101 protein-coding genes and 1 tRNA gene (1 of these 102 running past the window's edge) are annotated in these 115,343 nt (G+C 60.5%); 50 read left to right on the top strand and 52 right to left on the bottom strand.

The genetic code is table 11. The features are described 5' to 3' along the window. The 6 genes in view from IK083_00865 to IK083_00840 are tightly spaced (at most 17 nt apart) and all read right to left on the bottom strand, a layout consistent with a single transcriptional unit that may run on beyond the window. A protein-coding gene (locus IK083_00865) for a PilT/PilU family type 4a pilus ATPase (GenBank protein ID MBR4748110.1) crosses the window boundary here: on the bottom strand, positions 1–586 show its 5' end (the start). It extends 587 nt beyond the left edge of the window; 586 of the gene's 1,173 nt are visible here — the first part of the coding sequence; the start codon lies at positions 584–586; the stop codon falls past the left edge of the window. A gap of 17 nt (positions 587–603) precedes the next feature. Further along, complete coding sequence (locus IK083_00860) at positions 604–1,200, bottom strand: hypothetical protein (protein MBR4748109.1); 597 nt, start codon at positions 1,198–1,200, stop codon at positions 604–606. Positions 1,201–1,204: 4 nt separating this feature from the next. After that, on the bottom strand, positions 1,205–3,148 hold the full coding sequence (locus IK083_00855) for a hypothetical protein (GenBank protein MBR4748108.1): 1,944 nt from the start codon (positions 3,146–3,148) through the stop codon (positions 1,205–1,207). After that, entirely contained in the window at positions 3,145–3,870 is a 726-nt protein-coding gene (locus IK083_00850) for a metallophosphoesterase (GenBank protein MBR4748107.1), read from the bottom strand. Before IK083_00850 ends, IK083_00855 begins: the two co-directional genes overlap by 4 nt. Next, complete coding sequence (locus IK083_00845; GenBank protein MBR4748106.1) at positions 3,870–4,406, bottom strand: HAD hydrolase family protein; 537 nt, start codon at positions 4,404–4,406, stop codon at positions 3,870–3,872. Before IK083_00845 ends, IK083_00850 begins: the two co-directional genes overlap by 1 nt. Then, entirely contained in the window at positions 4,403–5,386 is a 984-nt protein-coding gene (locus tag IK083_00840) for a KpsF/GutQ family sugar-phosphate isomerase (GenBank protein MBR4748105.1), read from the bottom strand. The genes IK083_00845 and IK083_00840 overlap by 4 nt, the downstream gene beginning before the upstream one ends. Before the next feature lie 200 nt (positions 5,387–5,586). On the opposite strand from IK083_00840, the gene IK083_00835 reads away from it, so the two are divergent. After that, positions 5,587–6,795: a Gfo/Idh/MocA family oxidoreductase gene (locus tag IK083_00835; GenBank protein ID MBR4748104.1), complete on the top strand. Its 1,209-nt coding sequence runs from the start codon at positions 5,587–5,589 to the stop codon at positions 6,793–6,795. Between the two features lie 65 nt (positions 6,796–6,860). Here IK083_00835 and IK083_00830 read toward each other — a convergent pair whose 3' ends face one another. The 17 genes from IK083_00830 to IK083_00750 form a co-directional block, all read right to left on the bottom strand. Then, the gene (locus IK083_00830; GenBank protein ID MBR4748103.1) at positions 6,861–7,436 is read right to left on the bottom strand and encodes an NAD(P)H-dependent oxidoreductase; all 576 of its coding nucleotides are present in this window, start codon (positions 7,434–7,436) and stop codon (positions 6,861–6,863) included. 107 nt (positions 7,437–7,543) lie between these two features. Beyond that, on the bottom strand, positions 7,544–7,786 hold the full coding sequence (locus tag IK083_00825) for a 50S ribosomal protein L28 (GenBank protein MBR4748102.1): 243 nt from the start codon (positions 7,784–7,786) through the stop codon (positions 7,544–7,546). Between the two features lie 94 nt (positions 7,787–7,880). Next, the gene (locus IK083_00820) at positions 7,881–8,957 is read right to left on the bottom strand and encodes a hypothetical protein (GenBank protein ID MBR4748101.1); all 1,077 of its coding nucleotides are present in this window, start codon (positions 8,955–8,957) and stop codon (positions 7,881–7,883) included. A gap of 9 nt (positions 8,958–8,966) precedes the next feature. Continuing rightward, positions 8,967–9,407, bottom strand: coding sequence for a tetratricopeptide repeat protein (locus IK083_00815; protein ID MBR4748100.1), 441 nt, complete (start codon positions 9,405–9,407; stop codon positions 8,967–8,969). A gap of 111 nt (positions 9,408–9,518) precedes the next feature. Continuing rightward, positions 9,519–10,016, bottom strand: coding sequence for a DUF721 domain-containing protein (locus tag IK083_00810; protein ID MBR4748099.1), 498 nt, complete (start codon positions 10,014–10,016; stop codon positions 9,519–9,521). Next, positions 10,013–11,116, bottom strand: coding sequence for a DNA replication/repair protein RecF (gene recF / locus IK083_00805; protein ID MBR4748098.1), 1,104 nt, complete (start codon positions 11,114–11,116; stop codon positions 10,013–10,015). The genes IK083_00810 and recF overlap by 4 nt, the downstream gene beginning before the upstream one ends. A 254-nt stretch (positions 11,117–11,370) precedes the next feature. Next, positions 11,371–11,733 (bottom strand): hypothetical protein, encoded by a 363-nt coding sequence (locus tag IK083_00800; protein ID MBR4748097.1) that lies wholly within the window; start codon positions 11,731–11,733, stop codon positions 11,371–11,373. After that, positions 11,730–12,110: a hypothetical protein gene (locus tag IK083_00795; GenBank protein ID MBR4748096.1), complete on the bottom strand. Its 381-nt coding sequence runs from the start codon at positions 12,108–12,110 to the stop codon at positions 11,730–11,732. Before IK083_00795 ends, IK083_00800 begins: the two co-directional genes overlap by 4 nt. After that, positions 12,107–13,387: a serine--tRNA ligase gene (gene serS / locus IK083_00790; protein ID MBR4748095.1), complete on the bottom strand. Its 1,281-nt coding sequence runs from the start codon at positions 13,385–13,387 to the stop codon at positions 12,107–12,109. Before serS ends, IK083_00795 begins: the two co-directional genes overlap by 4 nt. 22 nt (positions 13,388–13,409) lie before the next feature. After that, the gene (locus IK083_00785; protein ID MBR4748094.1) at positions 13,410–16,160 is read right to left on the bottom strand and encodes a hypothetical protein; all 2,751 of its coding nucleotides are present in this window, start codon (positions 16,158–16,160) and stop codon (positions 13,410–13,412) included. A gap of 52 nt (positions 16,161–16,212) precedes the next feature. Further along, positions 16,213–16,662, bottom strand: a complete 450-nt coding sequence (dtd, locus tag IK083_00780; GenBank protein MBR4748093.1) for a D-tyrosyl-tRNA(Tyr) deacylase — start codon at positions 16,660–16,662, stop codon at positions 16,213–16,215. Next, the gene (locus tag IK083_00775; GenBank protein MBR4748092.1) at positions 16,659–18,908 is read right to left on the bottom strand and encodes a bifunctional (p)ppGpp synthetase/guanosine-3',5'-bis(diphosphate) 3'-pyrophosphohydrolase; all 2,250 of its coding nucleotides are present in this window, start codon (positions 18,906–18,908) and stop codon (positions 16,659–16,661) included. Before IK083_00775 ends, dtd begins: the two co-directional genes overlap by 4 nt. 85 nt (positions 18,909–18,993) lie before the next feature. Beyond that, complete coding sequence (locus tag IK083_00770) at positions 18,994–19,902, bottom strand: carbohydrate ABC transporter permease (GenBank protein ID MBR4748091.1); 909 nt, start codon at positions 19,900–19,902, stop codon at positions 18,994–18,996. After that, positions 19,895–21,073 (bottom strand): sugar ABC transporter permease, encoded by a 1,179-nt coding sequence (locus IK083_00765; protein MBR4748090.1) that lies wholly within the window; start codon positions 21,071–21,073, stop codon positions 19,895–19,897. The genes IK083_00770 and IK083_00765 overlap by 8 nt, the downstream gene beginning before the upstream one ends. Before the next feature lie 10 nt (positions 21,074–21,083). After that, a complete protein-coding gene (locus IK083_00760; protein ID MBR4748089.1) occupies positions 21,084–22,478 on the bottom strand; it encodes a sugar ABC transporter substrate-binding protein in 1,395 nt (464 codons plus the stop codon). Between the two features lie 182 nt (positions 22,479–22,660). Beyond that, a complete protein-coding gene (locus IK083_00755) occupies positions 22,661–26,155 on the bottom strand; it encodes a DNA polymerase III subunit alpha (GenBank protein ID MBR4748088.1) in 3,495 nt (1,164 codons plus the stop codon). Between the two features lie 132 nt (positions 26,156–26,287). After that, the gene (locus IK083_00750) at positions 26,288–27,322 is read right to left on the bottom strand and encodes a Gfo/Idh/MocA family oxidoreductase (GenBank protein MBR4748087.1); all 1,035 of its coding nucleotides are present in this window, start codon (positions 27,320–27,322) and stop codon (positions 26,288–26,290) included. A gap of 153 nt (positions 27,323–27,475) precedes the next feature. Between IK083_00750 and IK083_00745 the strand changes: the two genes are divergently transcribed. The 9 genes from IK083_00745 to IK083_00705 all read left to right on the top strand — a co-directional run bounded on the left by IK083_00745 (position 27,476) and on the right by IK083_00705 (position 36,021). Next, entirely contained in the window at positions 27,476–29,350 is a 1,875-nt protein-coding gene (locus IK083_00745) for a hypothetical protein (GenBank protein MBR4748086.1), read from the top strand. Between the two features lie 55 nt (positions 29,351–29,405). Continuing rightward, positions 29,406–29,499 (top strand) — tRNA-Ser (locus IK083_00740). 51 nt (positions 29,500–29,550) lie between these two features. Further along, complete coding sequence (locus IK083_00735) at positions 29,551–30,327, top strand: ParA family protein (protein MBR4748085.1); 777 nt, start codon at positions 29,551–29,553, stop codon at positions 30,325–30,327. Then, positions 30,305–31,189, top strand: a complete 885-nt coding sequence (locus IK083_00730; GenBank protein MBR4748084.1) for a ParB/RepB/Spo0J family partition protein — start codon at positions 30,305–30,307, stop codon at positions 31,187–31,189. The genes IK083_00735 and IK083_00730 overlap by 23 nt, the downstream gene beginning before the upstream one ends. Next, complete coding sequence (locus tag IK083_00725; GenBank protein ID MBR4748083.1) at positions 31,186–32,364, top strand: galactokinase; 1,179 nt, start codon at positions 31,186–31,188, stop codon at positions 32,362–32,364. The genes IK083_00730 and IK083_00725 overlap by 4 nt, the downstream gene beginning before the upstream one ends. A 43-nt stretch (positions 32,365–32,407) precedes the next feature. Further along, entirely contained in the window at positions 32,408–32,731 is a 324-nt protein-coding gene (gene trxA / locus IK083_00720; protein MBR4748082.1) for a thioredoxin, read from the top strand. Continuing rightward, positions 32,731–33,447, top strand: a complete 717-nt coding sequence (gene rph, locus IK083_00715; protein ID MBR4748081.1) for a ribonuclease PH — start codon at positions 32,731–32,733, stop codon at positions 33,445–33,447. The genes trxA and rph overlap by 1 nt, the downstream gene beginning before the upstream one ends. Continuing rightward, complete coding sequence (locus IK083_00710; GenBank protein MBR4748080.1) at positions 33,447–34,091, top strand: non-canonical purine NTP pyrophosphatase; 645 nt, start codon at positions 33,447–33,449, stop codon at positions 34,089–34,091. The genes rph and IK083_00710 overlap by 1 nt, the downstream gene beginning before the upstream one ends. A gap of 4 nt (positions 34,092–34,095) precedes the next feature. Further along, on the top strand, positions 34,096–36,021 hold the full coding sequence (locus IK083_00705; GenBank protein ID MBR4748079.1) for an arginine--tRNA ligase: 1,926 nt from the start codon (positions 34,096–34,098) through the stop codon (positions 36,019–36,021). Positions 36,022–36,078: 57 nt separating this feature from the next. On the opposite strand, the gene IK083_00700 is transcribed toward IK083_00705, so the two are convergent. Then, on the bottom strand, positions 36,079–37,209 hold the full coding sequence (locus IK083_00700; GenBank protein MBR4748078.1) for a hypothetical protein: 1,131 nt from the start codon (positions 37,207–37,209) through the stop codon (positions 36,079–36,081). 111 nt (positions 37,210–37,320) lie between these two features. Here IK083_00700 and holA point away from each other — a divergent pair, with 111 nt between their 5' ends. The 8 genes from holA (at position 37,321) to IK083_00660 (ending at position 44,959) form a co-directional block, all read left to right on the top strand. Continuing rightward, positions 37,321–38,400 carry a DNA polymerase III subunit delta gene (gene holA, locus IK083_00695; GenBank protein MBR4748077.1) on the top strand — a complete coding sequence of 360 codons (1,080 nt, stop codon included), beginning with the start codon at positions 37,321–37,323 and terminating at the stop codon, positions 38,398–38,400. A gap of 9 nt (positions 38,401–38,409) precedes the next feature. Next, positions 38,410–39,564, top strand: coding sequence for a hypothetical protein (locus tag IK083_00690; protein ID MBR4748076.1), 1,155 nt, complete (start codon positions 38,410–38,412; stop codon positions 39,562–39,564). Positions 39,565–39,571: 7 nt separating this feature from the next. Then, the gene (locus IK083_00685; GenBank protein ID MBR4748075.1) at positions 39,572–40,942 is read left to right on the top strand and encodes a hypothetical protein; all 1,371 of its coding nucleotides are present in this window, start codon (positions 39,572–39,574) and stop codon (positions 40,940–40,942) included. Between the two features lie 9 nt (positions 40,943–40,951). Then, positions 40,952–41,971 carry a methyltransferase gene (locus IK083_00680; GenBank protein ID MBR4748074.1) on the top strand — a complete coding sequence of 340 codons (1,020 nt, stop codon included), beginning with the start codon at positions 40,952–40,954 and terminating at the stop codon, positions 41,969–41,971. 1 nt (position 41,972) lies between these two features. Next, positions 41,973–42,155: a hypothetical protein gene (locus IK083_00675; GenBank protein ID MBR4748073.1), complete on the top strand. Its 183-nt coding sequence runs from the start codon at positions 41,973–41,975 to the stop codon at positions 42,153–42,155. Between the two features lie 338 nt (positions 42,156–42,493). After that, the gene (locus tag IK083_00670; GenBank protein ID MBR4748072.1) at positions 42,494–43,393 is read left to right on the top strand and encodes a nucleoside hydrolase; all 900 of its coding nucleotides are present in this window, start codon (positions 42,494–42,496) and stop codon (positions 43,391–43,393) included. Positions 43,394–43,412: 19 nt separating this feature from the next. Beyond that, positions 43,413–44,405, top strand: coding sequence for a nucleoside hydrolase (locus tag IK083_00665; GenBank protein MBR4748071.1), 993 nt, complete (start codon positions 43,413–43,415; stop codon positions 44,403–44,405). A gap of 38 nt (positions 44,406–44,443) precedes the next feature. Next, positions 44,444–44,959, top strand: a complete 516-nt coding sequence (locus IK083_00660) for a hypothetical protein (protein ID MBR4748070.1) — start codon at positions 44,444–44,446, stop codon at positions 44,957–44,959. 51 nt (positions 44,960–45,010) lie between these two features. Here IK083_00660 and IK083_00655 read toward each other — a convergent pair whose 3' ends face one another. The 4 genes from IK083_00655 to hrcA are packed head-to-tail and all read right to left on the bottom strand — an operon-like array spanning position 45,011 to position 49,169. Next, positions 45,011–46,426 (bottom strand): alanine:cation symporter family protein, encoded by a 1,416-nt coding sequence (locus IK083_00655; GenBank protein MBR4748069.1) that lies wholly within the window; start codon positions 46,424–46,426, stop codon positions 45,011–45,013. Positions 46,427–46,477: 51 nt separating this feature from the next. Then, complete coding sequence (locus IK083_00650) at positions 46,478–47,239, bottom strand: hypothetical protein (GenBank protein ID MBR4748068.1); 762 nt, start codon at positions 47,237–47,239, stop codon at positions 46,478–46,480. 29 nt (positions 47,240–47,268) lie between these two features. Further along, positions 47,269–48,135 (bottom strand): sugar phosphate isomerase/epimerase, encoded by an 867-nt coding sequence (locus IK083_00645; GenBank protein MBR4748067.1) that lies wholly within the window; start codon positions 48,133–48,135, stop codon positions 47,269–47,271. A 17-nt stretch (positions 48,136–48,152) separates the two neighbouring features. After that, the gene (gene hrcA / locus IK083_00640) at positions 48,153–49,169 is read right to left on the bottom strand and encodes a heat-inducible transcription repressor HrcA (GenBank protein MBR4748066.1); all 1,017 of its coding nucleotides are present in this window, start codon (positions 49,167–49,169) and stop codon (positions 48,153–48,155) included. Positions 49,170–49,695: 526 nt separating this feature from the next. On the opposite strand from hrcA, the gene IK083_00635 reads away from it, so the two are divergent. From IK083_00635 to IK083_00595, 9 genes are all read left to right on the top strand, one after another. Further along, the gene (locus IK083_00635) at positions 49,696–51,381 is read left to right on the top strand and encodes an S-layer homology domain-containing protein (GenBank protein ID MBR4748065.1); all 1,686 of its coding nucleotides are present in this window, start codon (positions 49,696–49,698) and stop codon (positions 51,379–51,381) included. A gap of 846 nt (positions 51,382–52,227) precedes the next feature. Then, a complete protein-coding gene (locus tag IK083_00630; GenBank protein MBR4748064.1) occupies positions 52,228–53,937 on the top strand; it encodes an S-layer homology domain-containing protein in 1,710 nt (569 codons plus the stop codon). 797 nt (positions 53,938–54,734) lie between these two features. Beyond that, a complete protein-coding gene (locus IK083_00625) occupies positions 54,735–55,682 on the top strand; it encodes a class I mannose-6-phosphate isomerase (protein ID MBR4748063.1) in 948 nt (315 codons plus the stop codon). After that, on the top strand, positions 55,675–56,304 hold the full coding sequence (locus IK083_00620; protein MBR4748062.1) for a hypothetical protein: 630 nt from the start codon (positions 55,675–55,677) through the stop codon (positions 56,302–56,304). Before IK083_00625 ends, IK083_00620 begins: the two co-directional genes overlap by 8 nt. Next, positions 56,304–57,149, top strand: a complete 846-nt coding sequence (locus IK083_00615) for a fumarate hydratase (protein MBR4748061.1) — start codon at positions 56,304–56,306, stop codon at positions 57,147–57,149. Before IK083_00620 ends, IK083_00615 begins: the two co-directional genes overlap by 1 nt. After that, positions 57,146–57,685: a Fe-S-containing hydro-lyase gene (locus tag IK083_00610; protein ID MBR4748060.1), complete on the top strand. Its 540-nt coding sequence runs from the start codon at positions 57,146–57,148 to the stop codon at positions 57,683–57,685. The genes IK083_00615 and IK083_00610 overlap by 4 nt, the downstream gene beginning before the upstream one ends. Next, positions 57,682–58,407, top strand: a complete 726-nt coding sequence (locus tag IK083_00605; GenBank protein MBR4748059.1) for a peptidylprolyl isomerase — start codon at positions 57,682–57,684, stop codon at positions 58,405–58,407. The genes IK083_00610 and IK083_00605 overlap by 4 nt, the downstream gene beginning before the upstream one ends. Then, positions 58,407–59,207 (top strand): hypothetical protein, encoded by an 801-nt coding sequence (locus IK083_00600; GenBank protein ID MBR4748058.1) that lies wholly within the window; start codon positions 58,407–58,409, stop codon positions 59,205–59,207. Before IK083_00605 ends, IK083_00600 begins: the two co-directional genes overlap by 1 nt. Positions 59,208–59,210: 3 nt before the next feature. After that, entirely contained in the window at positions 59,211–61,823 is a 2,613-nt protein-coding gene (locus tag IK083_00595; GenBank protein MBR4748057.1) for a family 78 glycoside hydrolase catalytic domain, read from the top strand. Between the two features lie 447 nt (positions 61,824–62,270). On the opposite strand, the gene IK083_00590 is transcribed toward IK083_00595, so the two are convergent. The 3 genes from IK083_00590 to IK083_00580 are packed head-to-tail and all read right to left on the bottom strand — an operon-like array spanning position 62,271 to position 65,072. Then, positions 62,271–63,275: an HD domain-containing protein gene (locus tag IK083_00590; protein MBR4748056.1), complete on the bottom strand. Its 1,005-nt coding sequence runs from the start codon at positions 63,273–63,275 to the stop codon at positions 62,271–62,273. Then, a complete protein-coding gene (locus IK083_00585) occupies positions 63,272–63,928 on the bottom strand; it encodes a DUF374 domain-containing protein (protein MBR4748055.1) in 657 nt (218 codons plus the stop codon). Before IK083_00585 ends, IK083_00590 begins: the two co-directional genes overlap by 4 nt. Further along, on the bottom strand, positions 63,921–65,072 hold the full coding sequence (locus IK083_00580) for an MFS transporter (GenBank protein MBR4748054.1): 1,152 nt from the start codon (positions 65,070–65,072) through the stop codon (positions 63,921–63,923). Before IK083_00580 ends, IK083_00585 begins: the two co-directional genes overlap by 8 nt. A gap of 119 nt (positions 65,073–65,191) precedes the next feature. Here IK083_00580 and IK083_00575 point away from each other — a divergent pair, with 119 nt between their 5' ends. The 7 genes from IK083_00575 (at position 65,192) to IK083_00545 (ending at position 71,791) form a co-directional block, all read left to right on the top strand. Further along, positions 65,192–66,124 carry a Nif3-like dinuclear metal center hexameric protein gene (locus tag IK083_00575; GenBank protein MBR4748053.1) on the top strand — a complete coding sequence of 311 codons (933 nt, stop codon included), beginning with the start codon at positions 65,192–65,194 and terminating at the stop codon, positions 66,122–66,124. A 99-nt stretch (positions 66,125–66,223) separates the two neighbouring features. Continuing rightward, positions 66,224–67,117, top strand: coding sequence for a DUF1559 domain-containing protein (locus tag IK083_00570; protein MBR4748052.1), 894 nt, complete (start codon positions 66,224–66,226; stop codon positions 67,115–67,117). Between the two features lie 118 nt (positions 67,118–67,235). After that, positions 67,236–68,348 (top strand): glycosyltransferase, encoded by a 1,113-nt coding sequence (locus IK083_00565; GenBank protein MBR4748051.1) that lies wholly within the window; start codon positions 67,236–67,238, stop codon positions 68,346–68,348. Continuing rightward, complete coding sequence (locus tag IK083_00560) at positions 68,345–69,217, top strand: hypothetical protein (protein MBR4748050.1); 873 nt, start codon at positions 68,345–68,347, stop codon at positions 69,215–69,217. Before IK083_00565 ends, IK083_00560 begins: the two co-directional genes overlap by 4 nt. Beyond that, positions 69,192–70,067, top strand: a complete 876-nt coding sequence (locus tag IK083_00555; GenBank protein MBR4748049.1) for a glycyl-radical enzyme activating protein — start codon at positions 69,192–69,194, stop codon at positions 70,065–70,067. The genes IK083_00560 and IK083_00555 overlap by 26 nt, the downstream gene beginning before the upstream one ends. Beyond that, the gene (locus IK083_00550; protein ID MBR4748048.1) at positions 70,060–70,827 is read left to right on the top strand and encodes a hypothetical protein; all 768 of its coding nucleotides are present in this window, start codon (positions 70,060–70,062) and stop codon (positions 70,825–70,827) included. The genes IK083_00555 and IK083_00550 overlap by 8 nt, the downstream gene beginning before the upstream one ends. Beyond that, on the top strand, positions 70,817–71,791 hold the full coding sequence (locus IK083_00545; protein ID MBR4748047.1) for an ROK family protein: 975 nt from the start codon (positions 70,817–70,819) through the stop codon (positions 71,789–71,791). The genes IK083_00550 and IK083_00545 overlap by 11 nt, the downstream gene beginning before the upstream one ends. Before the next feature lie 329 nt (positions 71,792–72,120). On the opposite strand, the gene IK083_00540 is transcribed toward IK083_00545, so the two are convergent. Next, positions 72,121–72,696, bottom strand: a complete 576-nt coding sequence (locus tag IK083_00540) for an SGNH/GDSL hydrolase family protein (protein MBR4748046.1) — start codon at positions 72,694–72,696, stop codon at positions 72,121–72,123. A gap of 321 nt (positions 72,697–73,017) precedes the next feature. Here IK083_00540 and IK083_00535 point away from each other — a divergent pair, with 321 nt between their 5' ends. From IK083_00535 to gltA, 8 genes are read left to right on the top strand one after another with little or no spacing between them, the layout of a single operon-like run. Beyond that, positions 73,018–74,541, top strand: a complete 1,524-nt coding sequence (locus tag IK083_00535) for a YifB family Mg chelatase-like AAA ATPase (GenBank protein MBR4748045.1) — start codon at positions 73,018–73,020, stop codon at positions 74,539–74,541. A gap of 8 nt (positions 74,542–74,549) precedes the next feature. Then, on the top strand, positions 74,550–78,374 hold the full coding sequence (locus tag IK083_00530) for a hypothetical protein (protein ID MBR4748044.1): 3,825 nt from the start codon (positions 74,550–74,552) through the stop codon (positions 78,372–78,374). A gap of 16 nt (positions 78,375–78,390) precedes the next feature. Further along, on the top strand, positions 78,391–78,726 hold the full coding sequence (locus IK083_00525) for a histidine triad nucleotide-binding protein (protein MBR4748043.1): 336 nt from the start codon (positions 78,391–78,393) through the stop codon (positions 78,724–78,726). After that, the gene (locus IK083_00520) at positions 78,726–80,093 is read left to right on the top strand and encodes a hypothetical protein (GenBank protein ID MBR4748042.1); all 1,368 of its coding nucleotides are present in this window, start codon (positions 78,726–78,728) and stop codon (positions 80,091–80,093) included. Before IK083_00525 ends, IK083_00520 begins: the two co-directional genes overlap by 1 nt. Beyond that, a complete protein-coding gene (locus tag IK083_00515; GenBank protein ID MBR4748041.1) occupies positions 80,090–81,415 on the top strand; it encodes a hypothetical protein in 1,326 nt (441 codons plus the stop codon). Before IK083_00520 ends, IK083_00515 begins: the two co-directional genes overlap by 4 nt. After that, positions 81,412–82,713, top strand: coding sequence for a hypothetical protein (locus tag IK083_00510; protein MBR4748040.1), 1,302 nt, complete (start codon positions 81,412–81,414; stop codon positions 82,711–82,713). The genes IK083_00515 and IK083_00510 overlap by 4 nt, the downstream gene beginning before the upstream one ends. 34 nt (positions 82,714–82,747) lie before the next feature. After that, positions 82,748–83,635 (top strand): sulfide/dihydroorotate dehydrogenase-like FAD/NAD-binding protein, encoded by an 888-nt coding sequence (locus tag IK083_00505; GenBank protein MBR4748039.1) that lies wholly within the window; start codon positions 82,748–82,750, stop codon positions 83,633–83,635. Next, complete coding sequence (gltA, locus tag IK083_00500; protein MBR4748038.1) at positions 83,632–85,005, top strand: NADPH-dependent glutamate synthase; 1,374 nt, start codon at positions 83,632–83,634, stop codon at positions 85,003–85,005. The genes IK083_00505 and gltA overlap by 4 nt, the downstream gene beginning before the upstream one ends. Before the next feature lie 82 nt (positions 85,006–85,087). On the opposite strand, the gene IK083_00495 is transcribed toward gltA, so the two are convergent. The 20 genes from IK083_00495 to IK083_00400 all read right to left on the bottom strand — a co-directional run bounded on the left by IK083_00495 (position 85,088) and on the right by IK083_00400 (position 109,872). Further along, positions 85,088–85,864, bottom strand: a complete 777-nt coding sequence (locus IK083_00495) for a tryptophan synthase subunit alpha (protein MBR4748037.1) — start codon at positions 85,862–85,864, stop codon at positions 85,088–85,090. Next, the gene (gene trpB, locus IK083_00490) at positions 85,857–87,041 is read right to left on the bottom strand and encodes a tryptophan synthase subunit beta (protein MBR4748036.1); all 1,185 of its coding nucleotides are present in this window, start codon (positions 87,039–87,041) and stop codon (positions 85,857–85,859) included. The genes IK083_00495 and trpB overlap by 8 nt, the downstream gene beginning before the upstream one ends. A gap of 13 nt (positions 87,042–87,054) precedes the next feature. After that, on the bottom strand, positions 87,055–88,083 hold the full coding sequence (locus IK083_00485; protein ID MBR4748035.1) for a 3-deoxy-7-phosphoheptulonate synthase: 1,029 nt from the start codon (positions 88,081–88,083) through the stop codon (positions 87,055–87,057). 20 nt (positions 88,084–88,103) lie between these two features. Continuing rightward, entirely contained in the window at positions 88,104–88,961 is an 858-nt protein-coding gene (locus IK083_00480) for a prephenate dehydrogenase (GenBank protein ID MBR4748034.1), read from the bottom strand. Further along, positions 88,945–90,564: a type II 3-dehydroquinate dehydratase gene (gene aroQ / locus IK083_00475; protein MBR4748033.1), complete on the bottom strand. Its 1,620-nt coding sequence runs from the start codon at positions 90,562–90,564 to the stop codon at positions 88,945–88,947. Before aroQ ends, IK083_00480 begins: the two co-directional genes overlap by 17 nt. 16 nt (positions 90,565–90,580) lie before the next feature. Next, positions 90,581–91,819, bottom strand: a complete 1,239-nt coding sequence (locus tag IK083_00470) for a shikimate dehydrogenase (GenBank protein ID MBR4748032.1) — start codon at positions 91,817–91,819, stop codon at positions 90,581–90,583. A gap of 1 nt (position 91,820) precedes the next feature. Next, positions 91,821–92,939, bottom strand: coding sequence for a chorismate synthase (aroC, locus tag IK083_00465; GenBank protein ID MBR4748031.1), 1,119 nt, complete (start codon positions 92,937–92,939; stop codon positions 91,821–91,823). Beyond that, on the bottom strand, positions 92,936–93,961 hold the full coding sequence (locus IK083_00460; GenBank protein MBR4748030.1) for a 3-dehydroquinate synthase: 1,026 nt from the start codon (positions 93,959–93,961) through the stop codon (positions 92,936–92,938). Before IK083_00460 ends, aroC begins: the two co-directional genes overlap by 4 nt. 13 nt (positions 93,962–93,974) lie before the next feature. Beyond that, a complete protein-coding gene (locus IK083_00455) occupies positions 93,975–95,063 on the bottom strand; it encodes a chorismate mutase (protein MBR4748029.1) in 1,089 nt (362 codons plus the stop codon). A 5-nt stretch (positions 95,064–95,068) separates the two neighbouring features. Then, positions 95,069–95,626, bottom strand: coding sequence for a phosphoribosylanthranilate isomerase (locus IK083_00450; GenBank protein MBR4748028.1), 558 nt, complete (start codon positions 95,624–95,626; stop codon positions 95,069–95,071). 41 nt (positions 95,627–95,667) lie between these two features. After that, complete coding sequence (gene trpC, locus IK083_00445; GenBank protein ID MBR4748027.1) at positions 95,668–96,453, bottom strand: indole-3-glycerol phosphate synthase TrpC; 786 nt, start codon at positions 96,451–96,453, stop codon at positions 95,668–95,670. Between the two features lies 1 nt (position 96,454). Further along, positions 96,455–97,477 (bottom strand): anthranilate phosphoribosyltransferase, encoded by a 1,023-nt coding sequence (gene trpD, locus IK083_00440; GenBank protein ID MBR4748026.1) that lies wholly within the window; start codon positions 97,475–97,477, stop codon positions 96,455–96,457. Next, positions 97,474–98,049, bottom strand: a complete 576-nt coding sequence (locus tag IK083_00435; GenBank protein MBR4748025.1) for an aminodeoxychorismate/anthranilate synthase component II — start codon at positions 98,047–98,049, stop codon at positions 97,474–97,476. Before IK083_00435 ends, trpD begins: the two co-directional genes overlap by 4 nt. Further along, on the bottom strand, positions 98,046–99,524 hold the full coding sequence (gene trpE, locus IK083_00430; GenBank protein ID MBR4748024.1) for an anthranilate synthase component I: 1,479 nt from the start codon (positions 99,522–99,524) through the stop codon (positions 98,046–98,048). The genes IK083_00435 and trpE overlap by 4 nt, the downstream gene beginning before the upstream one ends. A 770-nt stretch (positions 99,525–100,294) precedes the next feature. Further along, complete coding sequence (locus IK083_00425; GenBank protein MBR4748023.1) at positions 100,295–101,041, bottom strand: prepilin-type N-terminal cleavage/methylation domain-containing protein; 747 nt, start codon at positions 101,039–101,041, stop codon at positions 100,295–100,297. 99 nt (positions 101,042–101,140) lie between these two features. Next, a complete protein-coding gene (locus IK083_00420; GenBank protein ID MBR4748022.1) occupies positions 101,141–102,331 on the bottom strand; it encodes a metallophosphoesterase in 1,191 nt (396 codons plus the stop codon). Positions 102,332–102,403: 72 nt separating this feature from the next. After that, positions 102,404–105,745, bottom strand: a complete 3,342-nt coding sequence (locus tag IK083_00415; GenBank protein ID MBR4748021.1) for a hypothetical protein — start codon at positions 105,743–105,745, stop codon at positions 102,404–102,406. Positions 105,746–105,747: 2 nt separating this feature from the next. Beyond that, on the bottom strand, positions 105,748–107,112 hold the full coding sequence (locus IK083_00410; GenBank protein ID MBR4748020.1) for a hypothetical protein: 1,365 nt from the start codon (positions 107,110–107,112) through the stop codon (positions 105,748–105,750). A gap of 4 nt (positions 107,113–107,116) precedes the next feature. Next, positions 107,117–108,475 carry a hypothetical protein gene (locus tag IK083_00405; GenBank protein MBR4748019.1) on the bottom strand — a complete coding sequence of 453 codons (1,359 nt, stop codon included), beginning with the start codon at positions 108,473–108,475 and terminating at the stop codon, positions 107,117–107,119. Continuing rightward, on the bottom strand, positions 108,472–109,872 hold the full coding sequence (locus IK083_00400; protein MBR4748018.1) for a hypothetical protein: 1,401 nt from the start codon (positions 109,870–109,872) through the stop codon (positions 108,472–108,474). The genes IK083_00405 and IK083_00400 overlap by 4 nt, the downstream gene beginning before the upstream one ends. A 137-nt stretch (positions 109,873–110,009) precedes the next feature. Here IK083_00400 and IK083_00395 point away from each other — a divergent pair, with 137 nt between their 5' ends. The 8 genes from IK083_00395 to IK083_00360 all read left to right on the top strand — a co-directional run. Beyond that, a complete protein-coding gene (locus tag IK083_00395) occupies positions 110,010–110,480 on the top strand; it encodes a DUF805 domain-containing protein (GenBank protein MBR4748017.1) in 471 nt (156 codons plus the stop codon). A 64-nt stretch (positions 110,481–110,544) separates the two neighbouring features. After that, complete coding sequence (locus tag IK083_00390) at positions 110,545–110,943, top strand: DUF805 domain-containing protein (protein MBR4748016.1); 399 nt, start codon at positions 110,545–110,547, stop codon at positions 110,941–110,943. 80 nt (positions 110,944–111,023) lie between these two features. Then, entirely contained in the window at positions 111,024–111,464 is a 441-nt protein-coding gene (locus IK083_00385; GenBank protein MBR4748015.1) for a DUF805 domain-containing protein, read from the top strand. A gap of 120 nt (positions 111,465–111,584) precedes the next feature. Then, complete coding sequence (locus IK083_00380; GenBank protein ID MBR4748014.1) at positions 111,585–112,265, top strand: carbohydrate-binding family 9-like protein; 681 nt, start codon at positions 111,585–111,587, stop codon at positions 112,263–112,265. 9 nt (positions 112,266–112,274) lie between these two features. Beyond that, on the top strand, positions 112,275–113,036 hold the full coding sequence (locus IK083_00375) for a carbohydrate-binding family 9-like protein (GenBank protein MBR4748013.1): 762 nt from the start codon (positions 112,275–112,277) through the stop codon (positions 113,034–113,036). Positions 113,037–113,046: 10 nt separating this feature from the next. Then, positions 113,047–113,931, top strand: coding sequence for a sugar ABC transporter permease (locus IK083_00370; GenBank protein MBR4748012.1), 885 nt, complete (start codon positions 113,047–113,049; stop codon positions 113,929–113,931). Next, positions 113,932–114,795 carry a carbohydrate ABC transporter permease gene (locus IK083_00365; GenBank protein MBR4748011.1) on the top strand — a complete coding sequence of 288 codons (864 nt, stop codon included), beginning with the start codon at positions 113,932–113,934 and terminating at the stop codon, positions 114,793–114,795. Then, a partial coding sequence (locus IK083_00360; GenBank protein ID MBR4748010.1) for an extracellular solute-binding protein occupies positions 114,795–115,343 on the top strand: 549 nt, incomplete at its 3' end. The genes IK083_00365 and IK083_00360, both read left to right, overlap by 1 nt.

The following is a 115,343-nucleotide window of genomic DNA, read 5'->3' as shown; positions in this document are numbered from 1 at the left end:
ATTTCAGAGCGCTGCCAAAGCTCTCCGTGTCGATGCCCACTTCTCTCTGGGATATGAGGGACTTTTTGTCCGGATGGACAAATTCCACCGGGTCCTCGATGGTGATGATGTTGGCCCTTCTGGTTTCGTTGATCTCGTTGATGATGGCGGCCAGAGTGGTGGATTTGCCGCAGCCCGTAGGGCCGGTGACCAGGATGAGACCGTCCTTCAGCTTGGCAAACTCCTTCAGGGTGGCAGGCATGTTCAGGTCGTCCAGGGTCATGATGTCCTCGGGAATGACTCTGAAGACCGCGGCGGAAGAGTTTCTCTGTCTGTACACGTTCAGCCTGAAGCGGCAGATGCCCGGGAACCGGAGAGAGGCGTCCAGCTCGTGGGTCCTCTCAAAGCGGCCTATCTGCTCCTGGGTGAGATTCTGATATATCAGCTCGTCGGCCTCTTCGTCTCCCAGCACGGGATAGCCTTCCATCTCAATGATGTCGCCGTGGAGCTTCATCCTGGGGGGAGCCCCCGCCTTGACGAAAATATCCGAAGCTCTGTTGGATGCCGCTATGCGGGCAAGCTCTTCAAATTTGAAACCTATGGCCATATTTGTCTCCTGTATTATTATCTTTTTCGGGTGACAGCGAATATGCAAAATGCGCCCATCACACCGATGATTATCAAAAAAATGCCTATGGTAAATCTCTTTTCCGTGACGTATATGTCCGGAGTCCGGAGCCTGGAGAAGCCCGGATCCCTGACTATGACGTCATACTCCAGCAGGTCGCCGTAATACTCTCCCCTGATATCCACGTATTTGTTGTTCACCGTGTAGTAGGACCGGGAGGGAGCCGGCAGACCGTAGCACTCCACGTTGATATGCCTGTATCTCTTCAGCAGAGTGATGACTATATCCAGCAGGGAGCCGTTGCCGGGCCTGACGGGATACCGGTGGATGATGTAGCATATGGTGGTGCACTCGGTGCCGTTCTTTCTGACGCTGCCGGTGGTCACAGCCACGTCAAAGGACATGATACAGCTCTTCACGTAGGCTATATCGTTCATCTGCTGGCTGCTGGACAGCTTTTCGGGATACACCACTGCCATGCTCTCGGCCATCCTGCCGGAATATATGATGCGCACCTCCGCCAAGTCGCCGTCCACGGCAAAGAGGCTCCCGGCGCAGGCCAGTAAGAGCAGCAGCAAAAACAGTCTTTTCATACAGTTATTCCGCCCTTTTCAGCAGTATGCCGTCATAAGGGTCCAGTGTGATCTCCTTTGCCGGCGAACCGTCGTTGTATCTCTTGCCGGAGGACAGGTATATGAAATCCACCGCAAAAAATCCGTCGCCGGTGATCCTCACCTCGACCTCGTCCCCGGGCTTCAGGGACACCTTGTCAAACAGAGAGACCGCGCCGGGCCCCAGAGACGCCGTCTCTATCTCCGCCGCGTCTGCCTGCCGTCCGTTGACATACAGATCGCAGTATATGCGCTCCGCAGGCTCCGGGCCCTCGTAGATGCCCGGGAAATAGCCTTCCAGGGAATAGTCGTCTTCAAAGGGCACCCCGAAGGAGTAGCCGGCGGCGGCGGACCGGGAGCACACCACGCAGTCGCCGTTCCTGATATAGAGCTCCCTGCCGGCGGCGGCGTCAGCCTTTTTGAAATCGCTGCCCGCCACCGAAAACACAGCCGGGTCGCTGTTGTCAAAATACTTTTCCCAGAGGGGCGCGTCGCCGGAGACGAACCTGGCGCAGTCCTCCTCCAGGAGGATGCGGACCGGCTCGCTCTCGCCGTTCAGGAGGATGATCCCCTTTTCGAAGTCCCGCCGGAACACCCGGGAGGTGACGGAATTGATGGCGTTGATGACGTTGGTCTTGGTATAGACCTCCTCTCCCCCGCTGTAATACTTGGCCTTGGACACGGGCCGGCCCAGGTCAAAGGCGTATTCGTCAAACCAGGGGGACCCCGAGACGAATTCGCTCTGGCGGGCGGTGAATATGCCGTCGTTCATGCGGGACAGAGCGTAGCCGAAGCGGAAACGGCTGTATTCCCGCCACATTTTCCCCGGCAGCCTGCCGGGACCGTCCGCCGCGGAGCGGGCCTCCGGGCTGTCGGCGGCCAGATATTCTATGAGCACCACCTTGTTGGTCAGCACTCTGGCCATCCACTCCTCATATTCGCTCAGGAGCTCCCTGCAGATGTCCGGGTCCAGGTCCCGGGAGGTATAGACTATGCCCTTGCCGTTCAGGAGCTTGAACAGGGTGGTGTCCTCCGCCCGGGCGGTGGTGTGGGCCGTGACTATGCCGTAGGGATAATACCACCTCAGATTTCTCAGGGCATAGACCACTCCCTTGTACCAGGCCTCCTCCGTCTCCTTGTCCGAGGCCTTGGGCTGATGCTTTTTCCGGGGGTCCCAGTCCCTGTAGATCTCGTCGCAGGTCATGACCAGATCCATCAGCAGGCACCCGTCGTACAAAAAGGAAGCCTCCGCAAACTGCTCGTAGATCCGGCCCGTGATGTAGCTGCCCGTCTCAAAGGAGGTCAGGTCCAGCCTGTATCTGCCGGGAAAGGCCTCTATGAGGGCTCCCTCCCGGTCCCTGAGATAGCAGCTGTCCTTCAGCCCCGCGGGAGCGGAGGAGATAAAGGTCTCCAACAGGCACACCAGCCCCCGGTGGGTCTCCTTCAGGGCGGCGAGCCTGTCCCGGGAAAGGTCGGCCGAGGATATCAGGGACAGCCTGCTCAGCTCCTCATCGCTGATGACGCCCCCTTCCTGCCGCAGGCCGGTGACGGCCGCTCCGGACAGGGAGGGGTCTCTCTCCGTGACAAAGGTATATGTGAGCTCCAGGGTCTCCCCGGAGGCGTCGCACTTCACGTAGACCCGGTTGACCGCCCCCGGGCGGGCGTCCAGCCCCCTGAGCCTGACCGTGTGCATGTTCGTGGGCTCGGTCTCGTCAAAGGGAGTCATCTCGCCGTAGTCTTTGAGCTCGTTCACCGAATACCTGCACAGGGTGGCCACCCGGGACTGCAGGGTAAACACGGGCTCCCTGTGGGCGGCGTCCAGAGAGGTGCTTCTGGGATAGGGCTCGTAGAGCACCTCCTGACAAAACGCGCCGCAGGCCGCGCATATCAGTAATAAGACTAAAACGAAAGACGTTTTGTTTGTTTTCATATATCGATTCTCTCGAGAGAAGTGATTTTTTTAGCGTCGGTGTCGTATACAAGCCGCGTGGCAAACTGCCCTCTGCAGCCGCTGTGCACTATATGGGTCCCCCGGACGGAGCCGTAGCAGACGTCGTGGGAATGGCCTCCCAGTATCAGGTCTATCCTGCCCTCCAGCCGGCGGGCTATCTCCTTGTCCGTCTCCAGGCCCACGTGAGTGAGGGCTATGATCACTCTGGTGTATTCCCGGGAGGGCCTTTGCTCTATCTCCAGCACCATGCTTTCCGCCCGGTCCGCCGGGTCGTTCTGATACTGATGGGCGTAGCGGCTGATCTTCATGTCCCGGGACACGTTCACGTTGGACAGGCCGAACACGTAGATCTCGGCGTTCCTGATGACAAACAGCTCAAAATCCTCGAACATCCTGCCCTCGGACCAGCAGTAGTTGGCGGACACGTAGGGAAAGCGGGCCCTCATGAGCTTGCACCTCATGGCGTATCTGTTGAGGTGATACTCCCTGTTGCCCACCGCCGCCGCGTCGTACCGGGCCCTGTTCATCAGGCTCTGGGCCCGCTCCCCGAAGGGATTGAAAAAGATATTGCCCGACCCTATGGCGTCGCCGGAATCCAGCAGCAGGTCAGCCTCCTGCCTCAGAGCCCTCAGCCTGTCCGCCTTTTTGGCGTTGAGAGAATTGTGCAGGTCTCCCGTGTGGACTATGGTGAGGAGACTCATCAGTGGACCTGTTTGTCGCTGATCAGGTATTTTTCGAAGTTGGCTATGATATCTTCCCACAGCCCCTTTCCCTTCAGGATGAGCTCCGCCGTCTCTCTCACGGCCCCCCGGCCTCCGGGATGCCGGGTGACGTAGTCCGCCGCCGCGATGCATTCGGGAGCCGCGTCGCCTACGGCTATGCCTATGCCGGCGGCCCTGATGGCCGGGATGTCGTTCAGGTCGTCCCCCATGTAGGCGCATTTTTCCAGAGGCAGGCCCTCCCGCTCCGCTATCTCCGCCAGGACCGTGCCCTTGGCGGAGCAGCCCTGCCTCAGGCCGGTGATGCCCATGGCAGCCGCCCGGGTCTCCACGGCCCTGCTGTAGCCGCCGGACAGCCAGTACACCCTGACGCCGCAGCGGATGAGCAGATTGGTGGCCAGACCGTCCCGGGCATTGAAGAACTTGATGGTCTTGTCTTCATAGACCACCATGCTTCCGTCCGTCTGGGTGCCGTCCACGTCTATGGCCAGCAGCTCTACGTCCCCGAAAGCCGTCATACTATCCCTACCGTCAGCAGATCCTTCAGGCAGATGACCCCCAGGGGCTTGCCGTCCCGTATCACGGGCATCTCGCCTATCTTCCGGCCGCTTTCCTCCATCCTGTGCAGGGCCTCGGTGGCCAGCTTGTCCGGAGCGATGGTCACCGGATTGGGAGACATGATGTCCCGGGCGTCGGCGTGGAGGTTGTCCTCGGAGCTCAGCAGGGCCCGCCTGATATCGCCGTCGGTGATGATGCCCTCCAGCAGGCCCTCGGGGCCCGTGACCAGAGCGGCGCCGGCGTTGGCCTCGGTGATGGCAAAGAGCACGTCCCGCAGCTTGGTGTCGGGAGACACCCGGGCCACGAAGTCGCCGGTGCGCATCACGTCCTCCACCGTCAGCAGCAGCCTCTTGCCCAGAGCGCCGCCGGGATGGAACACGGCGTATTGGTCCTTGGTGAACTGCCGGGCCTCCATGACCGCCAGGCTGATGGCGTCTCCCATGGCCAGCTGGCAGGTGGTGGAGGTGGTGGGAGCCAGACCCAGAGGGCAGGCCTCTCCGTCGGTGACCACCGGGACGACTATGTCCGAATATCTGGCCAGAGAGCTGTTTTCCCTGCCGGTCATGCCCACCAGCAGGGCGCCTATGCGCTTGATCACCGGCAGTATGTTGACTATCTCTCCGGACTCCCCGGAGTTGGACAGAGCGATGACCACGTCCTCCCGGGTGATCATGCCCATATCCCCGTGGACCGCGTCCGCGGGATGCAGATAAAAGGAGGGAGTGCCGGTGGAGGCCAGAGTGGCCGATATCTTCTTTGCCACCAGCCCCGACTTGCCCATGCCTGTCATGGCCACCCTTCCCCGGGAAGCCAGGATAGCCCGGCAGCAATCCACGAAGCCCTGACCCAGCGAGTCGCCCATCCTCATGACGTTGTCCGCCTCTCTGGAGATGGTCTCCTTTCCCCGCTTCAGCAGCTTTGCTTCATCTATACCGTTCATCACTGGTCCTCCTGTTTACTACATACAATTATATAATAGCAGTTTTGACAAAATAAGTAAATCAAAAAAAGACCCGGCAGCCCCCGCCTTTTGTTCACAGGTTGTTCATAGCTTGTGGACAGGGCAAAAAAGCCCGTGTTGCTATTTTCCCGCAGGTGGTGTAATATAATAAGTGAATAATCAACAAAGAGGTTACCGCAATGAATAAAGTCAGACTGGGTATCGTAGGCGTGGGAGCCATGGGCTCGAGCCACCTGAACAACATCCGCTCGGGCAAGCTCACCAACGTCAAGCTGGCGGCCCTGTGCGACCTGCTGCCCGAAAAGGAAGCTCTCTGCTCCGGCAAGGGCTTTCTGGAACAATACAAGAAGGACGTGGCCGAGGGCAAGATAGACGCCAATCTGGGCAACTTTCTGGACGAGAGCTCTCTGGTGTGCGACGACGCGGCCTTCTTCACCGACTACAAGGAGCTCATCAAGTCGGGTCTGGTGGACGCCATAGTCATAGCCACCCCCCACTACGCTCACACCTATATCGCAGAGGAGGCTCTGGACGCCGGGATACACGTGCTGACGGAAAAGCCCATATCGGTGCACAAGAAGGACTGCCTGCGGATCATCGAGGCCCACAAGCGCAACCCCGAGCTCAAATGGGAAGCCATGTTCAACCAGAGGACCATCCCCATCCACATCAAGGTCAAGGAACTGCTGGACAATCAGATGCTGGGCGAGATACGCCGCTTCAGCTGGACCATCACCGACTGGTTCCGCAGCCAGGCCTACTATGATTCCGGCACCTGGAGAGCCACCTGGAAGGGCGAAGGCGGAGGCGTGCTCCTCAACCAGTGCCCCCACAATCTGGACCTCCTGTGCTATTTTCTGGGCATGCCCGCCAGAGTGCGCAGCTTTTGCTCCTTTGGCAAATTTCACAGGATAGAGGTGGAGGATCAGGTCACAGCCTATCTGGAGCTGCCCAATGGCGCCAACGGCCTCTTTATCACCACCACCGGCGAATTCCCGGGCACCAACAGGCTGGAGATAGCCGGCGACAAGGGCAAGCTGGTCATGGAGGGCGGCAAGCTGACCCTCACCAAGACCGACGTGCCCGTGCAGGAATTTTCCGACACCACCGAAAAGCCCTGGTCCCATCCCAACCGGGAGACCCTGGAGGTGGGAGTGCCCGCCGCTCCGGTCATCAATCAGCATCCTCAGGTGCTGCAGAACTTCATCGACTCCATACTCTTTGACGAGAAGCTCATAGCTCCCGGCGAAGAAGGCCTCATGTCGGTGGAGCTGGCCAACGGCATCCTCATGTCCACCCTGAAGGACAAGACCGTGGAGTTCCCTCTGGACGCCGACGAATACGCAGAGCTCCTCGCAAGGCTCATAGCCAAATCGGAAAACAAATGACGCAGATACAAAATGCCGGGCGGCTGCTGCCGTCCGGTGTTTTTTCATCCTGTGACCGCGGCCGGTCACATATCCCCTTCTTGCGGCAGGGCTTCCTCCGCGGCTTTCAGGATGGCTTCCGCGTCGGCTCCGTATATGTCCAGGCCTGTTGCCCATATCAGGCGCACGTCACGAATGCCGTAGTAGCCCCGGGCCAGGGCTTTGACGTAGCCGAAGCCGTATTCCACAGGGACGTCATTCCCCCCTGCCGTGGTCACGTAAAAGAGCCTTTTTGCCCGGCAGAGGCCTACAGGCGCCCCCTCCTCCGTGTATCTGAAGGTGATGCCCGGGACGTTGATATGCTCCAGATACTGCTTCAGCGCGGCGGGAAAAGACAGGTCCCAGTAGGGGGCCGCTATGACGACGGTCTCCGCCATGGCAAAGTGGCGGGCGGGGTCAAAGGCAGGGTCCTGCAGGTCGCCTGCGGCCACAAGCCGGTCCCGCCTGACGAGATATTCTTCGTCCACCGGGGAAAAGTCAGTGCGGGCGAGGCAGACTTCTTCATAGGGTCCGCCCAGCCGCGCCAGCAGCTTCTCTGCCAGCCTTGCGGTCCGGGAGCCTGCGCGCACACAGGCGTTGACGTATAGTATGGGAGAGTTCATACAGCACCTCACTTATCCGGAGCTCCGCTCGGGCCGGCCCGCAGGGCGCTCCGGAAAAAAATCGGAAGCCTTTGAATACCAAAGACTTCCTTATTTTTCGGCCAGGTTTATTCGGCGTCTGATATCTTAACCTGCTTAATAGGTTTTATGACCAAGCCCTTCTTGAGACAATCGGTGCACACCTTGATCCTTTTCGTCTCGCCGCCCACTACTGCTCTGACGGTCTGAAGATTGGGATACCACACCTTGTTTGTCTTGGGGGCGCGTCTTGCCCATTGACCGGAGTGAATGTGTCTGATGTTGTGGCCGAACTGAGGTCCCTTTCCACAAATAGAACAAACTCTTGACACTGTGTTATCCTCCTGATTGTTATTTGCGACTGTCGCGCAAATTTCATTATAGCACTTTCGCCGCGTAAAATCAAGCGTTTTTCCAAATATCCTCTTAATTTTGGGTGGACAGAGTCCAGTTTTTGCCGTTGGACTGGCCTATGGTCAGGTTGGCGGAGGTCACGGCTATGAGCTTCAGCTGATATATCTGCCCCTTGGAAAGGTCCGCCACGGGTATCCTCACCGAGTTCTTGGTGGAGGTATAGACCGGAGTCTTGGCCTTCTTGTTGGCGCAGCTGGTGGACAGCTTGTAAAACTTCACGTTGTTGACGTTGGACCAGCGGACGTCAAAATAGTCTCCGTCTCTGGTCACGGAGCAGTTGTTGAGGGCCAGCACCAGATTGATGGACTTGTTGAGCTTCTTGGCCGCTCCGCCGGAGATGGCAAAGCCTCCGAGAGAGAGAGTCTTGTAGTTCTCGTTGTCCTTGTTGTCTATGACTATCTGATACTTGCCGTCGGGGATATTGTAAAAGGCAAAGGTGCCGTCCGCGTCGGACACGGCGCTCTTCACAGTCTTGGCGCCGGGATCCGTCTTCAGTATCAGCTTCACGCCCTTTATCCTCTTGCCGTTGTAGGCCACGGAGCCCTGGAACCAGTTCTTGCCGTTGGCGCCGGCAGCTGCAACAGCTGCGGGAGCCGGGGCCTTGTCCTCCTTGGCGGGAGCGGCAGCCTCGGCAGGGGCCGCAGGCGCAGCAGCGGGAGGAGCGGAGGTCTTGGTGACGACGCCTTCTCTGGTCACGTTCACCACGGTGGTCTTCTGAGTCTCATAGCCGTAGCCCATGGACTTGGCCACAAAGCTGACGGGCACCATGAGCTTGGAATTGGCGAGATAGGTGCTCACGGGCAGGGTGACGCTCAGGGAGTTGAGCTTGGCGCTCCTGGAATTCTTGGCAAAGGAAAGGGTGACCTTGCCGTCGGTGAAGGTGGTCTCGCCGCCGGAAATGCCTATCTTGCCCCAGCCCAGAGCTTCCAGGTCCCTCAGAGCCGCCATCACGTGGCCCTGTTCGCCTATGACTGCGCTGTCTATGGCCGCCTGCTTGCCGTCCACCAGTATCAGGGGAGACTCGGCAAAGACGCCGGCGCTCCACAGAAGGGCAGCAAATACAAAAAGAAGAATTTTTACGAGACGCATATTATTGCCTTACCCTTCGCCCTTGCCCTTCAACAGTCTGATCCTGCCCTTTCTGGTCTCGGGGATGATCTGAGCTATCTCGATGATCTTGTCCTGAGCCAGCGTGTGGGTGGGGTTCAGCTCCGCAGCCGTGGTGAAATGAGTGAGGGCGTCATTGTACACCTTGGCGTTTTCGTAGGCTATAGCCAGGTTGTAATGAGCGGTAGCGGAGGCGGGCTTGATCTCGCAAGCCTTGGTCAGGGCGCCTATGGCCCTGTTGAAATGGCCGGACATCAGATAGGCTATCCCCAGATACTCAAAGGCTTCGTAGCTGGTGGAATATTCTCTGGTGCCGTCCTCGAGAGTCAGTATGGCGTTTTTCAGGGCGTTGGATTTGAGCAGCTCAAAGCCTTTGCCTATGTTGGTATTCTTTATTGACTGAAAATCCAGGTCCGCATAGTCGATAGTCATAAGTACACCGTCCTTGTTAATGGCCTATTAACGTAGTCAAATTTTAATTGCCTCATATTCAATTAAAGCACATTTTGGAATAATAATCAATATTAAGAATAAAAAACCCGCTTATCGGCGGTTTTTCTCCGCAGTTTCCCTTATTTTCTGGGCCAGATAGGCCTTTTCCGCCGCTTTTCGCAGCTCCGGGTCGCTGATGACCGCCGCAAGCCTTCGGGCTTCTTCTATCTCTGCGGGCTCCGGCTCCGGCAGAGTTTCCCGGACCGCAGGCTCCGCAGGAAAAGGTAGTCTGAAGTATTTTTGGGTAAAGCGCAGCTCTTTGATCTCCTCCGCGCCCAGGCCCAGGAGCCTGTCCAGGATCTCCGGGGCGTTGTTGCGCAGCTCCTCCGCCCATACTCCGGTCATGCATCTCACGTAGAGGATGCCCCCGGTGAACCTGTAGGGACGGCTGACCCTGGCTATCTGCTCCCCTGCAGCCATACGCCACAGTCTGGCATACCTGAGATATTCTTCAAAGCGGGAACGGGTCTCCCGGGACGCGCCCACCGCTTCTCCCAGCCTGATGAGATCGGAGACGTGGTCTGCCCGGCTGTTTTCCGTGTCCTTCATACCAGTCTCCCCTCCTCTACTCCGAACACCTCGCCGTCCTCTTCCCTGTCCAGATGGGTGGAGGTGACGAAGCACTGACAGTTGCTGCGGACGGCGGAAAGCAGCTTTTGCTGCCGGGTAAGGTCCAGCTCGCTGGAAAAGTCGTCCAGCAGCACTATGGGATATTCGCCCGTGACGTCGTAACAGAGATATATCTGGGCCAGCTTCAGGGCGAGAGCGCAGCACCTTTGCTGTCCGGCGGAGCCGTAGCTTTTCACCGGACGGCCGTCTATGGCTGTCTGTATGTCGTCTCTGTGAGGTCCTATGCCGGTGGAATGGGTGATCACGTCACCGGTCCTCTTTTCCCTCAGCCCCCGGAGCATGGCCTTTTCGATGTCTTCCCTGTCCGCAGAAGAGCAGTCCACCGTGGATCTGTATCTGAATTCCGCCTTTTCGCTGTCTATGACGCTCCTGTAAAACTCTGAGGCGTAGCGAAACAGAGTGTCAGTATAGCTCAGCCTTCTGGCTATCAGGTCCGAGCCCAGAGCGGCCAGCTGCGCGTCATAGACGTCCAGCACGTCCGCGGGACAGCCGGAGGGATCCTCGGCCATCTTTTTCAGCAGATCGTTTCGCTGATTGAGAGCCGCCTTGTATTCCCCGTATCTGACGGCGTAGCTGGGATAGAGCTGGGCTATGTCCAGATTGAGATATCTCCTTCTGAGCTTTGGCTCTCCCTTGAGCAGAGCCACGTCCTCCGAGGAAAAGACCACGCAGTTGAGCTCTCCGAAGAGGTCGGATATGCGGCTCTTGTTGGCTCCGTTTATCCTCAGGCTCTTGGATTTGGGCCTGTTTTTCATGAGAGCCAGCTCTATCTTTACCGGATTCTTTTTGTCTCTGTGAGCGCTGACGGACACGTAGCTCGTATCGCTGTCAAAGGATATGAGCTCACGGTCGTAGCCTGTTCTGAAGCTTTTGGACGTACAGACGAGAAAGATGCTTTCCAGGATGGTGCTTTTGCCCTGAGCGTTGGCTCCCAGCAGTATGTTGAGCTTTTCGTCTGCCCTGAGCTCCAGCTCCCTGATGCATCTCAGATCTCTGATGGTCAGTGTGTGTATGCGCATTCCCTTATAAAATTAAAAAGAATTTGTATATCAAATTCTTATTTATTTTTTATTTTTTTATGCCTGTTGATTTGTGGACAAGGGCCCGATTTGACTTTGTTTTGGGCCCTTTTGCCTGTTTATCGCCTGCGGACAAGCCTGTAGATTACCTGTGCAGAGACAGTGGGTTGTCCACAGGCTTCCTTTTATCCACAGGTTTATACACAATCTGTGAACATTTTTATTTCTTTATGGATACACAGTGTATCCACAGGCTATTTGCTCCTGAAATCCGTGAGGTGGCGCCCCTTTTCGTCATAGAAGGAGATGACCGAGAGCTCCAGTCCGTTGTCGTCGGCGGTCTCCTTGAGTATGTCCGCTATGAGCCGGGTCTCCCGGGAGTCGGTCCTGACCTCCGCCGTGTCCCTGGTCTTGAAGATGTCCGTATTGGCCTGCCACAGGGCCGGCTCCTTCATGCTCCTGACCATATATCCGCTCTTCAGCTCTGCGGTGCCGGCGGCGTCTATCTTGTAGAGCCAGACCGTGAGGACCGAGTTCGCCAGGCAAAAAAGGCCTATGAACATGGCGAAGACGCTGATGAGGCTTTTTTTGTGAATGATCCTTTCTTCTTCGTTCATTTTCTGTCTATCCCCACGGCTCTGAGGCTTACCTTGCCCGCGCCTTCGGGCAGTATGACGGTCCCCTGCTTGCCCGGCTCCAGAGGCTCCTTGTCATAGACGAAGGAGTCTTCCCCGTCCGTGAGCTCGGCCATATATATGACGCCGGGCCCCTCGTTGGTGACGGTGGCCCTGCCCTCCGTCTGCTCCACGGTCACGGTGTCCAGGTCCTCCCGGTCCGCGCTGTACACAGGGGCCGGCAGGATGGACAGCCTGCTTTCCAGGTCCTTTCTGGTGTCGGCGCTGAGCTTCCAGGAGATGACAAAGCCGCTGAGCATGCACAGCGCCGCAAAGGCGTAGCAGTATCTGCGGTAGATATAGAACTTGCGGAGTATCATTTGGGGCCGATCACGTCGCAGCCCATATAGGGCCTCAGAGGCTCGGGCACCACCACGGAGCCGTCGGGCTGCTGATAGTTTTCTATGAGAGCCACGTAGAGCCTGGGAAGGGCCACTCCGGAGCCGTTGAGGGTGTGGACGAACTCGGGCTTGGAGCCGGTCTCTCTCCTGAATCTGATGTTTGCCCGGCGGGCCTGATAGTCCCGGAAGTTGGAGCAGGAGGACACCTCCAGCCATTTGTCCACGCCGGGGGCGTAGATCTCCAGATCATAGCACTTGGCGCAGGAAAAGGATATGTCGCCGGTGCAGAGAGACAGCACCCTGTAGGGTATGTTCAGGGCTTCCAGTATCTCTTCCGCGTCCCGGGTCAGGCTCTCGTGGGCGGCGGGGGATTCCTCGGGCTTGACGAACTGCACCAGCTCCACCTTGTTGAACTGATGCACTCTCAGCAGGCCTCTGGTGTCCTTGCCGGCGGAGCCGGCCTCTCTTCTGAAGCAGGCGGAATAGGCGCAGTGCTTCAGGGGCAGCATATCCCCGGAGAGTATCTCGCCGCCGTAGAGGTTGGTCACGGGCACCTCGGCGGTGGGTATATTGTACAGGTTGTCATCCTTGTCGCACTTGTACATGTCTTCCTCGAACTTGGGCAGCTGGCCCGTGCCCGTCATGGAAGCCGCGTTGACCAAAAACGGAGGGAATATCTCCGTGTAGCCGTGCTTTTGGGTGTGCAGGTCCAGCATCCAGGAAAACAGGCTCCTTTCCAGTTTGCTGCCCCACCCCTTATACACTATGAAGCCGGCGCCGGAGATCTTGGCGCCCCGCTCAAAGTCCAGCATGTCCAGAGCGGCGCATATATCCCAGTGGGTCCTGGGCTCAAAGTCAAAGCTGCGCTTTTCACCCCAGGTGCCGCTGATCACGTTTTCCGTCTCGTCCCGGCCTACGGGAGTGGTGTCGTCCGGCAGGTTGGGGATATTCAGCAGTATGTTTTTGAACTCGTCGTCCATATCCCGGACCCGGTTGTCCAGCTCCTTGATCCTGGCGGAAAAGGTCTGCATCTCTTTGATGATGCCGGAGGCGTCCTGCTTCTGACGCTTCATGACGGCGATCTCGTCGCTGATCTGATTGCGGCGGGCCTTCATGGTTTCCACCTCTGTCAGCAGGGCCCGGCGCTTTTCGTCCAGGGCGAGGAATTCGTCCAGCTTGTCCGTGGGATGGTTTCTGTTCACGAGAGCCTGTCTGACTCTGTCGGGTTCGGTCCTTATGATTTTGGGATCTAACATAGCGCACCTTTTTACTGAAATATTATTGCCAAGGGAGGGGATACACGTATACCCCTCTCAGATTGAAGCCGTTCATATCTATCTCCAGGCTGCCGTCCGGTCCGGACCGGCCTATCTCCTCTTCGCCTGTGAGAACGTCTCTGATGACGTAGTCCGCGTCAGCCTTCTCCGCAAAGACCCTGACGGGAGCGGAATAGAGAGCCCGGGGGCTCCGCTGCTGGAACACGGTGAATGTCTCCTCCTCTCCCTGATACCGGGTGTTGGCGGAGCGGTTGCAGATGATATACACGTCGCCCTTTGCCCGGGTCTCGTAGCGCAGGACCGAGAGGTCGTCTGCCGCGATCCCCTGAGGTCTGAGGCCCAGGCTGTCCATGAGGGCCTTTATGACCGCGCTGTCAAAGCCGGGGGTCTGGACCCCCTCTTCCGCGGCGGTGATCTTTACGCGGCCCCCGCCGGTGTTCTGACAGGGCGCGAAGCCCAGATATATGATCCGGGAGCCGTTCGGAAAGGTCTTTTCGGAGACCAGCGGCCTGCCCCCCAGAGTGACCAGAGGCCTGTAGCCCCCGATGGAATACAGGGAGCCCTCCAGGGCAAAGGGTCCCTCATATTTTTCCAGGCCCGGCAGCTCCGAGGAGAGCTCGCCGGAGGACAGCTCCGTCCTGCGTATGGTGTCAAAGCCGGTCCTGCGGGCGGCGGCCTTTTCTGCAGCCGGGAAGCCGGGCTCCGGGTCTATCTGGTTCACGTCCTTGCCGGGCCTGTCCCCGTTGACCGGTATGAAGCTGTGGGTCACCAGAGTCTTACGGCCCTTTTCCAGCCATTTCCACAGCATATTCAGGGCTCCCCGGGGGCCGGTCACAGGACTGTAAAAGCACAGGTCATAATCGTCTATGCCCAGAGTGTCCGGGAAAGAAGCGCCGTCATAGAGATAGTTGTTCCGCTCCAGTATGCCGTTCAGGGACCAGGGAGCGTCCGCCCGGGTGTCCATGCTGTTGGAATAGCCCGCGGGAGCCCTCTGTATAAAGGCGCACACCCGGGTCTCCGGCTTGCGGAGGCCGTCCTCCCGGGCCCTCAGGAACCCGTTCCAGGCCGAGATAAAGGCCGTGTAGAGCAGATATTCCTTCTCTTCCGGGTCCATGAGCCTGTCGGCTTCGCTGCCCCAGTACTGGTCCTGCTTGCCCCTGAAGTCCGAGGAGCCAGCCTGGGAATAGGTGATCAGGCAGTTGGCCGGGTTGTCCCAATAGTTGGGTCTGGGATACCGGCCGTAAAAGGGGTCGGCTCCGGCGGCGCCGGATTCGCCCCAGAGGGTCCTTTCCCTGCCCCGGGCTCCCCTTTCGTAATATCTGCCGTTGTAATAGTTGCCTATGATGACCTCATGGGGACCCCACCACTCGGGGCAGTAGCCCGCCACGTTGGAGAGCCGGGACAGATAGATGTAGTCTCCCCCGTTGCCCGCGGATTCCCCGTTCAGGATGGGCTGGGCGTACACGCCGTACTGCCTGACGCAGGGCTCCGCCGCCTCGTTGATGAACTTCAGCCATTCGTAGTGAAACAGCATGTTGTGCAGCTTGTTCTTTTCGGTGAGGCAGGCTTCGCCTTCATCCCGGGGCGGGACGTAGTCCTCCCAGGAGGCGCAGCCCGCGTCGGCCGGCTCGGGCCAGTAGCCGTGATAATCCGTGAAGTATTCCCGGAAAAAGAGCCGCCGGGTCCCGCCGCCGTCCAGTATCTCTATGCCCTTGTCCCTGCCCGACAGGTCCTCCCGCCAGCGCTGTATGGCCGCCGCGGAAAAGCCCCATATCATGGCGTTCCAGCTGCCCCCGGGGCCGAAGGGAGTCCACACGTAGTCTATGGAGCGCACGTATTTGACTCCGGCTGCGGCGGTGCGGAGCAGCTTTTCCGAGGTTTTTTCCACCACCCGCGGGTCCGTGAAGTCGTAGGCGTGGTTCAGGTCCGCAAGGCCCATATCGAGGCAGGTCTGGCCCCACTTGTTCACGTTGAGGGCCCTGTGCTCCTTCAGCCAGCCTGTATCCGGAGTGTGGTGCAGCTCCCCGTATATGGTCACGTTTTTGCCGGCTGCGTAGGCCGCAAAGGAGGGGTCCGTCACGTAGGGCAGGTCCAGCCCTCCGTGGCCGTAATACAGGGACAGATAGTCTATGACGCTCGTGATGATATCCCGGCCTCCCGGGGCGTCGTAGCCGCCGAAACGGGCCTGCCCGCTGTCCCAGCCGGGGCCCGAGGTGTGGCGCCACACGTTCCACACGCAGGTCTCCGGGTCGGCGCCCTCAACGGGGCCGGCGCCTATAGACGGGGTCCACAGATGACTGTAGAGAGTCTTTTCCGGCCCGTTTTCCCGCAAGGACAGGCCGTATACCGCTATTTCCGCCCGGTCCCCCTGCCGGTAGGACCCGGCTTCAAAGGCTATGGAGACAGCCTTGATATTGCCGTCCGCGCTGCCTTCGGTCATATCGGCGGAGCCCGTGTTCATGGAGATAAGGCTTCTCACGGAGGGAACGGTCAGATGATAAAAGGCCTTGCCTCCTCCCTCAAAGGTGAGCGCTATCACCACCGGGGCCCGGAAAGAGGCCTTCAGGTCCAGGACCAGGTCTCCCTGAGGCAGGTCCGCGGACAGAGTGCACTCGGACCAGGGCTCGCCGCCGGCCAGATAAGAGAGCACGGCCGGGTCCCCTTCCCTGACGGTGATGCCGGGGCTTTGGGTGGTCCAGGCCAATGCCCGGAGGGAAAGGACTGCCAGCAGCAGTACAAAAACGACCTTCACAAAGCGCCTCTTTGACACAAAAATTATATCACAAACCCCGTGGTTATTCAATTTACCTCCGGTCCCGGTCCGTCAGGACAAAGGTCACAGGGCCGTCGTTCTCTATCTTCACCAGCATGTCCGCCCCGAACTCGCCGGTCTGGGCGGGCACCCCTCTTTTGGCGAACTCCCGGACGAAATACTCGTAGAGCTCCCGGGCTCTTTCGGGCTCCTCCGCCTGTTCGAAGGAGGGCCTGCGGCCCTTGGAGGTGTTGGCCAGCAGGGTGAACTGGCTGATGACCAGCACGCTGCCTCCCGTGTCCGTCAGGGACAGGTTCATGCGGCCCCTGTCGTCCTCAAAGATGCGCATGCGGCAGATCTTTTCGCAGAGCCTTTCGGCCATCTCTTCCGTGTCGCCCCTTTTGACGCCGAAGAGTATATTGAGGCCCTTTCCGACAGAGCCCGCCAGTCTGCCTTCCACGGTGACGGAAGAGGATAAGACCCTCTGTATGACGCAGATCATCTCAGCTCCTTGCTTTTCAGCTTGGTGACCCGGCTCACGGATATGACCCCGGACACCTTTCTGAGATCTTTGAACAGGGCGTTCAGGCTGTCTATATCCCTGATGCCCAGAGTAACGTGTATGTCCGCCATGGCCTCCGCCGGCTGGGACAGGGACAGGTTGATGATGAGCATCTGCTGGTCGGCTATGACGCTGCTCACGTCCCGGAAGAGACCTATGCGCTTTTGGGTCTTGATGAGGATGTTGCAGGGCAGCAGCTTGTCGGTGGCCTGCCAGGTGACCTGATGCACCCGGTCGGGATTGTCCTTCCTGTAGCGGGCCATATTGGGGCATTTGCGGGAATGTATCACGTAGCCCTTTTCCTTGGTCTCGTAGGCCTCCACGCTCTCGCCGGGAAGAGGGTCGCAGCAGCCCGCTCTGGCCACCAGCACGTCGCTCTTGCCCTCCAGAGACACGGAGAGAGCCCCCTCCAGAGCCTTTTCCCGCACCTCGTTTTTGTATATGGCGCTCTCCTGCTTCAGCCGGTTGATGAGCCAGCCCGGAGACACTATCCTGCAGCCTATGGCCGCAAAGATCTCGTGCACGCTGATCAGCTTTTCGCTGAGCCTCTTCAGGAGCTCCGGGTCCGTGATGACGTTGCGGTTCAGGTGGAGCCGGGACACCTCCTTCAGAAACATGTCCTTGCCCTTTTCTTCGTTTTCTATGGAGTATTTGCGTTTGAAATACTGCCTGATGCGGTTCTTGGCGGTGGAGGTCTTTACTATGTTCAGCCAGTCCAGGGAGGGCACCGTGTCCGCCGCCGTGATGATCTCCACCACGTCGCCGTTGGACAGGGTGTGGTCCAGACGGACCTCTATGCCGTTGACCTTGGCCTTGATGCAGTGGTCCCCCACGTCCGAGTGGATCTTGTAGGCAAAGTCCACCGGGGTGGACTCTATGACCAGGTCCATCACGTCTCCCCGGGGGGTAAACACCACTACCTGCTCCTTGAAGAGGTCGTTGGTGATGTTTTCCATGAACTCTTCGGTGTTGTCCGCGTCCTTTTCCCAGTTGTAGATGGCCTGACGCAGCCAGGACAGCCGCTGCTCAAACACGTCGCTGTTGAGCCTCTCCTTGTATTGCCAGTGGGCGGCCACTCCCAGCTCCGCCGTCTTGTGCATCTCCCGGGTGCGTATCTGCACCTCCAGAGGAGAGCCGTCCAGAGCCACCACCTTGGTGTGCAGGGACTGATAATTGTTGGTCTTGGGGTTGGCTATGTAGTCCGAAAACAGACGGGGTATGGGCGGCCACAGGTCGTGGATGATGCCCATGACCGTGTAGCAGTCGTTTACGTTGTCCGTGTCTATGATGACCCGGATGGCCAGCAGGTCGTATATCTCCTCGAACTTGAAGTTGTCCTTGACTATCTTGTTGCGGATGCTCCACAGGTGCTTGGCCCTGGCCTGGATCTCCACCTTGAATTTCCGCTGCTGCAGCACTCTGGTGACCTGCCGCACCGCTTCGTCCAGAATGTCCTGCCTCTCCCGCCGGGTCTTGGCCAGCTTGCCTGCCAGCTCCTTGTATTCGTCGGGATAGAGGTATTTGAAGGACAGGTCCTCCAGGTCCGCCTTCAGGCTGTTGATACCCAGCTTGTCCGCAATGGGGGCGAATATCTGGATGGTCTCGCTGGAGGTGCGTATCTGCCGCTCCCTGCTCACCGCGTCCAGAGTCTGCATGTTGTGGAGCCGGTCCGCCAGCTTGATGACCATCACCCTCAGATCCTGATTCATGATAAAGAAGATCTTGCGTATGTTTTCGGCCTTTTTGGCAAAATAGGTCCGGGGACCCGCCTTGGGGTGAAAGCGTTTGCGCACTCCCTGAGACACGGTCTCGGGGAGATAGTCTTCTTCGCCGGCGTCCGAATACTCGTCGTCGGAGAGCTTGGTGAGGCCGTCCACCAAAAAGGCCACGTCCTCGCCGAAGTCGGCCCTCAGCCTGTCCAGGGAATAGTCCTCCACGTCCTCCACCAGGTCGTGGAGAAAGCCTGCCGCTATGGACTCCTGGTCCATCTTCAGGCCGGTCAGGGTCTCCGCCACCGACAGAGGATGCACTATGTAGGGGTCCCCCGAGTCCCGGACGGCCCCCCGGTGGAGCCGGCTGGCCGTCTCCCAGGCCTTTTCCACCAGAGAGGTGTCGCCTGTGGGGTCGTATTCCCGGATCTGTCTGAGGATCTCTTCGTAACGTCGGTTCAGGTCTTGTTCCGTCATATAGCCACCTTGTTAAGGGCGCTGCCTGCAAGAAAAAGGCGGCAAACCTGCCAGTCTGCCGCCGTTGCGGTGCGCGCCAAAAGGCCTATCTGCCGCCCAGGCCGGACAGCTTGATGCCTTCCACGAAATATCTCTGATTGAATATGAATATGAGTATCACGGGCACGGTCACCATCATGGATGCGGCCATCAGCTGAGTGTAATTGGTGGAGTAGAGCCCCACGAAATACTGCAGACCGATGGGCAGGGTCCTGATCTCTTCGCTGATACACACGATGAGAGGCCACATGAAGTTGCCCCAGGAGCCCATGAAGGTGAAGGTGGTCAGAGTGGCGATGGCCGGCTTTGACAGAGGTATGATCACGTTGCGCCAGGTGCCGAAGAAGGAGCAGCCGTCGATCCTGGCCGCGTCCTCCAGCTCCTGGGGAAGCCCCATGAAGAACTGCCTCAGCATAAAGGTGCCGTAGGCGCTGAACATACCGGGCACAATGAGCGCCCAGTAGCTGTCCACCCAGCCCAGCATCTTCATGATCACGAAGGTGGGGATGATGGTGACGGAGCCGGGGATCATCATGGTGGCCAGGTAGCCCAAAAACAGCTGATCCCTTCCCGGGAACCTCAGGCGGGCGAAGGAATAGGCCGCCCAGGTGCTGGTGAGCACCTGTCCGAAGGTGACCAGAATGGCCACGAACAGGCTGTTGAGATACAGCCGGGGGATGTTGATGGCCTTCCAGGCGTCGGGGTAGTTGCCCCACCAGGCCCGGACGTTCTCCCCGTTGATCACGGTGTCCTTCCACTCAAAATGCTCGGGTATCCAGCGGATGGCGTTGGCATCCACGCCCTTTTTGAGACTGTCGGCAGAGGCGGCAAACACCTCGCTGGGCTGCTTGATGGACGTGACGGCCATCCAGGCAAAGGGAATGATCATGGTGACGCCTCCCGATATAAGCAGTATATACAGAAGCGCCTTGTGGTACCATCTCAGCTTATTCATAATTGACTACTCTGCCTCCTACCTTCCAGGTGATGAGCGTAAGGATCAGGATGATCACGAACAGGAACCAGGCTATGGCGGAAGCATAGCCCATGTTGAAGTTTTCAAAGGCCGTGTTGTACAGATAGTATTCCACGGTGGTGGTGCTGCCGGCAGGTCCGCCGCCGGTCATGATCTTGGCCGTCATAAAGCCGGACTGCAGGCCGCCTATGATGCCCATGATAAAGATAAAGAAAGTGGTGGGGCTGATGAGAGGCCAGGTGATGGACCAGAACTTGTGCCAGCCGCTGGCGCCGTCCAGCTCCGCCGCCTCGTAGAGGTTCACGGAGACGCCCTGCAGGGCCGCCAGATAGAGGATCATGCTGGTGCCGCCCAGACCGCCCCACAGACCCATGATGATCAGGGAGGGCTTGGACCATTCGGAGGTGCCCAGCCAGTCGGGCGGGACCATAAAGAAGCCCTGTATCTCGTGGGAGAGCATGCCGAACTTGGCCACTATGAAGGCCACCACAGCAAAGCCCAGCACGAAGCAGACTATGTTGTAGGACAGGCCCTCAAACTCTATGTTCAGCTTGCCCATGACCCATTTGATGAAGGACAGCACCGCCAGGAAACAGGCCATGATGAACACCCACATGAGTATCATGATGAAGACGTTGAACAGGATGCCCGTCCAGGGATGGGCCGCATCGTATATCTTCATGCCCGAATTCCTGAGGAACATGTTGATGATGCCGGTCTCGTTGTTGTACATGTATTTCCACAGGATGAGCAGAGCCACGCCGCCGGAGACCGAGGGCAGGAAATAGACCGTCCTGAAGAAGGTGATGCCCACCAGCTTCTGGTTCATGACCAGGGCGCACAGCAGGGACGCGGCGATGCCCAGGGGTATGCCCACCAGCAGATACACCGTGTTGTACAGATACTGCCAGAAGAAGGGGTCGTTGGCCACCTTCCTGGCGCCCTCCTGATGGAAGCCCAGCAGCAGCCGGAAGTTTTCCCAGCCTATCCACACGGGCTTGCCGAATATATTCCAGTCCGTAAAGGCCATAAACAGCGATACCACCACGGGTATCAGCGTAAATGACAAAAATCCGATGAGGTTGGGCGCCAGAAACCCCCAGGCGGCCACTACCTCGGACCTGTTGTATTTTTCTTTTACTCTTGCCATATTCCTGTCCTTAATTCACAAAGTTGGGGTTGTTCATATTCCGGTGGATGATCTCGTTGACCCTCTTGGCTATCTTGTCGCAGGCAGTGTCCATATCCTGCTGGCCCAGCCACACCTTGCCTACCTCCAGACCCCATATCTGATTGAAGTCGGTGCTGGATATATACAGAGACCTTTCCTGAGGTTTGGCTCCCGCCAGGTCATCCAGCACGTTCTGGTTCTCCGTTTCCTTGGGATAGTCCGGATTGTAGAGGAAGTTCTGTATGATCTCGGGAGTGTTCATGGAGGGCACTCCGTCGCCGTAGTCCGCCACCAGATTCTGGTTGGCGGTGCTGGTGAGGTGCACTATGAACTTGATGGCCTGGTCCCTGTTCTTGCTGGTGGCAGGTATGCAGTAGGACTTGGACAGCAGCAGGTTGTTGGGGCACGGAGCCTTGGGGAACCGGGCTATGCCGAAGTCCAGATTCTTGTAGTTCTGCCGGAAGGCGGTCACCATATAGCGCCCGGTGATGAGCATGGCCACCTTGCCCTTGGCAAACAGGAGCTGCTCGCCGCCCCAGCCGCCGGAGGAGTCCAGGCTGGCCGCCTCGGAGGCGGAAGGGATGACCTTGGCCTTCATGCGCAGGGTCTCCCAGTAGCGCATGCCCTTCTTGGCAGCCTCTTCGTTGATGACGCAGGTCTGGCCGTCGGGGGAATACACGTGGCCTCCGTACATCCACACAAAGATGAAGGGAGTCTCCATCACGTAGAGGCCCTTTTGTATGGCTATCTTACGGCCGTTGACTTCCTTGTATTTGGTCAGCTTGTCCGCCGCCGCGAACATGTCGTCCCAGGTCCAGTCGGAGGTGGGATATTCCACCCGGTCTCCGGGAGCCGCCGTCCTGTTGTGCTCGTCAAATACGGTCTTGTTGTAAAACAGGTTGAGAGAGCACACGTTTTCCGGGATGCCCACCAGCTTTTCTTCGCCTATCGGGTTGCCCTGCTTGTCCCTTTCTCGGCAATACATATAATCGTGGAGCTCCGGATAGAACTTGTCCACGGGTATATTGTATTTTTTGATATAGGGAGTCAGGTCCAGCAGCAGGCCGTATTTGAAAAAGGTGTAGAGGCTCTCCGCGTCATAGGCCGCCATCACGTCGGGAGGCACGTCGCCCGCCAGCTGGGTCAGCAGCCTCTGGAGGCCGGAATCTATGTCGTTGGTGACCTCAATGCCGGGATGGGACTTCTCAAACAGAGCGATGGTCTCTTCTCTGATGGGACTGGGGTCCACTACCCAGCGTATATTGGTGACGCCTTTTTTGGAGGGATGAAGGGTGGTCCCCAGATATATCCCTACCGCCACCACCAGGACCGCCAGCAGGGCGATGCCGATGGTAGCCATCGTAGATTTTAAGGAATCGTTCATTCTTCAATCCTTTGGTGAAGTGTATCTAACTTTATTATAGAATATATCACGTTTTTTGTCTATATGCCGGCGGCAAATAAATGCGAGCGTTATCCACAGTGTTGTAAACAGTTGTGAACAAAGCTTCGTATTGCCGATTTTTTGTCAGATAACGCTCGCGAATATTATTAATTAAATATATTTTATTTTATAAGGAGCTCTCCCCCCTCCCCCAGGGTCCTGCGGAGGCCGTCGGTGAGGTCCCTGTTCTGGGCGTCCACGTAGGTGCCGGTGGTGATCCTGTGGACCTTGGAGATGTGATCCAGCTCCAGGATCAGGGCGTCGTTGCCGGGATAGGAGTCGGTGAGCAGCTTGATCTCGCTGATGTTGACCGGGGAAGTGATCCTCACGGTCAGGGAGCCGGTGGCGGGCCTGGGGGTCAGGTCCCCCAGCAGGGTGATCTCGTCGCCTATGAGCTCCACCTTGTTTTCCGAAGACTCCCTGTCGTCGGACTCCCCGTTGTAGGACCCTCTCCTGCGGACCTTGACCGTCACGGCGGCTATCTTGCCCTTTTGGATCATGTCCCTGTATTCCTCGTATTTCTGAGGGAAGAACACTATCTCCTGAGAGCCGTACAGGTCCTCCAGCCGGATCTTCGCATACATCTTCTTGTCCCTGGAGAGAGGCGTGGAGGCCTCGCTTATCAGGCCGGAGATGGTGCATCTGGCGTTGTCGGGCAGCTCGCTGCAGCTCCTGGTGTTGGCGTCGGAGTTCTGCAGGAGCAGGTGCCTTTTTTCCTCCAGCGGGTGGCCGGAAATGTATATGCCTGCCAGATCCTTTTCGAACTCCAGTATCACGTCCTTGGAAAACTCCTTGCACTCTCTGTATTTGTCCAGATCCGGCGAATTGGATATGTCTATGTCGTCAAAGGAATCGAAGAGGCCCCCCTGCCCCGAATCCTTTTCCGCCTGCAGCTTGGCCGCATGCTCCAGCAGCTGAGGCACGGCGGTCAGCAGGCCCTGGCGGTTGGGGAAGATGGAGTCAAAGCAGCCCAGCTTCACCAGAGGCTCCCAGAGGCTTTTGCCCGCCAGCTGTACGTGGGCAGTCCTCTCGGCCATATCCGCGGGATCGATGAAGGGCCCCCGCTCCTCTCTCTCCCGGCAGATGGCGTCTATGACCCCCTGCCCTATGCCCTTGACGGCTCCCAGACCGAATCTGATGGCCGGGCCGCCTCCGGAGGTCTCTTCTACCGTGAAGTTGTAAAAGGACTTGTTGACGTCGGGAGGCAGCAGAGTGATGTCGAACTTTTTCAGGTCCCTGATGTAGTCGGCCAGCTTGTCCGCCTTGTTCAGGTTGGCGGACAGCAGAGCGGCGTAATACTCCACGGGATAGTTGGCCTTCATGTAGGCGGTCTGATAGGCCAGATGGGCGTAGCAGACTGCGTGGGCCTTGTTGAAGGCGTAGCCTGCAAAGGGCTCTATCTGGGCAAATATCTCCTCGGCCGTGTTTTTGGGTATGTCTTTTTTGGCGGCGCCCTCTATGAAGTCCACCTTTTTCTTGTCCATGACGTCCTTTTTCTTCTTGGACATGGCCTTGCGGAGTATGTCGGCTTCGCCGAGAGCAAAGCCTCCTACGGCCTGAGCTATCTTCAGCACCTGCTCCTGATAGCAGATGACGCCGTAGGTCTCCTTCAGGATGGGCTCCAGCACCGGATGGGTGTAGGTGATGGGGGTGACCCCGAACTTGGACTTGATGAACTTGGGTATATAGGCCATGGGGCCGGGGCGGAACAGGGCCACCATAGCGGCCAGCTCCCTCACCGAGTTGGGCTTCAGCTCCACCACGTTTTTGGTCATGCCCCCCGATTCCAGCTGAAAGACTCCGTTTGTCTCTCCCCGGGCCAGCATCTCAAAGGTCTTGCGGTCGTCCTGGGGTATCTTCAGACGGTCTATCTCTATGCCCTTGGTGCGCCTGACGTTTTCGATGGCGTTGGCCAGGATGGTCAGGTTGATGAGGCCCAGAAAGTCCATCTTCAGCAGCCCTACCCGCTCGATGCTGGTCTTGGGCAGCTGGGCCACTCTGTCCCCGTTTTCGCTGACCTCCACGGGCACCAGCTCGTCCAAAGGCTGGGCGGCTATGAGGACTCCCGCCGCGTGTATGCCTCTCGAACGGTTGACCCCCTCCAGCTTCAGGGCCGTGTCCAGCAGCAGCCTGGCCTGAGGCTCCTCGTCATAGACCCTTTTCAGCTCAGCGTTGCTTTCCATGGAGGAGCTGATGGTGGCCTTGGGGCCGGCGTCTATCATGTCCGATATCCGCCGCACGTCCTTCAGGTCCATGCCCAGGGCCCGGCCGCAGTCGTTGACGGCGCCTCTGGCCTTCATCTGATTGAAGGTGGAGATCTGTCCCACGCATTCCTCGCCGTATTTTTCGGCCACGTAGGCTATGAGGTCCCCTCTCTTGTTGTCCTGTATGTCCAGATCTATATCGGGCATCTCGGCTCTGTAGGGATTGAGAAATCTCTCGAAGGTGAGGCCGTATTCTATGGGGTCCACGTCGGTGATGCCCAGGCCGTAGCCTATGAGGGAGGAGGCTGCCGAGCCCCGGACCCCCACGTAGATGCCGTGTTGGCGGGCATAGTCCGTGAAGTCCCGGACTATGAGCATATACAGCGAAAAGCCCAGCTCGTTGATGGTCCGGGCCTCGTAGTCAAAGCGCTCCAGATACTCGGGGGGCAGCTCCTCCGTCCCCATGCGGCGCTTCAGGCCCGACATGGCCTCGCTGACCATATAGTCGGCGGGATCCATGCCCTTGGGGACTCCCGGGTCCGGCAGCTGGGATCTGGAAAAGTCAAATCGGACGTTGCACTTGTCCACTATCTCCAGAGTGTTGGAACAGAGCTCCGGCCTGTCCGGGAACATGGACAGCATCTCCTCGTAGGACTTGATATAGTACTTTTCGGGCTCATATCTCATGCGGTCCGCGTCGCTTTTGGTCTTGCCGGTCTGGATGCACAGCAGGGTGTCGTGGGTGTCGCTGTCCTCCCGGAGGGTGTAGTGGCTGTCGTTGGTGCACACCGCCTTGACTCCGGTCTTTTCGGCCAGGGCCAGGAGCCGGGGAATGATCTGCTCCTCCTCGGGGATGCCGTGGTTCTGTATCTCTATGTAAAAGTCTTCCTTGCCAAAGATATCCAGATAGCTCTGCAGCACCTCTTCGGCCTTGTCCGGGGCCTCCAGCAGGGTCCTGGGTAGCTCGCCGCCCAGACAGGCGGACAGGGCTATGAGCCCCTCCCGGTAGGTGCGCAGCAGGGCCTTGTCCACCCGGGGCTTGTAATAAAAGCCGGTGGAAAAGGCTCTCGATACCAGCTTGATGAGATTCTTGTAGCCGGTGAGGTTTTTGGCCAGCAGCACCAAATGATAGTTCTTGTCATCGATGCCCGCTTCCTTTTGCTCCATGGACCGGGGGGCCACGTAGACCTCGCAGCCCAGTATGGGCTTGATGCCCGCTTTATCGCAGGCGTCGTAGAGGGCCAGGTTGCCGTACATGACGCCGTGGTCCGTGAGGGCCACTGCAGGCATGCCCAGAGCCTTGGCCCGGTCAACGATGGACTCTATGCCCGAGAGCCCGTCCAGAATGGAAAACTCGGAGTGGACGTGCAGATGGGCAAAGGGGACGCTGCCGGCGGCTTGTGTCTGTTCCATATGGTCAGGTACTCCTTTAGTTGAATGGTGATTACAGTATTATTATATCATAATTACCGGGTCCCGGTCTCCCGGAGGCCGCAAAAAAATGAGCAAAAAAAAAGGACCCCGCAGGGTCCCGCCGCAAGCGCGTTACAGAGCGATCTCCCGCCCTTCTTCGGAGGATCTGTAGATCCCGTCTATGATCTTCAGCACGTTGACGGTCTCCCCGGGCCTTACGGGCACCGGGCCGTCTTCCTCTATGGCCTTGTAAAAGCCGTCTATCTCCGCCGCGTATATGTTGGTCATGGAGAGGTGGGCCGGCTCTGCGTCCAGCAGCACCTCCTGATCCTCCGTGTATATCCTCAGGGGCTTGGTGTCCGCGCCGCCCTTGGTGCCCATAAGGCTCACGCAGAAGAGGTCCTCCCTGATGTTGGCCGCAAAGGCGGTCTCCACGTTCAGGACCGCGCCTCCTTCCAGGTGCACGAAGCCGCAGGCCAGATCCTCTATATCGTATTTTTCAGGATCCCACTTGCCCCGGTCGGCCCAGGCGTGGCCGGGGGTGTTGCCTATATGGGCGCTGGCGCAGCCGGTGACCCTGAGGGGCCTGGGGTTGCCCAGCAGATACATGGCCAGGTCCAGCTGATGGACGCCTATGTCTATGAGAGGTCCGCCTCCCTGGAGCTCCTTGCTGGTAAAGGCTCCGTAGGGGGGGATGCCCCTTCTGCGCAGAGCCTTGACGTTGACGTAGTAGATATCTCCCAGCTGCCCCCTGTCCACGAAGGACTTGATGACGGAGCTCTCGGTGATGTATCTGTAGCAGTTGGCCGACATGACCTTGAGGCCCCGTTTTTCGGCCTCGGCAAACAGCATGGCCGCGTCCTTGGCGTTGGTGGCCATGGGCTTTTCGACCAGGACGTGCTTCCCCGCTGCCAGAGCCTCCAGGGCTATGGGGACGTGGAGATAGTTGGGGGTGCAGATGTGGACCGAGTCTATTTCCTCCAGCGCCAGCAGCTGCCTGTAGTCGTCAAAAGCGTATGCGGCGCTGAATTCCTGTTTGGCGGCTTCAGCCCTTTCGCGGCTGACGTCGGACACGGCGGTCAGTCTGTATTTGGGAGCTATGTTCGGAAGGTGGGCCTTTCTGGCTATGTGCCCGCAGCCTATGACTCCGATGCTGTATGATTTCATTGATGAGACTCCTTGTGTTTCACGTGAAACATTTACGGGGGGACCTTCCCTTATTGATTATACCTTTTGGCCTGCCGTATTTCAAGTGGCTTGATAAGCCCGGGGCAAAATGCTACAATAGGGCTGAATAAGGCCCGAAAAAGGAAGGCGACCATGATGAAAACCGCTCTGCTCTCTCTCTGTCTTGCCCTGTGCGTCCTGTGCGCCGCCAGGGGAGAAGTGTCCCTGTCCCCCATGTTCTCGGAGGGGGCCGTCAGGGACACGGACAGGGGCGCTCCCCGGATAACGGGAAGGGCGGCCCCCGGCAGCCCTGTATACGTGAGGGTCACCGGGGCCTCCGACGGCAGGAGCGTGACCATGACCCTCCGGGCGGATGAAGACGGGGTCTTTTCCGGGACCTTTGCCGCCGGGACTGACGTGTATTTCATAGACGCCGCGGAGGACCCGGACTTCGCCGACGCCGCCGAGGGAGCCCTTATATGCCGCCGGGGAGCGGAGGCGCCGGAGCTGCCCTCCGTGTTTACCAACGACCTGCTGGACCGGAAGGGCAACAGGGACCGGAAGGCCCGGGAATATCCGGCGGTCCGCCGGCTGCTGAGCCTCTATATAAACAGCAGGGGAGCCGCGGCGTCTCAGAGAGGGGACAGAAAGGGCTTCGACACGGACAATGACGAGGACCTGGCATACTTCAAGAGGGACCTGGCCCTCTACGACTTTGCCCACAGGGACAGGGACTGGTCCCGGCCTCTGGGCCGCAGGCCCTGCAGGTGCTTCTGGCAGAGCGTCTGGCCCTCCTGGTTCAACTCCTCCAACGATCATCCCCTGGACGGAGACCCGGACAACGGGGCCTTCGGCAACTATATGCCCTACGCCTTTGCCAACGATTTTGCCGACATACTCATTATGTATGCCATGCGGCTGGGCAGGATAAAGAAGCCCTTTGACGACAACCTGCGGGATATGGTCCGGCAGGGGGCCGCCAATCTGGCCGCCATGCAGCACCTGCAGGAGGGCAATCTGGCTCTTGAAGACCACCGGGGAGTGAGGGAGCGATACACCCGGGGGGCCTTTCACTACGGCATGTTCGTCAACGGAGACTATCTCACCGAGGGCAAGGGCTGGTTTTACAACCCGGCCTTTCTGGATTATGCCGGGGGAGGGGTGCTGAACGGCAGAGCCCTCTGGGGGCTGTGCGAAGCCGCCGCCGCGGACCCGGGCCTGAGAGAGTCTCTGGTCCCCGCCATAGGGGCGGGCCTGCAGTTTTGCCTGTGCGACGGCTATGAAGGGGGCTATACCCGCTCCTCCTCCGGAGGCCGCCCCTATTGGAGAGACCCGGGGGAGCACGCCTATCTGACTCTGGGGCTGGCGGAGACCCTGGATTTTGCGGGAAAGGCCGCGGCTTACGTGGACAAAAAGGGGCGCCGGGTGAGCTTCGGGGAGGCCTGCCGGGACAGCCTGAACGCCCTCTGCGACCTGCAGCGGGGCCGGAGCTGGAGCAGGTATCCCAACGTGGACAGCATGGCCATAGCCGCTCTGGCCCGGGGCTGTCTGGCCCTGCCCGGAGACCCGGACGCCGGCCGGTGGAGGGACTGCGCCGCAGCGGCGGCGGACTACTGGCTGAGCCTGTGGGTCAGGCGGAGCGAATACAGGGGAGAGGTGATCAATTTCGGCCTGAATCTGGTCCCCGGAGAGATGACCTATTGCTGGGGCAGGGCAGACGACAGCTGGAAGGCCCGGGGACAATTTTTCTACTATCAGACGGGCCACTGGCTCCAGGCTCTCGCCCTGCTGTATCGGGTCACAGGGGAGGCCGGATATCTCCTCAGGTGCCGCCGGATGACGGCCTATCTGCTGGGGGACAACCCTCTGAGGATACGCATCCTGAACGAGACCGGAGGAGTGTACAACTGGACAGAGGACACGGACGGAGACGGCCTGGAGGACAGGGCCATGAACAACATGTATCCCGAGAGCACCGCCTATTGTCAGATAGGCATAATGCATTATCTGGACCTGCCGGAGCAATAATAATGGCCCGGCGGCTTGCATAAGGAGCAAAAATAGGGTATAATAGTTGTGGTAAGGAGAGGTGCCCGAGTGGCTTAAGGGAGCGGTTTCGAAAACCGTCGCGCAACTTTATCGTTGTGCCCCGGGTTCAAATCCCGGTCTCTCCTCCATTTTTATACCGGATGTTTCCGGTTTTTTTTGTAGAACAAGGGTCCGAAGCAATGAATAATATATATGCGGTTGTGAACCAAAAGGGCGGCGTGGGCAAGACCACCACCGCCATCAATCTGGCTGCCGGACTGGGCATTCTGGGCGAGAAGGTGCTTTTGGTGGACATGGATCCTCAGGGCAACGCCACCACCGGTCTGGGCATAGACAAGTCCTCTCTGGACCGCTGTATGTATGACGTGATGATGGGCGCCGCGCCCCTGAAGGACGTGATCCTGCCTACCGGCGAAAAGAATCTGTCTCTGGCTCCCGCCACCCTGAATCTGGCCGGGGCGGACATAGAGCTCATGGGCATGATGTCCAGAGAAAAGCGTCTCGGGCTGGCTCTGGACGCCGTCAGTGACGACTACAGCTTCGTCATCATAGACTGCCCTCCCTCTCTGGGGCTCCTGACCGTGAACGTGCTCACCTGCGCCAAATACACCATCCTGCCCATCCAGTGCGAATACTACGCTCTGGAAGGCATCACCCAGCTGCTGCAGACCATCACTCTGGTCACCCGGAATCTGAATCCGGACCTGAAGATAGCCCGGATACTCCTCACCATGTTTGACTACAGGACCGCCCTCAGCGAAAAGATCACCGGTGAGGTCAGGGCCTTTTTCGGCAGTCAGGTGTCTTCGGTGATCATGCCGAGAAACGTGAAGCTTTCCGAGGCTCCCAGCCACGGGAAGTCTATTTTTACCTATGCTCCGGGCTCCGTGGGCGCGGAGAACTATGGAGCATTTGCTGTGGAGGTATCGGAATTTGGAAAACAAAACCATGGCTAAGGGCCCGGCGGACCTGCTGGGAGCCAATCGCATCAGCGCTCCTCAGGACCGGCCCACGGAAATAGAGGTCATACTCATAGACCCCAACCCCTTTCAGCCCCGTCAGAGATTTGACGAGGACAGCCTGAGGGAGCTGGCGGACTCCATCAAAAAATACGGCGTCCTGCAGCCTGTGCTGCTGAGAAAAAAGGACGAGGACCGGTACGAGCTGGTGGCCGGGGAAAGACGGCTGCGGGCCTCCCGGCTGGCGGGCCTCAGGACCGTGCCCGCTCTGGTCAGGGACGTGACGGACACCCAGAGCCTGGAGATAGCCGTCATAGAAAACATCCAGCGGGAGGACATAGGCCCCATCGAGACCGCCAGAGCCTACAAGCGTCTGGTGGAGGATTTCGGCTACACCCAGGAGCATCTGGCGGGAGTGGTAGGCAAGAGCCGCAGCTCCGTGGCCAATCATCTGAGGCTCCTGTCCCTGCCGGAGCCGGTGCTGGCCATGCTGGAGGACAAGTCCATCAGCGAAGGCCACGCCAGAGCCGTCCTCTCCGTGTCCTCGGAGGAAAACCGGGTGCCCTTTGCCGAAAGGATAGTCCGGGAAAACCTTACCGTGAGGGACGCCGAGGAGCTGGCCCGCATCATCAACAACCCTCTGGGGGATATGTCCGAGCCGGAGCCGGAAAAGCCCGCAAGGCCGGCTGTTTCACGTGAAACAACGGAGCTGGCAGACCTGTCCGCCAAACTGAAGGAAGCCCTGAAGACCGGGGTCCGGGTGGTCAAACGACGCACCAAGGGCCAGATAGTCATAGAATTCAAAAACGACAGCGACCTGGAAAGGCTCCTGTCGCAGATCCTGGGAGAAGAGCATTGAAAGCGCGATACGAAGAGCTGAGACGCCGATTTGAAGACGTCTACAAAGGAGAGCCGGAGGCCTTTGTAAAGAGCCCCGGACGGGTGGACCTGCTGGGCATCCACACGGATTACAACGACGGCTTTGTCCTCCCCATTGCCATAGACCTGAACGTGCTGGCCTGCGGCCGCCGGACCGGCGGAGACACCGTGTCCATCCATTCCATGAACAAAAACGAGACCTCCGTATTCAGCCTGGGGGACCTGCAGTCCGACGAAAGGTATAAGTGGAGCAACTACTCGAGAGGGGTCATCAAATATCTGCTGGAGGCGGGGGCCCGGTTGGGCGGAGCCGAAATAGCCCTGTCAAGCAACGTGCCCATAGGCAGCGGCCTCAGCTCCTCGGCGGCTCTGGAAAACGCCACCGGGGTCTTGATGCAGACTCTGTTCGGCTTTGAGATGTCCGGGCCGGAGATGGCTCTGGTGGGCCAGAAGGCCGAGAACCTGTTTGTGGGCGTGAGCACCGGCATCATGGACCAGTTCGTGTCCCGCAACGGCAAAAAGGACCACGCCCTGTTTCTGGACTGCCGCAGCCTGGAATACAGGCAGCTGCCTCTGGACTGCAGCCGCTATAAGGTGGTGGTGTGCAACACCATGAAGCGGCGGGGGCTGGTGGACAGCGAATACGGAGCCCGGCGGGCCCAGTGCGAAGAGGCCGTGGCCGCGCTGCAAAAGCATTATCCGGAGGTCCGGGCCCTCAGGGACGCCACTCTGGACATGATAAACAGGCACAAGGACGAGCTCACGGAAAAGCAGTATATGAGAGCCCGCCACGTGATCACCGAGAACAACCGGGGCCTGGAGGCCATCAGGGTGCTGAATGCCGGCGACTTCGAGGCCTTTGGCAGGCTCATGGACCAAAGCCACGATTCGGCCAGAGACGACTATGAGGTGTCCTGTCCCGAGCTGGAGGCCATGGTCAAGGCTGCCAGAGAGGCTCCCGGCTCCCTGTCGGGCCGTCTGGCAGGCGCCGGCTTCGGAGGCTGCGCCGTCAGTCTGGTGGAGGCCTCCCGGGTAAAGGATTTCGCAGAATACGTCCGGAGAGAATATCCCCGGGCCACCGGGCTGGAGCCGGAGGTGTGGGTGCTGTCCGCCGAGGACGGCGCCGGGCCCGTGGCTCCCTCGGAGCTGAACTAATATATAAAATAATTATTAGAAATACAAAAGAGAGGATACAAAGATGAGCAACATCAAAGCTATAGGCTCTGCCGATTTTGAGCAGGAAGTATTGAAGGCGGATCTGCCGGTGCTGGTGGACTTTTGGGCCACCTGGTGCGGCCCCTGCAAGATGCTGGCCCCCATCATTGACCAGCTGGCCGGGGAATACGAGGGCAAGGTCCGGTTTGTCAAGGTGGATATAGACGACAACGGCGACCTGGCTCAGCAGTACGGCATCATGAGCATCCCCACCGTCATACTCTTCAAGGGCGGCAGCGTGGAAGCCCGCACCGTGGGTCTTCAGCCCAAGCCCGCCCTGAAAAAGCTGCTGGACGCCGCTCTCTGATGGTGCGTTTTGACAAGAGGGCCTCGGACGAGCTGCGGCCCATAGTCCTCCACAGGGACTTCATGCCCAACGCCGAAGGCAGCGTCCTCATAGAGGTGGGCAAGACCAGAGTCATCTGCACCGCCTCCGTGGAGGACAAGGTGCCCCCCTTCCTGAAGGGCACCGGCAGCGGCTGGATCACCGCCGAATACGCCATGCTGCCCTGCAGCTGCGAGACCAGAAAGCAGAGAGACTCCGTCAAGGGCAAGATAGACGGCCGCTCCATGGAGATACAGAGGCTCATAGGCCGCTCCATCCGCAGCGTGGCGGACCTGGACGCTCTGGGCGAAAGGACCGTCTGGCTGGACTGCGACGTGATACAGGCCGACGGCGGCACCAGGACCGCTTCGGTCACAGGCAGCTTTCTGGCCTTTGCCGATGCCTGCGAATATATGCTGAAGGAAAAGCTGATCCGCCGTCTGCCCTTTACGGAGCGGGTGGCCGCGGTCAGCTGCGGCATAGTGGGAGGCGAGGAGCTGCTGGACCTGGCCTACGTGGAGGACAGCAACGCTCAGGTGGATATGAACGTGGTGATGACCTCCGCCGGCAAGCTCATAGAGGTCCAGAGCACCGCAGAGGGCTATCCCTTCCCCCGGAAGAGGTTTGACTCCCTGCTGGACCTGGCCGCCGAAGGCATAGGCCGGATATTTGAGATCACCAAAGAGGCAGGCTGGTGATGAAGCTGCTTTTGTCCACACACAACCCCGGCAAGGTGCGGGAGATGAAGGAGCTGCTCTCCGGCACGGACACGGCCGTCACGGCTCTGGACGAGCTGGACAAGCTCTATGAGATAGAGGAGACCGGAGCCACCTTTGAGGAAAACGCAGTGCTGAAGGCCGAGGGCTACGGCTCCCGATACGGCCTCCTCTGCCTGGCAGACGATTCGGGTCTGGAGGTGGACGCGCTGGGAGGCAGACCGGGAGTCTATTCCTCCCGCTACGCCGACACGGACCGGGAAAGGTGCCGCAAGCTGCTGGAGGAGCTGGGGGACGCTTCCCTCAGGACAGCCCGTTTTGTCTGCTGCGCCTGTCTCTATGCTCCGGAGCCCTCGGTGATAGAGGGGCTCAGGGATTGCCCCGCCGCAGAGGGCGCCGTGTTTTACCCCGATGACCCTCACATAGTCACGGTCCGCGCCACTCTGGAGGGGGAGATAGCCCGGGAGGAAAGGGGCGACGGAGGCTTTGGCTTTGACCCCGTCATGTATCTGCCCTCCCTCAGGCGCCATCTGGCGGAGCTGTCCCCGGCGGAAAAGAACGCCATTTCCCACAGAGGCAAGGCCGTGCGCCGGATGTTAGAGCTGATCACATATATCAAGAGGTAGCAATATGCTTCAAGACAAAATCACCGCAGGTATCAGGGAGTTTTTCGGCGATCCCGGGCTGGCCGTGAGCTACAACGTGCCCCCCAGCAAGGAAATGGGAGATTTTTCCACCGCCGTGTGCATGCCCTTTGCCAAGACTCTCCGCAAGGCGCCTTTTCTGATAGCAGAGGAATTGGCGGAGCATCTCACCCGCTGCTCTCTGCCCTATATCGCCTCCGTGGAGGTCACCAAGCCCGGCTACGTGAACTTCAGGGTGGATCATCCCCTGTATGCCCGGGACCTCATAGGGCAGATACTGGAGGAGGGGGACCGGTTCGGCGACCGGGAGCCCACCGGCAGGAACATATTGGTGGAGCACACCAACGTGAACCCCAACAAGGCCATGCATATAGGCCACCTGCGCAACGCCATCATAGGCGACAGCGTGGTGCGCATACTGCGCAGGATGGGCCACCGGGTCCAGGCCTGCAACTATATAGACGACACGGGAGTGCAGGTGGCGGACGTGGTGGTGGCCATGCTCTATCTGGACGAGCCGGTCTATGACGGCTCCAACATAGACGCCATTTGGAAAAAGGCGGAGGGCTCCCAGAGCTTTGACTACTGGTGCTGGGACGTCTATTCCCGCATTTCCGCCGCCTACGAAAGCGATCCCGAGCTGAAGGAAAAGAGGGTGGAGGTGCTCCATATGGTGGAGAGCCAGGACAACCCCATAGCCGCCTTTGCCAAGGAGGTGGCTGCCCGGATAGTCCGGTGTCATCTGGCTACCGTGGGACGCCTCAACGTCCGGTACGACCTGCTGAACTGGGAGTCGGACATATTCCTGCGGGGCTTCTGGAAGACTGCCTTTGACAAGCTCCGGGACACCGGCGCCGTGGTGTATGAGACCGAGGGCCCCAACCGGGGCTGCTGGGTGGTCAGATACGGCTCCGGCATAGTGGAGACCGAGGAGGGGGTCAAGAGCGAGGACAAGATACTGGTGCGCTCCAACGGCATAGTCACCTACACAGGCAAGGATATAGCATATCAGATGTGGAAGTTCGGCGTGCTGGGCAAGGACTTTCTCTACGGAGAATGGGGCCTGCAGCCCGACGGCACCGCGCTGGCCACCACCGCCCCCGACGGGGCTCCCTGCGACAAGTGGGGCCGGGCGGACGAAGTCATCAACGTCATAGACTGCCGCCAGAGCTACACCCAGCAGATAGTGTATGAATGTCTGGACAAGCTGGGCTTCAAAAAAGAAGCGGCCAACTCGGTGCATCTGGGCTATGAGGTGGTGGTGCTGTCCAACTCCGCCGCCGAGGCTCTGGGCATGGAGACCGACAAGGACGCCCAGGTCCAGGCCATGAGCGGCAGAAAGGGTCTGGGAGTCAAGGGAGACGACCTCATAGACATCATCAGAGACAAGATAGGCGAAAAGGTCAAGGACCCGGTGAGCCTGGACATACTGGCCTGCGCGGCGGTCCGCTACTTCATGAGCCGGACCACCAACGGCAAGATGCTGGTCTTTGATTTTGAGGAAGCCCTGAAGACCACGGGAGACTCGGGCATCTATTGCGAATACGCTCACGCCAGAGCGGCCTCCGTGCTGAACAAGGCCGGGGCCATAGACCTGCAGCGGGCAAGCACGGACCGGGTCACGGACACCGAAAAGGCCCTGCTGGCCAAGCTGGCCGAGTATCCCCGGGTGCTGGAAAAGGCGGCGGAGGAGCTGTCCCCGGCGCCCCTGGCCCGGTATGCTTTTGACCTGGCCGGCGTCTTTACGGGCTTTTATGAGAATCCGGATCCGGAAGCGGAAAAGAGAGTGGCTTTTATCAACATAGAGGACGAGGGTCTGCGCAGCTTCAGGCTGGCGCTGGTGGCCGCATTCAAGCAGGTCATGAAAAACACCCTGAGCGCCATAGGCATCGAAGCCATCGACAGGATCTGACCGCAGCGCAAGCAAAAGGGGAGGGGGCTCCGGCCCTCTCCCCTTGACTGTTGGGGCTCAGAGCGCCCCCACCGCCTGCAGCATGCACATATAGTTTTCCATGACCGAGGGAGCTATCCGCCGGCCGTAGGGGGAGGCGGAGGGCTGCAGGGCAAAGCCGCCGGGACCGGCGGAGCCCTCTTCCACCGCTGTCCGGACCTTCTCAGCGAAGTCCGCCGGCCGCAGGGTCTCTATGTCGCTGGCCTCTATGTTGCCAAAGAGGGCGATGCCGGGCCCCAGCAGCTCCCGGGCCTCCGCCAGGGTCACGTCTCCCTGCTCGGGAGGCTCCACCGGGTCTATGCCGTCGGGCCCCAGCTCCAGTATATAGGGGGCCACCCTTTTTATCTTGCCGTGACAGTGGAGCCGGCAGAGGCCTCCGGAGCCGTGGATGATGTCTATAAGGGGCTTGTCATAGGGCACCACGTATTCCCTGAACAGGGCAGGGGGCAGATAGGGGGGAGTGGCGTATTCGGGTCCGCAGAGCCGCCACACCGTGTCCGGCCTCTGGGCCGCTATCTGAGAGTATCTGTCCAGCTGGGAGGGCTGGAGCTTGTCCAGCAAGGACCGGAACAGGGCCTCCTCGGTGAGGGCCAGCACCGTGTAGTCCTCCATGGAAAAGAGGACCGCGGCCTCCGCCAGGGCGTCGGCTCCGTCTGCCATGACCACTCCCCGGTCCCCCAGGGCCTCCTCCTGCCGGGTCATGGGGGAGGCGTCGTAATCCCAGAGAAAATATTCGTCGGGAATGGACAAAAAGGTCTGCAGGTCCTCCGTGTTTTTCAGCAGGTGCTCCGTGTGCCACACGGTGTCTGCCTCCGCGTCTCTCCTGTCGGTCCTGGTGAGGGTCCTGCCGCCTATGCGAAAGGTGGTGACGGTGATGATGCTCCGGCCCGTGTCCCGGGTCTCGGTGGTCACCAGCTCCCGGTGGAGCTCCGGATATCTGGGGGTGGCCCGTATGATGCCAAAGCGCATGACGTCGGTCTTTTCCTCTGCCAGCTGCAGCAGGGGCTGCCAGTCGGGAGAATTGTACACGTTGTAGGGGGACGGGTCTCCGGGGTCCACGTTGAAGCCGCCTATCTCATAAAAATTCACCGGGGGCCTGTCCACGGGCAGGCCTCTGAGGGTATTGAGTATTCTGTGGGTGTTGGTCATAGGTCTTTCCTCCGGAATGCCAATAGCATTATAGCACCGGGCCCCGGGAGTGTCAAATATCCCGCAGGGCTTTTTGTGATATAATAGTATTGAGACAGGGAGGACGCGCTGATGGCGAAAAAGGAAAAGAGCAGGATATATCTGTTTCAGGGCAGAGACGACTACAGCAAGACAAAGGCTGTGGAAGAGCTGCTCCGTGAGGTGACCGACCCCGACTTTGAGCTCTTTGACAGAGACGAGATGACGGGAGACTCGGCCACTGCCAGCAGGATCATCACCGGCGCCGGCATACTGCCTCTGGGCTCTCCCAAAAGGACCGTGCTGGTCAGGTATGCCCACAAGATGCCCGCCGCCGAGCAGGCGGAGCTGGCCCGCAACCTGTATATGGTGCCGGAGTCCGGCTGCATCATCCTCTGGATACCGGCCCCTGACATGAAGGACGGCAAGCCTGCCCCGGGCTTTGAACTGTCTGCCGGCCTGTCCAAGGCCATCGAGAAGGAAAAGGGGATCCGCAAATTTGAGCCGGTGACCAGAAAAAAGGACATACAGGAGCAGGTGGAGCCCTTTGTCAGAGAACGGTTTCGGGAGCAGGGCAAGGAGATAGGCCGGGAGGCCCTGGAGCTGCTCATACGCCGGGTGGGCACCGACTACACCCTGCTGGCCTCCGAGACAGACAAGCTGTGCGCCTACGCTCTGGACCAAAAGACGGTCACTCCCGACGACGTCCGGCAGTGTACCAGCGAGACTCCCGAGGAGAGGGTGTTCGAATTTCTGGACGCCTTGCTGGGCAGGGAGGGCAAAAAGGCCGTGGCTATGGCCGAGGGCCTGTTTATAGAAGGCAACGAACCCCAGGCCACTGCCCTCAAGCTCCTGTCCCTTCTGTCCGGTCAGCTGCGGCTGCTGTGGCAGGCCCGCATACTGACGGAGCAGCATCCCGACGGGGGCAGGAAGCCCGTCTCAAAGGAGGACCTGGGAGACCTGGCGGAATATTTCCCTCCGGGCTCTCTGGTGACCCGGGCGTCCTGGCAGCAGACCAAGCTGCTGAATATGGCAAGAAAGACCACCTTTGCCGCCCTGCGGCGGTGGATAGGCATAGTGGCGGACACGGATCTGGCCCTGAAGGGGGCCGAGGATACGGACGAAGAACCCGAGGCCATCATCAAAACCATGGTCCTCAGGATGGTCATATAGGAGCGAAGAATGACAGAAGCGTGGGTTGACGGTTCGTTCAGAGACAACAGGGCCGGCTGGTCCTTCGTGGTGCTGGAGGACGGCGAGTATCTGTGCGAGGATTTCGGCACCGACGTGCCCCAGGAGTTTTTGACTCACAGAAACGTGGCGGGCGAGATATTTGCGGTGCTGAAGCTGCTGGATTTCTGCAACGAAAACGAGGTGACGGCCCTGAAGGTCCATCACGATTACACCGGGCTCCAGGCCTGGGCGGAGGGCACCTTCAAGGCCAACACGGTGCTGACCAAGTATTACAAGAGCTACGTGGATCAGGCGGGCGTGTCGGTGGAATGGGTGAAGACCGAGGGCCACTCGGGGGACACCTGGAACGAATACGCCGACAAGCTGGCCAAATACGCCATAGGGGTCCTGAAGGAGCCCCCGGTCCTGCCCGAGACCGCTCCCGCGGCCGCCGCGGAGCCGGAGGAGGAGCTGGACGAGAGCATAGACATCTACGCTCTCAAGCACGTGGATCTCCGCCGCCTTATGGCAGAGAAGGCGGAGCCCGCCCGGGAGCCCGACCCTCCGGAGGAAATGCCCCAGCCGGTGCAGCCCATCCCCCAGATGGGGGCCGGAGAGCCGGAGGAGACCTGCGGCGGGAAGGACGAAGCCTTTGCCAGAGCCCGCAGCCTGGCGGAGGAGGAGCGCTACATGGAGGCCTGGCAGCTGCTGAAGCCCTTTATGAACAACACCCTGTCCGACGGGGAGATAGCCAGCTTTCTGAGCTATATGGCTTCTTCGTCCCGGAAACAGGCGGAAAAGGCCTGCCGCAAGGCGGAGTCCTTGCTGGCCATGAGGCCCGGGGCCCGGCTCATAGAGAGAGCCTACTGTCAGGCTCTGTGGAGCGCCCGCATAGTCCCCTGCCTGACCGAAAGCCTTCTCACGGAGGAGAGCTACGTGGAGGGGAGAAAGGCCTGCGAAAAGCTGCTGGCCGTCAGCGTGTCGTCTCCCACCATACTGGACATGGTGCTGCCCTTTCTCAGGATATCCCGGAGGGTAGGGGACAGGCAGTTTTTGGCGAGAGTGGGACACGCGGTGGACCCGGCGGTGCTGTCGGACGAGCCCGTGAAGATAGGCGGCCGGAGCTTTTCCCGGAGGCAGGAGTTCAGGGAGCTGACCGGATAGGAGACTTATGAAAAAGATATGTATGGCCCTGGCCCTTTTGCTGCTGGCCACGGCCCTTTTCGGAGAAGAGATCTACCGTATCCGGGTGGAAAACCGGGCCCGGGGGCTGGTGCAGGCCAGCCTTGACGGAGGCAAGACCTATTATGCCGGCGGCCGGGTGACCCGGGCCGCCTCCCGGACCCGCCGGGCCTTTTTGGCGGCGGACTACACAGACGGAGGACTGGTGGCCGCGGCTGCCAGCCACGGCATACGCATCAAGGTGTCCCCTGCCGGGTCCCTGCTGAAGAACGGGCCGGACGACATGAGCATCTTCAGCCTGGTGCCCGCGGAGCTGTTCACAGAGCCGGAGCTCTACGGCGGCATCCCCGCCGGGGACTCGGGCATACACACGGACGTGGCCGCCGGGACCTTTATCTTCGGCAATGTGGCTCCTTTTCAGGGGAGCAGGGTGTTTCTGGAAAAGAAGGGCTCCCTGGAGCCTCTGGGGACCTCCTACGTCCCTGCCGAAGGGGACGTCATAGTGATCACGGTGGAACGGCCGGAGAGCCCCATAGACTACATAGATTTTGACAACAGGCCGGGAGGCCCGGTGACCGCATATCTGCGGGAGGGGGGCTCCTACGAGCTGACAAAGGTGGTCCAGCCCGTGAAGGGGGTGGGCCGCTTTGACGGCACCGCCTATGACCGGCCGGGACAGCTGAACACGGTGCACGGCGGAGTGGTGACCATAGCCACCTCCCCCCGGCGTCCCGCCGGGACCAAAGAGAGCACGAAGGACGAGTCCAGAGGGGGCTTTATGATACAGCCCCTGTTCCACTACTCCCGCCACGACGACGCGGTGGAGCAGGTCATGGTCGTAGGCTCCAAAAAGGACGCCTTTGAGCTGGAGGGCAGGGCTCCCCTTTACAAAGGGACACTGGGCCTGTGGTATTATCCGGAGCATCCGGAGAACTCCTTCAGGGCCCTGGTCCGGTTTGAGGGGGAGGACTTCCGGGAGATGCCCGCCTTTACGGGGCTGTCGTCGGACTGCTTTGCCAAACAGGGCCGCCGGCTGGAATGGGTGCGCCTGTGCTTCGGGGAATACAGCCCCGAGCTGACCCGGGCGGAGCTGGAAAAGGCGGCGGAGGCCCTGTCGGAGAGAGTGAAAAAGCAGGGGGCGAAGCCCATGTCGGACATATTTGCCCCGGAGATACCCCCGGAGCTGGCGGGAGCGGACTATTATATCATATATCTGGACGGAGTGTCCAAGGGGGCGGGCAACGACACGGCAAAGATGCTGATGGACACCTCCGGCTTGCCCAAGGGGGTCCACCACCTGCTCATCAGAGCCGGCTTTGGCGGGCAGGAAATGTATGCCTCCCGGTATTTTTTGAAATAGGAGCAGCTTATGGCGGCAACATCGAGAGAGCTGGTGTATCAGACACTGAATTTTGAAGACCCTGCCCGGATACCCCTGGAGCTGTGGTATCTGCCCATAGCCCAGATAAAGTACCCCGGCAAGGTGGAAGCCCTTTACGCGGAATACAACAATTTTGACACCACCGGCGTGGCTCCCTATTGCTCGGAGCCGGACTACGCTCAGGGAGACCCCTACGCCGTGGGGACCTTTCGGGACAGCTGGGGCTGTATCTTCGAAAACATACAGGCGGGAGTCATAGGGGAGGTGAAGGACCCCATAGTCAGGGACTGGCGAGAGGACAGGGCCAGGGTGCACTTTCCCACGGAGTGGCTCACCATCGACACAGACTCCATCAACCGGGACTGCGCCAAGACGGACAAGTTCGTGAAGGCGGGCTGCTGCCCCCGTCCCTTTGAGCAGCTGCAGTTCATCAGGGGCACCGTGCCCCTCTATATGGACCTCATAGACGAAAACCCGGACATGAAGGCCTTTCTCGCCGACATGGCGGACTTTTACTGCCGGTGCATGGAGCTGTGGGCCCGGACCGACGTGGACTGCCTGCAGTTTATGGACGACTGGGGCTCCCAGAAAAGCCTCCTCATCTCCCCGGACCTGTGGCGGGCCTATTTCAAGCCCATCTACAAGAGCTTTATAGACATAGCCCACGGCGCCGGAAAAAAGATATTCATGCACTCGGACGGCTATATACTGGAGATATACCCCGACCTGACGGAGCTGGGGCTGGATATGCTCAACAGCCAGATCTTCTGCATGGGTCTGGAAAATCTGGAGCCCTTTGCGGGGCGGATCACCTTCTGCGGCGAGATAGACCGGCAGCACCTGCTGAGGACCGGCACCACGGAAGATATAGACAAGGCAGTCCGGGAGGTTTACCGCCGGCTGTACAGGAAGGGCGGCGTCATAGGACAATGCGAGTTCGGCGACAGCAAGCCCGAGAACGTGTTTCAGGTTTACAAAAGCTGGAGCGAAGTGAAAAAAGGAGAGTAACATGGCCTGCGACAACAAAAACGATTGCCCCTGCACCTATCCCTGCGCCAACCACGGGAAGTGCTGCGAATGCGTGGCGTATCACCGCCCCAACGAGGTGCCCGCCTGCTTTTTCAGCAAGGAGGCGGAAAAGACCTACGACAGGAGCATCAGAAAGCTGGCGGAAGACCGGCTGAAAAAATGACCCTTCCGGGCCCGCGGCAGCGGGCCCCTTTTTTGTCCGGCGCCCCTCCCGCGCCGCAGAAATACCGCGTGCCGCAGCCCCGCGTCATCCCGGCGCTTGAGAGCTTTTGACCGGACCGCGAGCCACGGCCACGGACCAAGCCGGGGTGGGAGGGGCGTCATCCGGGGTCCCCGAAAAATCGCAGATTTTTTGGGGCTTAACTTCTTTTCTGCCCCGCCGCCGAAGTGACGTTTTCCGCCGGGATGACGCGCCGGGAGATCCGGTCATATTTGTCCCGGATATATGCTATAATCATACTGTAAGCCGGCCCTTTGCCGGCAAAAGCGAGAGGTGATCATATGTCCCGAATACCCGTCATTTTTGACACAGATATCTGCGACGATATCGACGATCTGTTTGCCCTGCTGTGCTGCGTGTTCCATCCCAATATCGACCTGAAGGCGGTCACGGTGGTCCACGCGGACGTGATGAGCAAGGCCCGCTACGTCCGCAAGGTGCTGGACATGGTGGGCGCCCGGGAGGTGCCCGTAGGGGTGGGGAAGCCCATCAGCCTGGCCCGGCTCCTCAAAAATCAGTATCATCCCCACATAGCGCCGGACACGGGCTATGACAGATTTGCCGCCGATATGCCCATAGGAAATTACCCCGGGGCTCTCGAAGTGATGAGGCAGGTCCTGGACGCTTCGGAGGAGCCGGTGGCCGTCATATGCGAGGGGGCCATGACCAACGCGGCGGAGCTGGCGGTGGAGTATCCCGCTCTGGCCCACAGGGTCCGGGGCTTTTTCGTCATGGGAGGCGAGGTGGAATATATGCATCCCGAGCACAACATCATGTGCGACCCGGAGGCGTCGGAGGTGGTGTTCAACTGCGGCGCGCCCGTGTTTGCCGCTCCCTTTACTCCCACCAAAAAGCTGCGGCTCACGGAAGAAAGGCTCAGGGCCGCCTTTGACGATATGACAAACCCGGTCCACAGGGTCATCAGGGAGAGCGCCGATCTGTGGTGGGGCAGGGACCCGGTGCTGTATGACATCGCTCCCGTGTTTTATCTCACGGATCCGGAGCTCTTTGAGACCCGGGAGTGCTCTCTGCACACGGAGCTGGAGGGCCGCTTTACCCGGGGCTACACCGTGGCGGACTACAAGGCTCCCGTAAAGAATTGCGCAGTGGCGCTGGACCTGCAGGAAGAGGAGCTGCTGGACAAGTGCGTCGGGCTGCTGAAGCAGGCCAAGGGCAAATAGCCCGTTCAAGGAGACAGATATGAAGCTCGGATACCTGCTGCTGGCGGTTTTTGTGTGCATGGCCCTTCCGGCCTGCTGCGCTCCGGACCCGGGCGCCGCGGCCAAAACCGCCGAAGGAGACAAGATACCCGTCATTTTTGACACGGATATCTGCGACGATATAGACGACCTGTTTGCCCTGCTGTGCTGCGTCCGTCACCCCCGGCTGGAGCTGAAGGCGGTCACGGTGGTCCACGCGGACGTGATGAGCAAGGCCCGCTACGTCCGCAAGGTGCTGGATATAGCGGGGGCCCGGGACGTGCCCATAGGGGTGGGGAAGCCCATCAGCCGGGCCCGGCTCCTCAAAAATCAGTATCATCCCCACACGGACGCGGGCACGGGCTACGACAGATTTGCCGCCGATATGCCCCTGGGGACTTATCCCGGCGCTCTGGAGGTGATGAGGCAGGTCCTGGACGCTTCGGAGGAGCCGGTGGCCGTCATCTGCGCCGGGGCCATGACCAACTCCGCGGAGCTGGCGGTGGAGTATCCCGCCCTTGCCCACAAGGTCCGAGGCTTTTTCGTCATGGGAGGCGAGGTGGTCTATATGCGTCCCGAGCACAACGTCATGTGCGACCCGGAGGCGTCGGAGGTGGTGTTCAACTGCGGCCTGCCCGTATTTGTCGCCCCCTATACCCCCGCGGAAAAGCTGCTCCTGAGGCGGGAAAGGCTCAGGGCTGTCTTTGCCGATATGACAGATCCGGTCCACAGGGTCATCAGGGAGAGCGTGGAGCTGTGGTGGGGGCAGGACCCTCTTCTGTATGACATAGCCCCCGTGTTCTATCTCACGGACCCGGAGCTCTTCGACACCCGCCCCTGCGCCCTTCACACGGAGCTGGAGGGCCGCCTGACCCGGGGCTTTACGGTGCCGGACTACAACGCGTCCGTGAAGAACTGCCTGGTGGCCGACGACCTGAAGGCAGACCTTTTGCTGGACAAATGCCTGGATTTGCTCAAACGGGCCAAAAACTGATATAATATAGGTGAAGAGATTTTAACAAGGAGAGATATATGAAGATCCGATACATCCTTTTGGCGGCGGCTCTGCTGGCCTGTATGGTCCTGTCCGGCTGCGGCAGCTCCGACTGGAGCGGCGGCACCGATTCCAGATACAAGGGCGAATACGTGTACACCAGCCTGAACTATGACTACAAGGAATACCTGTACGTAGAGAGAAACGGCGATTTTGGCATAGGCTATTACACTCTGGGAGGGGACGGCCTGTATCACCGCACCGCTGTCCTTTACGGCTACATACCCAACAGCGGCAGCTTTTCCGGCGCCTACAAGTCTTATGAGGACGGCAATTACGTCAGCGGCATATACGGCACCTTTACCCTCAGATACTCCGACGAGCTGTGGATAAACATGACGGAAAAGAACCCCTACACCGGCCGCAAGGTCACCAGCGACACCCAGTATTACCGCGAAAACTGGCGCACCTCTGCCAAGACCGGCAACGGCATCCTGCCCGACACCCTTCCGGGGGACAAGACAGGCAGGACCTGCGAAAAGAAAGAAGAATAGTCAGCGCAAAAACAAGGCCCCTTGCGGGGCCTCTTTTTTTGCGTCGGCGCGTTATTTCCAGAAATCCAGCTCTTCTCCGGCGAGCCCTGTATCTGCGGCTTTGAACACGGGGTCGGCTCCCTCTTTCTTCTGCCTTTCATAATCCTTCAGCGCGCCGACGGCCGCCTTGCCCAGCAGCATACAGGCGGGCAGGTTGATGAGAGTCATTCCGCCCATGGTGATGTCTGCCAGGGCCCAGGCAACGTCCATAGGCACTATGGCTCCCGTGAACACTATCAGAACGCATAACGCATGAAAAAGGGCCATAAACCCTTTGGAGGGCTTCTTTTTGCGGTTGAGGTATATCACGGCATTGTCCACGTAATACAGGTTGCCGATCAGAGTGGTAAAGGCAAACAGTACCATGGCCAGGGTGATGAACACGGGGCCTGTCTGGCCGAACAAGGTGAAAATGGCATTCTGGACGTAGACGGCGCCGGCGGCGTCCGCGCTGCGTTCGACGCCGCTGGACAGACACATCAGAGCCGTTGCCGTACACAGAAGCAGCGTATCGATATAGACGGAAAGCACCTGGACAAGCCCCTGCTTTGCCGGGTGGGACACTTTGGCGGATGCGGATGCGTTTGGCGCGGAGCCTACTCCCGCTTCGTTGGAATAGAGTCCCCTCTTGATGCCGTAGATAAGGCAGGAGCCTGCTACGCCGCCGAAGATCGCCCTGAAATCAAAGGCGTCCCTGAAAATCATGCCGAACATGGCGGGCACGTTCCCGAGGTTTGCAAGTATCACTGCCAGCGACATAAACACGTACAGAACGCCCATGACGGGAACGATGCTGCTCGTGATCTTCACGATGCGTTTTCCGCCGCCCAGCAGGCAGTAGCCGGTGATGGCGGCCAGGGCGCCGCCCACGATATAAGGCGTTGACCCGGGGCTGTAAAAGCCGTACCCCGCAAAAGTGGACTGCAGGTTATAAGAGCAGAGCAGGTTGAAGCCGCCTGCATAGGTTATGATGAGGAACAGCGCGAAGACGCCTGCAAGCAGCGGAGCGTGAAGGGCTTTTTCGATATAGTATGCGGGGCCTCCGTAGCATCCGCCGTCGGCGCTTTTTCTCTTGTAGATCTGAGCCAGCGTGCTTTCGATAAACGCCGAAGCGCCGCCTATGACGCACATCAGCCACATCCAGAAGCAGGCGCCGGGACCGCCCAGACATATAGCCGTAGATACGCCGACTATGTTTCCCGTCCCCACGCGGGAAGCGGTGGACACGAGCATAGCCTGCAATGAAGACACATGCGCCTTGTCAGTAGGGGGCTCCAGCAGCAGGCGGACAGATTCGGGGAACAGGCGTATCTGAACCCCCCTTGTCAGTACGGTAAAATACAAGCCGGCCAGCGACATAACTATTATCAGTATGGGATAATACATTACGTTGTCTGCCTGTTCGAGTATCCGGGTTATCGTTGCCATGTCTTTTCCTTGTCTTTTCCTTGTGCGGATCCCGCGCCGGGGGCATATTGTTCAGGGCCTGAATCTGTTCAGTGCGCGCCGGACAGCCTTCATCTTGCGCTGCAAAATGCAGGCCGGCGAATTGTATTTCCTGTATCTTGTCAATGCTTCTGCCGAAAACCTTTCGGACATACCTTCCTCAATGGTATAACGGCAGGAATTGCAGATGCCGCAGGGCTTTCCGTCAACGGGTTTGTGGCAGAACCACGTTTCATTGACGATATCCGACAATCTCATTTGGGCATATTCCCGCTTCATACGGAGCTTAGTATAGTCTGCAAGAGGAAAACGCTGGCTGCCAAAGAGAACGACAATGTCTTCCGAAGACCTGTCGCGGTCAACGGCATAACAGGTGCCGTACGGGGTGTTTTCGGGAGCCAGTGCTCCGTATTTCAGGATCAGGGCTATGGCTTTATCATCCTTATGAACAGACATCTCTATGCCCGGGTGTTCCAGGGCAAAGGCTCCGAGCCACTCGTATTGACTGCCCATAAAATCGCTCGTTACCAGACGATGAAAGGCTCTGGCAACGCGGCTGTCTTTATGCCGCGCATCTGCGGGAACGTAGATGAGCGGATTTATTGCGGCTTTTGTGGCGGGATCATCGAGCAGTTTTTCCCGTATATTATCAATTGCCTGCAGCTCCATTTTTTCTGCTGCTCTGTTGTCGGAAAGATAATACGGGTCAATAGTCACATTTTCACGGGACAGCTGACAGATCCTGAAGGTCGAATCGTATCCGCCGGTCCAGAAAACGCTTACTGTTGCTTTCATGTTCAGTTTGAGAAACCTTGCGGATCCGCCTATTGGGGGAGATGCTTCAGGCTGCGGATGATATCCTCGGTCATCCTGCCGTATCTGACGTAGTTGTCAAAGCGGATGTCGCTCTCGGGCACGTCCTTGTTCTGCTCGTGGAAGACCACGTCCAGATGGGGCTCTATGGAGATGCCTCCGTCATAGCCCGACCGCAGCAGGTCCTCCAGGATCCTCTTTACGTCTCCCTGTCCTTCCCCGGGGAAGGTCCAGCGGACCCGGTCGTTTTCCCACACGCCGTCCTTGATGTGGACGTAGGCCACGTGTTCCTTTACCTTGCTGTAGAACTCCCAGGCGGACTGCCTTTGGCCCGGCCGGAAAAAGTCCCGGGTCTGCACCGGGTTGCCCGTGTCAAACACCAGCTTCAGCCCCGGTACGTTGTCCACCAGCTCCAGGGTGTGCCTGTAGCTGATGCCGCCGTAGTTCATGCAGTTTTCGTGGACCATGGTCACCCCGGCGTCGTCAAAGATCTTCTTCAGCTCTCTCAGCCTTCGGAAGCGCTCTTCCTTCATCTGGTCCTCCGCGTCGGGGATCACGGCGTAGCTCATCACCCTTATGAGCCGGGTCCCCAGCCGGGTCATGCGCCGGGCGGCTCTTTTGGCCTGCTCCAGGTCCACGTCAAAGGGCTTGCGTATGTCCTTGCCCCAGTTGGCTATGGTGGAGCCAAAGCAGTTGACGCCTATCCCCGCCTCTTCCAGCTGTCCGCAGGCCCTGTCAAAGGCCTCTTCGGGCAGGTCGTGGATGTTCACCCCGTCGATGGCCCTGCTCTCGATATACTTCCAGCCCAGGGTCCGGGTCGCCTCTATCTGTCCGGCGAGCCCCGAGGCCGCCTCATCGGCAAATCCTGTCAGATACATGTCTGTCACTTCCTTTTTTATTTCAATATGCTGTTGAGCATGGTTTCCAGCTGCTCCCTGACCAGCTCCAGGGCTGCCAGGGTGTGGGAATAGTCCATCCGGGTGGGGCCTATGACCGATATGCCTCCCGCCGGCACGCCGCTGACGGAGTAGCGGCAGCAGATCACCGAATATTTTGTCAGGGCGGGTATGGCGGACTCGGAGCCTATGCGTATGGAGGGCTCGGGGCCGGCGGAGAGGCCGGTGACCTTTTCCATGAGGGCCGGGTCGTCCAGGGCCGAGATCAGGTTTTCCAGAGCGTCCACCGTCTGAAACTCGGGGAGACGCAGCAGCCGGCCTATGCCGTCGTAAAAATACTTTCTGTCCCTGATGTCTCTGCCCTCGCTGCGGACTGCCTTGATGAATTCCCCCGCCAGAGCCGCAAACATGCCCGAGGGCTCCGAGGCGGCTATCTCCGACAGTATCCGGCCGCTGTACACGCTGTTGAGATAATTGGCCGCGGCGTCCAGGGAATACAGGGCCTTGTCTATGTCCAGATCCACTATGCGGTGGATGATATACGAATTGGTGGTGGCAGCCACCAGGAGCAGCCTTTTGGTGCCGTAGCGGGACAGGGATATGCAGTCTATGCGGCTGTGCTTCATGCTGGGATAGGCGGCAGCCGCCACGTAGCCGCACAGCTCCGACAGCACCCTGCAGGCCGCAGACACCAGCATCTCTATCTCGTTTTGCTGCCTCAGGGCCTCGGTGATGATGCGCCCGGCGGCGGAGGGTATGCTGCACCTCTCCATGAGCGAATCCACAAACACCCTGTAGCCCAGCTCGGAGGGTATCCTGCCGGCAGACCTGTGGGGCTGGGTCAGCAGTCCCATCTCCGACAGCTCCGCCATCTCGTTGCGTATGGTGGCGGAACGCACCTCCATGCCGTAGGTCTCGGCAATACGCTTGCTCCCCACAGGCTCGCAGTTGTCTATGTAGTCCTGGACCAGGAGCTGAAGTATCTTGGCTTTGCGCTCTTTCAACTGAATACTCACCGCTTCATCCTCCTGCTGATTTGTAAACATTATTATTTTACAGAATATGGGGCCCGATGTCAAGAAACGCGGCTGTCCACAGGCTTTTTTCTTCCCGGCAAAGGGGGGCGGGGGCCTTTCCGTCCCCTGTGCACAGCCCACCGGGTTTTTCCACAGGGTTATCCACAGGTGTGGACAGAGGTGGACAGGCTGTGGATACTGTGGACAAGTCCCGCAGTTTGAGCGCGCCGGACCCTCCGCAGCCTGTGGACAAAGCCTCCGGAAAGAAAAAAACGGGCCCCGAAAAAATTTTTTTGGATTATTTGTCACTGGGTATTGACATTGGCCCCCCGTTGATTTATAATGTAAAGTGAGTTGACCATCAATGTGGCGCAGCCCCAGAGGAGGTGATACATTCTTGAGTATGCTGTGAGTGCCCGAAGGTCAAATCGACAATCCAAATTACGACTGTATCGAAGAGTCTTGCAGGAAACATGGATACTGCCTGCTCTGAGATACACCAGTCAAAAATCTCAAGAGGATAAAAATGAAAAAGTTATTTATGGTATTGGCCGTAGTATTTGCTTTGGCCGCTCCTATGTTCGCGCAGAGCACCTTCTCCGATGTTCCCAGAGATCATTGGGCTTATGATGCTGTCAGCGAGCTGGAAAGCCTGGGTCTCGTGATCGGTTATCCCGACGGCGAGTTCAAGGGCAAGAGGACTATGACCCGCTACGAGTTTGCGGTAGTTCTTTGCCGCCTTCTCCCCTTCCTGGGTGAGGATGCTGCCGACGTCAGCGGCTTCGTAAAGAAGTCTGACCTCGACAAGTATATGCTGAAGGACGACTATGTTCCCGGCACCGACGCCGACCTCTCCGGTCTGGCCACCGCCGACGCTCTCAACAAGATCAAGGCTCTGGTGGACGAGTTCCAGCCTGAGCTGGCTGCTCTGGGAGTAGACGTGAACGTGCTGAAGGCTGACGTAGCCGCTCTGAAGAGCCGCGTTGCCGCTCTGGAAGATGAGCAGGCCCGCGTGAAGATCACCGGCGCTGCCAACTTCATGGTTGAAGACGTGATCTCCGGCGACAAGCCCGCTTGGGACGGCGACGGCTTTGGCCCCGCCACCAAGATATTCAAGAGAAAGCAGTCCTTCTTCAAGGACGTGCAGCTGGACATCAAGGGCAGAGTGAACGATCACGTCAACGTGTACACCACTCTGGTTATGGGCGACTATCTGGACAAGCTGAATGGCCCCGAGCCCTTCCAGGACACCATGTCCGACATCAAGCCCTACTACATGTATGCCGCTTCCACCGACGAGACTTGGGGCGACATCAGAGTAGGCCGCATGCCCTTCCAGGTAAACCGCTTCCTGTTCAAGAGATACAAGGACTCCAGTTTCTTTGATATCGACAGAATGGATGACGGCAACTTCTCTGTGGAAGGCTTTGACTACGCCAAGGCGTTTGGCGCTTTCGACGTTCGCCTGTGGGGCAACCGCCCTGTGTATGACTGGAACGACTGGCAGGTCGCTTACCTGAGCGGCGAGAAGGTCTCCGGCAGCGGCGGCGTGCAGCTGGGCTTCAACTTTGGCGATGCCCGCATCACCGCTCTGTTTGACATGCTGGGCACCGAGAACAAGGTCCCCTTCATGATGGACAAGGTCAAGTACTACGGCGGCACCCTGTACGTGCCCTTCGGCCAGTTCTACGTGGACGGTGGTTACTTCCAGATGAAGCCTAACAAGAGCCTCCCCAAGGCTGCTGCCTGGGATGCCAAGCTGGGCTTTGCCAACGACAAGCTGGACATTTCCGCCGGTTACAAGACTGTTGAATCCGGCTTTTACAGCTTTGCCGTTCTGGACAAGATCCTGGACACCTACTATGCCGACAACTACAAGGGCTTCTATGTTGACGCTGCTTTCAACGTATCCGACGCTTTCAAGGTGTACGGTACTTTCAAGAAGTATGACGACAAGGACGGTTGGGTTCCTTCCGCCTACGACGACATGAAGTACTTCAAGGCCGGTCTGAGCTACGACCTGACCGCTTTGGACAACGTGTTTGCTGAGTACGAGCAGGCCAAGTACGCCTTCAAGGACGACGCTATCACCGTTGGCTGGAACCGCAAGGTTGGCCAGAACGCCAAGATCAAGATGATGTATCAGTACATGAAGTATGACGTGCTGCAGAAGAGCCACATCGTGGCCGGTCAGCTGTCTGTTAACTTCTAATCTGAAGACATACGCTTTTCAAAGCCCCGCAAGGGGCTTTGATTTTTTTTTGCCCGGCCGGCGGGCTCCCTTGCTCCCGAAAGGACCGCGAGCGCCGGCCAAGGATCAAGCCGGGGTGGGAGGGGCGAAGCCCCTGCTCAAGCCGAAGGGCAAGCGTCGCCGTCAGGCGCAAGGCGGAAAAGGCAGAAATGCAGCTTCTTTTCTGCCCCGCCGCAGAGCGCAGACCTGAGGCGCAGACGGGTGCAGGGCAGCCCGCCCTGCTCGTGAGGGGGGTCCGGGGCGCTTCGAAAAGCCCCGGGCGGGTGTGGGTATGCAATACCCACGAAAAAAGGGGGGGTATGCGAAGGGGGGAAGCCCCCCTTGCCTGAACGAGCCGTGGAACGGTACGAGGTCAGGAAAGCAGTATCAGTGTCGGAAAGGTCTTTGGGTTGGCAGGTCTTTCCCGTCTCTGCTTCAGCCGGGTCCTCCCCATTTGCCCTCTCCGGCTTTGCCGGAGCAAGGAACGGGCAAACGGGTCCCGCCCGAGGTCCCTTCCCGGAAATGGCCAAACGCTGCGCGTTTGATCTGTTGCCATTTCCGCCGGGATGACGGCGGAGTGGCGGAACGCCCTCCGGCAGATGAAAAATACTTTTCTCTATTGATTGACAATAGGCATATGTTTTTTTATAATGTAGGTGAGTTTGACCGTCAATGCGGCGCAGCCCCGGAGGAGGTGACACGTTTTTGAGTATGCTGTGAGTGCCCGAAGGTCAAATCGACGATCCAAATTACGACTGTATCAAGGCGGCTTGCAGGGAACAAGGATACTGCCAGCCCCGGGATACGCAAAATCTCAAGAGGATAAACATGAAAAAGTTATTTATGGTATTGGCCATAGCGTTTGCTCTGGCCGCCCCTATGCTGGCGCAGACCACCTTCTCGGACGTGCCCCGCGACCACTGGGCCTACGATGCTGTCAGCGAGCTGGAGGCCGCCGGACTCATCGTGGGCTATCCCGACGGTGAATTCAAGGGCAAGAGGACCATGACCCGCTACGAATTTGCCCTGGTGCTGACCCGCCTGCTGCCCTATCTGGGCGAGGAAGGCCTTGACGTCAGCGGCTTTGCCAAAAAGTCCGACCTGGACAAGTATATGCTGAAGGGCGACTACGTGCCCGGCGAAGACGCGGACCTGTCCGGCCTGGCCACCGCCGACGCCCTGGGCAAGATCAAAGCTCTCGTGGACGAATTCCAGCCCGAGCTGGCTGCTCTGGGCGTGGACGTGAACGTTCTTAAGGCCGACGTGGCCGCTCTGAAGAGCCGGGTGGCCGCTCTGGAAGAGGAGCAGGCCCGCATCAAGATCACCGGCTCCGCCAACTTCATGGTAGAATCCGTGATCTCGGGAGACGCGGCCGCCGCCGACAGTGACGGCTTTTCGAATTTCAACAAGTTATTCAAGAGAAAGCAGTCCTTCATGAAGGACGTGCAGATCGATATCAAGGGCAGAGTGAACGATCACGTGAACGTGTACACCACTCTGGTCATAGGCGACTATCTGGACAAGCTCAGCGGCGCCGAGGATTACCAGGACACTATGGCCGACGTCACCCCATACTACATGTATGCCGAGTCTTCCGACGAGACCTGGGGCAACGTGAGAGTAGGCCGCATGCCCTTCCAGGTAAACCGTTTCCTGTTCAAGAGACACAAGGATTCCAGTTTCTTTGATATCGACAGGATGGACGACGGCAACTTTGTCTTCGAAGGCTTTGACTACAGCAAGTCCTTCGGCGCCTTTGATCTGAGGGTATGGGGCAACCGTCCCGTGTACGACTGGCATGACTGGCAGATGATGGCTTTTTTCGATCCGTCGTCGCCGACGGGTTATCAAAAGATCAGCGGCAACGGCGGCGTCCAGGCCGGCTTCAACTTCGGCGACGCCCGCCTGACCGCGGTGTTCGACATGCTGGGCGCCGAGAACAAGATCCCCTTCCAGGCGGACAAGATCAAGTACTACGGCGGCACTCTGTACGTGCCCTTCGGACAGTTTTACGCGGACGGCGGCTGGTTCAAAGAGAAGCCCAACAAGAGCTTCCGTTCATCCGTCTGCTGGGACGCCGGGCTGGGCTTCCGGAACGACAAGCTGGAACTCTCTGCCGGCTACAAGACCGTGGAGGCCGGCTGGGCGGGTTTATCCATCATAGACAGGATCTTGTGCTACTGGGTTGAGCACAACTACAAGGGCTTCTATGCCGACGCTGCTTACAGCTTCTCCGATGCCTTCAGGGTGTACGGCGCCTACAAGCAGTACAAGGAGGACGACAGCGCTTACCCGACCATGTATGACGACATGAAATACCTGAAGGCCGGCGTGAGCTATGACCTGACCGATCTGGACAACGTGTTCGCCGAATACGAGCAGGCCAGGTACGCCTTCAGGGACAACGCCGTCACCGTGGGCTGGAACCGCAAGGTGGGCCAAAGCGCCAAGGTCAGGATGATGTATCAGTACATGAAGTATGATTTGCTCGGGCAGAAGAGCCACCTGGTGGCCGGACAGCTGTCCGTCAACTTCTAAGCTGAAGACACACGATTTTTAAGCCCCGCAAGGGGCTTTTTCTTTCCGTTCCGTAGCTGAAACTGCTTTCAACACCTCTTTCCGTTCCTCGGCTCGTCCGGGCAAGGGGGGCTTCCCCCCTTCGCATACCCCCCCTTTTTTTCGTGGGTACGGCGTACCCACACCCGCCCGGGGCTTTTCGAAGCGCCCCGGACCCCCCTCACGACCAGGGCCTGCTGCCCTGGACCCGTCTGCGCCTCAGGTCTGCGCTCAGCGGCGGGGCAGAAAAGAAGCTGCATTTCTGCCTTTTCCGCCTTGCGCCTGACGGCGACGCTTGCCCTTCGGCTTGAGCAGGGGCTCTGCCCCTCCCACCCCGGCTTGGTCCGTGACCACAGCTCGCGGTTCTGTCATGAAGAGCATTGCGGCTCCCCCGCGTCATCTCGGCGCGGCCGGCTATATGTCAGACGCCTTGGCGTCCTGCCGGCCGCGGTAAGAGATCCCGGGGTCCCCGAAAAATCGCAGATTTTTTGGGGTGGTTTGCGGACGGGGCCCGCCAGCCCTTTCCTTACTCCGGCAAGGCCGGAGTGGGCTGGTGGGAGGGGCCGTATCGCGGGGCTTGAGGAGAAGTGCGGTCGAGCGTTTTCCGCAGTTCCGTTGGGCCGGTCCGTGACCGAGGCTCGCGGTGGTCGGTGTATTGTTCAGCAGAGCGCCTTTCTCTTTTGCCCGGGAGCAATAAAGAAGCAATGGCCCTCCGTTTGAAATATATTTCCGATTAGGATATAATAAAAATGTATGTATCTGATTTTTGGGAGCGATATATGAAGTGTGATTATCCTCTGCTGACAGAGCCCATAGCGGTGCCCAGAGTCTGGGGCGCCGGCAGGGTGTCTGCTCTGTATGCGGGAAGAAAAAATATGACCTCGGATATAGGCGAGTGCTGGGACATGTCCACCTGGCCGTCGGACCCCGGCGACCCGTCCCTCAGGACCGTCAGCGTCATCAAAAACGGCCCTCTGGCCGGCAAGCCTCTGGACACTGTGATCAGCCTGCCGGTGGTGGTGAAGATCATAGATTCGGCCGACACCCTTTCCGTGCAGGTGCATCCCACGGAGGAAGGCAAGACCAAGGATGAGATGTGGTACATCCTGAACGCCACTCCCGACGCCTATCTCTTCCTGGGAGTGCAGGAGGGCACCGACCCCGGCGAATACTGCGACCTGGCGGCGGGGGGAGCGGACACCGACTCCGTCATGGGGCTTCTCCGCAGATACGACGATCTGAAGCCCGGAGACTATTTCAACGTGCCCACCGGCACCATCCATGCCGTGGGGCCGGGCATAGTCTGCTTTGAAGTCAGCGAGCAGACTCAGATCACCTACAGGCTGTTTGACTACAACAGGGGCCGGGCCCTGCATCAGAAGGAGGGCAGGGCGGCAGCCGTGTCCGCCCGGACGGACAAGCCCGTGCTGGACGTGCATTTTGACGTGGAGGCCGACGAGGTGCGCTACATCACCCGGTTTCCTCTGTTCTGGGTGGCTGAGTTCCGGGGGAGCGACGTCAGGGTCAACTCCCTGGACTACGACCATATAGTGACTGCGGTGGCCGGTGATCTGACCATAGAGGGCCCCGGCGACCACTGGCGCATCACGGTGCCGGACTCCATGTCTTCATTGGTGCCTGCCGGCTATCCATATACCATACACAATACAGGCTCAAGGTGTCTGGTGACACCCTTTGCCGACGTTTCTGGAGAATACGATGAGTAACGAAAAAGCAAAAACCATCTGGGCCGATGTGATCGAGACGGTCAAGGACAACGTCATGTCCCCGTCGGTGTTCGTGGCCCTGGAAGCGGCTGTGCCCATTGACGAGGAGCCGGGCCTCTTTATCATAGGCTTTGCGTCTCAGGACCTGCCCAAGGCGGGCTACCTGAGGGCGGCTTCGGTGCTGCCTCTGATAGAAAGGTGTCTCACCGACCACATAGGTCAGGAGACCGTGCTGGAGATAGTGGAAGGCTCCTCTCTGGAAGAGTACCAGAGGATCAAGGAGATCGCCGAGATAGCCAAAAAGGCCGTCAGCCGTTCCACGGCTGCCAGACAGGCCATCAGAAAGGTGGACGCCTACTGGGAAGAGATCGGCGAAAAGTGTACCAGAGGCTTTGCCCGGTGCGAGAACAGAGGCTTCAACACCACCAAGGCGGACTTTATGAGCACTGCCTGGGGCTTCATCAACGAAGGCCTGGAGCACTTTGATTATGACAACAACAAGGACCAGCTCCACGAGCGCTGTCTGTCCCGCGTGTTTGACAAGCTGGGCAACTCCATGGAGCTGCCTCCCGCCATACTGGCCTATCTTTTCTTTGAGTGGAGAAAAGCTCAGAAGAAATAATGGATATACGGCAGATAGACAGAGGTCTGATAGTTGACGCCGTCAGGGACCTGTGTATCGAGGCCTGCACCCGGCTGCCCGAAGACGTGTATTCCGCCCTGCTGGAGGCCCGGAGCTGCGAGCCCGGCGAAATGGCCCGGGATATACTGGAAGAGCTGGCCGAAAACGTCCGCATAGCCCGGGACGACTCGGTGCCTGTCTGTCAAGACACGGGCCTCGCTCTGGTGTTTGTGGAGATAGGCAACAGGTGCCTCTGTGACTTTGATCTCTGCGAGGCTGTCAATGAGGGGGTCCGCCGGGGCTACGGGGAGGGCTATCTCCGCAAGTCCTGCGTCAGGCATCCTCTGGACAGGGTCAACACGGGCGACAACACTCCCGCCGTCATCCATCTGAAGCTGGCGCAGGGCGACAAGATCCGGATCACCGTGGCTCCCAAGGGGGGCGGCAGTGAAAACATGAGCCGGGTGAAGGTGTTTCCGCCGGCTGCCGGCAGAGAAGGGGTGATCGGCTATATCCTGGACAGCGTCAGGGAGGCGGGGGCCAACCCCTGTCCGCCCATCATCCTGGGCATAGGCCTGGGAGGCACCATAGAGGTGGCGGCCCGGCTGTCCAAGGAGGCTCTGCTGAGAGATATAGGCTCGGTGAATCCCGTGCCTGCGGACAGGGACCTGGAGGAGGAGCTGCTCCGCCGGGTCAACGAGCTGGACATAGGGCCCGCCGGCTACGGAGGCAGGACTACCGCCCTGGCGGTGTTCGTCAAGAGCCATCCCTGCCACATAGCCTCGCTGCCCGTGGCCATCACCTTTCAGTGCCACGCCGCCAGACACAAGGAGGCCGTGATATGAAAAGGGTGACCGTTCCCCTGTCCCGGGAGGACTGTCTGGGCCTGAGGGCCGGAGACAGAGTGCTGCTGTCCGGGGTGGTGTACACCGCCAGAGACGCAGCCCACGCCCGGCTGACGGAGCTCATAGAGCAGGGCAGGCCTCTGCCTCTGGAGCTCGACGGACAGGTGATATATTACGTGGGGCCCACCCCCACGCCTCCCGGCAAGGTGATAGGCTCCGCCGGTCCCACCACTGCCGGGCGTATGGACAAATACACTCCCGCTCTGCTGGAGCGGGGCCTCAGGGGCATGATAGGCAAGGGGCAGAGGAGCTCCGCCGTCAGGGAAGCCTGCCAAAAGTGCTGCGCCGTCTATTTCGGCGCCACGGGCGGCGCCGCCGCCCTGCTGGGGCGCCGGATAGTCGCGTGCAGCGTCATAGCCTATGAGGATCTGGGCTGCGAAGCAATAAGAAGGCTGGAGGTCAGGGATCTGCCTCTCGTGGTGATCAACGACGCCTTCGGCAATGATTTTTATACAGACAAACAGGTGAAGCAATGAAAAAGTACATGTCTTTGATCGTTATTATCGCGGTGCTGGCCGTGGTAGCGGTGTTCAACAGCGTGATCAACACCTCCAAGGAGGAGGAGCATCCTGCGGAAACGGGTCATTCTCACGACTCGGGGCCCAAGGTGCTGGACGCCACTCTGATCTTCAACAAGGTCATGGTGCTGGAGACCACCTCCGGCAACGTGGAGATAGCTATCCTCAAAAAGGATATCCCCAAAGCTTCCTCCAGGATGCTTTATCTGGCCAAAAAGGATCTGTTCAAGGATACCCGGGTAATCAAGGCCAACGACTGGCACGTGCAGTTTGCCGAGGTGTCCGAGGACATGAATCCTCTGCCTCTGGAGCAGGCCAACAACCTTCTGTCCTGCAATTACGCCGTGGGTCTCGCCCACAAGAAGTCGGTGGACAGCGGCACCACTTCCATCTTCATCATCAGGGAGCCTTCCTTCTCCGTGATCAACAGCTACACCATATTCGGCTACGTGGTCAAGGGCCAGGACGTGGTGAAGGATCTGACCGAAGACGACAGCATAGTGGCCAGCTCGGTGAGGGCCAAGACCCCCGAGGACGACAAGGCTCTGGTGGATATCATGAAGCAGGGCAATCTGGATCACGGTCTCGCCACCCAGTTTGAGATGAAGGCCACCGCCGAGTTCCAGATGGAAGCCGCCAAGAAGATGAGCGACGCTCTGCCCGGTGAGCTCGACCGCTGATGGACCTGTCGGCGATATACGGCTTTTTCATCACCCCGCAGAAGGGCTTGATCCTGTGGGTGTATATCTTTTCGGCTCTGCTGGCGGGCATCCTGGGTCTGTTTTTGCTCACCCGGGTGCCCAAAAAGGCCCGCAAGCCCATAGTGGCGGCGGTGACCTTTGTGGCGGGGCTCTATCTGTCGCTGGAGTTTCTCATACCTCACGACAACGTCTTTACCACCGCCATGCCCAAGGTGGCCAACTTTCAGCTGGTGACCGGCTGCTTCACTGTGCTGCTGGGCCTGGGCTCCCTCTTTCTGATACAGGGCAAAAAGGTGATGTTCGGCTCCGGGGAGCGCATCAACGGCATAGGCTTTTTTGCGGGCTTTTTCGGCATACTCATTTCCGGCTTTCTCATGGACGCCGGGGTCAAGGGCTGCGAGGAGATATTTGACATCTTCTTCTCGGGCCTCTACGTGTCCATGCAGGCCGCCATGTTTTCCCTGGTGGCCTTTTACATAGTGTCCGCCTCTTACAGAGCCTTCAGGATAAAGAGCATGGAGACGGGGCTGCTGCTGCTGTCCACCGCCATCATCATGCTGGCGGTGATCCCTCTGGGGTCTGCCATCACCGACTTTTTGCCCAAGTCCGGCGTGCTCAGCGTGTTCAGAGTGGAAAAGCTGGGCTACTGGCTCCTGACCTCCCCCAATATGGCGGTCCAGCGGGCCATCGCCTTTGGCGTGGCAGTGGGCTCCATGGCCACCTGCCTCAGGATATGGCTCTCTCTGGAAAAGGGCAGCTTTTACGACAAGGAGCTGTAGGCTATGTTCAACATCACCAATATGCGCATTGACGGCCTTGCCGACCCGGTGGGCCTGGACAGCTCCTCCTTCCTGCTCAGCTGGCAGGTGGTGTCTGACAGGATGGACGTGGTCCAGAAGACCGTCAAGGTGTTCATCTACGACTTTATCTCCGGCGAAAAGGTGTGGGAAAACTACTCCACCCACTGCAACTTCTTCATGAATTGCTCCTGCGACCTGAAGGAAAGGCACAAGTACCACCTGGTGCTCTATATCAGCGACAATTATGACAACACCGCCAGAGGCACCATGCTGTTTACCACGGGGCTCTTTGAGGGCGCCCGTTCCTTCGAAGGCGCGGAGTGGCTGTGCTCCTCCTCCGACGATTCCATACCGGCGGAGGGCCGGGGCAGCTACGCGGAGGACGTCAAGCCCGTCCGCCTTGAACACGACCCGGACAAGAGCTATCTGTTCGTGAGAGACATAGTCTGCGGCACCAACGTGGTGTTTGCCCAGATGAACGTCTGCGCCCTGGGCTACTGCGAGATAGCCCTCAACGGCAAAAAGCTGTCGGACCACGTGCTGGACCCGGGCTTTACCGTGTATGACAAAAGGGCCCTCTACGTGTCCTACGACGTCACCTATCTCTTGAAAAAGGAAAACCGCATCTCCGTGATGCTGGGCAACGGCTTTTACAACAGCTCCGCGCCGGACGCCTGGGGCTTTCAGAACGCCCGCTGGCGCCGCCTGCCCAAGTTCATCATGCTGATGGACGTGGTGTATGCCAACGGCAAGAGGGAGACCTTTGTGAGCGACACCTCCTTCAGGCAGCATGAGAGCTTTGTAAAATATCAAAACGTGCGCTGCGGCGAGCTCCACGACATGCGGGAGCGCACCTATTCCTGCAGCTATATGGACAGCATCGGGGACTGGGACAGGGCCTGCGCGGTGCCGGGCTTTACGGTGCCGGAGATCGACCTGCAAAAGCTGCCTCCCGTGAAAAAGCTGGCCAAATATGCTCCCGTGTCCGTCAGCGGAGGCGACAAGGAGTGCGTGGTCCGGTTTGCCGAGAACATTACCGGCTGGGCCAAGATACAGATGAAGGGCAAGACGGGCAGGCAGGTGACCATCGAGTTTGCGGAGCGCAACAAGACCGAGTGGCCCATGTCCATCCCTTCCGACGAGACCAACGGCCATTTGGTCCGGGGACAGTTTCAGACTCTGACGGTGATACTCTCGGGAGGCATCGACACCTGCGAACCCATGTTCTCCTACAACGGATTTCAGTACATCATCATCAAAAATCTGGGCTATCTGCCGGAGGCCTCGGACATCACCGCCTATCAGGTGGCCACGGACCTGAAGGCCGTGGGGGACTTTGAGTGCAGCGAGGAGCTCCTGAACAGCATCCACAGGATGGCCATACGCACCTTCAGGAACAACTATCACTCCATCCCCACCGACTGCCCCCACCGGGAAAAAAACGGCTGGACCTGCGACGGCTGGCTGGCCAGCGAATACGGCATACTCAACTTTGACATGCAGCAGGCCTACGTCAAATGGCTCAGGGATATGTGCGACGACCAGTATCCCTCGGGCAATACCTCCTGCATAGTGCCCAACCCCGACTGGTCCATACGGGACGGCTCCCTGTTTGACGTGCAGTGGACCGGGGCCATGCTGGTCATAGCCAACAGGCTGCTGGGCTACTACGAGGACGAAGCGGCGGTCCGCAGGGCCTATCCCCACATGGAAAAATACATCTCCTACGCCTCGTCCCACCTGAACTCCTATCTGTTCGGCGACACGGTGCAGGCTCTGGGCGACTGGCTGGACGTGCCCCCTGACAAGCCCGAGCCCGGGGTGTATTGCTACAACACGGACCGCATGTTCATGAACAACATCTTTTTCTACCGGCTGCTGCAGCTCATGACCGAGTTCACGGGCCTGGTGGGCAAGGACCAGACGGAGTATATCAAGCTGGCGGAAAACGTCCGGGAGGCCATCAACGGCAGATATCTGCGCAAGGACGGCAGATACTTTGACGACAGCATGACCTCGCTGGCCATGGCCATATGCTTTGACCTGCCTCCCAAGGAGATGCGGGAGCTGACGGAAAAAGCCCTGGTGGAGGACATAGAGCGGCACGACAGACACCTGAACTGCGGCATCACCGGCACCAGATACCTCTTTGACGCCCTGTCCAAGATAGGCCGGGACGACCTGGCCGTGGCCATCCTGAAGCAGACCGACTATCCCTCCTACGGCTTCATGATACAGAACCGCGCCACCACCCTGTGGGAGGACTGGTGGGGCGGCTCGTCCCTGTCCCATCCCATGCTGGGCAGCGTGGACGCCTGGCTTTACAAGAGGATCGGCGGCCTGGACTACAGGTCCGGGCATCTCACAGTGCGCATCCCGCCGGCAAGCCTGGGCATCACCAAGGCCGAGACCAAGTATCAGTCGGTGTACGGCGAGATCAGGGTGCTGTGGGAATACACGGAGAGCGCCCTGGACGTGGAGCTGGATATCCCCGTGGGGATAGAGACGGAATACCGCGTGCTGGATGAAAAGCACACCCTGCCCAGCGGCAAGCACGCCTTTGAGTACCCGCTGGACGGCCAGAGAGCCGACTGACGCCGGAAAAAAGAAGACCGCCCCTGCAAGGGCGGTTTTTATTTTGGAGAAACACTTCTCGTCATCCCGGCGGAAATTTAGGGGTCTCCGCGAATAAAAGTATTCGTGGGGTATAATGGCAACATGTGTAATGCGCCAGCATTACGCGATTTCCGGGAAGGGACCTGGGTGTAATTCCGGAGGGGCAAATGGGAGGACCCAGGCTATAGTACTGACGAGAAGTGCGGGAGAACGTTTTCCATGTGTCCCGTTGGGCTTGTGCGCGCCCGAGCTCGCGGTTCCACTGGAGGGGATCTCTTACCGCCTCTTGTAGAGGCGCCGAGATGACGCGGGGTCGGGGCGGCGAAATGACGTGCAAGTGAACGGGACAAAACCGGAGCTCCGACAGAAAGAGGGATGTCGGGTCACCGGGGTGGGAGGGGCGCAGCCTGTTATCTTCAAGCGGCCTCAGAGCACGTATTTTTTGATCTGCTCTCCGGCGTAGGTGTCGGTCATGTTGCTGATATAGTCCGCCGCTCTCACGGGCAGGGAGGGGTCGTTGGGGTAGGAGCCCGTGGGGTTGATGTGCTCGGGGTGCCGCATATAGTACCGGAACAGGCTCTTCAGCTCTTCCTTCAGCACCGCCTCGTTGCCCAGCTTGCCCGCCGCAAAATAGACCCGCTCATACATGAAGTCCTTCAGTCTGTCTATCTGGTCCGACACTTCGGGGGACATGCCGATGCGTCCCTCGGTGAGGCCGGTCTGGATCATGTCCTCGGACATGAGGGCTATGCGGTCGCTGGTAGTGACGGGGATCCGCTTGTCCAGAGCCTGCAGGTCCTCCGGGGTGATGATGCCCGCCCGGAAGCTGTCGTCAATGTCGTGGTTGATGTAGGCTATGCGGTCGCAGATGCGCACCAGTCTGCCCTCGGCGGTAAAGGCGTTGCCCTCCGTGTTGGACAGGTCGCAGGCTCCCTTTGAGTGCTTCAGTATGCCGTCCCGGACCGGCTCCGTCAGGTTCAGCCGTTCCAGTGTGTCCACCACCCTGAGGGACTGGCGGGCGTGGTGAAAGGAGATGCCGTGCTCGGACAGTATCTCGTTCAGGGCGGATTCCCCGGCGTGGCCAAAGGGAGTGTGGCCCAGGTCGTGGCCCATGGCTATGGCGGCGGTAAGGTCTTCGTTGAGCCTGAGGGCTCTGGCTATGACCGTGGATATCTGAAACACCTCCAGGGTATGGGTCAGGCGGGTGCGGAAATGTATGTCCTCCCTGGCCACGAAGACCTGGGTCTTGTCGGCCATGCGCCGGAAGGTGCGGCAGTGTATGATCCGGTCCCTGTCCCGCATGAACACGGTGCGCACGGGGCAGGGGGGCTCGGGCCTTTGGCGGGAGTCCTTCCAGTCGGCGCTGAGGGCCGCCATGTCCGACAGCCTCTCGGCCTCCTGCCTTTCCAGCAACAGAGATATATCCTTCATCCTAACAGTTCCTCCGCTTGTTTTTCCGTGTCGTTGACCGCGCCGCGTATGTATTCCTCCGCCTCCTCGTCCGACAGGCCCTCCGGCAGGCGGCGGGGCTCTCCTATGAGCACGCACACCCTGTCAAAGGGGCGGGGCAGCCGGTGCTTGTCCCAGGCCTTGCGCAGCACTATGGGGTTTGCCATGGCGCAGGCCAGGGGGACAAAGGGGCAGCCGGTCCTTCGCAGCACGGCTATGGCTCCCTTATGGACGGTCCCGGCTGGTCCCGTGGGGCCGTCCAGGGTGATGGTCACTATCCTGTTTTGCCTCACCAGCCTCAGTGTGGTCTTCAGGGCGGAGACTCCGTCGTCCTTGCCCGTGGAGCCTCTCACGGGGTCATAGCCCATCTTTTGGGCGAAGAAGGCTATGATCTCCCCGTCTCTGGAGCTGGCTATCATGGGAGACATGCCCATGTTGCGGCAGGCGTATATGGGCATCACCAGGGTCTTGTGCCACATGAGCAGCAGGCCTCCCCCGGCCTCGTTGACGGCCCGGGCGTGTTCTCCGCCCACGATCTTCAGCCGGCAGGACCGGCAAATCAGGGCCATTATCCGGTACAGCAGAGCAGCGGCTATGCGGCGGATGCGGGGGTCGTTGCCCAGCTTCTTAAGCATCCTGCCCCTCCCTTCGCCTGGCGGGCACGTGGCCGGCGTAGAAGCAGGAAAAGATCACTATGAGCATGCTGGCCATGAAGGTCCAGGAATAGCCGAATTTTGCCCAGGCCAGCCCTCCGGCTATGGGCACCAGGCAGGCAGCCAGATGATTGAAGGTCTGGCCCGTGGACATGGCGGTCAGCAGCTCCTCCCGGGTGGCCAGGCTCTTCAGGTAGGTGGTCAGGCACAGGGTGGAAAAATAGAATACGTTGTCCAGTATATACATGACGTATAGTATCCACACGGACCGGCCGAAGGCGTAGCCCAGATAGACGAATATCAGCAGGAAATAGGAGGTCCTCAGTATGACCCTCTCGCCTATTTTGTCCGCCAGCCTGCCGACTATGGGGTAGCCGAAGGTGTTGAGCACGTTGTTCAGGAGCATCAGCAGGGCGATGATCTTCACAGGGGTATGAAACTCCCGGGTCAGCACATACACGGCAAAGGTGATGAACACCTGCTTCCTGCAGCCCTCGAGAAAGGTGAGCACGTAATAATGGCGAAACTTCTTGCGGAGAGTGAGGGACTCTCTGGAGGGGGAGCCGGCGGTCCTGGGTATGAAGGCCAGTATCACCGCTCCGGGGATCATCATGCCTGCCACCAGGGCGTACCAGGCTACGTAGGACACCCGGGCGCCCACCAGGGCCACCAGCAGCATGCCGGTCACCTGGGCGGCGGCGGTGACTGAGGAGGAAAAGCCGGCGTATCTGCCGTCCTCCCCCCGGGGGGCAAAGGAGATGATGAGGCTGGTCTGCAGGGGGAACCACATGTGCATGCCCACGCTCCAGACAAAGGTCCACAGCATCAGGGAGGGCACTCCCGAGAGCTGGGTGTAGGCGCCGAAGCCCACGGCGGCTATCAGGGCGGACAGTATGCCCGTGGTCCTGTCGGCCAGGCGGCTGGTGAGTATGCCGAAAAACACCATCAGCAGCCCGGGCAGCTCTCTGAAGGCTTCCAGCCTGCCCAGATCCGCCGGGTCTATCCTGATGACGTCGGTGATAAAGTTGTAATAGGTGGCATTGTATATGCCAAAGGCGCACATGACCACAAACGAGGCTATGACCGTCAGCCTGAGGTTTTTGGGCGCCGTCAGAAAAAGCTTCATTGTCGTCCTCCGCGGGCCATATATTATTGTAGCACACAGGCCTGTCAAAGGACAAGGAACCGTGGTATAATAGTATTTGGTAACACAGTATATATATCATTATACGGGGAGCAAAGATCATGCGGATAAAAGATTTTTATGACGGCGTGCTGGACAGGCTGTGCCCCTTTTCCCTGGCGGAGGATTGGGACCGGTCCGGCTTTGCGCTGGGAGACAAGGACCGGGAGCTGGAGGGCTGTCTGTTTTGCCTGGATCTGGTGCCGGAGGCCATAGACCGGGCGGCGGAATACGGCGCCAACGTCATAGTCACCCATCATCCGTATATATTCGAGCCTCTGAGGGAGCTGGATTTTGCCGAGAGCAGGACCGCCCTTCTGGAGACCCTCATCAAGCAGGACATAGCCCTCATCCAGTGCCACACCAATCTGGACTCCGCCGCCGGAGGCGTCAGCGACGTGCTGTGCAGGCTGCTGGACGTAGAAGGCTCCATACCCATCATTCCCAAGCCGGAGGAGCCTGCCGCCGGGCTGGGCAGGATAGGCATATTGGGCAACGGCGCCATCAATGCGGCGGCGGCCCTGGCGGAGGAATACGGCGAGCACACTCCCCCGCCCCTGTATTGCCTGGCGGAGACCTATGAGCGGTGCCTGAGAGAGGGCCTGGAGGCGCTCTACGGCTGCGCCTGCGGCCGGTCCGTGAGATACGCGGCCGACCGGATCCCCTTCCGCACCAATCTGGAGTATCTGGAGCCGAGGGTCCTCGGCAGGCTGCCCGAGAGGGTGGCCGTCTGCGGCGGAGCGGGGGCGGATATATGCAAAAAGGCCGGCGCCGACTGCTATATCACCGGCGAGGTCAAGCGCCACCAATTCATGGAGGCCGCTCTGGACGGGGTGCTGGTCATAGAGGCGGGACACTTCGAAACGGAGGCCCCCGGCATAGCCGAGCTGTATCTGCTGGCGGAGACCATGACGGACGCGCCGGTCTATATGTATTGCGACCCGGTTTTTGTGCCGGACGGGCTCATGGGGGACCTGTCGGGACTGATTTTTTAGAAAAACAGGCTTTTTTTCAAGTCTCGTGGAACAAACCCCCTTGAAAAATAGTTTTAAAGATGATAACATATAGTTGTTAATAAAAACAAGGAGAATCAAATGAAGAAAGGTTTCACCCTTATCGAACTCTTGGTAGTTATCGCTATCATCGCCATTCTGGCAGCCATTCTCTTCCCTGTTTTTGCTCAGGCGAGAGAAAAGGCCAGAGGTACCCAGTGCCTCTCCAACGTGAAGCAGCTGGCCACCGCCGTGATCATGTACGCGTCCGACTGGGACGAGTGCTTCCCCTCTGTTTATCAGGGAGCTACTGACATGGCCGGCGCCGGCAGCCTGGACTATGACGCCTGGTGGTGCCATTACGCCAACCCCTGGCCGGGCAACGCCACCTACAAGGACTACATGACCAAGTATTCCTTCCGCGCCATCATGACCCCCTACGTGAAGAACGGAGCCATGTTCATTTGTCCTTCCGACCCTCAGGCCGACAAGGAATTCACCTGCGCTCAGGTCAAGAGGATCAACTCCTACCTGCTTCGCTCCTCCATCTACAAGTGCGGACGCCATCAGCCTCAGAACGGCTTCACCCATGGTGATGCTTCCAACGCCGGCATGTCTGCTCCTGTACCCATGGGCAAGATGAGCTTCCCTGCCAACTACATCATGATGCACGAGACCTTCCCGTTCCATCAGATGGACTTCGTTGACGGTACCGACTACTGGAAGCCCAGCGACAAAGTCGTCTGCGCCTTTGGTGACGGCCATGCCTCCACCGTTGCTGTTGGTCAGTTCTGGTGGAAGAACAACGGTCTGTCTCCCTCGGCCGGTTTCGGCGGCGGAGCCAAGTGGCCTCCTTACAGAGGCTGGGACATCAACTGGCCTAACAACGTTAATGACTTCATTAACGGCAGACAGGAGATGTGGAGATACATGAGTCTGATCAGCAAGGACACCGACAGAAACTACAAGAACGGTGACACCGGCGTCGACGAATAATCCGAGACATCACAAGAGAGAGCCCGCGGGCTCTCTCTTTTTTTGCGTAAAACCGTTTGCAAAAATCGTGGTATTATAGTATAATAATAATATCAAATATCTATTGCGAGGCCTCCCTATGAAGGTGCTGTTTATCGCCGCCGAATATCCCAAGCCTGCGGGTGACAAGCGGATGAGGAGACTGCTCTATATCATGAAGCAGTTCAAATTGCAGGGTCACGAGCTGTATTTTATGGGCTTTAGCGACACCAAGCCCGAGGACAAGGGCTCTCTGTTCAAGACTGTGGCGCTGCTGCCGCCTCCCGCCCACCTCTCGGATTTCAGGCAGCATCCCGACACTGTCTGCAAGGAAAAGCTGTTCCGCGAGACTCTGGCTCTGAAGCCGGACCTCCTGTTTGTATTTGGCATAGAGGCGGCGGTGTACGCCCCCTTTGAGACCAAAATACCCGCCCTGGGAGACTTTTTGCGCTGCGAATATATAGCCGTGCAAAAGGAAAACAGCGGCGGCGGCATGTTCAAAAAGCTCACCGGCGCCTTTGAATGGTCCAAGACTGCGGCCATAGAGACCGGGCTGGCCTCCAAATTCAGCACTCTGTTTTTGCCCCGGGAAAGGGACGTGTATTATCTGAACAAGCAGTCCGCCCTCAATCTGACGGTGCTCCCCGACGCCATAGACACGGAGGCCTTTGACACGGAGGATTGGATGCCGGACGAAAACCGGCTGCTCTTTACGGGCTCTGTGACGGAGGAGGGCAATCTGAACGCCGTCAGGTATTACAGAGACCATTTTGCCGACGAATTTTACAAAAGGGGCGTCACCCTCTACGTGACCGGCAGGTATCTGGAGTCCCAAAAGAACACCCTCTTCAACGAGAAGGTGGTCCCCCTGGGCTTTGTGAGAGACATCAGAGAGGCCTTCAAGACCAGCCAGGCGGTGGTGATCCCCATTATGGGCGGCATAGGCGCCGTGGGCAAGATCACCGAGGCCATGGCGGCGGGCGTGCCGGTCATAGCCACCAAGGACGGGGCCGAGGGCCTGCGGGTGACCCCGGCGGACGAGTGCATCCTCATAGCCAACACCCCCGCGGACATGGTGGCGGCCTGGGAGAAGCTGCAGGACAGAGACTTTGCCGACCGGCTGAGGAAGAACGCCCGGCAAATAGTGGAGGACAACTACTCCTGGAAGGCCAACGGCAAGCTGCTGAAGGACGCTGTGAGCGCCGCCAAATGAACGCCATCCCCCTGGAGGGCAGCCCTCTGGACCTCGGGCTGTGCTTTGAGTCCGGCCAGGCCTTCGGCTGGGAATGCGAAGGCGGCTGGTGGCGCGGCGTGACGTCGGGCAGATATTTCCGTCTCCGGGTCGGAGACGGCTGTCTTTTGTGGGAAGGCCTGCCGGAGCGGGAGGACAACGAAGAATATCTGAGACACTATTTCCGCCTGGACTGCGACGTGAGCCGGATATACAGCCGGCTGGCGGAGGCGGACCCGGGGCTGGCTCCCCTCATAGAGCGCTGGCGGGGCCTGAGGATCCTGCGGCAGCCCGCGGAGGAGACCTTTTTCTCCTTTATGGCCACCGCCTGCAACAATATACCCCGCATCAAGGCGGGTCTCCGGGAGCTGAGAGAGCTGTGCGGGACCCCGGTGGCAGAGGCAGAGGGCAGAGTGTGGAAGGAGTTCCCCTCCGCCCGGGTGATAGGCGCCCAGGAGGAGGACCGGCTCACCGCCATCAGGGGGCTGGCCTTCCGGGGGCGGAACATGCGCCGCTGCGCCGGCAGCCTGCCGGCAGACTTTTTCCCCCGGCTGCGCAGCCTGGACTACCCCGGCGCCCGGGAGCTGCTCACCGGGCAGCCCTTCATAGGGCCCAAGCTGGCGGACTGCATCTGCCTCTTCGGCCTGGACTTTCAGCAGGCGGTGCCCGTGGACACCCATATACATCAGATAGGCGTCAAATATTTCGGCCTGCCGGAGGCCCCTCTTTCGGCCCGCGTTTACAGGCAGACGGCGGGAGCCTTCAGGGACCGTTTCGGCGGCCTGGCGGGCTGGGCCCAGCAATTCTTGTTTTTGGGAGAGATAGGTGGAGACGACGGGCAGACTGTTTAATATACAAAAGTTTTCCATACACGACGGTCCGGGCATCAGGACCACCGTGTTTTTGAAGGGGTGCCCCCTTTCCTGCAAGTGGTGCCACAATCCCGAGTCCATCTCCCCGGAGCCTTCGCTGGCCTTTTATGACTTTCGCTGCGCCGGCTGCGGCGAGTGCGTCAGGGTGTGCCCCACCGGAGCCATGAAGCCCGGCGCCTTTGACAGGAGCCTCTGCATAGCCTGCGGCAAATGCGCCAAGGTGTGCGCCTACGGCGCCCGGGAGCTGTTTGGCTATGAGGACACGGTGGAAAACGTGATGCGGACCGTCATGGAGGACCGGATCTTTTATGAGACCTCCGGCGGCGGCATGACCATATCCGGGGGCGAGCCCTTCTATCAGCCGGAGTTTACCCTGGCCCTGCTGCAGGCGGCCAAAGAACAGGGCCTCGACACGGCGGTGGAGACCAATCTCTTCACCTCCCGGGCCTGGCCGGAGGCGGCAGCGCCCCTCACGGACCTGTTTTACGTGGACGTCAAGCTGATAGACCCCGACAAGCACCGCCGGTGGTGCGGCGCTCCCAACCGCGTCATACTGGAAAATATAGCCTTCCTCTCCGGGCTGGGAGCCCGCATCATATTCAGGACCCCCCTCATACCGGGAGTCAACGACACGGAGATCGCCGGGATAGGCGAGTTTGTCCTGAGCCTGCCGGAGCGGCACCCCGTGGAGATACTCAAATATCACAGGATCGGCGCCGGCAAATACGCGTCGCTGGGCATGGACTACAGCCTGGACGCGGAGCCGGCGGATCCGGAGCCCGCAAGGGAGACACTGAGAAAAATGGGCGTCGAGGTCATAGGTGAGTAGAGATATATACGAGCTGATCCACAAAAACAGAGGCGGCCTGTTCATGACGGGAGGCGGCTTTGCGGGCGGGTTCCTCATGTTCCTCTGCGGCTGCCCGCTGCGGGAATGGGGCAGCTTTTTCTTCCGGGGCCTGCTGAAGATCAAGCCCGGGCCCGCCGCCGTGTATATCAACCTGTTCAATCTGGCGGGGGTGGCGGGGCTCCTCCTGTGGCAGAGAGGCCTGCTGCTCGCCCGGCCCCTTGAGCTGCTGGAAATGTTTTTGGCGGCGGTGCTGGCCTCCTTTGCCGGCGCCCGGCTCCTGACCGCGGCGGGGCTGAAGGCGGTGCGCTGGGGCATCTGCCTGTGGATACTGGCCCTCCTGACCGGCATCCTGGGCTGCTGTCTGCATTTTGAGCTGCCCTGGCCCGCGGTGTGTGCGGCGGGAGGCTTTGCCGCGGGGCTGGCGGGGATACCTGCCGCAGCGGTGCTGCCCGTGGCCGCCGCCTCTTCGGGAGATTTTTACTGCTACGTGTGCGTGTGCGCCTGTATGACCCTGCTGGCCGCCCTTCTGCGGCTGGCAAGGGAAAGGGCCGCCGTGGATAAAAGGATTATATTTTATTTTGCAGCCGGCATGCTGCTGGGCTTCGGAGCCATCTGCGGGCTCGCGCGTGTGAAATGCGGGATCCCGACGGCGGCGCTGTGTTTCGGCGCCCTGTTTATTTGGCTCAAGATAAGGGAGACAGCCCTGCTGGCGCATAGGGAGAAGCAACATGAGAAATGACAAAGGACAGTATGTAGTGGGCATAGACCTGGGAGGCACCACCGTCACCTCCTCGGTAGCGGACAGGGAAGGCAACCTGCTGAGCGAGGTGGAATTGCCCTCCTATTCCGAAAAGGGCGTGGACGTGACCACCTCACAGATAGCAGCCTCCGTGGAGGGAGCGATCAAAGAGGCGGGCAAGGCCCACGAGGATATCATAGCCTGCGGCATGGGAGCCCCGGGCATCCACAAGGCGGACGAGGGCGTGGTGCTCTGGTCCCCCAACTTCAGCGGCTGGGACGGAGCCAATATCTACGAGCCCCTGAGGCAAAAGACGGGCTATGAGTTTTATATGGGCAACGACGTGAACGTGGCCAGCTTCGGCGAATACACCTACGGCGCCGGCAAGGGCGCGGAGATCATGGTCATGTTTACCCTGGGCACCGGCGTGGGCAGCGGCCTCATCGTGAGAGGCGAGGCCTACAGGGGCATGTTTGCTTCGCCGGAGCTGGGGCACATCATCATCGAATCCCACGGCCCCCGCTGCGGCTGCGGCAGATACGGCTGCGTGGAGGCCCTCTGCAACCGGGACGCCATCATCAACAGGGCCATGCAAAAGGTGCTGTCCGGCCGCAAGAGCAAGCTGTGGGAGGCCACCGACGGCAAGCTGATGGATATCACCCCACGGATGATAGACCAGTTTGCCCGGGAAAAGGACATAGTCTGCTGCGAGACCCTCAGCGAAGTGGGCTACTATATGGGCATAGCCGTGGCCAACACCATCAACAGCTTTGACCCCTCCCTCATAGTCATAGGCGGCGGCATAGCCCGCAGCCAAATACTCTTTGACCGCATACGGGAGACCGCCATGGAGCTGGCCATCGACTGCCTCAGCGAGCACTGCGACATAGTGACCTCGCAGCTGGGCAACAAGGCGGGCATACTGGGCGCCGCCGCCCTGGCCTTCAAGGGAGTCTATGCGTAAAGCTCCGGTATAGCGTCATCCGGACCAGAGCGCCTTTTGCGAGCGCAGCAGCGCCCGCGAAAGGCGCTCTTTGATGCTGCGCGCCGGCAGGGCTGCGCGCCTGCCGGCAGGGAAACACCGGTCGTCATCCTCGCGGTCGCAATAATCCCCCGCGTCATCTCGCGCCATTGGCTCTGCCAGGGACGCTCGGAGATCTACGGGGGCACCGACGGCCGAAGGCCGCTCAAGGATCCGCGCGGCAGAGAAAGCACAAGCCCTCAACCGCCGAACCGGCGCAGCAAAGCGGCTCCGCAAGGAGCCGCTTTGTCATCAACGATTCCCCGCAGGTCCTACTTCCGGTCCTTCATTATCACCCCGGAGATGATCTCGGCGGCCAGGGCTGTGCCGGCCTTGTTGGGGTGAAAGCTGTCCGGCTCGAGGAGCGTTTCCTGCGAGTTGTAAAAGGCGGTGCCCACGTCTGCTATGAGGGCGTCATTTTGGCGGGCGGCTTCGTGGTAGGCTTCGGTCAGGGCTACAAACATTTCCGTGTAGCTCCTGCCGGTGGAGGCCAGCTTTTCGGAGCCCTTTTGGTAGGGCCAGGTGGCGTAAAACACCGGCTTGGCGCCCGCCTCCCGGACCAGCAGGCACAGCCCGGCAGCCGAGTCCAGAAAGGCCTCTCTGTTGGTCATGGGCTTGGAGGACTGCTCCTGCAGCACCACGTAGTCCCACTTTTGCTGCAGGAGGAGCCGGGCGTTCTTGCCCAGCTCGGTCTCCGGGTTCAGCTGTTCGGCCAGGGCCGCGCCGCCCTTCACGTTCTGGGCGGTCTCTCCGCCGGTCAGGCGGGCCACCTCCTTGTAGAGGTCGTGAAAATAGGTGAAGCTGTTGCCCAGAAACAGTATCCTGGGTGGCCGGCGGTTTTTGGCCAGCGTGGGCCGCTTTACGTTGGCCTGGACCTGAGAGCCCAGCAGGGCGATAAGTACAAGCGATAACAGTATCCTCATCATATTATTTCTCCGTTATGTGTTTTACAAAGGTGTGTTTGCTGCCGTTTTCAAAGGGGGGGGCCGCCGGCCGCGTCCGGCGCCTGAGGAGCACGCGCGCTTCTTTGCCGGAACAAACGCGCTCTCCCTCATATATACGCGCTGCTGCGCCCCGGGGCACACATTTATTATAGCACACCTGCCGTTTGACAATCTCCTCGGGATAAGTATATAATAATATTGATTATTTTCAGCGAGGAGACAGATATGCTGGCAAAGGTTTTTTCCGCCGCGGTAAACGGAATGGAGGTCACCGAGGTGGTCGTGGAGATCGACTGCTCTCCGGGTATGCCCGAGTTCAAGCTGGTGGGTCTGCCGGACACGGCTGTCAGAGAATCCATCGAGCGGGTCAAGGCTTCCGTCCGCAATTCGGGCTATGACTTCCCGCCCAGGCGGATCACCGTGAACCTGGCTCCCGCAGACATCCGCAAGGAAGGGCCTTCCTTCGATCTGCCCATAGCCGCCGCCATCCTGGTGGCCACGGGCCAGGTCCCTCCGGAAGCTCTGGAGGACTATCTGATCCTGGGCGAGCTGGCTCTGGACGGAGGCCTCCGAGGCGTGTCCGGAGTGCTGCCTGCGGTGATGAACCTCTGCAAGACCCACAAAAAAGTGATAGTCCCCATGGAAAACGCCAGAGAGGCAGCCATAGTGGAAGACGCCGAGATCTACGGCATCAACACTCTGACGGAGCTGGTGGACATACTTCAGGGCCTGCCCGTGAGCCCCTGCGCTCCTCCCGACGAATGGCAAAACACCCTGTCTGCCGGCGAGTGGGACATGGACATGAGCGACATCAAGGGCCAGGAGCAGGCCAAGCGGGCCATGGAGGTGGCCGCCGCCGGAGGGCACAACATCATGCTCATAGGGCCTCCGGGCAGCGGCAAGACCATGCTGGCAAAACGCCTGGTCACCATCCTGCCTCCCCTGACTCCCGAAGAGGCTCTGGAGACCACCACCGTCTATTCCGTCAGCGGCCATCTGCTGAGGGGCCGGTCCTTCGTGGCCAGCCGTCCCTTCCGGGCGCCCCACCACACCATATCGGCGGCAGGCTTGGCGGGCGGCGGCACCTATCCCAAGCCGGGAGAGGTGAGCCTGGCCCACAACGGGGTGCTGTTTCTGGACGAGTTCCCCGAGTTCGGCAGGGAGACCCTGGAGATACTCCGCCAGCCCCTGGAGGACAAGGTGGTGACCATATCCCGGGCCAACAGCCGCATCACCTATCCCGCCTCCTTCATGCTGGTCTGCGCCATGAACCCCTGCCCCTGCGGCTACCTGGGGGATTCCGAGCGGGACTGCCGGTGCTCGCCGGGTGAGATCAATCGATACAGACACAGGCTGTCCGGGCCTCTCCTGGACAGGATAGATATGCATATAGAGATGCCCCGCCTCTCCGCCGGAGAGCTGATGGGGAGGGGCAGCGGCGAGACCTCCGCCGCGGTGAGGCAGAGAGTCATCCGGGCCAGAGAGCGGCAGCTGCGCCGCTTTGCCGGCTCCAGGGTGTGGTCCAATTCCCGCATGACTCCCGCCATGCTGCAGGAGCTGTCCATAGACAACGAAGCCCGGAACCTGCTGGGCGAAGCCGTCAAGAGGCTGAGGCTCTCGGCCAGAGCCTACGACCGGATACTGAAGATGGCCATGACCCTGGCCGACCTGGAGGAAAAGGACACTATATGCGCCGCGCATATAGGCGAAGCGGTCCAGTACAGAAGCCTGGACAGAAAATATTTTTAGGTGATTCTATGAGAAGATTTGTTTTGACGCTGCTATTGCTGGTGTTTGCGTGGGGAGCCTTTGCCCAGAGCGGGCTGCCTGCGGACCTGACCCGGGACCTGATGCCTGTCAGCCAGATAAAGCGGGGCATGAAGGGCTACGGCCTCACGGTCTTTCACGGGACCAAGATCGAAAGGTTCGATTTTGAGGTGCGGGGCATCCTGAAGGAGGCCAATTCCGGAGGCGACCTCATCCTGGTGAAGCTGAAGCACCCTCTCATAGACCAGCGTATGTCCGGGGTCATCCAGGGCATGAGCGGCAGCCCCTGCTACATCAACGGCAAGCTGGTGGGCGCCGTGGCCTACGGCCGCGGGTGGAACAAGGAAAACACCTGCATGCTGACTCCCATACACGACATGCTGGAGACCCTGGACCCCAGGCTCAACGAGAGCGGGGCTGCCTCCGGCTCCCGCAGGGTGTCCGATCCCGCCAGGCTGCAGATACCTCTGTCCGTATCGGGCCTGAGCCCCGCGACCCGCAGCATGTTTGCCGACACCTTCAAGGGCAGCGGCTTTGTGCCCGTGGCGGGGGCCGGGGCCGACACGGCCTCCCTGCCCGATGCCAAGGGAGCCAGCCTGCAGCCCGGAGCCGCGGTGGGCGCCGTGATCATCACCGGCGACATCAACGCGGTGGGCACCGGTACAGTCACCTGGCGCTCGGGCAACAAGCTGCTGGCCTTCGGCCATCCCATGGACGAGATAGGCCCTACCTCCATCCCCATGTGCAAGGCCTACGTGGTGGACGTGTATTCGGGCTATGAGATATCCCACAAATATTCCGTGCCTCTGGACATAGTGGGGCGCATCTATCAGGACAGGCCCTACGCCATAGCCGGCGAGATCAACGGCGTGGCCAGCATGACCCCCGTGAACACCCACGTGAGGGACAGGGCCACCGGCCGGGAAAAGACCATCCGGTGCAAGGTGGCCAGCGGCGAATACTACTTCAGGGACTACGCCGTCATGCCCGTGGTGGAGACCTACATCCGGGTCCGGCCCCAGCAGAGCGGAGTGAACTGCCGCGCCACCTACGATTTTGAGCTGGCCGACGGCGAGAAATATTCCTTCACCAACTACTACACCTCCGAGTCCGACGTAGCCTGGCAGATCATGTCTGAGATGACCAAGGTGCTCTCCAAGGTCACCCAGAGCAAATACGGCTACAAGCGGCTGAAGTCCATAGACGTGGACATAGAGCTGGACAGCGGCAACAAATACGCCTACATCGAGAGAGTGTTCATGAACAAGAAGGAGCTGAAGGCCGGCGAGGACCTGGAGATAGGTCTGGTGATGAGGCCCTACGGCAGCGAGACCACCTTCACGGAGACCAAGACCCTGCACGTCCCCGACAATCTGGAGGACGGCAATCTGTCCATCCTGGTTTACGGCGGCGCCCTGTCCGACGCCATCGAGCTGGCGCCCACCTCCAGGCAGGGCAACAACACCCTGATCAGCGTCATAGACACTCAGGACAACTCCACCTCCTTTGAGCAATATCTCAAGAAGACCATGGACTTTGACAAGAACAACGAGCTGGTCATCAGGCTCATTCCCGCCACCGGCGACGTGCTGGTGGTAGCCGGCAACAAGCTGCGGGATATGCCTCCCTACATGAATCAGCTCTTTGCCAGCGTGAACAACTCCGTGTTCACCACGGAAAAGCTGGACTACAAGACCGTGTTCAAGACAGACGAATACATCCCCATGGGCGCGGTGGTCATGTCCGTGCCCGTGAAGAACAACACGGGGGTCAGCGCCAAGGACGTCCAGGGCAAGCCTCTGTCCGCGCGCATACTGTCCCCCCGGGACCCCGAGAGCCTCTTTGCCGGCGACCGGAGCGGGCTCCTGCGTCTGGCGGGCGAGCTGGACGAGGCCCTGGAGACCGTGAAGAAGGAGCAGGAAGCCGTCAAGTCCGGGGACAAGGCCGAGGACAAACCGGGGGAGAAGGCCGAGGACAAGAAGCCGGAGGACAAGAAAGAAGAGCCCAAGCCTCAGGACAAGAAGCCCGAGACCACCGTGTCCAAGCGGCCCTCTCAGCTGGAGCTGAAGGAGGGAGAGCTGGCAAAGGGTGAATTCACCGGCTGCAGCATGGGCAAGGACAACGCCATCTATCCCACGGTGGAGCGGCTCTCCGAGCTGCAGGTACCCGAGCAGATGGCCACCTGCTCCCTGCAGACCGAGGAGGGGCTGTATATAGGCACCGGCCTTGCCGCCGGCGTCTATCTGAAAAAGGAGGGCGAAAAGCTGTCCAAAGTCTGCGGCCTGGAGGACCTGTGGGTGACCAGGCTCATCAAGACCTCCGGGGGCCTCTACGCCTCCACGGCTCCCTCCGGCAAGGTGTTCCGCATAGAGGGCCGGGAAGCGGTGGAAGCCGCGGCCTTTGACCACAAATACATATCCGACGTCATTCCTCTTGCAGGCGGGGAGCTGATGGTGGGCTTTGCCGACTCGGACGAGCTGTGCATCTGCTCCGCCGACTTTGTGAAGTCCCGGTCCCTGCGGCACGGAGGAGTATATACCACCGATTTTGCCGCCGCTCCCGACGGCAGCGTCATCATAGGCACCAAAAAGCAGCTGGTGCGATACACGGGCTCCGGGCTGCAGGTGCTGATGAACGACATGGGAGGCAGCGTCAACTGCGTGGCCGTGAGCCCCTCGGGAGACGTGTACGCCTACGTGGCCGGCAAGAATATGATAGTCAAATACAACTCGGGCCTCACCAAGATAGCCGAGAAGATAGGCGACTGCTTCAGGGCGGTCAGCGACGAGACGGGCAACGTGTATTTTGCCGGCAGGGATCAGGTCATACGCATCTTCCCCGACGGCAACTGGGCCGTGGACGAGTTCAGGGGAGCGTTTCAGTTCTCCGACATAGCCCTCTCGGGGCAGGGCAGGGCCTACCTGTCGGGAGTCAACCCCGGCGGAGTGTATGAGATACGCCTGCATCCCTCCGAGTGCATCTACTCCACGGAGCTCATAGACCTGGGGACCACGGTGAGCCTGCAGGAGGCCTCCGCCCCCGCCGGCGGCATCAGCTGGTCCGTGGACAAGGGGGACGGCCGCAAGCCTCTGGAGAAGAATACCCCCTTCGGGGCAGGCAGGATCTGCGCCAGGTTCAACGAGAGCCTGCAGGGCTCCTTTAACAAGATCACCCTGAGCTACTTCATGGCCAACAGGGCCCCCTCCGTGAAGCTGAAGGCTCCCGCCTTCGGCCAGAAGCTGTCGGGCAAGACCAAGATGGAATGGGAGGTGTCCGACCCGGACAACGATTCCTGGATCCCTGTGATAACTGCCCGGAAGCCCGGCTCGGAAGACCGCAGGGTGATATATCCCGCCGCGGACGGGCTGCCCAAGGCCGACGCCAAGCCCGAGACCTCCCGGGAGATAGACACCGCCGGGCTGGAGGACGGCCGCTGGCTCATAGAGCTGCAAGTGACCGACGAGCCCTCCAATCCGGAGGGGGCAATAGCCGCCGTCGCCTCTGCCGAGGCCCTCATATGCAACTCCGAGCCTCTGCTGGAGGCCGCCGCAGCCGCGGAAAACGGCAAGCTGTCCATCAAGGGCAAGGCCTCCTGTCCCACCATCGGGGTGATAGCGGGGGTCCAGTTCTCCTATGACGGGCTCCTGTGGATGTCCTGCCGGTCTCCCAAGGGAGTCTTTGACACCCGGGAGACGGACTTTGAGGCTTCCTTTGCCCTGCCGGAGGGAGCAACGGGCGAAAAGACTGTGAAGGTGAGAGCGGTGGACGACTTCGGCAACAGCAAGGACCTGGAGCTGAAGGTCAATCTGGGCTGAGAAAGGAGATAAAGAGATGACAGACTGTATATTTTGCCAAATAGCCTCCGGAGCCTTCGGCTCCCTGATATACGAGGACGACACCACGGCGGCCTTCAGGGACATCAATCCCCTGGCCAGGGTGCACATCCTAATAGTGCCCAAGGAGCATATACCCTGCATAGACGAATGCGGCGATATGTCCCTGGTGGCCCATATGATAGAGGTGGCCAGGGAGCTGGCCCGCAAGGAGGGTATCAGCGAGAGCGGCTACCGCCTCATGATCAACTGCCGGGAGGACGGCGGTCAGACCGTGATGCATCTGCATCTGCACCTGCTGGGCGGCGAAAAGATCTGCTGGGGCCCCGCATAATGAAGCTGTTTGCTGCGGCAATAGCGCTGATCCTGGCGGCTGCGGCCGCCTTCGCCAACCCGGTGGAGCCCTCGCAGTCGGTGGACGCCGCCGCCTTCGGCGTGGCTGCAGACGGCAGGACCCCCTCGGCCGAGGCTCTGCAAAAGGCCATAGACAGCCTGCCCGGCGCAGCCGGGGGCAGGGTGCGCCTGCCTGCAGGCATCATCCTGCTGGACAGGACCGTGACCGTGAAGGAGAACGTGTATCTGTTCGGAGCGGGCGACAGCTGGGAAAACACCCACACCACCTTTTACGTCAGGCACAGGGAGGGCCCCGCCTTTTCCCTGGGGTCCTACTGCGGCGTGAAGGGGGTGTCGGTGGAATACCCGGACAACCTGTCCGACGAGAAGATGCGCCGGCCCGACCGCTACGACCCGGCCTTTGAGCTCCGCGGCAGCAACGTGAGCCTGGAATACGTCAATCTGGACGGCGCCTGGATCGGAGTGTCCAGCGCGGGCACGGGGGCCAACAACGGCCAGTCCCTCTTTTCCAACATCAACGGCTTTTGCCACCACCGGGGCTTTTGGCTCAGCGGGGCGGCGGACATCAACCGGTTCGAGAACGTGCACCTGTTTCCCTCCCGGTCCAACCAATACACGGAGGGCGACGCCTACTTTGCCCACAACCTCATAGGCTTTGAGTTCGGCAGGCAGGACGGAGCCATGTTCACCGACTGCTTCATCATCATGGGCAAGGGCTTTTTCCGCCAGGGGACGGACTCTCCCGGTCCGGGCTCCAGCGGAGGTATAGCGGAGCTGCCCTACAACGCCTCTCTGGGCTACGGCTTTTTCGGCTGCTGGATAGAGGCGGTGGACACGGGCTTTGACATAGAAGGCGTGTGCGGCTTCAACATAGTGAACTGCAACGTGCTGGTCAACAAGGGCGGCGTCGGCATAAGGATAGCGGCCGAGACCATAGCCTACAACGGAGCCGTGACCGGCACCCAGATAAGGGGCTTCGGCGGCGACAATGAATTTTGCGGCATAGATTATGACCTGCGGCTGAAATATTGGTCCCACAACGGCATGAACAAGCTCACCGTCTCCGACTGCCAGATACAGGGCGCCTCGCCGGCCATACGCATCCGCGGCAATGCCCGCAGGGCGTGGATAAAGGGCTGCCTGCTGTCCGGGACGGACAAAAGCCCCGCCCTCCAGATAGACAGGGGCGCGGAATACGTATATGTGAAGGACAACATTTTCCAGGTCGAGGATGCCTCCCGGCCGGGGCCTATTGAGTGCCCTCCCGGCCTGAAGGGGACTGTGACAGAGAACAACGTCTTTGAGGATCTGTCGAAGCAAAAGCCCAAGGCGGGTGACGCCCAATGAAAAAGCTGTGTGTGATACTCTTGCTGCTGGCCCTGCCGGCGGCCCTGTGGGCCGGCGAGCAAAAGGCCTTCAAGCCTGCCGCAGAGGTCAATGCGGCGGACTTCGGCGTCACGGCCGACGGCAGGACCCCTTCCGCCGCGGCCCTGCAGAGGGCCATGGACTCTCTGAACACCGAAAATACCCAGGGGGGCGTGGTGCGGCTGCCTGCGGGCCTCATCCTGATGGACAAGCCTGTCACGGTGCCCGACAGGGTGACTCTGGAGGGGGCCGGCGCCGGCTGGGAAAACACCCACACCACCTTTGTGATCAGGCACAGGGAGGGCCCCGCCTTTTCCCTGCTGACCCACTGCGCCATAAAGGGCGTGTGCATGCGGTATCCGGACAATCTCACCGACGAAAAGATGGCGCAGCCCGACGAGTATCCCCCCTGCGTGGTCCTCATAGGCTGCAACAATACCCTGGAATACATCTCGGTGGACGGGGCCTGGATATTCTGCTCCACGCCTCAGGGGGGGGCCAATGCGGGACAGTGCTATTTTGCCAACATCAACGCCTTTTGCCACTATCGGGGCTTTTATCTCACGGGGGCGGCGGACATCAACCGGTTTGAGAACATCCACTTTTTCCCCAGCCAGACCGCCAAGGGCGGCAGCTTTTCCATGGACAACCTGATAGGCTTTGAGTTCGGCAGGCAGGACGGCTGCATGATGAACTCCTGCTTCATCATCAGGGGCAAGGGCTTTTTCAGGCAGGACCGGGACAACGGCATCGACGGCAAGTGGAGCCAGTCCCTGGGCTACAGTTTCATGAACTGCTGGATAGAAAACGTGGACTGCGGCTTTGACTTCGCCGGCGTGTGCGGCTTTACCATAGCCGGCTCCAACATACTGGTCAAGGACAAAGGCGTGGGCGTGAGGGTCCGCGCCGAATGCATCGCCTACAACGCAGTGGTCAACTCCACCCAGATCCGGGGCTACCCCGGCAAGACCTTTACCGGCGTGGAATACGATATGGAATACAAGTGGTGGGCTCCCAACGCCCTGAACAAGCTGACTGTGTCCGACTGCATCATCCAGAGGGCGGCCCCCGCCGTCCGGCTGGGCAAAAACTGCTGCCGGGCGTGGGTGCAGGGGTGTCTGCTGTCCGGCAGTCCCGCCATGGATATAGACCCGGAGGCCGCGGGCTGCACCGTGAGCGACAATATATTTCAGCTGGAAAACGACGGCATGTCCCTTTGGGGAGGCCCCCGGCCCTCCGGCAGGGACGTGGTCCTGCGGGACAACCTGACCGAAGACCTGCGACAAAAGGAGGCTGCCAAATGACCAGACTGCTCTCCGCGCTGCTCCTGGTACTCTGCGCCGGCTCTCTCTGCGCTTCGGCGGTCTCGCCGTCGGGAGAGGTCATGGCGGCTGACTTCGGCGTCACGGCCGACGGCGCCGCTCCCTGCGCGGCAGCCCTGCAAAGGGCCATTGACAGCCTGCCCTCAGGCGGAGGGGTGGTGCGTCTGCCTGCGGGAGTCATGGCGCTGGAAAAGACCGTGACCATCCCTCAGCGGACCGTGCTCCTGGGACAGGGCGACAGCTGGGAAAACACCACCTCCACCTTTCACGTCAGGCACAGGGACGGCCCCGCCTTCCGCATGAACTCCTATTCGGCGGTGAAGGGGGCGGCGGTGTATTATCCGGACAACCTGACCCCGGAGAAGATGGAAAAGCCCGATCTGTACGATGCGGCCTTTGAGATAGCCGGCTGCAACGTGAGCCTGGAATACATAGACATAGACGGCGCCTGGATCGGAGTGTCCACTCCCTATCCGGGGGGAGCCAACGCGGGGCAGTGCTATTTTGCCAACATCAAGGCCTTCTGCCACTGGCGGGGCTTCCGCCTCAGCGGCGGGCTGGACGTGAACAGGTTTGAGAACGTGCACTTTTTCCCCTCCCGCATAGGCCCCTTCACGGAGAAGGCCTACGCCGCCCACCATCTCATAGCCTTTGATTTCGGCCGTCAGGACGGAGCCACCTTCAACGCCTGCTTTGTGATAGGGGCCAAGTGCTTTTTCCGCCAGACCCTCACGGCCCGGCCGGACGCCAATGAGAGCGTGATCAGCCTGGGCTACGCCTTTACCAACTGCTGGATAGAGGCGGTGGACTGCGGCTTCGACTTCCGGGGAGTCCTGGGCTTCACGGTGCTGGGCTGCAACGTGCTGGTCAACAAGGGAGGCGTGGGCATCCGGGTCCTCCCCGAGGCCATAGGCTTCAACGGAGTCATCAAGGACACCCAGATCCGGGGCTTCGGCGACGGCGCCTACACCGGCATAGACCACGATTATTCCGGCATATACTGGAAGCCCTTTTATACCAACAAGCTCACCATATCCGACTGCGTCATCCAGAGCGCAAGCCCGGCGATACGCCTGGGCAGCAAGGCCCAAAGGGTGTGGGTGAAGGACTGCCTGCTGATGGGGACCGGCGAGGTGCCGGCGGTGATCATAGACGAGGGGGCGGACTATATATACCTGCAGGACAACCTGCTGCAGCAGCCCGGCAAGGCCCGGCCCCTGCTGGATATGTCCTCCGGCGCCAACAAGGTGATCGCAGGCAACAGGACGGAAAAACTATAGCGACGCGCCCCGCGGGGGGCGGTAAGGAGTATCGATGATAGTTCATGCCGACGGCAGTCCCTGCCGTCTTTCGGAGGTGGGATCCCGGGATCTGGCGAGCAGAGTGCTCTCCAAAAGAAGGATCTCGGACACCATTACGGAGATAGAGATCTATGCGCCTTTGGTGGCGGCGGCCGCAAAGCCCGGGCAGTTCGTCATGATCTGCCGGGACGAAAAAGGGGAGAGGATACCTCTCACCATCAGCGGCGCCCGCAGGGACAAAGGCTCCATCAGCGTGATCTTTCAGGCTGTGGGCCGCAGCACCATAGAGCTGTCCCGGGCGGAGGAGGGCGACCCCGTCATGTCCGTGGCGGGCCCCATGGGCCATCCCAGCGTGGTGGAGGGCCTGGGCAGAGTCGCCGTTATAGGCGGCGGAGTGGGCACCGCCATCGCCTACCCGGTGGCCAAAGCCATGAAAGAGCACGGGAACGAGGTGACGGTGATCATAGGCGCACGGACCAAGGGCCTGTTTTTCCTCACAGACGAGATCAGAGCCTTTGCCGACAGGCTGCTGCTGATCACGGACGACGGCTCCTCCGGCCGGAAGGGGCTGGTGACCGACGTGCTCAGGGAGCTGCTGGAGGAGAAGGCTCTGGACAGCGTGCTGTGCATAGGTCCCCTGCCCATGATGAGGGCGGTGAGCGACCTGACCAAAGAATACGGCGTGCCCGCCACCGCCAGCCTGGACCCCATCATGATAGACGGCACCGGCATGTGCGGCTGCTGCCGGGTGAAGGTGGGCGGCGCGGTGCGCTACACCTGTGTGGACGGACCCGAGTTCGACGCCCATCAGGTGGACTGGGACGAGCTGAAAAAACGCAAGGCATATTATTTTGAAGAGGAGCAGGAGCAAAAGAGAATGGCTCTTGAAAACAGCATATGAGCACGGCGCAGGTATCGATGCCCTGCCAGGAACCCTCGCAGAGGATCCGCAACTTTGACGAGGTGGCTCTGGGCTACACAAAGGAATTGGCGGAACTGGAAGCCTCCAGGTGTCTGAGCTGCAAGAATCCCCGGTGCGTGAAGGGCTGCCCCGTGGGGGTCAATATACCCGAATTCATACGCAGGATCAAAGAGGGCGACAGCGCCGGCGCTCTGGCGGTGATCATGGAGACCAACTCTCTGCCCGCAGTCTGCGGCAGGGTGTGCCCTCAGGAAAAGCAGTGTCAGAAGCAATGTATCCTGGCCAGGGCGGGCAAGCCGCTGGCCATAGGCAGGCTGGAACGCTATGCCGCGGACAGCGCCTGCGACGCCATTTCCCCGGCAGCCACGGATGAATTTGCCGGCTTCAGGGTGGCGGTGGTAGGCTCCGGCCCCTCCGGGCTGACGGTGGCCGGCTCTCTGGCAAAGAAGGGCTTCAGGGTGACCGTGTTTGAAGCCCTGCACAAGCCCGGCGGAGTGCTGCGCTACGGCATCCCCGAGTTCAGGCTGCCCAGAGGGGTGCTGGACCGGGAGATAGACCAGATCAGCGCTCTGGGGGCAGAGTTCATCCCGAACGCCCCCGCCGGCAGAGCCTTTGAGGTGACGAGCCTTTTTGACGAGGGCTTTCACGCCGTATTTCTGGGCACCGGCTCCGGAGCGCCCAAGCTCATGGGCATCAAGGGCGAGGACCTGCCCGGCGTGTTTTCCGGCAACGAATGGCTCACCAGGATCAATCTGATGCGGGCCTGCCGCAGCGACTATCTGACCCCCATGCCCAAGCCCGGCAAGACCGTGGTGATAGGCGCGGGCAACACAGCCATGGACTGCGCCCGCACGGCCCTCAGGACCGGCGCCGAGAGCGTGACCATCATATACCGCCGCAGCCGGGCCGAGATGCCCGCCCGGGAGGAAGAGATACACCACGCCGCCGAAGAAGGGGTGCGTTTTCGCTTTTTGCTGGGGCCGGCTGAGTTTTTGGGAGAGAAGACCCTGCAGGCTGTCCTGTGCAGCGAGATGGAACTGGGAGAGCCGGACCAGAGCGGCAGACGCCGCCCCAGGCCCACGGGCAAGACCGAGGTCATCGCGGCCGACTGCGCCATAGTGGCCCTGGGACAGACCCCAAATCCTCTCATCAGGGACACCACCCCCGGCCTTGAGACCCTCTCCTGGGGAGGCATCCCCGTGGACCCGGAGACCGGCATGACCAATATCCCCGGCATATTTGCCGGCGGCGACGTGGTCACCGGCAGCGCCACTGTCATATCCGCCATGGGCGCCGGCAGGATAGCTGCCAAAGGCATCGAAGAGTATATCAGAGCAAAATATATGTGAGCGGCTCAAAGCCGCCGGCTCCCGGAAGGGGGCCTTTTTTTTGCGCCTCAGGCGCCGGGATGACGGCGGAGCGTTGGGCCTGTCAGGCCCGGTCCACGGCCGCTTTCATTTCCCTGACGAATCCGCCGATGCGCTCCGGCGCCTCCCGGCCGTATTTTTCCAGCAGCTTGATGATGGCGCTGCCCACGATGGCTCCGTCGGAAAGGGAGGCCATCTTCCGGGCCTGCTCCGGGCTCGATATGCCAAAGCCTATGGCGCAGGGGACAGAGGTGTTGTGGCGCACAGTCTCTATGATGGACCCGAGATCGGTGGTGATCTCGCTCCTCATGCCGGTGACTCCCAGGCTGGAGACCACGTAGAGGAAGCCCTCGGCCTCCCTGGCTATCATGGCTATCCTGTCGGCGGAGGTGGGGGCGATCATGCTGATCAGGTCCACTCCCCGGGCGCGGCAGGCGGCGAGAAACTCGCCCTTTTCCTCAAAGGGCAGGTCGGGCAGGATGACGCCGTCTATGCCCTCCCGGCTGCAGCGCTCCATAAAGCGCTCCGCTCCGTAGGAATAGACCACGTTGGCATAGGTCATGAAGACCATGGGTATATCCACGGTCTGTCTCAGGCGGCTCACCAGTTCGAACACCTTGTCGGTGGTGACTCCCGCCGACAGGGCCCTCAGGTTCGCTCCCTGGATCACGGGGCCTTCCGCCGTGGGGTCGGAAAAGGGTATTCCCAGCTCTATGAGGCCGGCTCCGTTGGCCGCGGCGGCCTTCACCGCCGCTTCGGTGGTGGCGAGGTCGGGGTCGCCGCAGGTGATAAAGGGTATAAAGGCCTTGCCTTTTTCAAAAGCCTTGTATATCTTACTCATGGATGTCTTCTCCCCTGTAGCGGGCTATAGCCGCGCAGTCCTTGTCGCCCCTGCCCGAAAGAGTGATCACCACGATGGCGTCCCGGGGCATGGAGGGGGCCTCCTTCATGACCCAGGCGGCCGCGTGGGCAGATTCGATGGCGGGGATGATGCCCTCGGTCCGGGCCATATACTCAAAGGCCTCCACCGCTTCTTCGTCGGTGACCGGCGCGTATTGGGCCCTGCCCGTGTCGTGGAGCCAGGCGTGCTCGGGGCCTATGCCCGGATAGTCCAGGCCCGCGGATATGGAATACACCGGGGCTATCTGGCCGTATTCGTCCTGACAGAAATAGGACTTCATGCCGTGAAATATGCCCTCTCTGCCGGTGGCTATGGTGGCCACGGTCTCAAAGGTGTCCACGCCTCTGCCCGCCGCCTCGCAGCCCACCAGCCGCACGCTGCGGTCCTCTATGAAGTGATAAAAGGAGCCTATGGCGTTGGAGCCGCCGCCCACGCAGGCGGCCACCACGTCCGGCAGCCTGCCTTCCCGCTCCAGCATCTGCTCTTTGATCTCGGCGGAGATCACGGCCTGAAAGTCCCGGACTATGGTGGGGAAGGGGTGGGGCCCCATCACCGAGCCCAGGCAGTAGTGGGTGTCCGATATCCTGTTGGTCCATTCACGGAAGGCTTCGGACACTGCGTCCTTCAGGGTGGCGGTGCCGGTGCTGACCGGCACTACCTGCGCTCCCAGCAGCCGCATGCGATAGACGTTCAGGGCCTGGCGCACCGTGTCCTCCTCGCCCATAAACACCACGCACTCCATGCCGAACAGGGCCGCCGCCGTGGCGGTGGCCACGCCGTGCTGGCCGGCTCCGGTCTCTGCTATGAGGCGGGTCTTGCCCATCTTCTTGGCCAGCAGGGCCTGGCCCAGCACGTTGTTGATCTTGTGGGCGCCGGTGTGGTTCAGGTCTTCCCGTTTCAGATATATCTTTGCCCCGCCCAGGTCCTCTGTCATATGCCGGGCAAAATAGAGCCGCGAGGGCCTGCCGGCGTATTCGTTCAGCAGCTCCGACAGTTCCCGCCGGAAGTCCGGGTCGTCCTTGCAGCTGAGGTAAGCCTCGTCCAGCTCGATGACGGCGTTCATCAGGGTCTCGGGGATATACTGGCCCCCGTGGATGCCAAAGCGTCCTTTGCTCATGGTATATATCTCCTTACAGCATATCCGCCGCCCGCAGGATCATCTCCTCGGTCTCTTCCCAGCCCAGGCAGGGGTCTGTGATGGATTTGCCGTAGCAGCCTCCGCCCACCTCCTGAGAGCCGGTCTCTATGTAGCTCTCTATCATGAAGCCCTTGACCAGGTCCCTGATGCGCCGGTTGTAGCGGCGGCTCTGCAGCACCTCTCTGATGATAAGGGGCTGCCGCATAGGGTCTTTGCCGGAGTTGCTGTGGTTGGTGTCCACCAGCGCCGCCGGGTTGGGCAGGCCGCTCTTGTCATAAAAATCGCACAGCAGCTCCAGGTCTTCATAGTGATAATTGGGGTGGTTTTGCCTGTGCTTGTCGGTGTAGCCCCTCAGTATGGCGTGGGCGTAGGGATTGCCGAAGGAATGGGCCTCCCAGCCCCTGTAGATAAAGGTGTGCTGATGGTGGGCCGCCGTGATGGCGTTCATCATCACGGACAGGTCTCCGCCGGTGGGGTTTTTCATGCCCACGGGCACGTCTATGCCGGAGGCCGTCAGCCGGTGCTCCTGATTTTCCACCGACCGGGCGCCCACTGCCACGTAAACCAGGATGTCGTCCAGATATTTGTGGTTGTCCGGGTAAAGCATCTCGTCGGCGCAGCCAAAGCCGGTCTCGTTGACCACCCGCATGTGCATTTCCCTGACGGCTATGAGCCCCTTGAACAGGTCGGGCTTCTCGTTGGGGTCCGGCTGGTGCAGCAGCCCCTTGTAGCCGTCCCCGGTGGTGCGGGGCTTGTTGGTGTATATCCTGGGGACTATCATGATCTTGTCCTTCACCCTCTCCTGCACCGGCACCAGCCTGGATATATAGTCCAGCACGCTGTCCTCATTGTCGGCGGAGCAGGGGCCTATGACGAGTATTAACCTGTCGCTGCGGCCGTCCAGTATCTGCTTCAGCTCCAGCACCTTTTGCTCTCTGGTCTCGCTGACCTTCCGGGTGACGGGAAACATCTCCTTTACCTCCAGAGGTATGGCGAGCTTGCGATAAAAATCCATATTCATAAGTCTGACCTCACTATCCCTTATTTTACGTCAAACCAGGCCCTTCGCTCTGTGGAAAGACGCATCTTTTCCCGCATTGTTTCCGTGTCGTCCCTGTCCAGGGCGTCCCGGAACTCCCTGATCTCCTCTATAAAGCGGTCCATCTTGTCCAGCAGGGGCTTTTTGTTCATGACGAACAGCTCGCTCCACATGTTTTCGTTGATCCGGGCTATGCGGGTCAGGTCCCGGAAGGAGTTGCCGGTGTAGTCTGCCAGATGCCTGTTGTCGGTGCAGGTCATCAGGCTGACGGCTATGCAGTGGGTGAGCTGGGAGAGGAAGGCTATCATCTCGTCGTGCTCCTCCGGCGACAGCACCGATATTTTCCGAAAGCCCAGTATGCGCCCCAGGTCCTTGCACCACTCCACCGCTTCGGGAGTATTGCTGTCCGTGGGGGTCACGATAAAGTTGGCGTCGTGAAAGATGCGGTCGTCGCTGTTTTCCACGCCATAGACCTCCCGGCCGGCCATGGGATGGGCCGGTATGAATTCCACTCCCGGAGGCAGGAGCCTCTGCACGTCGTAAACCACGGCGCTCTTGACGCCGGTGACGTCGGTGAGCATGGCTCCGGGACGGAACAGATGCCCGTGCTCCTCTATCCATTCCCTGAACACGTGGGGATACAGGCCAAAGATCACCGCGTCGGCTCCGGTCACCAGCCCGGGCTCCACCCGGGTGCTGCCCTCCTTGATGATGCCCCGGGACAGGGCGTAGCCGATGGCTTCGGGGCGGGTGTCTATGGCCGTCACGTGATAGCCCAGACGGGACAGGGCCATGGCGTAGCTGCCGCCCATGAGACCCAGGCCCGCTATGAGAATATTGCCTTTACTTATCCACTGCATACCATGTTACTCCAAGTTGTTTCAGCGCGTCAAAAAAGTCCGGCCAGCTCTTCTTTACCGCCCCGGCGCCGCTGACGGCGCCTCCCGTGACGGTGAGCAGCACCGAGAGGGCCATGACTATCCTGTGGTCGTTGTGTCCGCAGAGGGGCTCTGCGGGGGCCGTGAGGCTGCCCGGAAACACCGTGAACGCGTTGTCCTCCTCCAGGCAGCGTATGCCGAATTTGGCCAGCTCCTCCGCCATGGCCCGGGTCCTGTCGGACTCCTTGATGCTCAGGCGCTTCGTGCCGGTAAAGCGGCCGCCCGTGAGCCCCGCCGCCGCAGCAAACAGCACCGGCCCCAGGTCGGGGCACTGGGATATGTCCAGCTCGGCCCCGCCGTCGGCCAGGCGGCGGAAATACTCCACGCAGACCTTGTCGCCCTGCAGGGAATCCGGGTCCAGCCCCTCCACCCGGACGCTGCCTCCGAAGAGGTCCAGGGCCTTCAGAAAGGCGGCGTTGCTCCAGTCGCCCTCCGCGTCGGCGTCCCGGGGGATATATTTCTGTCTGCCGGGGACCGTGACGCCTCCCTCTTCCAGCGCCGCCCGGACGCCGAACATGTCCAGCGCCTGCAGGGTCATCCGTATATAGGGCAGGCTTTCCGGCGGGGTGGTAAACTCTATGCGGCTGTCCCCGTCCAGCAGGGGCAGGGCAAACAGCAGGCCGCTGGCGAACTGGCTGGAGACGTCGCCCCTCATCCTGTAGGTCCCGGGGCCGAGAGAGCCCCTCAGGGTCAGGGAGCGGGGCCCCTTTTCGAAGAGAAAGCCCTTTTCCGCGCAGATGTCCTCATACACGGACAGAGGCCTCTCCAGCAGCCGCTCCGACCCGGTGAAGACCACCTTGTCCGACAGGGTCAGGGCCCAGGGTATCAGGAACCTGAGGGTGGAGCCGGACTCGCCTGCGTTCATGGTCAGGGAGTCCGTGTCGCCCCGGAGGTATTTTTTCGCGGCTTCTATGCAGCCCTCCGTGGCCAGTATGTCGTCGGAGGGGGCCAGGTTGCCTATGCGGCATTTGCCGCCGCCGCACTCCTCCGCCAGAAAGGCGGCTATGAGCAGCCGGTGGGCCATGCTCTTGGCCGGCGGGGCCGTGACGGTGCCGGAGGCCTTGCCCGGCTTGATGCAGACGGTCCTGCCCGGGGTCCGGAGAATGGCCGCGAGAAAGCTGACGGCCTCGGTGTAGCCGTCAAAGCCGTGGCCGGTGATGGTCTTCAGGCAGGCGTCCCTGACGTAGGATATCTGTCTGAAGGCCTCCCGCTCCTCCACCCGGGATATGTGCACCTCCACCGCGGGCAGGCCGACCGCCTTGAGGGCGTCCAGCAGGGCCACGCTGGTGTGGGTGTAGGCTCCCGGATTGATGACTATGCCGTCGGCAGCGCCCAGGGCCTGCTGTATCTTGTCCACCAGGTCTCCCTCGTGATTGGACTGATACAGCTCCACGTTTGCGCCGATGGCCGCGGCGTGGGCTTCTATCCTGCGGCACAGGTCCCCGTAGGTGCCCTTGCCGTATATGCCCGGCTCCCTTATCCCCAGCATATTGAGGTTGGGGCCGTTGATGACGAGTATGTTCAATGCTGTGCCCTCCGGTCTATGACAGCCTCTCTCTGAGTATCTCCATGGCCGTGGCGTCCGGGGTGCCCGAGACCCGCACCGCAGCGTCCGCCGCCGCCCTGTATATGGGATACCGGGCGGCGTAGAGGGCCCTGATCTTTTCCTCCGTGTCCGCCAGAGGCCTGGAGGGGTCGGGGAGTATGTCCTCCGGGTCCCGCTCCAGCAGGACTATCCTGCCGTTTTTCTTCAGGGCGGACAGGTTTTCCGGCCGCAGGGGCGCTCCCCCGCCGGTGGAAATGATCATGCCGGTCTCCCCGGACAGAGAGTCGATGGCCTCGCTCTCCAGCCGGCGGAAATGCTCCTCGCCGTATCGGGCGAATATGTCCCTGATCTTCATGCCGGTCCGGCGTTCCACCATCAGGTCCGTGTCCTCCATAGGCCGCTCGGTGATGCGCTTCAGGGCCCCGGCGGCGGCAGTCTTGCCGGCGCCGGACATGCCTATGAGCACTATGTTTTCCTTGTCGCCCCGCACCTTTTTCCAGATGCTGTCCGTGAGGCCCGCGGGGTATCGTTTGTCCAGAAACAGCTCTGCGGCATACACGGCCTGGGCCGCCAGCATATAGAGGCCTCCCTCCGCCCTGACGCCCCGGCTCAGGGCATCCAGGACCAACTCGGTGCGCAGGGGGTTGTAGATGGCGTCTATGACTCCCTCGAGCCGGGCAAAGGGCTCAAGGCTCAGGGGCTTGGCCCTGTGGTCCGGGAACATGCCGCAGGGGGTGGTGTTGATGATGATCTCCGCGTCCCCGTGGCGGTCCATGGCCTCGTCGTAGGACAGAGCCCCGTCTTTTCCGGAGCGGCTCACCCTGTATATCTCCCGGGCTCCCCGGGCCCTTGCCAGGGCCAGAGCCGTGCGGGAGGTGCCTCCGGTGCCCGGTATCAGCACCTTTTTGCCCCTGAGGTCAAGGCCCGCATGCCTCAGGAGGGCGTCCATGCCCGAAAAGTCCGTGTTGAAGCCCAGGAGCCTGCCGTCCCGGTTGACTATGGTGTTCACAGCCCCTATGGCCCGGGCGCTCTCCGATATCTCCGACAGATAGGGCAGCACCGCCTCCTTGTAGGGGATGGTGACGTTGACGCCTCTGAAATCCGCCTCCTTCAAAAAGCCGGCCAGCTCCTCCGGCCGGAGCTCCCGGAGCTCGTAGCGGTAGCTGTCTATGAGAGCGTGTATCTCTTTGCTGAAGCTGTGGGGCAGGCTCTTGCCTATGCAGCCGTATTCCATATCATTCTCCTAAATAGTCTGCGCCGTACCGGACGGTCAGCAGGTCCGCCGCCGCCAGAGCCGCCGCGCAGTTGACAGCGGCCGCCGCCCTGTGTATGACGGCGGGGTCGTGCCTGCCGGACAGGGACAGGGTGGCGCCGGTCCCCTTCTCCAGGTCCACCGTGGCCTGGGGCAGGAACACCGAGGGGGTAGGCTTTACCATGACCCTGAACAGTATGGGCATGCCGTTGGCTATGCCTCCGTTGACTCCCCCGTTGTGGTTGGTGGAGGTCCTCACCTCTCCCGAGTCGGACAGGCAAAAGCCGTCGTTGTATTCGGAGCCCGGGAGGCCCGCCAGGTCGAAGGCCCCCCCAAAATCCACTCCCTTGACGGCGGGTATGCCAAAGAGCGCGTGGGACAGCACTCCCTCCACCGTGTCGAACCAGGGCTCGCCGGTGCCGGCGGGGAGGCCCGCTATGCAGCCCTCCAGTATGCCGCCGCAGCTGTCATGCAGGTCCCTCATCTCCAGTATCCGCTCCCGCATGGCCTTTTCGGCCTCGGGGTCCAGCGCGGGGAAGTCCTTGCAGTCCAGGCTGCGGAGCTGCTCTGTGAGCAGGGCTTCGTCGCCGGAGAAGGCCTGGTCCCGGAGCAGGGGCTCTCCCCCGCCCAGCGCGGCGATGTGGGAGCCTATGAGGATGCCCTTCTTTTCCAGTGCCGGCAGCAGTATGCCCCCGGCGGCGCACAGGGCCGCGGTGATGCGGCCGCTGAAGTGGCCTCCGCCCCGGTAGTCCTGAAAGCCCCTGTATTTCACTTGGGCCGTGTAGTCGGCGTGGCCGGGCCTGGGCGTGTGGCGCAGGGACGCGTAGTCCCGGCTGTGGACGTCGGCATTGGGTATGATTATGGTGAGAGGCGTGCCGGTGGTCCTGCCCTCAAAGACTCCGCTGGCTATGTGAAATTCGTCCGCCTCTCTGCGGGCCGTGGATATGGCTCCCGCCGGGCGCCTCTTGTCCAGCTGTTTTCTGATGCTGTCCCCGCTGACCTCCATGCCGGGGGCCAGGCCGTCCAGCACAGCCCCTATCTCCGGTCCGTGGCTCTCGCCGAATATGGTGAGGGTCACCGCGCTGCCAAAGGTGTTTTTCATGCCTGACCTCCCTCCGGGATCCCGGGGACCCGGGCTATCCTCTCCGCCAGCTCCGCCGGGGACAGGGTCTGAAACTCAAAGCGGCCCGCGTCCCGCAGCAGCACCGCCACCACTCCCGACCGGGAGGCTTTTTTGTCGTGGAGCACCCGCTCCAGCACCCGGGCGGGGTCCGCCGAGGTGCCGCCGGGAAGCCCCAGCCTGGCCATGGCCCGGGCCAGCCTTTCCCGTATCCCCGGGTCCGCCATGGGCAGCATGCCCAGAGCCACGCATTCGCCGTGGAGCAGGCCGGCGGCCTCTCCCTCTATGCCGTGGCCTATGGTGTGGCCGAAGTTCAGCGCCTTTCGCAGGCCCTGTTCCCGTTCGTCCTCCTCCACCACCCGTCGCTTGATGGCGAGGGAGCGCTCTATGACCGTGGCCAGAGAGGCCCGGGGGTCTGCATTTTCAAAGAGGCCGAAGAGCTCCGGGTCGAAGCAGGCCGCCATCTTCAGGGCCTCCGCCAGACCGTTGGCGGTCTGTCTGGGGGACAGGGTCTCCAGCAGGGACGGGTCCGCCAGCACCCTGCGGGGAGGGTAAAAGGCTCCCACTATATTCTTGACGCTGTCCAGGTTGACGGCGGTCTTGCCGCCTATGGACGAATCCACCTGGGACAGGACCGTGGTGGGGACGTTGTAAAAGTCCACCCCCCGCATGTAGCAGGCGGCGGCAAAGCCCGCCAGGTCTCCCGGCACCCCGCCGCCTACGGCCACCACGCAGTCCCGGCGGGTAAAGCCCTCCCGGAGCATGAGCCTCAGCAGGCGTTCCCATTCCTGTACGCTTTTGCTGCCCTCTCCCTGAGGGACCACTGCCAGGCGGGGCTCCCGGCACTGCCGGGCCAGGCTGCGGGCGTATTGGGGCGGCACGCCCTCGTCCGTGACTATCAGCGCCTTTCTGTCCAGGTCCAGCAGGTCCGAGGCGCAGGCGAGACAGCCGGGCTCTATGATGACGTCATAGCCGCCCTTGTCCGTGTCTACGTGGAGTGTCATAGGCTTTTCCTCACTATATCTCTTCGGGTTCGGGGTAGCTGCCCACTATCTTCAGCATGTCGCAGTTGGCTCTCAGCTCCTCCAGCATGCTGCTGCCTTCGGGGGAGAATATGTCTCCGCCGGCTTCCAAATAGAAATAATACTGCCAGGCCAGGCTCTTCAGGGGATTGGACCGCAGGGCGCTCATATTGAAGCCCCGCCTGCCCACCACGTCTATGGCCTTTGCCAGGGAGCCGGCCTCGTTGCGCACCGTGAACATGAGTATGAACCGGCTGTTTTTTTGGGACCGGGCGTTCTGCACCCGGGAAAAGACGCCGAAGCGGGTGGCGTTCTGAAAGCTGGTCTGTATGTCGTGGTCCAGCACCGTCAGGCCGTAGAGCTCCGCCGTCTCCGCTCCGGCTATGGCGGCCGTGTGGATGTCCGTGCCGGAGGCTACCGCTTCGGCGGCCACCGCCGTGTTGCCCGCTTCCTCCGTGTCGAAGCCCCGGGCCCTGATGTATTCCCTGCACTGGGCCAGGGCCTGGGGATGGCTGACCACCCGGCGGATGTCCGACAGCCGGGCCCCGGGCAGGGCCAGCAGGTTGTGCCTGACCCGCAGGGTATAGACCGCGTTGACGTAGAGAGAGCCCTGAAACATCAGGTCCGCCACCTGCCCCACCTCGCCGGCGTAGCTGTTTTCCAGAGGGAGCACCGCCTGCTCGCAGTCTCCCTGCTCCACGGCGCCGTAGGCCTCGGGAAAGCCGGGGAAGCCCACCGCTTCCCCCTCGGGGAAGATGCGCTCAGCCGCTATGCTGGCAAAGGAGCCCCCTATGCCGCTGTAGGCGATGCGGACTCCGGAGATGAGCTCCCTCTGATAGCGTTTGGAGGCGTTGAAGGTGTGCTGCAAAAACCGCACGTAGTGGGCCCTCACCGCCGGGTCGGCGATCAGGGCGGCGTTCTTTTCCACCAGGGCCTTTTCCACCTCGGGAACGAATATGGGCAGCCCCCGCTCCTTTTTGTAGGCGGCCACCACCTTTGCGGCCTCCATGCGTTTTTCGAAGAGGGCCGCTATTTCTCTGTCTGCCTGCTGTATGGCCAGCCTGGCCTCTTCCAGCTTGTCCACTCGGTTTACCTCGCATTGCGGGCGGCCGATACCGCCGCCCTGATTTTTTCTCTGTCCTTCACCCCGCCGGTCTCCACGCCGGAGGACAGGTCCGCCATGATGACGCCCGGTATGCGGGCCGCCCCGGGGATGGACTCGGGGGTCAGGCCCCCCGCCAGGATGAAGGGCCGGCCAAAGCCCTCCGTGAGAGAGAGGTCAAAGCCCCTGCCCTGGCCCATGCCCCCGTCCAGGAGTATCTCGTCGGCGCTGCTCCGGAGAGCCCTGTCCGCGTCGTCGGCGCTGCGGACCACAAAGGCCTTCCACACGGGCAGGGAGATGAGCCGCCGCAGGGCGGCTATATAGTCCTCGTCCTCGCTGCCGTGGAGCTGCACCGCGTCGAGCGACAGCTGCTCCGCCGCGCTGGCCACCTCCTCCGGCGGCCGGTCCACAAAGACCCCCACAGCCCCTATCTCCGGCCGCAGGAGCCCCCTGATCTCCGCCGCCTGCCCGCAGGTCACGTGCCTGCGGCTCCGGGGGAAATGCAGGATGAAGCCGGCATAGTCCGGAGGGAATTCGTTGACCATGAGGGCGTCCTCGGGGCGGAACAGGCCGCAGATCTTGATCTTCACTCTGCCGCCCGCCTGAGCCCGGCGAGAAAGGCCCCTTTGTCCGGGGCCCTCATGAGGGCTTCGCCCACCAGCACCGCGTCGGCGCCCGTGTCCTTCAGGGCCGCCACGTCGTCGGGGCCTCCGATGCCGCTTTCGGACACGTAAAGGCAGCCCGCCGGTATCCGGTCCCGGAGGCGCGCCGCGTTGGACAGGTCCACGGAAAAGTCCTTCAGGTTGCGGTTGTTGACCCCTATCATGCGGGCCCCCGCGTCTGCCGCCATCTGTATCTCGTCGGCGTCGTGGGCCTCCACCAGAGCCGCCAGGGACAGGGACTCGCAGAGAGCCACCCACCGGGCCAGGGTCGCGGGGGGCAGCAGGGCGCAGATGAGCAGCGCGCAGTCGGCCCCCAGGACCTTGGCCTGGAATATCTGGTATTCGTCTATGACGAAGTCCTTGCGCAGCATGGGTATATCCGTCAGGCCCCGGACCTCCCGGAATATGCCGTCGGACCCCAGGAACCACCGGGGCTCCGTGAGGCAGGAGATGCAGTCGGCGCCGGCGGCGTCGTATTCCCGGGCGATGCCCCGGTAGTCGAACAGGGGGTCTATGAGCCCCTTGGAGGGGGAGGCCTTTTTTATCTCGCAGATAAAGGAGAGGCCCGGTTTGGCCGCGGCGGCGTAAAACCTGTCGCCTCCGCCGGGCAGGGCTTCCGCCTGCTCCCGCAGGGCGGAGAGGCCCGCCGCCTCCCTGTCTTTTTCCACCCGGAGCCGGGCGTAGGCGGCTATCTCTTCGAGAATGTTCATGCTATTCGGGCCGGTTGCTCACGTCTATGAGCTTTTGCAGGACGCCGAAGGCCTTGCCGGAGTCCAGCAGCTCCGCCGCCAGCCGGGCGCCTTCCCCTATGCCGGAGGCCTTGCCGCAGATGTAGAGGGACGCGCCCGCGTTCAGCAGCACGGCGTCCCGCTTGGGACCCTTTTCCCCGTGGAGTATGGAGAGGGCTATCCGGGCGTTTTCCCCGGGGTCGCCGCCCCGCAGGTCTTCCTTGCGGCACTGCTCCAGGCCGAAATCCTCCGGCTTGATCACGTAAGAGCGGAACCAGCCGTCCCTGATCTCGCAGACCTTGGTGGGGGCGGAGAGGGATATCTCATCCAGCCGGTCCCTGCCATATACCGCCATGCCCCTCCGGACGCCCATGTCCGCCAGGACCTGGGCCAGAGGCTCCACCAGGTATTCGTCATACACGCCCAGGAGCTGCATGGAGGGCCGCCCCGGGTTGGTGAGGGGCCCCAGGATGTTGAACACGGTGCGGAAGCCCAGCTCTTTGCGGATGGCCCCCACGTATTTCATGGAGGTGTGGTATCTCTGGGCAAAGAAGAAGCACATGCCCGCCTCCCGCAGCAGCTCCACGCATCTGGCGGGGCTCTGGCTGATGTTTACCCCCAGGGCCTCCAGACAGTCGGCGGTGCCGCATTTGGAGGAGGCGGCCCTGTTGCCGTGCTTGGCCACCTTGCAGCCTCCCGCCGCCGCCACCAGGGCGGACACGGTGGAGATGTTGAAGCTGCCCGCGTTGTCCCCGCCGGTGCCCACTATCTCGAAGATGTCCATGCCCGTCTCCACCGGGGTGGCGTGGTCCCGCATGGCCGTGGCGCAGCCCGCTATCTCGTCGGTGGTCTCCGCCCGGGCGTTTTTGGCGGACAGAGCCGACAAAAAGGCGGCGTTTTGGGTGGGGGTGGTCTCCCCGTTCATTATCTCGTTCATGACGGCGTAGGCTTCGTCGTAGGTGAGGTCGCCCTTGCCCACTATCTTTACTATGGCTTCCTTTATCATTTCTTTACCTCTCTGATGAAGTTGTACAGTATGGTCCTGCCGCACAGGGTCAGCACCGATTCGGGATGAAACTGCAGCCCGTACACGGGATAGTCCTCATGCATCACCGCCATCACCTCGCCGTCCGCCGTCTCGGCGCAGACCCGCAGGCAGGAGGGCAGGGTGTCCCGGTCCGCCGCCAGGGAATGGTATCTGGCCACGTAGGCGGGCTCGGGGCAATTGGTGAAGAGATGGCAGCCCTTGTCCAGGGTCACCCGGGACTGCTTGCCGTGCATGAGCTCCCGGGCGTAGGTGATGCGGGCGCCGTAGGCGGCGCAGATGGCCTGGTGCCCCAGGCAGACCCCCAGTATGGGGATGACGCCCCCCAATTCCCGGACCACGTCTATGATGCAGCCCGCGTCCTCAGGCCTGCCGGGGCCCGGGGACAGTATGATCTTGTCCGGCGCCAACTGCCGTATCTCAGCCGGGGTCAGCTCGTCGTTGCGGACCACCCGGATGTCCGGCTCTATCTCTCCGGTCATCTGATACAGATTGTAGGAAAAGCTGTCGTAGTTGTCTATCAGCAGGATCATAGGTCTTCCTCCCCGGCCAGCTCCAGGGCCCTGAGGGACGCCCGGGCCTTGTTGAGGCACTCCTCATATTCTTTTTCCGGATCGGAGTCCGCCACGATGCCCGCGCCGCTGCGGACGAAGACCCGGCCGTTTTTTCTGTAGGCTATGCGGATGGCGATGCAGGTGTCCATGTTGCCGCCGAAGTCTATGTAGCCTATGGCTCCGCCGTAGATGCCCCGCTTGTTGTCCTCCAGCTCGTCTATGAGCTGGCAGGCCCTTATCTTGGGGGCCCCGGACAAAGTGCCCGCCGGCAGCACCGCCTCGATGGCGTCCAGAGCGTCCTTGCCCCGGGCTATCTCGCCCCGGACGGTGGAGCCTATGTGCATCACGTGGGAAAACCTCTCCACCGTGCGGAGAGCCTCCACCCTCACGGTGCCGAAGCGGCTTATCTTGCCCAGGTCGTTGCGCCCCAGGTCCACCAGCATGTTGTGCTCGGCCAGCTCCTTTTCATCTGCCAGCAGCTCGGCCTCCAGGGCCTTGTCCTCCCGGGGAGTCTTGCCCCGGGGCCGGGTGCCCGCCAGAGGGAAGGTGTGGAGCACCCCGTCCTGCAGCTTCACCAGAGTCTCCGGCGAAGCCCCCGCCACCTCCACGTCGGTGCCGGAAAAATAGAACATGTAGGGCGAGGGATTGATGGCCCGCAGCAGCCGGTAGGCGTCGAAGAGGCTGCCCTCAAAGCCCGCAGACAGCCGGTTGGACAGGACTATCTGGAATATGTCGCCCTCTCTGATGTGCCGCTTGGCCCGCCGCACCATGTCGCAAAACTCCTCCTTTTCGAAGAGAGGGGTCACAGGGGTGGTGAGGCGGCCGCCGGGCTCCGTGTGCTTTTCGCCCCGGCGCAGCAGCCGGGCCATTTCGGTGAGCTCCGCCGCGGCTTTGTCGTAGCCGGTCCTGGGGTCCGACAGGTCCACGTTGGCTATGAGCACTATCTTTTGCCTGAGGTGGTCAAAGGCGATGACCTTGTCAAAGAGCATCAGGTCCATGTCCTTGAATTCCTCGGTGTCCCGGGCATTCAGCCGCAGCCCCGGCTCGGCGTAGGTGATGTAGTCGTAGGCAAAGTAGCCCACCAGCCCGCCGGCGAAGGGGGGCAGCCAGTCGAAACGGCAGCCCGCGTGATCCCGCAGGATAGCTCTGAGACAGTCAGAAGGGCTGCCCGTCATGACCCGCCGGGAGCCGTCCTGATCCGTGACCTCGGTGCGTCCGGCTGTGCAGGTGATGAGCATCTTGGGGTCATAGCCCAAAAAGGTGTAGCGGCCCCAGGTCTCGCTGGCCTGCGCCGACTCCAGCATGAAGCAGTGGCGGGACGCCTTCTTGAGGACCCGCACCGCCTCGATGGGCGTGGTGAAGTCGGACAGTATCTCGCAGCTCAGGGGCATGACTCGGTACTTTCCGGAGGCGGCCGCTGACAGGGCCTCTTCCGGACTCGGCTTGAATTTCATAGTTTTTTTGATTCCTCCGGCTTGTCTGCAGGAGCAAAATAAAACGCCCCTGACAGCATAGTGATTTGTCTGTCAAGGACGAATAGATCTGAATACTGACACTATCCGCGGTGCCACCTTGAATTCGCGGAATGACCCGCGCGCTTGGCAGGATACCAACATATCCCCGGCAACTGACGTATGCCCACACGTTGCAGAATACTCTGTGCCCATGCACATTTGACTGCACCCTCAGCGGTCCATTTGACAGTGCGTTTCTCACCTGATTCTCAGCATCGCAGGCTCTCTGTAGAGGCGTGGCTGCCTTTATCTCCGCGTCAACGGTTTGCGTAATAAATTACAATATTATTATATCAGACCGCCGGGGCCCTTGTCAAGCAGGCCCGGAAATATTTTCCGCCCATGCCCCGGGTCACCCCGCTTGGTCCGTGACTATCGCTCGCGGTTCTCCGCCTTGTACGGACCCCCCAACGGCATAAATGCTGTCGGTGCCCCCGTGGATCTCTGAGCGTCCTTGGCAGAGCCAATGGCGCGGGATGACGGCGGAGAGAGCGCGCCGGGATGATCGTGCTTCACGTCACTGCTTTTGCCGGGTCCTCCCCATTTGCCCTCTCTGTCTGCGACAGAGCAATGTAAGGGCAAATGGGTCCCGCCCGAGGTCCCTTCCCGGAAATGGCCAAACGCTGATGCGTTTGATATGTTGCCATTTCCGCCGGGATGACGGTGACAAAAAAAACGGAGGCGCGCGCCTCCGTCTTTTGTCTGTGGGTTTAGTTTGCGCAGTCGTAGGCCTTGGCGGTCCTGTTGCCGGGGCCCTGCACGTAGTTGCCGCTGCCGTCCACGTAGCCGGTCATCCAGTGGGGGTCGCCGTGAGGGGCAAATTCTCTCAGCACGGCGCTTCTGGCGTGTCCGTCCAGGAAGGTCACGTTGTATCTGGAGTCCATACCCTGGTCCTTCTTGTCATGGTTGGAGAAGGTCTCATAGGTCACCACTATCTGGGCGGGCCGGTCAAAGAAGGTGGCCTTGTAGGGCTTCGCGGCGCCGTTGGGTCCCCAGCCGAAGAAGGAGGCGCCGGCAAACTGCAGCTTGTAGTGGTAGCTGGTGATGTTGCAGGCCACTTCCCAGCAGTCGTTCTCTTCGGCTTCGTAGCCGTCGCTGGGGCAGAAGAATATCTTGCCGTTCTTGGCGTAGGCGTTCAGCTGGGCTCTGTAGGAGTAGATCTTGGCCCAGTCCACAAAGCGCTGGTCCGGGGCTCTCCAGTGGCCGTCGTAGCCTTCGGTGCAGTCGCCGCCGTCGCCATAGGCGGTCACGGCATCCCGGGAAATGACGGGCAGGCACTGGTTCCAGTCGCCTTCATACATGGTGAAGGCCAGGGCTATCTGTTTGGTATTGCTCAGACACTGGGTCTGGCGCGCCTTTTCCATGGCGTTGTTGAACACAGGGAAAAGGATGGAGGCCAGTATAGCGATAATGGCTATGACCACCAGCAGTTCGATAAGGGTAAAACCTTTTTTCATGTAGCTCTCCTTGATTGCGTTCGTCGGGTGTATCTCGATGTATGCAAAGTATTTACTTATAAGATACTTTTACGGCAGGTTTTGTTCCCGACGGCGAGTCTAATACTTGGCGCTCCACTTGGCGTATATCTTCTCGGGCACGAATTGCCTGGTGCCGTCGGGCAGGACCGTGTGGGCGGGAGAGATATACTCGGAAGACACGGTGCCGTCCGCCGCCACTGTCAGCACGCGGTAGCCCCAGCACACGCTGTCCTTGTCCTCCACGCCGCCGGCGTAGGAAAACTCGCCCGTGTGCAAGATGGGCTTGTTGCCCCATTCGGCGCCCCGTTCTTCCACTCTGAACTGGTGGTCGTGGCCGCAGAACATGCATATGATGCGGGGCTCGGTGGCCACCAGGTTCTTGAATTCCTCCGATTCGTTGGCGTCGAACCAGTGGGAGCACAAAAAGACGTATTTGGCGGGATATTTGGCCAGCATGCTCTTGATGTAGCTCACGTCGAGATTCACGTATTTGCCGTCGTGGTCATAGTCGGGGCCCAGCTCGCCGGAGAAGGAGTCCAGCATGATGAAGAGGCAGTTGCCCATGTTCACGGTGTACTGGCGGTCAAAGCCGGTGATCTCCTTCCACTTCGCGTTGGTGTATTGCTCGTGGTTGCCCGGCACGGGATATACGGGCAGGGCGTTGGGCAGAGCCTTCACGTATTTGTTGAAAAACACGGTGACGTTGCTGACGCCCTTGTTGTAGGAGCCCCCCGCGAACCAGTAGTCCAGAGCAAAGTCGCCCAGCAAAAACAGGCCGTCCGCCTTGCCCTTGTTCTGCTCCATGGTGATGGCCTTCACCCAGTAGAGCATACGGGTCTGGGTGGGCACCTCGTACCAGTCGATGTGGCAGTTGTGTATATCGCTGGACAGGATGAACTTGCGGTCCCTGTTGGCATACACGCCGTACACGGCCTTGATGGCCTTGATCCACTTGTCCGCCTCTTCGGCCACGGTCAGGCCGCTTTTGGCCGCGTCTTCCTTCAGCACGTCGCCGATCTTGAAGCTGCCGTCATACACGGCCATGCTCTTGTCGGGCTGCTCCACCGCCTTCAGCTGAGGCACCTCCGGGGACAGCAGCACCTTGTCTATGTTTTCCTGAATGATCCGCGCCCTCTCGGCGGCCGTATAGCTCTTGGAAGGGCTGTCGATCTTAAAAATGACCCGGGGGCCAGCCTTGATGTCGGCGCCAAAGGCCGTCAGGGGCAGCAGGCACAGGGCCAGCGCCATAAGCATTAAGAATGTTCTCATATTTTCCTCCATATATCTACAATTCTATTATATCAGATAGCCGGCGGTTTTGTCTCGCCGGCGGCCTCTCGGTCATTGTCCGGCGGCTTCTGCCATCTGCCGCAGCAGGTAGGCGCCGGGCAGGGAATCCGGGTCTATGTGCAGGGCGCAGGCTATGAGCCGCCCCTTGCCCCGCCGGGTCTCGTACACGGAGCACAGCTCGGCGGCCAGGCCTTCCCGGCAGTTGAACTGCCAGCACACGGGCAGGGCTTCCGGGTCTCCGGAGGCGTCAAAGGGCCGGGAGGTGGTGAGGCCTATGAATTGGCGCTCCGGTATCCGGTCCGGCCCCAGGGGAAAGGTCCCCATGAGCCCGCCTTCCTGAACGAAGTGGGCGTTTTCCCTCCAGAAGAGAGCCTCGCGCCGGGGCAGGGCATCGTCCTCCTCCGGGGCTAAGTATATCACCGCGCGGCCCTGCTCCAGGGCCTCCTCAGTGACTGAGTCCAGCCGGTCCGTGACGATGGGCCCCTCCTCCGTCCCCGTGTATTCCCGGGGCACCAGCTTCTCCAGGGCCGGGGCTCCGTAGCGGACCGCGCCTGCCACCGGCTCCGCCTTGGGGAACAGAAATATGCGCCAGCTGTTCACCACGGGGGCTTCCCCCTCCGCTTCTATCCGGGCGGTGAGGGTCCAGGCTTCCGCCCTGTCAAGGGGAGGCGCCGCGGCTGTCAGGACTCCCACGGGCTCTATGCCGCCTCCCTCGCCCCGGAAGGCGCCGGAGGTCCGGACCGGCTCGCCCCCCTTGCCCGCGAGGGTCAGGGTCCAGGCGCCGGACAGGGGCTTGCCGAAGTGGGACAGGTCCACGGAGAGCCGCAGCTCTTCTCCCGTCTGCCAGCACAGGTTGTCCCTGTCTGCCGAGAGGAGCAGCACGTTGTCGCCGTTGAAGGGGGTCCATTCGTCCCCCCGCCACTTGGGCTGCCCCAGGTCGTCGTAAAAGCCGGGCCGGGTCAGCCGGTTGTCCCGCAGGGCGGTGATCACGTAGCCGTCCGTCTCCGCCACGCTCCTCATCTGCTCGGCGGTAGCCTTGCGGACAAAGAGTGAAAACCGGTTGGACCGCCTCACCAGCTCTCCGAAGACATCCCCGCCCAGCAGGCCGTTGATCCTGTTCCTGAAGCCCCGCAGGGTGTCTGTGTTCACCCACCAGGCGGCGCCGTCGGGGCCGGACAGCCTGCGCTCCAGGGCCTCGGGGTCTCTGAGGGTGTCGCAGTCTATGTCCTCGCCGGTCACGTAGGGCTTGGGGTCCCGGCGCACCCTGGGGGCCAGGTGGCCCCGGAGCAGCCCGGGATACTGGGGCAGCTCGGCGTAGATGTGCCAGTCCCATATGTCCGTCTTGCCGCTGCTGAAATAGGCGGAGTTGTCCTCCAGTATGCAGTCCGGAATGAGGCTCTTTACCAGATCAAAGGCCCGGGAGGCAAATTCCGGGTCGGGGTCGTGGGCCTCGCAGGCCAGGTCCCTGAGTATGACCGAGGGATGGCTGCGGTCCTTTTTGGCCCAGGCCTCGTAGAGGGCCAGATATTCCTCCGCGGGATAGTCGCTGCCGCTGACGGGGAAGTGCTTCCACACAGGGTATTCCTGCCAGATGAGCATGCCGGTCTCGTCGGCTATGTCATAGTAGCTGTCCGGCATGACAAACAGGCATATCTTCACCATATTGAAGCCTGCCGCCCGCAGCTCCCGGAACTCCCGGCGCACCGTGTCGTCGTCGGGGCACACGCTCATGAGGCCGGGATACACCCCCCACTGGAGGATGCCCCGGAGATAGAGGGGCCTGCCGTTCAGGCATATCCTGCCGTCCCTGACCTCCGCGCTGCGCATGCCGAAGCGGATGGTCTTCTCATGGCTCACGGCGCCGTCCTTTTCGGCCCGGCAGGTGAGGGTGTAGAGGGAAGGGCTCTCGGGGCTCCACAGCCGGGGGGAGGGAATGGGCACAAAGCCGTCCCCTGTCCTCTCGCCTATCTTTTTGCCCCGGAAGGACACGGTGAACACGCACCTGTCGGAGGCTCCTTCTTCCTCGTGGGACACCCACACTCCCGGCTCCTCGCCCAGCTGAGGCCGGGCGGCCAGGTCCGTGATGGCGGCTCCCCCGGTGAAATACACCGAGGCGCTCTGCCACAGCCCGCCGTAGTGCATGGCCACCTCAAAGGGGAAGCCGGCGCTGAAATAGCCGGACTGCTCCTCCACCCGCACCGTGATATAGTTCAGGTCGTCCCGGCGCACCAGATGAGTGACGTCTCCCTCAAAGGGGGACCAGTTGTCCCTGTGCTCAAAGGCAAAGCGCCCGTTCACGTACACCTGCGCCAGGGTGGCGGCCCCTTCAAAACGCAGCCGCACCCGCCGGTCCCCGGCGGGGATATGCACCGCCCGCCTGTACCAGCCGGGCCCGTGAAAGCCCGGGCCGTAGCCCTGGGCCTGCCAGGCGCCGGGCACGTATATCTGTTCCCAGGGGGTGACGAGATCCGTTTCCAGGCCCGGGGCGTCCCCCTTGTGAAAGTCCCACAGGCCCGTCAGGTCTATGCTGCCTGCCGGGAAGACGTTCCGGAACCGCCGGGGGCTGTCCGGCGCCTCCACGAAGGGAGGCGCCTGCCGCCGGACCCTGACGGTCCGGGAGGCGGTCCTGCCTCCGTATTCGCCCCTGAGGACGTATTCCCCGGAGCTGTCCGCCGCAAAGCTGCCGTCGGGATAGACGCTGCCTCCCTCCGGACAGGAGAGGGGGCCCGCTTCTATGACTGAGCCGTCTGCCAGGCGGGCCATGAGCCGGGCGGGGACCGCGCGGCCTGCCGCCGCTTCCTCCGGGGCGTCTATATACACCGACCTTACCCGGGAGGCCTGCCGGTCTTCCGCCGGGTATTCCACCCGGATGCACCAGCTCCTGTCTGTGACGGGGGACGGGTCCGGGGAGGAAATGCGGGTAAAGCTGCCCCTGTTCAGGCCTCTGCAGCTGCCCAGCATGTCCATGCTTTCGGCGGTGCGGTTGCCCCGGGACAGGCAGTCGGACTGCAGCTCTATCCTGTTGGAGCCCTTATGCAGGAGCCCGTCGGGGATGGGGGCGGCTATCCACACGTGGGCGTCTCTCTCCGCTCCCGCGAGGTCAAAGGGCACTCTGCCTCCGTTGACCTCCGCCCACAGGGACGCGGGCTCTCCGTCCTTCCGGAGGGCCCGGCTGCCCGCCCACACGTATGCCCGCAGGACGGCCCCGGAGGGCTCCCGGTCCAGCAGGAAGTCTATGCCTTCGGAAAACACCCGGCCGTCGCCGTATTCGCCTATGACCGTGCTGCAGTCAAAATGGCCCGTGTCCAGAATGACCGACCGCATTTCCCCGGCCGTCAGGCAGCGGCACAGGGCCAGGCACAGGATAGTCAGCAGCAGAGCAAGCCTCAGCATCCTCAGCTCCTGACGTTGACCCGGCTCTCGGTCACTTCGTCCGCTCCTTCGGCCAGGTCGTCGGAGCACAGGGTCTCCATGCCTTCCGCCGTGAAGCCGTCTATGATCAGGCTGCCCACGGAGCCCTTTTCGGCGCCGGTGATAAAGGCGCCCTTGCGGTCCGCTCCGCCTGTGATCAGCGCGTTGCGCACCGTCAGGGTGTTGACCCGGTCCCTGATCCTGACGTAGTCGTGGGTGAAGGGGTCCCCGTGGATATACACGTTCTCCAGGGACAGGTTGTCTATGAGGGTGGGGTTTTCCTCATCGGAGGGCATCCGCCTCATGTAGTGGCCCCCGGCGTCAATGAGCCAGGCGGGCACGTCCGCGTGAAAGTGTATGTGCCGCAGGGTCAGATTTTCTATATTGCCTCCCAGCTTGAACAGAAACGGGTCTATGTAGTCGTAGGCCGGCTCTATGCACCGCAGTTCCACCGTGTCAAAGACCACGTTCCTGACACGGCCTCCCGGGCCGGGGAACCAGGGGTTGATGATGAAGCCCAGGCCCCGGTAGGTGCCCGTCACGTTTTTGATGAGCACCCGGTCCAATACTCCCTCGCCCCGGCTCAGCAGCCGGATGCCCTGGTCCGAGTCGTTCAGGTGCACCCCGTCTATCATCACGTCGGTGATGGAGGACTTGCCGTCGGCCTCGTCGGGGGCCAGGGCTATGAAGTCGTCCCCGGCAGTGCCCGTCAGGTTGCGCAGGGTGAGAAACTGTCCCGGGCCCCAGAAATGAAAGCCGTCCTGATTGTTGGCGCTCATGTAGTCCCGCAGGACCACGTTCACGTTTTCGATGGTGACGAACCGGAAGTTGGCCATGAGCATCACGTAGGTCCGCTGGTTCATGACGGTCATATCCCGCATGGTCACGTTTTCCACGCCGTAGAACTCAAAGGCGAATATGTGCTTGCACTCCGTCACCAGATAGCTGAAATGATTCCGCTTCAGGTGCTCCTCATAGGGGTCCCCGGGCAGCTCTATGTGGTGCTCCTGCCCCCGGGCGTTGTGGTTCCAGGTGCCCCCGCTGATGGTGATGTTTTTGTCCCGCCTCTCGCCGTAAAAGTCCGGGTCGCCGTTCCTCAGAAGGGCCCGGTTGCTGCCGTCCGCCAGAAAGAAGCCGCAGGAGGGATTGATGCACTCTATGGTGGTGTTGGGCCATATGACCAGGCCCGTGATGAGGGCGGCCCCGTCCATGACCAGCCGGACCGGGGTCCTGCCGTCCCGGGCCTTGTCCAGAATGCTCTGCAGAGCCGCGGTGTCGTCGGTGCCGCCGCCCTTTTCCACGTGGCTGTCCAGGACCGCGTAGTCCGATGCGTAATAGATGTTTTTCATAGGGCTATTTCACCTGTATATCGTTTTCGGCGATATACTCCGCCTGCTCCGCCGTCTCCTCCGGATACAGCTCTCCCAGCCCTTCGCCGGTGAAGCCGTCTATATACAGGCTGCCCAGGGAGCCGTTTTCCCCGGTCCTGATCAGGGCGCCCGACGGGTTGTGGCAGTCCTGCAGCTGCACGTTGGATATGACCAGGCTGTTCACCCTGTCCCTGACGCGTATGTAGTCGTGGCTCTGCCTGTCGCCGCAGATATACACGTTCTCCAGCACCAGATTGTCTATGAGGGTGGGGTTTTCCCCGTCGGAGGGCAGGGGCCTCATGTAGTGGCCGCCGGCGTCTATGAGATACAGGGGCACCTCGGAGTGATAGTGAACGTTGCGCAGCACCAGATTGTCTATGTTGCCCCCCAGCTTGAACACAAAGCCCCGCATATAGTCGTAGGCCAGATCCCGGCAGTGGAGGTCCACCGTGTCTATGACTATGTTCCTGTAGTGGCCCCCGTTCCCCGGGAACCAGGGGTTGATGATGAAGCCGTAGCCCCGGAAGGTGCCCGTCACGTTTTTGATGAGCACCCGGTCCAGCTCGCCCTCGCCCCGGCACAGCAGCCGGATGCCCTGGTCGGCGTTGTTCAGGTGCACCCCGTCTATCATCACGTCGGTGATGGAGGACTTGCCGTCCCTTTCGTCGGGAGCGATGGCTATGAAGTCGTCCCCGGAGGTGCCGGTGATGTTGCGGAGGTTGAGAAACTGCCCCGGCCCGAAGAAGTGGAGCCCGTCCTGATTGTTGGCGCTCATATAGTCGTCCAGGACTATGTTCACGTTGTCAATGTTGACGAATTTGAAGTTGGCCATCAGCAGGGTAAAGGTCCGCTGGTTCCTGATGGTCATATCCTTCATGGTCACGTTTTCCACTCCGTAGAGCTCGAAGGCCAGCACCCACTTGGTGGGCATGTATTCCTTGTCCTGCAGCTGATAGATGTGCTGCTCGTCGTCCGGGCAGGGCACGTCGTGCCGCTGGCCCCGGGCGTTGTGGTTCCAGGTGCCGCCGGAGATGGTGATGTTTCTGTCCCGGTCCTCCGGGGCGCAGTAAAAGTCGGCGTTGCCGTTCCTCAGAAGGGCCCGGTCGCTGCCGTCCTTCAGGAAGAAGCCGCAGGAGGGGTTGACGCACTCAATGGTGGTATTGGACCAGATGGTCAGGCCCGTGATGAGGGCGGCCCCGTCCATGATGAGCTTGACCGGGGTCCTGCCGTCCCGGGCCTTGTCCAGAATGCCCTGCAGGGCCGCGGTGTCGTCGGTGCCGCCGCCCTTTTCCACGTGGCTGTCCAGCGCCGCGTAGTCCGATGCGTAATAGATGTGGTTCATAGGGTGATGATTCCTCTTTTGTGAATATTCTGTATCCTGTCGGGCCTGTCCGTCAGGGTCTTCAGGCCCCGGGTGATGATGCTTTCCATGCGCAGCTCGCCCACCGACGCCGTGTCCGTGAGCTCCAGCAGGCAGCCCCGGCTGCCCTTGTTGTTCACCCGCCAGTTGCGCAGGGTGAGGGCGTCCACCCTGTCCTGGCAGCAGATATAGCTGTGGTCCGCCGGGTCGTCGTAAATATACACGTTCTCCAGCACCAGATCCCGTATGCGGGTGCGGTTCAGGGCGTTGGGGGGCTCGTGCCGGAAGCCCATGCCCCCTATCTCGGCTATGTATTGGGGCAGGCTGCCGTGATAGTGGACGTTGCGGAAGGTGATGTGCTCCATGTTCCCTCCCAGCCGGAAGATAAAGGGAGGCATGTAGTCGTAGCATTGGTCGTCCGCCCGTATGTCCACCGTGTCTATGATGATGTTTTTGTAGCAGCCCCCGGACTCGCTGTCAAACCAGGGGTTCATGATGAAGCCGTAGCCCCGGTAGGTGCCGGTGACGTTTTTGATGAGCACCCGGTCCAGAGTGCCCTTGCGGCCGCACAGCATGCGGATGCCCTGGTCCGAATGGTTCATGTGCAGGCCGTCTATCATCACGTCGCTGATGGAGCACTCGCCCTCTATCTCGTCGGGGCCCAGGGCTATGATGTCGTCCCCGGCGGTGCCCGTGATGTTTTTCAGGGAGAGAAACCGGCCCGGCCCCAGGAAGTGGAGGCCGTCCTGGTTGTTGGCGGGCATGTATTCGTCCAGGATGATGTTCACGTTGTCTATGTTCACGAAACGCCAGTTCTTCATGGCCATGGCAAAGGTGCGCTGGTTGCGGATGGTGACGTCCTTCATGACAAAGTTTTCCACCCCGCAGAACATGAAGGCCATGACCCACCAGGGGGTGGGCTCGCTGGGGTCCTGCCGCGGGTATTCCCTTTCGGGCGGGATGGGCACGTCGTGCGCCTGCCCCCTGGCGTTGTGGTTCCAGGTGCCCCCGGATATGGTGATATTCCGGTTGGCGGGCTCGTGGTCAAACCACTTGTCGAAGAATTCGTTTTTCAGGAGAGGGCAGTTGCTGCCGTCCGCCAAAAAGAAGCCGCAGGAGGGATTGATGCACTCTATGGTGGTGTTGGAATACACCGTGAGCCCCGTGATGAGGGAGGCCCCGTCCATGATGAGCCTTACGGAGGTCACCCCGTCCCGGGCCTTGTCCAGAAGGCCCTGCAGGGCCGCGGTGTCGTCGGTGCCGCCTCCGTGGATGACGCTGCTGTCGCAGGCGGCGTGGTCCCCGGCGTAAAAGGTAAGGCATTTGCAGGCCGCCGGGACTGCCAGAAGAGTCAGAAAAAGCAAAAGGACTGTGGTCAAGCTGTTTTCCTCCGGATGTGAATGTCATATTCAGTATAGCACATACACGGGAGGGAAACAGGGCCCCCGGGGCAAAAAATTGACTTTTTGCCCCCCCTGTGCTATAATAAATAAAACATATACGCCGGGAGACACATATGACCTTTTTTGACGAATACCTCAGCGCCGATTACCTGCGGCTGGAGGGCAGGGCGGGCAGAAGCGAATTCTGGCGCTTTGTGCTGATCTGCATTATCCTGAACCTGGCGACCCTGATCATAGACTTTGTCATCGGGAGCAATATCAGGCTCTCCAACAACACCGTCATACTGCACGTGGGCATCAACACCATAGTGATAGGGCTCTTTTTGCTGGTGGGCCAGGTCAGCGCCGCAGTGCGCAGGCTCCACGATACGGGCAGAAGCGGCAAATGGGCGCTGGCGGCGGTGGTCCCCGGGTTTCTGACCGCCATGGGGATCCTGCTGGAAATTTATCGTCCTTTTCTGAGGCAGCCGCTGCTGCCGGTGTTTATGTTGCTCTTTGCCGCGGGCCTGGCGCTGCTCATCGCGCTGCTGGCCCTGCCCGGCACCAAAGGAAAAAACGAGTATGGCCCGGCTCCCCGGGACTGACGGGCGGCGGGTCTGCGATACATATTTTACAAAGGAGGAAGATATGAGCTTTCTGAACGAATGCATGGCCAACTTTGTGGAGATCGTCACCAAAAAATACTGCCTGTTTTCCGGCCGGGCCCGCCGGAGGGAATACTGGCTGTATGTGCTGGCAGAGTTCATCATCGGCCTGATCCTGCAGGTCATTGACAACGCCTTTCATCTCCGCATAGGCGAATCGGGAGCGCTGTCCGCCCTGTCGGGACTGGCGCTGCTGCTGCCGGGGCTGGGCCTGTCGGTGCGCCGGCTCCACGACACGGGCAGGGACTGGTATTGGCTGCTGATAGTCCTGATTCCCTTCGTCGGAGCCATATGGCTGCTGGTGCTGGCCTGCCTGGAGGGGGACAGAGGTCCCAACGGGTTCGGTCCGGACCCCAAGGCCTTTGCCGCTCCTGCCGCCGGCGGACCGGATGCGGAGGCATAGCGGGCGCATGGCTGCTTGACAGTTTTTTGCAGGTATGCTACAATAAACGCGTATAATATCGCATTACACAGGAGAGAAAAATGAGCTTTGCTAGCGAATGCATCGGCAACTTTGCCGAGATCATCACCAAAAAATACTGCCGGTTTTCCGGCAGGGCCAGAAGACGCGAGTTCTGGGAGTATCAGCTGGTAGTCTGGATCCTGACCACCGTGATATCCCTGATCGACGGCGCCCTGAAGCTGCAGATAGACCTGCCGTCAGAGACGGATCCGGGCATCCTGTCCTCCATATTGGGCCTGCTGCTGCTGCTGCCGGGGCTGGGCGTTCTGGTGCGCCGTCTCCACGACATCGGCAAGAGCGCCTGGTGGATACTGATCCCCATCCTCCCCATCATCGGCAGCATCTGGCTGCTGATCCTGGAGTGCAAGGCCGGAGACAAAGGCCCCAACAATTACGGCCCGGACCCCAAGGAAGAGACGCTGCTGGACACCGATCCCGGCGATCTTCCCGACGCAGGGTAACAAGCGCGCCTATGGACCGCCCGACTGATGCCGGGCGGCTTTTTTTGCTCCGGCGTTTGATTTGCCCCGGCAAATATGCTATGATGAATACGTAAACACATCAAATAGCCGGGGTGCCATATGAGTAATACGCCTGTTTATCCCGTCCGCCGCATAGACAAGGACATAGACGTGGAGGATTTTGCCTGTTCCCTGTGGGACAAGGCGGAGCCCACCCGCTGGTACGCCGCCGGGACGGACCGCCCTCCCGTCAGCGCCACCGAGGCCGGCCTGCTGTGGAGCGACCGGTATCTCTACGTCCGCTGGAAGGCCTGGGACCGGGACATATTTGCCTGCAACACCGAGAGGGATTCCCGCACCTGCGACGACGACGTGCTGGAGCTGTTTTTCAAGACGGATCCCGCCAAGGAAGCCTATTACAACTTTGAGATCAACGCCCTGGGCGCTGTGTATGACTCCTATCAGCCCCGTCGCTCCTTTGCCGGCGGGGACCACCGGTGGAGCCGGTGGAACTGCCGGGGCCTCAGGACGGCCATATACGTCAAGGGCACCCTCAACGACCCCTCGGACGAGGACGAATACTGGCTGCTGCAGTGCGCCATCCCCTTTGAGGAGCTGGAGCTGGGAGGCAAGCCGGTCCCGGAGGAAGGGGACGTGTGGCGTTTCATGCTGTGCCGCTACGATTATTCCGTGTATCTGCCCGGCGACGGGCTGGAGCTGTCGGCCACGGGGGTCATCAAGTGCTCCCCCGTGAGCTATCACGACTCCCGCTACTGGAACGACATGATATTCACGGGATAGGAGGACTCCATGGGCAAAATGAGACCGGCGGCCGTCACGCTGCTGCTCCTGGGCGTGTGCCTGGCTCTGTTCCTCTGCGGCGGCGCGTCCGCCGCGGAAAAGGACGGGGGCCCTTACCGGGTCCGCCACATAGACCGGGAGCCGGACCTCGCGGACTTTGACTCCCTCCTGTGGAAAAAGGCGGAGCCCACCCGCTGGTATCTGGCGGGGACCGACGGTCCCGCCTCCTGCGCCACGGACGCCCGGCTGCTGTGGAGCGACCGGTATCTCTTCGTGCGCTGGAAGGCTATGGACCGGGATATATTCGCCTTCCACACAGAGAGGGACGCCCGGACCTATGAGGACGACGCTCTGGAGCTGTTTTTCAACACGGACCCGGGGAGCGACGCCTACTACAATTTTGAGATCAACGCCCTGGGGACCGTGTATGACTCCTTTCAGCCCCGCCCCCTCTTTGCCGGCGGGGACCACCGGTGGAGCCGGTGGGACTGCCGGGGCCTCAGGACCGAGGTCCTGATAAAGGGCACCCTCAACGACCCCTCTGACGAGGACGAATACTGGATACTCCAGTGCGCCATCCCCTTTGAGGCCCTGGAGAGCAAGGCCCCTCCCCGCCCCGGGGACGTGTGGCGCTTTTTGCCCGCCAGATACGATTATTCCGTGTATCTGCCGGACAAGGGGAAGGAGCTGTCCGCGGCGGGGCTGCTGACCGGCTCCGTGGTGAGCTTTCACGACCAGAAATATTGGAACGATATGATATTCACAGAATAGGAGGCATTGTGTGCACAAACTGAGATTCAAGAGAAACCTGGCGGGCTATCTGTTCATAGCGCCCTGGCTGATAGGCTTTCTGGTGTTTACGGTGGGCCCGTTCATCTCCAGCATCTATCTGTCCTTTACCCGCTACGACGTGCTGTCCAGCCCGGTGTGGATAGGCCTGGTGAACTATCAGGAGCTCTTTACCAACGACCCCGTGTTCTGGAAGAGCCTGTGGATCACCATCAAATACGCCCTTATCGCCGTGCCTCTGGGCATAGTGTTCGGCGTGTTTCTGGCCATCATACTCAACAACAACATCAAGGGCATCGAGGTCTTCCGCACCCTGTTTTACATCCCGTCCATCGTGCCGGTGGTGGCCACCAGCGTGGTGTTTATGTGGCTCCTCAATCCGAACATAGGCCTCATCAACACCTTTTTGGCCCGCTTTGGCATTGAGGGCGCCAACTGGCTGGGCGACAGCCGCTACGCCTTCGGCTCCCTCATATTCATGGGCATGTGGGGCGTGGGCGGCAGCATGATCATCTATCTGGCCGGCCTGAAGGACGTGCCGGGCGAGCTGTACGAAGCCTCGGTGATAGACGGCGCCAACTGGTGGCAGAGGATCAGGCACATCACCCTGCCCCTCATCAGCCCCGTGATATTCTTCAATCTGATCATGGGCGTCATAGGCTCCTTCCAGTATTTTACCCAGGCCTTCATCATGACCAAGGGCGGACCCGAGGACAGCACCATGTTCTATTCGCTGTATCTCTTCAACAGAGCCTGGCGCTATCTGGATATGGGCTACGCTTCCGCCATGGCCTGGATACTGTTTATCATCATAGTGGCCATCACGGCCCTCCTGTTCAAATTCCAGAAGTCCTGGGTGCATTACGGAGGTCAGTAAATGGATATCATCAACAAAAAAACGCCGCTCCAAAAAGCGCTGCTGTACATATTTCTCATAGTATTCTGCCTGCCCTTCATGATGCCCTTTGTGTATATGGTGTCCACCTCCCTGAAGGGCGATGACCAGATATTTGACCCCGCCCAGGCAGAGAGAGGCTTCAGGGTCTCGGATCTGGTGCCCGACCCGGTGGTGTGGGATAATTATCCCCAGTCCATGAAGAGCGTGCCCTTTTTGCAGTATATCAAGAACACCATCGTCATCTGCTTTTTCTGCGTCATAGGCGCGGTGCTCAGCAGCAGCATGGTGGCCTACGGCTTTGCCCGCATGAAATTTGCCGGCAGGGACGCCCTGTTTTACACCATGCTGGCCACCATGGCCCTGCCGGGGCAGGTGACCATGATACCGGTGTTCGTCATATTCAAAAATCTGGGCTGGTACGACACCTTTTTGCCCATCATAGTGCCCAGCTTTTTCGGCGGAGCCTTTTTCATATTCCTGCTGAGGCAGTTCTTTATGACCATCCCCGAAGAGCTGTCCGAGGCCGCCCGCCTGGACGGCGCCTCTGAGTGGACCATATTCAGCCGGGTGATACTTCCCCTGGCCAAGCCCGCCCTGGCTACGGTGGCCCTGTTTCAGTTCATAGGGTCCTGGAACGATTTCTTCGGGCCCCTACTGTATATCAACAACCCTATGAAATACACCATAGCCTACGGCCTGCAGCAGTTCATGTCCTCCTACGGAGGCAGATGGGCCGAGCTCATGGCAGCCAGCTGCGTGTTTACCCTGCCCATCATAGTCATCTTCTTCCTGGCCCAGAAGACCTTTGTGCAGGGCATCGCCACTACGGGAGGTAAGAGCTGATGGATTGGAACGAAATGAGCCGCAAGGACAAGGTAAAGGCCGTACTCGGCGGTTTGCTGGCGCTGGCGGTCATAGCCATTATGTGCATCCCCGCCCCCAAGCTGGCCAAGATGCCCGAGAGGGAGACAGTCTATTTCTGGCATCAGTGGACCGGCGATTACGCCAAGCAGGCGGAGATGATATGCGAATACTTCAACGCCTATCAGGACAAATATGAGGTGGTGCCCCTCTCGCTGCCCAGCAGCGCCAACCAAAAGCTGCTCATGAGCGTGGCGGGCGGCAATCCCCCGGACATCATGGTCCAGTGGGAGGCTGTCATACCCCAGTGGGCGGACAGCGGCCTCCTGACCCCCATGGAAGAGGTCATGAGCAAGGAAGACAAGGAGTTCTTTGAGAAGAACGCCTTTCCCATCACCAACAAGATAGCCCGCTACAAGGGCGAGCTCTACGCCATACCCACCTCCATGGGCCTCCTGGGCATATTCTATCACCCGGAGATATTGGAAGCTAACGGCTACAAGCCGGGCGAGGTGCCCCAGACCCTGGAG

It is taken from the genome of Abditibacteriota bacterium, from assembly GCA_017552965.1.
In the GTDB taxonomy this organism is placed as follows: Bacteria; Armatimonadota; UBA5829; order UBA5829; family UBA5829; genus RGIG7931.
This window is presented reverse-complemented; position numbering and strand designations above follow the sequence as displayed.

Bases quoted from the DNA above. Each gene is read 5' to 3' on its own strand.
- IK083_00860 (MBR4748109.1), bottom strand. From the start codon at position 1,200: ATGAAAAGACTGTTTTTGCTGCTGCTCTTACTGGCCTGCGCCGGGAGC.
- IK083_00855 (MBR4748108.1), bottom strand. From the start codon at position 3,148: ATGAAAACAAACAAAACGTCTTTCGTTTTAGTCTTATTACTGATATGC.
- IK083_00850 (MBR4748107.1), bottom strand. From the start codon at position 3,870: ATGAGTCTCCTCACCATAGTCCACACGGGAGACCTGCACAATTCTCTC.
- IK083_00845 (MBR4748106.1), bottom strand. From the start codon at position 4,406: ATGACGGCTTTCGGGGACGTAGAGCTGCTGGCCATAGACGTGGACGGC.
- IK083_00840 (MBR4748105.1), bottom strand. From the start codon at position 5,386: ATGAACGGTATAGATGAAGCAAAGCTGCTGAAGCGGGGAAAGGAGACC.
- IK083_00835 (MBR4748104.1), top strand. From the start codon at position 5,587: ATGAATAAAGTCAGACTGGGTATCGTAGGCGTGGGAGCCATGGGCTCG.
- IK083_00830 (MBR4748103.1), bottom strand. From the start codon at position 7,436: ATGAACTCTCCCATACTATACGTCAACGCCTGTGTGCGCGCAGGCTCC.
- IK083_00820 (MBR4748101.1), bottom strand. From the start codon at position 8,957: ATGCGTCTCGTAAAAATTCTTCTTTTTGTATTTGCTGCCCTTCTGTGG.
- IK083_00815 (MBR4748100.1), bottom strand. From the start codon at position 9,407: ATGACTATCGACTATGCGGACCTGGATTTTCAGTCAATAAAGAATACC.
- IK083_00810 (MBR4748099.1), bottom strand. From the start codon at position 10,016: ATGAAGGACACGGAAAACAGCCGGGCAGACCACGTCTCCGATCTCATC.
- recF (MBR4748098.1), bottom strand. From the start codon at position 11,116: ATGCGCATACACACACTGACCATCAGAGATCTGAGATGCATCAGGGAG.
- IK083_00800 (MBR4748097.1), bottom strand. From the start codon at position 11,733: ATGAACGAAGAAGAAAGGATCATTCACAAAAAAAGCCTCATCAGCGTC.
- IK083_00795 (MBR4748096.1), bottom strand. From the start codon at position 12,110: ATGATACTCCGCAAGTTCTATATCTACCGCAGATACTGCTACGCCTTT.
- serS (MBR4748095.1), bottom strand. From the start codon at position 13,387: ATGTTAGATCCCAAAATCATAAGGACCGAACCCGACAGAGTCAGACAG.
- dtd (MBR4748093.1), bottom strand. From the start codon at position 16,662: ATGATCTGCGTCATACAGAGGGTCTTATCCTCTTCCGTCACCGTGGAA.
- IK083_00775 (MBR4748092.1), bottom strand. From the start codon at position 18,908: ATGACGGAACAAGACCTGAACCGACGTTACGAAGAGATCCTCAGACAG.
- IK083_00770 (MBR4748091.1), bottom strand. From the start codon at position 19,902: ATGAATAAGCTGAGATGGTACCACAAGGCGCTTCTGTATATACTGCTT.
- IK083_00765 (MBR4748090.1), bottom strand. From the start codon at position 21,073: ATGGCAAGAGTAAAAGAAAAATACAACAGGTCCGAGGTAGTGGCCGCC.
- IK083_00760 (MBR4748089.1), bottom strand. From the start codon at position 22,478: ATGAACGATTCCTTAAAATCTACGATGGCTACCATCGGCATCGCCCTG.
- IK083_00755 (MBR4748088.1), bottom strand. From the start codon at position 26,155: ATGGAACAGACACAAGCCGCCGGCAGCGTCCCCTTTGCCCATCTGCAC.
- IK083_00750 (MBR4748087.1), bottom strand. From the start codon at position 27,322: ATGAAATCATACAGCATCGGAGTCATAGGCTGCGGGCACATAGCCAGA.
- IK083_00745 (MBR4748086.1), top strand. From the start codon at position 27,476: ATGATGAAAACCGCTCTGCTCTCTCTCTGTCTTGCCCTGTGCGTCCTG.
- IK083_00735 (MBR4748085.1), top strand. From the start codon at position 29,551: ATGAATAATATATATGCGGTTGTGAACCAAAAGGGCGGCGTGGGCAAG.
- trxA (MBR4748082.1), top strand. From the start codon at position 32,408: ATGAGCAACATCAAAGCTATAGGCTCTGCCGATTTTGAGCAGGAAGTA.
- rph (MBR4748081.1), top strand. From the start codon at position 32,731: ATGGTGCGTTTTGACAAGAGGGCCTCGGACGAGCTGCGGCCCATAGTC.
- IK083_00710 (MBR4748080.1), top strand. From the start codon at position 33,447: ATGAAGCTGCTTTTGTCCACACACAACCCCGGCAAGGTGCGGGAGATG.
- IK083_00705 (MBR4748079.1), top strand. From the start codon at position 34,096: ATGCTTCAAGACAAAATCACCGCAGGTATCAGGGAGTTTTTCGGCGAT.
- IK083_00700 (MBR4748078.1), bottom strand. From the start codon at position 37,209: ATGACCAACACCCACAGAATACTCAATACCCTCAGAGGCCTGCCCGTG.
- holA (MBR4748077.1), top strand. From the start codon at position 37,321: ATGGCGAAAAAGGAAAAGAGCAGGATATATCTGTTTCAGGGCAGAGAC.
- IK083_00690 (MBR4748076.1), top strand. From the start codon at position 38,410: ATGACAGAAGCGTGGGTTGACGGTTCGTTCAGAGACAACAGGGCCGGC.
- IK083_00685 (MBR4748075.1), top strand. From the start codon at position 39,572: ATGAAAAAGATATGTATGGCCCTGGCCCTTTTGCTGCTGGCCACGGCC.
- IK083_00680 (MBR4748074.1), top strand. From the start codon at position 40,952: ATGGCGGCAACATCGAGAGAGCTGGTGTATCAGACACTGAATTTTGAA.
- IK083_00675 (MBR4748073.1), top strand. From the start codon at position 41,973: ATGGCCTGCGACAACAAAAACGATTGCCCCTGCACCTATCCCTGCGCC.
- IK083_00670 (MBR4748072.1), top strand. From the start codon at position 42,494: ATGTCCCGAATACCCGTCATTTTTGACACAGATATCTGCGACGATATC.
- IK083_00665 (MBR4748071.1), top strand. From the start codon at position 43,413: ATGAAGCTCGGATACCTGCTGCTGGCGGTTTTTGTGTGCATGGCCCTT.
- IK083_00660 (MBR4748070.1), top strand. From the start codon at position 44,444: ATGAAGATCCGATACATCCTTTTGGCGGCGGCTCTGCTGGCCTGTATG.
- IK083_00655 (MBR4748069.1), bottom strand. From the start codon at position 46,426: ATGGCAACGATAACCCGGATACTCGAACAGGCAGACAACGTAATGTAT.
- IK083_00650 (MBR4748068.1), bottom strand. From the start codon at position 47,239: ATGAAAGCAACAGTAAGCGTTTTCTGGACCGGCGGATACGATTCGACC.
- IK083_00645 (MBR4748067.1), bottom strand. From the start codon at position 48,135: ATGTATCTGACAGGATTTGCCGATGAGGCGGCCTCGGGGCTCGCCGGA.
- IK083_00635 (MBR4748065.1), top strand. From the start codon at position 49,696: ATGAAAAAGTTATTTATGGTATTGGCCGTAGTATTTGCTTTGGCCGCT.
- IK083_00630 (MBR4748064.1), top strand. From the start codon at position 52,228: ATGAAAAAGTTATTTATGGTATTGGCCATAGCGTTTGCTCTGGCCGCC.
- IK083_00625 (MBR4748063.1), top strand. From the start codon at position 54,735: ATGAAGTGTGATTATCCTCTGCTGACAGAGCCCATAGCGGTGCCCAGA.
- IK083_00620 (MBR4748062.1), top strand. From the start codon at position 55,675: ATGAGTAACGAAAAAGCAAAAACCATCTGGGCCGATGTGATCGAGACG.
- IK083_00615 (MBR4748061.1), top strand. From the start codon at position 56,304: ATGGATATACGGCAGATAGACAGAGGTCTGATAGTTGACGCCGTCAGG.
- IK083_00610 (MBR4748060.1), top strand. From the start codon at position 57,146: ATGAAAAGGGTGACCGTTCCCCTGTCCCGGGAGGACTGTCTGGGCCTG.
- IK083_00605 (MBR4748059.1), top strand. From the start codon at position 57,682: ATGAAAAAGTACATGTCTTTGATCGTTATTATCGCGGTGCTGGCCGTG.
- IK083_00600 (MBR4748058.1), top strand. From the start codon at position 58,407: ATGGACCTGTCGGCGATATACGGCTTTTTCATCACCCCGCAGAAGGGC.
- IK083_00595 (MBR4748057.1), top strand. From the start codon at position 59,211: ATGTTCAACATCACCAATATGCGCATTGACGGCCTTGCCGACCCGGTG.
- IK083_00590 (MBR4748056.1), bottom strand. From the start codon at position 63,275: ATGAAGGATATATCTCTGTTGCTGGAAAGGCAGGAGGCCGAGAGGCTG.
- IK083_00585 (MBR4748055.1), bottom strand. From the start codon at position 63,928: ATGCTTAAGAAGCTGGGCAACGACCCCCGCATCCGCCGCATAGCCGCT.
- IK083_00580 (MBR4748054.1), bottom strand. From the start codon at position 65,072: ATGAAGCTTTTTCTGACGGCGCCCAAAAACCTCAGGCTGACGGTCATA.
- IK083_00575 (MBR4748053.1), top strand. From the start codon at position 65,192: ATGCGGATAAAAGATTTTTATGACGGCGTGCTGGACAGGCTGTGCCCC.
- IK083_00570 (MBR4748052.1), top strand. From the start codon at position 66,224: ATGAAGAAAGGTTTCACCCTTATCGAACTCTTGGTAGTTATCGCTATC.
- IK083_00565 (MBR4748051.1), top strand. From the start codon at position 67,236: ATGAAGGTGCTGTTTATCGCCGCCGAATATCCCAAGCCTGCGGGTGAC.
- IK083_00560 (MBR4748050.1), top strand. From the start codon at position 68,345: ATGAACGCCATCCCCCTGGAGGGCAGCCCTCTGGACCTCGGGCTGTGC.
- IK083_00545 (MBR4748047.1), top strand. From the start codon at position 70,817: ATGAGAAATGACAAAGGACAGTATGTAGTGGGCATAGACCTGGGAGGC.
- IK083_00535 (MBR4748045.1), top strand. From the start codon at position 73,018: ATGCTGGCAAAGGTTTTTTCCGCCGCGGTAAACGGAATGGAGGTCACC.
- IK083_00530 (MBR4748044.1), top strand. From the start codon at position 74,550: ATGAGAAGATTTGTTTTGACGCTGCTATTGCTGGTGTTTGCGTGGGGA.
- IK083_00525 (MBR4748043.1), top strand. From the start codon at position 78,391: ATGACAGACTGTATATTTTGCCAAATAGCCTCCGGAGCCTTCGGCTCC.
- IK083_00520 (MBR4748042.1), top strand. From the start codon at position 78,726: ATGAAGCTGTTTGCTGCGGCAATAGCGCTGATCCTGGCGGCTGCGGCC.
- IK083_00515 (MBR4748041.1), top strand. From the start codon at position 80,090: ATGAAAAAGCTGTGTGTGATACTCTTGCTGCTGGCCCTGCCGGCGGCC.
- IK083_00510 (MBR4748040.1), top strand. From the start codon at position 81,412: ATGACCAGACTGCTCTCCGCGCTGCTCCTGGTACTCTGCGCCGGCTCT.
- IK083_00505 (MBR4748039.1), top strand. From the start codon at position 82,748: ATGATAGTTCATGCCGACGGCAGTCCCTGCCGTCTTTCGGAGGTGGGA.
- gltA (MBR4748038.1), top strand. From the start codon at position 83,632: ATGAGCACGGCGCAGGTATCGATGCCCTGCCAGGAACCCTCGCAGAGG.
- IK083_00495 (MBR4748037.1), bottom strand. From the start codon at position 85,864: ATGAGTAAGATATACAAGGCTTTTGAAAAAGGCAAGGCCTTTATACCC.
- trpB (MBR4748036.1), bottom strand. From the start codon at position 87,041: ATGAGCAAAGGACGCTTTGGCATCCACGGGGGCCAGTATATCCCCGAG.
- IK083_00485 (MBR4748035.1), bottom strand. From the start codon at position 88,083: ATGAATATGGATTTTTATCGCAAGCTCGCCATACCTCTGGAGGTAAAG.
- IK083_00480 (MBR4748034.1), bottom strand. From the start codon at position 88,961: ATGCAGTGGATAAGTAAAGGCAATATTCTCATAGCGGGCCTGGGTCTC.
- IK083_00470 (MBR4748032.1), bottom strand. From the start codon at position 91,819: ATGGAATACGGCTGCATAGGCAAGAGCCTGCCCCACAGCTTCAGCAAA.
- aroC (MBR4748031.1), bottom strand. From the start codon at position 92,939: ATGAAAAACACCTTTGGCAGCGCGGTGACCCTCACCATATTCGGCGAG.
- IK083_00460 (MBR4748030.1), bottom strand. From the start codon at position 93,961: ATGACACTCCACGTAGACACGGACAAGGGCGGCTATGACGTCATCATA.
- IK083_00450 (MBR4748028.1), bottom strand. From the start codon at position 95,626: ATGGTCAACGAATTCCCTCCGGACTATGCCGGCTTCATCCTGCATTTC.
- trpC (MBR4748027.1), bottom strand. From the start codon at position 96,453: ATGAACATTCTCGAAGAGATAGCCGCCTACGCCCGGCTCCGGGTGGAA.
- trpD (MBR4748026.1), bottom strand. From the start codon at position 97,477: ATGATAAAGGAAGCCATAGTAAAGATAGTGGGCAAGGGCGACCTCACC.
- IK083_00435 (MBR4748025.1), bottom strand. From the start codon at position 98,049: ATGATCCTGCTGATAGACAACTACGACAGCTTTTCCTACAATCTGTAT.
- trpE (MBR4748024.1), bottom strand. From the start codon at position 99,524: ATGAAATTCAAGCCGAGTCCGGAAGAGGCCCTGTCAGCGGCCGCCTCC.
- IK083_00425 (MBR4748023.1), bottom strand. From the start codon at position 101,041: ATGAAAAAAGGTTTTACCCTTATCGAACTGCTGGTGGTCATAGCCATT.
- IK083_00420 (MBR4748022.1), bottom strand. From the start codon at position 102,331: ATGAGAACATTCTTAATGCTTATGGCGCTGGCCCTGTGCCTGCTGCCC.
- IK083_00415 (MBR4748021.1), bottom strand. From the start codon at position 105,745: ATGCTGAGGCTTGCTCTGCTGCTGACTATCCTGTGCCTGGCCCTGTGC.
- IK083_00410 (MBR4748020.1), bottom strand. From the start codon at position 107,112: ATGAAAAACATCTATTACGCATCGGACTACGCGGTCCTGGACAGCCAC.
- IK083_00405 (MBR4748019.1), bottom strand. From the start codon at position 108,475: ATGAACCACATCTATTACGCATCGGACTACGCGGCGCTGGACAGCCAC.
- IK083_00395 (MBR4748017.1), top strand. From the start codon at position 110,010: ATGACCTTTTTTGACGAATACCTCAGCGCCGATTACCTGCGGCTGGAG.
- IK083_00390 (MBR4748016.1), top strand. From the start codon at position 110,545: ATGGCCAACTTTGTGGAGATCGTCACCAAAAAATACTGCCTGTTTTCC.
- IK083_00385 (MBR4748015.1), top strand. From the start codon at position 111,024: ATGAGCTTTGCTAGCGAATGCATCGGCAACTTTGCCGAGATCATCACC.
- IK083_00380 (MBR4748014.1), top strand. From the start codon at position 111,585: ATGAGTAATACGCCTGTTTATCCCGTCCGCCGCATAGACAAGGACATA.
- IK083_00375 (MBR4748013.1), top strand. From the start codon at position 112,275: ATGGGCAAAATGAGACCGGCGGCCGTCACGCTGCTGCTCCTGGGCGTG.
- IK083_00365 (MBR4748011.1), top strand. From the start codon at position 113,932: ATGGATATCATCAACAAAAAAACGCCGCTCCAAAAAGCGCTGCTGTAC.